Origin of the sequence: Sulfurimonas sp., from assembly GCF_050296975.1 — a bacterium.
Classification (GTDB): domain Bacteria; phylum Campylobacterota; class Campylobacteria; order Campylobacterales; family Sulfurimonadaceae; genus Sulfurimonas.
The window spans coordinates 57672-173014 of record NZ_JBNKRX010000023.1; the positions used below are offsets into that span (position 1 = coordinate 57672).

Sequence of the window (115343 nt, forward strand, 5' to 3'; positions counted from 1 at the left end):
GTTCGCATTTTTTGGACTTATATCAGTTTATACACTTGTATTTGATCGAAAAAATGTTTTTAACTATAAGCTACTTGCAATCATGATGTTTGCGATGATGGGGCTTGATGGATACATTAGACTTATCTTAGTGATAGCCTCTTATTTTATTTTCACACAAGAGAAATTTAACAAATATACTTATTACCTTTTGGCACTCTCCATAGGTGCATTTTTTATCACTGGTGGGTTTAATCCCATCTGGGGACAACTTAAAGGATATATTTTTAGAGATAGTATAAGTATAGACAGTGACGGTTTAGGATTACACTTTTTCTCAGTGATGCAGACTGTTCGTGAAGCTGGAAAAATTCCATTTGAAACATTTGCAAATCGTATAAGTGGGCACACTATAATCTTTTTAATCTCAATTCTAGGTTATATATATCTTCTTTTCAAGCATAGAATTATGTTACTTTCTCTTCCACTTGTAGGACTTGGGTTTTTAGCGTATATTGGAGGGCTTCGCTTTACTGTGTATGCAGTTCCGGTACTTGCTTTTGGTATTGCATTTATTATTACTGAGATAGGTTCTTTAATGCCATATCAAAAACTAAAGTATCTCTCACTTGTAGCTTTAACGTTAGCAATTTTATATCCTAACTATAAACATATTGATGGATATAAAGTTCCAACTGTTTTTAATAATGATGAAGTCCAGGTCTTAGAACAACTTTCTCAAATATCAAATCCAAATGATTATACTATTGCTTGGTGGGATTATGGCTATCCTATAAGATACTATGCAAATACGCAAACACTTGTTGATGGTGCAAAACATACTGGGGATGTTAATTTTCCAGTAAGTTTTATTTTAACGCATCCACAAGATATATCTGCAAAACTAGCTCGTTTAGATGTTGAATATACAGAAAAAAGAGTTTTAAAAGATAAAAATATAAGTAGTAAATCAAATATAGAACAGATGACAAAGGATTTTGGTTTTGAAGATACGAATCTATTTTTAAATTCATTAGAAAATGATATGAAACTGCCCCAAAAAACTGCTGATATCTATTTATATTTACCATTTAGAATGCTAAATATTTATCCAACTGTTACTTACTTTTCAAATATAAACTTAATGAATGGAGTTCAAGGGCAACAACCACTTTTTTATATGAGTAGAAACTTTAAAGATATGGGAAATAAATTACAATTAGGGAATAGTGTTGTTTTAAACAAAAGTAATTTAACACTCACTTTAGGCAATAAAACATTACCAATTAGAAGATTTGTAAAGACTTCATATAGTGCAGATAAGAAGTTACATGTAGAGTCACAATTAGTAAACTTTACTTCAAACATTAATTTGATTTTTCTTGCTTCATACAATGCTTTTTTGGTTTTAGATGAAGCAACATACAATTCAACTTACATACAACTTTTTATACTTGAAAATTACGATAAAGATATCTATGAAAAAGTTATAGATACTCCAAGTGCAAAAGTGTATAAATTAAAAATATAAAGGAAAAATATGCCACACACAATAAGAAAATGTTTATTTCCAGCAGCAGGATATGGAACAAGATTTTTACCTGCAACAAAAGCGATGCCAAAAGAGATGTTACCAATTTTGACAAAACCACTTATTCAGTATGGTGTAGAAGAAGCGATGGAGGCTGGATGCGATGTTATGGCGATTATAACAGGACGTGGGAAGCGTGCTATTACTGATCATTTTGATATATCGTATGAATTAGAACATCAAATTAAAGATACGTCAAAAGAAAAAATGTTAGATGGGATTCGTGAAATTATTAAAAACTGTACATTTACATACACACGTCAAAATGAGATGAAAGGTCTTGGTGATGCGATATATAAAGGAAATGTACTTGTTGGCTTTGCGAACCCTTTTGCTGTAATTTTAGCAGATGATTTATGTGTAAATCCAGATGGTGATGGAATACTAAAACAGATGGTTGATCTTTATAGTAAATATAAATGTTGTATTGTAGCGACTATGGAAGTACCCAATGAAGAGGTACATAAATATGGTGTAATTGAAGGAAGTGAAATAGAAGAGGGTGTATATATGGTTTCAAATATGGTTGAAAAACCAGATAACGACAAAGCACCTTCAAATCAGGCTGTAATAGGGCGTTATATCTTAACACCAGATATATTTGAAGTGATTAAAAATACAAAACCTGGAAAAAATGGTGAGCTACAAATTACCGATGCATTATGTCAACAAGCAAAAAATGGGATGGTAATTGCATATCAGTTTAAAGGAAAACGCTTTGATTGTGGAAGTGTTGAAGGATTTGTAGAAGCTACAAACTATTTTTATAATCAAGAAAAGAAGTAAGTTATGCAGTATCAACACAATTTCAATCCAACCATTTCAGATGAAGAGATTTTTGAAAAGATTTTAGATGAAAAAGAGATTATAGGGTATTATAACCTGCCTCAACAAGATACAGATGAGTACAAAGAGTTTGCTAAAAATGTACATCAAACAAATATTGTAGTTATTGGTATTGGTGGAAGTACACTTGGAACATATGCTATTTATAAGTATTTAAAACATTCAAAACAACTTGATAAGAAGCTGCATTTTTTAGAAACTACAGACCCTATTGATATTCAGTCAAAACTTGAAAATATTAATTTAAACGATACGCTTTTTATAGTGATTTCAAAATCTGGAACGACAGTTGAAACAATCTCTATCTTTAAATATATTCATTCATTAGTAAAGATTAATAAAGATAATTGTGTAGTTGTAACAGAAGACGATTCAAAACTCAGAACTTACGCAGATATAAATGGAATGAGAAGTTTTGATATTCCAAAAAATGTTGGTGGGCGTTTTTCTGTTTTTAGTGCTGTTGGACTTTTACCTTTGGCTATAGTAGGTCTGAATATCGATGATATTTTAAAAGGTGCAAAATTTGTGCATGATTCTTTTTTTGAGAAAAAAAGTTTTTATAATCGTCTTATCAATAAAGCACGTTTTTTAGTTGAGTATAAAAATAGTTTTAATGTAAATGTAGTTTTTTCCTATTCATCACGACTTGAAGGTTTTAATAAATGGTATATCCAGCTTTGGGGTGAATCACTTGGAAAAGTAGATATAAACTCTGCAAGACAAGGTTTAACGCCAATAGGTATCATAGGTCCAATAGATCAGCACTCTTTTTTACAACTTATTATGGAAGGAAAGCGTGATAAAACTATAACAGTTATTAAAGTAAAAAATTTTTATAATCATTTAAAAATTCCTGATGTTACATTAGAAGGGCTAGAAAATTTAGACTATCTTAATGGACTAGAATTTTCTGAGCTTATCAATAAACAAGCAGATGCCACTATAGAAGCAGTAAACAACTTAAATGATATCCCATGTGATGTAATTACTATTGATGGTATGTGTGAGAGTGCTATTGCAGCACTTATGTATGAGTATGAACTTTTAACGTCACTTTGTGCAAAGTTTATGTATATCAATGCATATGATCAACCGGGTGTTGAGAGTGGTAAAATTATTTTAAAAGAGAAGTTAATGCAAAAAGGAAACAGTTAGATTTTTCCTTTTATCTTCTCTTTGTCTAAAGTGATAATTTTTTGAAGTTCTGTATCATAAAATGTGATCTTTTTTCTTCCATCATAGATGATATTTCCATGATATGAAAATCTTGCAGTTTGTAATACAACATCCTCTTTTGTCAATAAGGATGCACCTACAGCTTTTCCTATAGGCGGAATCAATGTAGAAAAACTTAAAACAAATAAAAATCCTATACTTATCAAAGCAAATTTCATATTGGTATACAGTGTAATATATCCAATTAAAAAAGTGAAAAGTGAAAAGACCCATAAACTTTGATGATCTGCAAATAAAATGTTGTAATATAGATCGATCTCATAATAATCTATATAGTGAAATTTAATCCCTAAAAAAAGAAAAAAATCTAAAATAAATGTAAAAAACATCCCAGATAATAGGGCTTGAAAAAATTTGCTCATCGTAATCTCTTTATTTTTTTATTATTAATCTTGAATAGTTTAGAAGCTTGTTTTTCCTCTAAATTGTTTTGATCTTCTATAATTATATCAGCTTTTGTTCGACAATAGTTCTCATCAAAGTTTTTTCCACTTTCATTGGCAGAGGTAGAATAACTCCACTGTAAAGTACGTAGTATATTAGAAGAGATAGGATAAGTTGCTATTCTAAATGCTTGATTTTTGACTATAAATGTACTTTTTTTACTCAAGCGTACACTTGTTTTATATCTATTTGGTACTCGAATAGTATTTTGTTTTAGAGCTTTTAAAGAGGTGAAAACTTTAATAAATGGTTTTGTATTAGAACGTATTTTGATAGAAGTTAATGTAACAGAGTTTTGAGAGATAAAACCGACAGTAGTGTCGGTTTGAGTTAAAATAACGCAGTTATTTAAACTAAGAAGTCTTGAAGAGCTGTTGCTTTTGACCATGAATCATCTTTCATCTCATCAAGTGCAAGCACAGCTGCACGAGCAGCACTTAAAGTTGTAAAGTAAGGGATATTGCGTTTAAGAACCTCTTGACGAATTACAATTGCATCTTTTTTACTTGTATTGTTATCAGATGTATTGATTGCCATTGCAATCTCATCATTTTTCATAGCATCTTCAATATTTGGACGCCCCTCAGAGATTTTTAGTACAACTTCACATGCAACACCAGCTGCAGTAATCGCTTCTTGAGTCCCTTTTGTAGCTACAAGTTTAAAGCCATGACGAACAAGACCTTTTGCAATTTCTGCACCTTGTGCTTTATCTGCATCTACAAAAGAGAGAAAACATGTTCCCTCTATTGGAATTTTATTTCCTGCACTTAATTGTGATTTTGCAAATGAGATACCAAAGTTTGAACTTATCCCCATAACTTCACCAGTAGATTTCATTTCAGGGCTGAGTACTAAGTCTGCACCATAAAGTTTATGGAATGGAAATACTGCTTCTTTTACAGAGATATGCCCTTTGAGCTTAGGTCGAAGTAGATTATTTACTTCCTCTACAATGTTATATTTATCATAATAAGTAAGAGCATCACGTAAACTCTCTCCCATCATAACACGAGTAGCTACTTTTGCTAAAGGCATACCAGTAGCTTTAGATACAAAGGGCACTGTACGAGACGCTCTAGGATTTACTTCGATGAGATAAATTTCACCCTCATAAATGGCATACTGTACATTCATTAAACCACATACACCAAGTCCTAGTGCAATAGTTTTTGTTTGCGCTTCAACTTTATCGATCATCTCTTGTGTTAGATTTACTGGTGGTAATGAACAAGCAGAATCCCCAGAGTGAATACCTGCTTCTTCGATATGTTGCATAACAGAACCAATGTACACTTCTGTACCATCAGAGATACAATCAACATCAAGCTCTATTGCTTGGTCTAAAAATTTATCAATAAGTACTGGGGCTTCATTTGAAACTGAGATCGCTAAGTCCATATATTGGCGAAGTTCATCCTCTGAGTAAACAATACGCATACCACGACCACCAAGAACAAATGATGGACGAACAAGCACAGGATAACCTAGTTTCTCAGCAATAACATAAGATTCCTCTTTTGTACGTGCTAAACCATTAGCTGGTTGTTTTAATCCATGTTTGTTCACAAAGTTTGAAAACTGCTCTCTATCTTCTGCTAAGTCAATAACAGCCGAAGGAGTTCCTGAAATCTTCGCACCCATTTTTGTTAAAGCATCTGCAAGTTTCAGTGGAGTTTGTCCACCAAAGTGTACGATAATACCATCTGGATTTTCATTTTCAATTACTTCACGAACATGTTCAAAATCTATAGGCTCAAAATAAAGCACATCAGAAGTATCGTAGTCAGTTGAAACTGTTTCAGGATTACAGTTGTACATAATAGTTTCAATACCCATCTCTTTAAGTGCAAAAGCGGCATGAACACAACAGTAATCAAATTCGATCCCTTGACCGATTCTATTTGGTCCACCACCAAGAATAAGCACTTTTTTCTTATCTGATGCTCTAGTCGTGCGTGGAAGTTTTGTGATGTTTGTACTAGAGTAAAGATATGGTGTTAGTGCTTCAAACTCAGCTGCACACGTATCTACTTCATTGAACTCTTGTCTGATCTCTAGTTTCTTTCTTGCTTCAAAAACATCATTTTCTAAAACTTTGTTTTGTGTATTTTGAGTAATAAGTTGTGCAATCCTTTTATCTGAAAAACCATCAACTTTAGCACGTCTCATAGCTGTTTCTTCAAAAAGAACTTTATCACTCATATTGTTTTCAGATTCAATAAGTTCTTGGATTTGGTATAAAAACCATGGATCAATTTTACAAGTATCAAACATCTCCTCAACACTCATACCACGACGGAACCCCTCAGCTACATAAAGGATACGATCTGCATTTGGACGACGAATCTCATGTTTTATAAATTCATCATCACCATCAACTGGGTCAAGCCCACAAAGACCTGTTTCAAGTGAACAGAGTGCTTTTTGAAGTGATTCTTTAAATGTACGTCCAATTGCCATTGCTTCACCAACAGATTTCATAGATGTTGAAAGTGTACTTATAGCTTCTGGGAATTTCTCAAATGTAAAACGTGGAACTTTTGTTACAACATAGTCAATTACAGGCTCAAATGCTGCAGGAGTTCCTGTGATGTCATTTGTGATCTCATCAAGTGTAAAACCAACCGCTAAAAGTGTTGCAACTTTTGCGATAGGATATCCAGTAGCTTTTGAAGCAAGTGCACTAGACCTAGATACACGAGGGTTCATCTCAATTACAATCATACGACCAGTTTTTGGATCAATTGAAAACTGAACATTTGATCCACCAGTATCAACACCAATCTCTCTAAGAATTGCAAAAGAAGCATCACGCATTCTTTGGTACTCTTTATCTGTTAAAGTAAGAGCTGGTGCTACAGTGATACTATCACCTGTATGCACACCCATAGGATCGAAATTTTCAATAGAACATACAATAATACAGTTGTCCGCTTTGTCACGGATAACTTCCATCTCATACTCTTTCCAACCAAGCATAGATTCCATAATCTCAATTTCGTTAATTGGACTTGCAGAGATACCTTCTTGTGCGAGTTTTTCAAACTCTTCCATATTGTATGCTACACCTGAGCCACCACCTGCAAGTGTAAATGATGCACGTGAAATTACAGGAAATCCAATTTCACGTGCAACTTCTATAGCTTCTTCAACGCTATAAGCATTTTTACTTTTTGGTAAGTCCATACCAATTTTAATCATAGCTTCATTAAAGAGATGTCTATCTTCCCCTTTGCTAATGGCTTTAGGGTCTGCACCTAAAAATTCTACACCCTCTAACATCCCTTTTTCATACATACTCATAGCAACATTTAGAGCAGTTTGACCACCCATAGTTGGTAAAACTGCATCAACATTTTCATCTCTAATAATTTTTGCAATAATATCTTCTTTGATAGGTTCAATATATGTACGATCAGCAAACTCAGGATCAGTCATAATAGTTGCAGGATTTGAGTTAATTAGAACTACACGATAACCAAGCTCTTTGAGAGTTTTACAAGCTTGTGTTCCAGAGTAATCAAACTCACAAGCTTGACCAATAATAATCGGTCCAGAACCAATGAGTAAAATAGTTTTGATGTCGGTGCGTTTTGGCATTCTTTTCCTCTGTATAAAATTTAGGGATTATAGCCAATAAGCACTTAAGTTTTAATGAACTTTTTGGAAGTTTTAGTACTCAAAGTTATATAAAATTGATGCAAGTCCCGAGTAGATGTAATTATTTTCCACAAGTGGAGAATTTTTGGCACTACTAGGCAAGATATCGTAACGTAAATTAAAAAGAGCAGAAAAACTGTTAGTCAGTGGGAAACCGATGTATGTTTGCACACCAAATTCAAAGCCACTTTTTGCTGTATAAGCGGGACGATTGAGCGTTAAATTTACTTCATCTGCTTTAACACCATAGTAGTAGTTCATAAATTTATCACTCGTATAAAGCATCACTACACTTGGATAAAAGTTCACTTTGCCTACACTATATTTTGTCCCAACTTCAGTTCTATTGAGCCACCCTTTATGATATCCTAAAAGGTCATTTAAAAGCATATTTTCAAAGTATATATCTTTATATTTTGCACTAAAAGCCAAACCACCTTCTAATGAGCTTTTTCGCTCATCCATACCAGCTAGATATTTTGAATCACTTGATTTGTAGCCTAGGGTTCTAGGTTGTGCAGTTAACGAGAAGCCCCATGCAAAATCATCCTGTTTATCCCCTAAAAAATATACTCCTAAACGTGACCATCTTACATAAAACAAAGAGTTGTCAAAAAAGACAACAGGTGAGGGAAGAATGATATCAGAAGTATTTGTATATGGTTGCGATTGAATATATGGACCAAATCCAATGCTCACTTCTTGCTTTAAATCATTTGCAGATAATAAACTTGATACTAACAATAAATTCAATATAAAATATTTCATTTTACAACCTTGATTATATAAAAATAGTTTGGTTCATTTGTTTTATAATAGGGCTTAACTACGACATTTTGATACCCTTCAGATTGTTTAATAGAGATAACTTTTCCAACTTTAAGTCCTTTGAAAAAAATGTTATCAAGCCCAGAAGTAATCACTTCATCTCCGACACTAATCTCAAACCAAGCAGGGATGAAATTGACTACTATATTTTCTTCATTATTTCCGTGTGCGATTCCAGGAGCCTTATTTTCACCAATATAAACTGAGTATGCACTTTTAATGTCATTGTTTAAAAGTGCTAGTGGTTTTGAGTGGTAGTCAATTACAATTCCAGCAACCATCTCTTTATAAGTAAGTCCATAAATTCGTGAAGCATTATAATCTGTAACATTGAGCCATAAACGGTTTAAGTTTCCAAACTTTTGGTAAGAAGTTGTACGAACTAGTTGTACTTCAGGATGCACACTCATATTTGTATCATTTGCTTTATATAGATCATCTATCTCTGAGGCTAATTCTTGCATCACTAGATGATTATTTTCGTACTGTTGGAGTTTTTCTTTAAGTTGTTCGATTCTATTTGCTTGAAAAAAATGTTTTTCAAATCCATCGTCAATATATGTAATGGTATTATGATAGCTGTCTTTAATAAAGTTCAAAGAATTTATAAATGGTTTTTGAACTGTAGAAGAGAAATTAAAAGCACCCACAAGGAGTGCAATTAATAAGAAAAAGTATATGATAGAAGATTTATTCATTCTCGAAAAGTTCTTGGAGTAGGTCAATCTCTTCTAGTGCACGTCCAGTTCCACGAGCAACAGCTAAAAGTGGCTCATCTGCCACAAATACAGGGATTTTAACAATATCTGAAAGGTATTTGTCGAGTTGACGGATAAGTGCACCACCACCAGTTAAAATAATACCATGATTTACGATGTCCCCAGCAAGATCAGGTGGCATAATCTCTAAAACATCACGAAGCGCTTCAGCAATCTCTTTAAGAGGTTCTTTCATAGCATCTTTAGCATCATCACTTGTTAATTCTACTGAACTAAGTAACCCCTCAACTTGGTCACGACCAGTAATTACCATAGATAAAGGCTCATCAAGTGTAACAGCAGTACCTATAGTGATTTTGATCTCTTCTGCAACACGCTCACCAATAAGTAAGTTGTATTTTTTTCTAACGTAGTTGATAATCCCTTGATCGATCTTATCTCCTGCTGTACGGATAGATTTTGAGAGCACTAGACCACCAAGTGAAACGACACCAATCTCAGTTGTACCACCACCGATGTCAACAACTAAGTTCCCTTGTGGTTCGCGAATATCAACTCCAGCTCCAATAGCGGCTGCCATAGGCTCTTCAATAAGGAAAACTTCACGTGCACCTGCACTCATAGCTGATTCACGAACAGCTTTTCGCTCAACTTGTGTTAGCCCATAAGGTACACAAATGATGATACGTGGAGAGATAAGTGAACTTCTTCCGTGCGCTTTTTCGATAAACTTTCTAATCATCTTTTCAGTCATATCAAAGTCAGCGATAACTCCATCTTTCATAGGACGAATAGCACGGATATTCCCAGGAGTTTTTCCAACCATCTCTTTTGCATCGTGTCCAACAGCTAAAACTCTACTTTGTCCATATTTTTCAGTTTTGACAGCAACAACTGAGGGTTCATTGATAATGATACCTTTACCTTTTGCAATAACAATAGTATTTGCTGTTCCTAAGTCAATAGAGAGATCACTTGAAAAAAGTCCGATTAATTTATTAAAGATCATATATTTTTACCTTATGCTGGAATTTGCGTTGTTTTTTTAATATATACTGGCTGTTCACCATTTTCAATCACTTCTTTAGTGATAAGTACTTCATACCCTTCATACTCTGGAAGTTCATACATAATGTCTATCATAGCTTCTTCAAGTATTGCACGAAGTCCACGAGCACCAGTTTTACGTTTGATCGCTTTTTGTGCTATAGCACAAAGTGCATCATCTTCAAAGTTTAGCTCAACATTATCAATAGAAAATAACTTGATATATTGTTTGATTAGAGAATTTTTTGGCTCTGTTAAGATTCGAACCATATCGTCTTCACTAATTTCATTAAGTGAAGCAATAATTGGAAGACGACCAACAAGTTCAGGAATGAGCCCATAATGTACTAAATCTTCAGGTTCCACCATATCGTAAGTTGGTTTTTTCTCATCTTTTGTTTTTTTATCATGTCCAAACCCAAGTACATTCTCACCTTGCTTACGTTTTAAAATTTCATCAAGTCCATCAAACGCACCACCACAAATAAATAAAATATTTGTTGTATCAATCGTTGTAAACTCTTGATTAGGGTGTTTTCGTCCACCTTTTGGTGGGATGTTTACCATTGAACCCTCAATAATTTTTAAAAGAGCTTGTTGTACACCTTCACCTGAAACATCACGAGTGATCGAGCGGTTTTCACTCATACGTGAAACTTTGTCAACTTCATCTAAAAAGATGATCCCTTTTTGTGCACGTTCAACATCACCATCTGCTGCTTGAATCAGTTTTGTTAAAATATTTTCAACATCTTCCCCAACATATCCAGCTTCTGTTAAACTTGTAGCATCTGCAATTGCAATAGGTACATTTAAAACTCTCGCAATCGTTTGAGCCATTAGTGTTTTTCCACTTCCAGTTGGTCCAATTAATAGTATGTTTGATTTCGCGATTTCTGTATCGTCATTTTCAATTTTATTTGTTTTAAAAATTCTTTTGTAGTGGTTGTATACAGCAACGCTTAAAAGTTTTCTAGCACGTTCTTGTCCAATGATATAATCACCTAAAAAGTTGTTTAACTCTTTAGGAGTCATCAGTTTTTCTACCGCATCAAGAAGTTCATGATTTTGTTCATTTGAAGACTCTTTATCATCCCCAAACATAATTTTATATGCAGAGATAACACAGTTCTTACAGATATATACACCATTTCCAGCAATAAGTGGATTTGTTTCACTCTCACTTGCATCACAAAAGCTACAATGTCTATGAATCATTTTCTATCTTCCTTTCAAATGGAATTCCACGCTTTGTTTTGATAACAAAGTTACAAAGATCGTTCACATAGTGGTTGTCACTGTTTTCAAGAAGTTCACTTGCACTATCTTTTAAAGGCTTTCCAGATTCAAAAAGTTCACGATAGGCAGATTTTAGTGCATTGATATCATCACGTTCAATATGACGACGAAGACCTGTAAGGTTAAGCCCTCTTAAATACGCACGATTCCCCTCTGCCATACAAAATGGTGGAACATCTTGAGCTAAAGCAGAAGCACCACCAACCATTGCATAATCACCTATATGAACAAACTGATGAATAGGTGTCATACCACCCACTACAACATAATCACCTAGTTCAACATGACCAGCTAATGTTGCTGCATTTGCTAGTATACAGTGGTTTCCAATAATAACATCATGACCTAGATGCACATACCCCATAAAAAGGTTATGATTTCCGATGATAGTTTTACCACCACCACCTTTTGTTCCAGGATTGAAAAGTGTAAACTCCCTGATTTTGTTGTTATCGCCGATGATAAGTTCAACATCTTCACCATCAAATTTTAAATCTTGTGGAATAGAACCAATTACAGCGTGGGAGAAAATTTCATTATTTTTCCCGATCGTTGTTTTACCGTAGATACATGCACCTTGTGCGATCTTAGTTCCATCCCCTATTTTTGCTTCACTTGAGATAAAACAATATGGTCCAATTTCAACATTTTCACCAATAACTGCACCATCTTCAATGATAGCTAAGTTAGAAATATTACTCAATTTTTACCCTTATTTATCTACGATCATAGCTTTAAGTTCCGCTTCACTTGTTAATTTTCCATCAACATATGCTTCACCTTTTAAAAGCCAGATTGCACCTTTATGTTTAATAACAGAGATTCTATACTCAAGTCTATCCCCAGGTTTTACAGGAGTTCTAAATTTTGCTTTGTCAATACTCATAAAGTATACAACTTTATTTTTTACTTCCTCTTCGCTTAGGTCATCCATACTTTTAAAAGCTAAAACACCACCAGCTTGTGCCATTCCTTCTAAGATCATAACACCAGGATAGATCGGGTGACCTGGAAAGTGCCCTTCAAATACAGGTTCTGAAATAGATACATTTTTATAACCAACTAGTGATTCATTTTTCACTAAATCTGTAATTCTATCAACGAGTAAGAAAGGGTAACGGTGAGGTAAAATATTTTGAATTTCGACAACATCCATAATCATAATTTTTAAGCCTTGTGAATATAATTTCGGATATTTTATCTAAAATTTCATTATATAATGATTAGTTTTTCTTTTGTGTCATCGTAAGTTGTGGCATCTAATTCGATTGAAAGTTTTGAATCTGGAATTTTTTCAACTACTATAATTGGAGATAAATCATAATTTGTGTTGTTGATTTTTGATCTAAATTCAAGCTCTTTTTCAAAACTTAGAGGATTATAGATTAACTCTTTTACACTTTTGTAGTTTGTAATATTTTGTTCGTTGAAAAAATCTAAAGTGATAAACTTGATCTCTTCACGGTTAAAATAAGCAATATTATGTGCTTCAAATTCTATGTGACCCTGTGCTTTTTTTCTAGGGAGTGTAGAGTAAGATAAGGCATAAGCATCTAACACATCATTTTTTCCAACAGTTACTTTAAAGATGAATTGACGATAGTTTAAAAATTTTTGTTTTACGATTTTATAAGCTATATCCTGATCTTCAAGCTCATTTCTGTAGCGGTACATCTCTAAACGCTCTTCGATCGAAGCTGGTAAAACTTGCCCAGAGATTGCAGATATCATCTCATCCATGAGTTTGTCTTGATGCTCTCGCTGCATTGTTAAACCATAAATACATCCACAATAATCTTGACGGTAAAGTTGTTCTTCTTTTGTTACACGTGATTGATCTTGTGTACCACCACCACTTCTATAATCAACGGCAATAAACTCAACACCATGACGATTATAAAACTCATTACCAACCCGTTTGAGTTGTTCTTGAGATTTTAGTGGGCTTACAAGTAAGGTTGTGGTAATCTTTTTCTCACCAAGTTCGAGAGCCTTTTTTGCACTTCTAATGAAACGCTTGTCGAAACAAACTTCACAGCGTTCTCCTTTTTCAGGCTCTTTTTCTAAGCCACGTACTGCCTTGATCCAGTTTTCATAATCATATTCATCCTCTAGCAAGTCGATACCGAGTTTTTTGCAAGAGCGCTGTACATCAAGGTAGCGTAGTTGGTATTCTGAATATGGATGAATGTTAGGATCGTAAAAAAAACCAGTCAATTTTTCTTCTGGAAAATCTTTTTGTAATTTTTCCAAGAAAAAGTGGCTGTCAACCGAACAGCAGATATGAACTAGCATTGCTACCTTTCAAACTATTTTTGAAATTATAGCAATTTTTAGATCTCTTCTAAAGCTTTTTTGATTGCAGCTGGTACAGAGATATCTATTTTTGCACACTCATCAAACATACACATCTCACATATAGTACCAGCATCAGTCTCCTCTTGAATCGCTTCTAAATCATCTCCAAATTGTTTTACACTTTCTACAATGGAATCATAATCAATATAAGCACACCTACACACTTTCATCTTTTCTCCTTATATTATAGACATAAACATAGTTTTAAGAGATGTTCACAAATCATTCCAGTTTTAATATTATGAAAAATTATCTATATTATTCTATTAACATATAATTAACACTTCAGTTCTATAATGTTCGCAACTTTTTTTTAAAGGAGGCTTTATGGACGTTATAGGACAATTTCCATTGTTTTATTTCCCAGAGTATGGAAGTGCTTGGATGATGGGTATCACTGGTACCATTCACATCTTAGCATCTCATACCTCTGTAGGTGCTGCTATGCTTTTTGCATTTTTGGCTTACAAAGCGTATAAAGAAAATAGGAGTGATTTGTATCCATATATGAAAAAATATGGAATGTTTTTGCTCATTTTCTCATACGTTATAGGCTCTATCACGGGTCCTGGTATTTGGTATACTGCAACGGCTGCAAGTCCGAGAGGTATTAGTGCGCTTATCCATAACTTTGTATGGGTTTGGGCTACGGAGTGGGTATTTTTCGTCTATGAAGTTATTGGAGTTTTTGCTTTAGTTTATTTTATAGATAAGATAGATAAAAAGACTCATCTCAAACTCACATATACATTTGCTTTAGCATCTGTTGGGACTTTAGCACTTATCATTGGAATTATTAGTTTTATGATGTGGCCTGGTACTGATGCTTTTTACACAACAGGAAGTGCGAGTGATGCTTTCTTTGGAATCAACACATTCCCACATATGTTCTTACGTATAGGGTTTATGATAATGATGTCTGGAGTTATCGGTCTAGTAATTTCAAGTGCTATGAAGAAAGAAAATCCTGAATTATCAGCAGAACTCTCCAAAAAAATGGGTTATGTTGGAATCCTTGGTGGGTTTTTAACAACATTCTTCTTTATGTGGTATATGAATACATTGCCAGAAAATGCGCATGCAGTATTTACAATTTCAAAAGAATCAATAGTACAATCAAGACTTGTTTTAATGGGACTTTTCTCACTCTATTTTATTTTAGTTATTGCAAAACCGAGATTTCTTAATGTACCTATTGCATCTGTGATGATTGTGGTTATATTGATTGCTGGTCTATGGCCTGGTGAAAAACTAAGAGAATCAATGAGAAAACCTTATGTAGCTGGTCAATATATCTATTCTGACCAGATTATAAGTCGTGATGTTCCTGGGAAAAAAATCAAAAGTGAACTTCCTGCAATTGCTGAGAAAGGGTTACTTAAACTCAATCCATTTATTCCAGATAGACTCAGAACTATTACAGATGAAAACCGTTTGGAAGCTGGAGAACTTTTAACAAAACTCTCTTGTTCAAATTGTCATTCATTAGAAAAAACTGGAAAGTTTAGACCACTGAAAGATAGACTTACTGGAATGGATAAAGAGGGTGTAATGACAATTTTACATACAATAGGTGAAGGTGCATTTCCATATATGCCAAAACTAAAATTACCAGAAGATGAGTACGATGCTATGGCAGAGTATATCTCGTCGCAACAATATTAAAGGAGAACTTATGGACGCATCTGTATTATTAGCCCTTCGTGATCCTGCTGGGGTTCCGTTTTATCCTGTAGTCTTTCAGGCACTATATATCTTAACATGGGCACTTCATGCTGCTTTTGTTTTACTATCACTTGGTGCTATGGGACTCTCACTTTATGGAACTATGCAACAAAAAAATAGTCCTTATTGGGCAATGTTAACACCGCATCTTATTCAAACTGGGAAAATTAGTGTTTCGATTTTAATTGTATTAGGCGTAGCACCATTACTTTTTACACAAGTTATCTATGATCCAAACTGGTATGTGGCAAATACACTCTCTGGAATGTTTGTATTTATCTTTATATATGCTCTTGTTATTGGGTATATTATGTACTATTGGTACTACTATGCAAACAAAGCAAAACCGGGTGGTGGTAAACTTATTGGTTTTATCTCGTTTGCTATTTTAGTTTTTGCTGGAATTTTGATGCATAACTTTGCTGTAACTTCAATCATGCCAAATGAGTGGATGGAGATGTATGCACCAAATGGAGTAGTTGACAATAGTGGTCTGACATTTAATGTTGATATCATAAGACTTGTATTTATGGTAAGTTTGAGTATCCCAGTTGTTGGTATATTTTTACAAAACTATAGTAGGTTTTTAAGTGCTCGTGAAGATTTTGAAAAAGGCTACATAGAGTATACTGCTGCTTTAGGTACAAAATTTACTGTAGTAGGTTTAATTATCAGCGCAGTAGCTTTTGTTGGATGGATGTTACAAATAGGGTATCTATTTAATCCTCTTTCTTTAGCGATCATTGCTGGTGTTGTGGTATTACTTCTTATGGGATACAAAAATAGCAATAGTTATGTAACTACTATTGTTTTAGTTATAGTAGCTTTACTTATCTCTGGGATGAGAGAGTTAATTAGATTTAACTTAATGAATGGATTAGGGTATAACATTTATGATTACCCAGTAAATTTGGAGATACCTACAATTACAATGTTTTTACTCACATTTTTAATCATGGGAGGAATTGGTGTAGCATACATCCTTACTATGGCATGGAAAGTTGGAAAAACTCCAGGTGTTTTTGATGCTTCAAAAGATAAATGGGTAACAAAACTAGGAAACTATACATTAAGTATAATGGTTGCTTGGATGGTGATCTATTTTGGTTGGGGTATGTTTATACTCTTTAACAATACTCTTTAAAATTTTTCTTGTTCCCAAGTGAAAGCTTGGGAACAATTATGATTTATGCTCTTTCTTCAAATATTTCAATAGACTTGATATCATCTTGCATTCTAATATCATCTAAAACTGACATTGAATCTGCATCATTTTCTTCGATCCCACCAAACACTGTATGAACACCATCTAAATGTGGACAAGAAACGAAACAGATAAAGAATTGACTACCACCAGTATTTGGTCCAGCATGAGCCATCGATAATGTCCCTTTTACGTGTCTGTGAGTGTTTTTATCAGTTTCACACTCGATCGCCCAGTCTGGTCCACCAGTACCAGTTCCGTGTGGACATCCACCTTGTGCCATAAACCCAGGGATAACTCTATGGAAGTTAAGGTCATTATAAAAACCAGAACTAGCTAAGTATGCAAAGTTTGCAACTGTATTTGGTGTTTCTTCAGGATAAAGTTTGATCCAGATGTCACCTTTGTTTGTTGAAACTTTTGCCCATTGGAACTCATTTACATTTGTTAAATCGTACTCTTTTAGTTTTTTGCCGAACATATTTAGCCTTTTAATTTTTTTGAAATTATAGTGAAATTTTATAAATTATGTATAATTCTTACATGAAAGAGAAATTAAAAAAATTACAGCGTTATATGATGATTCGTTTTAATGTGATAACCATCCGTCAAGCAAATATCATTACAACACTCGTAATTTTACTTTTTACGATTGTTTTTGCATATCTCTTAATCAAAGAGAATTATCATGATTATGAAAAAACGCTTTCAAAACAACATCATGACCAAGTGATAGGTACACAAGAAGTTTACAATTATGAAGCTGCACAAGAAAAACTGAAATCGCTTCTTATTAAAAATACTTTAGCCATTGCAACACTTGCTTTTATTCTTTTCGGTATCATGCTTGGATTTTATAAAATTTTTAATACATTATTACAACGTGATATGCAAGTATTTTTGGATTTTTTTAAAGATGTAACGCATAGCGATCAAGTGATGAATCCTAATGTAATCTTTTTTAAAGAGTTTAAAACAATGGGATTACATGTAAATGATATGATTGATACAATTAAAGGACATAAAAGAAGATTACGTGAATTAAATCTAAGTCTTGAAGATAAAGTGCAAGAAAAGACAAAAGATTTAGAGCGAATTCTTGATGCTCAAAAAGAGTTTTTACGCTATACAGTTCATGAAACAAATACACCACTAAGTGTTATTTTAACATCGTTAGAACTTTATGAAATGAAACATGAAAAAGATAGAGACCTTGCAAAAGTGGAAGCTGCTGCGAAAAATATCTTTAGTATCTATGATGATTTGAGTTATTTAGTAAAAAAAGAGCATGTTAATTATCCAAAAGCTTCTATAGATATTCATAAATTTATCCAAAGTCGTATAGACTTTTTTAGTGAAGTAGCAAATCTCTCAAATCTTTCTTTTTCCTATATAAGTGAGGTGAAAGATGTCTATATCTTCTTTAATGAAACAAAATTGCAACGTATTATAGACAACAGTATCACGAATGCTATAAAATATACATATCAAAATGAGATTGTAGAGATTACTCTTAAAAAAACATTGCATGAAGTGGAGTTTTCTATAGGAAGCTACTCGCAACCAATTTCTGATGTCAATAAGATTTTTGATGCATACTATCGAGAAGAGGGGAGTAGTTTAAGTGCTGAACACAGTTTTGGTATAGGACTTAGACTTGTGAAAAACATCTGTGAAGAGGAAAATGTTAAAATTCTTCTTGATTTGAGTAAAGAAAAAAATACATTTCGTTATATTTTTACAACAATGGGTGAGTGATGAAGATACTATTATTAGAAGATGAAGTGATGTTAAACGAGTCTATTTGTGAATATCTTCAGTCATTTGGACATGTAGTAGAGAGCTTTTTTGATGGCAAAGAAGCATTTGAGACAATGCAAAAATGGAATTTTGATCTTTATATCTTAGATATTAATGTCCCTCAAATAGATGGTCTTTCGGTTTTAGAAGAGTTACATAAATTAAAAATTCATGTCCCAACGATCTATATAAGTGCACTTGTAGATATTGAAGATATCTCTCGTGCTTATAATTTAGGATGTTATGATTATCTAAAAAAACCTTTTCATCTTAAAGAGTTATCTTTACGAATTGAACGCATAGTATCTGCTTCAAAAGCACCAAACGTTCATTTAGTCCTTTCAAAAAATTACAGCTACGATCAAGAACACTCAACTCTTTATTTTCAGCAAGAACCCCAAACACTTACAAAAAAACAGTCGCAGATAATTGATCTCTTAGCACGAAATAGGGGGCTTGTAGTTGATTTTGACCAATTCCAAGAGTATGTTTGGGATGAAGCGATTGTGGATAACGCGACAATGCGTGCAGAGATAAACAGACTCAAAAAAATACTCAAAGAAGATATTATAGTTAATGTAAGAGGCATGGGCTATATGATAGAAAAACCATAGTTACATATTTACACACTCTTTTAAATTTTAGATAAAAAATATACATCTAACCTTTTTGCTATGTTCATGCTATTTATTTATATTAAGAAGTTAAATATAGATTTTATAAAAAGGGGATTTTATGAAAAATATTTCTATTCGAATGAAAATACTGTTATTGATGATTTTAACAGTTGTAGCAGTATCTTGTGCATTGATTTTTGAATCTATTGCAACCATTAATGAGATGACTGCACGTAACATAGAAGCGTATAAAAAAGAGGCTTATGCAAATAAGGAACTTGAACTCAAAAACTATGTGAGTGTTGCACTAAAGTCAGTAGATTCTTTTTATGAGAGAACATCTCCTCAAAAGTTAAAAGCAGAAGTTGAATCTGATTTAAAAAAACAAACAGATTTTCTTTTTAGCATGTTAGAAGATGCTTATGAAAAAAATAAATCTTCAATGTCTAAAAAACAGCTTCAAAAACATTTAAAAGAGCTTGTAGCTTCGGCAAGATATGGGAAAAGTGGGTATTTTTGGATCAATGATTTTTCACCAATAATGGTAATGCATCCAATCAAACCTGCATTAGATGGACAAGAACTTTCAAACTTTAAAGATCCAAATGGTGTGTATCTTTTTAATGAAATGGTAAAAGTAGTAAATAAAAAAGGGGAAGGGTTTGTAAGTTATTCATGGGCAAAACCTGGCTTTAAAGATCCTCAGCCAAAAATATCGTATGTAAAAAGTTTTTCCCATTATAAATGGATTATTGGAACAGGAGAGTATGTCTCAGATGTAACTGAAAATATGAAAAAAGAAGCTCTTAAGACTATCGCACAAATGCGTTTTGGAAAAGAGGGGTATTTTTGGATCAATGATATGACGCCAACGATGATTATGCATCCTATAAAACCAGAACTAGATGGAAAAAATTTATCTCAATCAAAAGATTCAAATGGAGTATATCTGTTTAATGAGATGGTTAAAGTTGTTAAAGCAAAAGGTGAAGGAATGGTTAAATATAGTTGGTCAAAACCTAATGAAGAAGAGCCTTCACCTAAAATGTCTTATGTAACACTGTTTGATAAGTGGGGATGGATTATAGGAACAGGGGAATATATAGATAATATCGAAAGAAAAATAGAAGGTATGGAAAGAGAGTCTGATAAAGCGATAGTAGACTCAACGACACATATTGTGCTTATTTCCATAATTTTATCAGTGATTATTGGTTTGGTTGCAGTTCTTGGAGCTGATAAATGGATAGTATCTTGTATTAAAGAGATTTTAAAAATTACACAAGATTTGGCAAGAGGTGAGGGTGATTTAACAAAAAGAATTCATGTTAAAAGTAGTGATGAGATAAAACATGTTGCAGATAATATTAATGATTTTATTGAAAAGGTTCATTCTAGTGTTATAGGTGCTAAATCTTCAAGTTTAGAGAATTCAAAAGTTGCAAATGATCTTGCGTCAACTGCAACAAAGGTAGGAAAAAATGTTGAAAAATCAGTTAGTATTGTCAATGAAACAACTACAAATGCTATAGAAACAAATAATAAAATAAAAGAAGCAATTGAAAATGCTGTTCGATCTAAACAAGAGATGCTTGCAGCAAACAATATGCTTAATGATGCTAGGGATGAGATTGTAGCACTCACATCAAAAGTACAATTAGGTGTAGAATCAGAACTGGAGTTAGCAAATAAAATAGAAACACTTTCTCAAGAAACAGCACAAGTGAAAGATGTTTTAGTTGTCATCTCAGATATTGCTGATCAAACAAACTTACTAGCATTAAATGCTGCTATTGAAGCTGCTCGTGCAGGTGAGCATGGTCGTGGATTTGCAGTTGTTGCAGATGAGGTAAGACAATTAGCAGAGCGTACACAAAAAACTTTATCGGAGATCAACGCAACGATTAGTATAATTGTTCAATCAACAGAAACTGCAAGTGAAGAGATGAGCATTAATTCTCAACAAATGCAAAAACTTTCTGAAATATCTGTAGTTGTTGAAGAACGAATAAAATCAATTACACAAATTGTAAATCAAGCTACACAGGTAAATGATAAAAGTGTACAAGATTTTGAAAATACTGGTAAACAGATAGATAATATTTTACTTGGTGTAAAAGAGATTAACGATATATCTATACAAAATGCAAAAAGTGTTGAAGATATAATGGTAGCTGCGGAACATCTTAATGATATGACGAGTGATCTTTCTTCAAAGTTGGCACAATTTAAAACTACTTAATTACTCTTCAATAAGTTACTTTTCTTCACACTTTTATAAGAGTGAAGAAGAGTTTTTCAATATTTTTATTTTGCTATGTTCATGCTATTTTTATTTTTTAGCATTAGAGTTGAATACTTTAACGGGGAGAAAAAAATGAAAAAAGGTATTACATCAAGTTTTTTAGCATTTGGACTTATCGCTTCTGCAAACTTAAGTGCAGCAGATGATTTAAGTTCAATGTTTTCTGAAGGAAAAGCAAGTGGTCAGATTAGAGAGTTTAGTATTTCTAGATCTGTAAAAACATCAAATCCTGCTTCTGCAGATTATACTAGAGATGCCAATGCAGTAGGTGGGTATCTAAAATATGAAACTGCAGCATATGAAGGTTTAAGTTTAGGAGCTGCGTTTTATACAACCAATGGCTTTGGTTTAGATAGCCCAAAAACTGATTATACAAAAGTTGATCCAACACTACTTGGACCAAATAATGAGAGTTACTCAATACTTGGTGAAGCATATGTGCAGTTCAAATATGAAAATACTACTTTTAAAGGTGGACGTCAAAAGTTAGATACACCATTAGCTGGTAGCGATGATGCAAGAATGTTACCTAACCTTTTTGAAGCGTATTTACTTATAAATACAGATGTTTCAGATACTACTTTAATCGCTGGACATGTAACAAGATTTGCTCAAGGTACATTCGGTCGTGCATATAACGGGGGTATCTTAGCAGCTACATCTGGTTATTCAGCTGTAGATACAAGAAATCAAGTTGGCGAGTTTGTAAATATGGGGGCTTATGCAATAGGTGAAAAAACAGATGGTGTAAGTGTAGCTGCTGCAATATACGCTGGAGTTCCTAATCTAAAAGTGCAAATATGGGATTATTTTGCTCACGATATTTTAAATGCAATTTATGCAGATGCTTCGTATGAGATGAAATTAGATAATGCTTCTACATATTTTGCAGGACAGTTAATAAAAGAAGATGGTATAGGTAAAAAATATTTAGGTGACGTTGCCTCTATCTATGGTGCTGCGAAAGTTGGTGTAAAAGTTGCAAATTTTAATATTTATGGTGCATATTCACAAACTACTGAATCAGGTGGCAATGCGCTTTTAAAATCAATTATCACTCCATGGGGTGGTATGCCAGCATATACTCAAGGTATGGTTACTCGTCATATGTTTTTAGCGGGGACAAAAGCAACAAAAGGTGCTTTAACATATGACTGGAAAGATTTTGGGCCAAAACTTACAACGACTCTTTATTATGTTGATTTTGCAATGGATGATAACAATGGTTATACACACGGTGATGCTTCTGAGATGGGCTTTGATGTGATATACTATCCTTCAGCTATCAAAAATCTGCAAGTACGTTTAAGAGGTAACTTTACAGATGACTTTAATGTAGCTGCAACAACAGGTTACACAACAGAGTGGGATGAGTACAGATTTATCCTAAACTATAACTTCTAAAAGGAATATTATGCAAAAAGATCTTATTGAAAAAATAAAATCAAATCCAGATTATCAAACATTAGTTGCAAAACGTACATCTTTTGCAATTGTTTTAACAATCATTATGCTTATAGTGTATTTCGCATTTATTTTAACTATTGCATTTGATCCGTCATTATTAGGGACACCATTAAGCAGTGAAAGTGTAACTACGGTAGGTATTCCTGTTGGAATTATAGTAATTGTTATTGCATTTATCCTTACAGGTGTTTACACTGCAAGAGCAAATGGTGAGTTTGATGAACTTGCAAACAAAGTAAAAAACAGTATAAAGGATAACTAATGGGTAAAGCTTTTTTATTTTTAATTTTAGGTTCAATTGCTGTTTTTGCTAGTGGTGCGATTGAGGGTGAGGTTGCAAAACAAGAGATGAATATCTCTGCAATTGTAATGTTTTTAATTTTTGTAAGTGGTACACTTGGTATCACTTACTGGGCTGCTAAGCATACAAAATCTGCAAAAGATTTTTATACAGCTGGTGGGGGAATTACAGGTCTTCAAAATGGTATGGCAATCGCAGGTGATTATATGTCTGCGGCATCATTTTTAGGTATTTCTGGTCTTGTATATTTAAAAGGGTATGATGGACTTATCTATTCTATCGGTTTTCTTGTTGGTTGGCCGATCATTCTTTTCTTAATCGCTGAGCCTTTAAGAAATCTTGGTAAATATACATTTGCTGATGTTGCATCGTACAGACTACGTCAAACGCCGATTCGTACACTGGCTGCATTTGGTTCAATTGCAACTGTTATTCTTTATCTGATTGCACAAATGGTTGGTTCTGGAAAACTTATTCAGCTTCTATTTGGTCTTAACTATGAAATCGCAGTTATCCTTGTCGGTGTACTCATGGTTTTATATGTAACTTTTGGTGGTATGCTTGCAACTACTTGGGTTCAAATCATTAAAGCATTCTTACTTCTTTCAGGGGCAACATTCATGGCTATCGCTGTTATGGCTCACTATGATTTTAACTTTGGTTCATTGTTTGCAAAAGCTGTTGAGGTAAAAGGTGAGGCTGTTATGAGTCCAGGTGGACTTGTTAGTGATCCAATCTCAGCAATTTCACTAGCCATTGCACTTATGTTTGGTACAGCTGGTTTACCACATATCTTAATGAGATTTTTTACAGTAAGTGATGCAAAAGAAGCTCGTAAGTCAGTATTTTTCGCAACAGGTTTCATTGGGTATTTTTATATCTTAACTTTCATCATCGGTTTTGGTGCGATTGTAATGGTATATCAAAATCCTCAATATTTAGACCTTGCAAAACAAGCGATTGAGGGTGGTTCACCAATCTTAGGTGGTAACAATATGGCAGCTATCCACTTATCACACGCAGTTGGTGGGGACTTTTTCTTAGGTTTCATTTCAGCAGTTGCATTTGCTACAATCCTTGCGGTTGTTTCAGGGCTGACTTTAGCTGGTGCATCGGCTATTTCACACGACCTTTACGCATCTGTATTTAAAAAAGGTGAAGTAGATTCTATGCAAGAGATGAAAGTTTCAAAAATTGCAACTGTTGTTCTTGGTATTGTTGCAATTATTATGGGTATTGCGTTTGAGAAACAAAACATTGCATTCGTTGTTGGTTTAGCATTCGCTATTGCAGCGTCGGCTAACTTTCCAGTACTTTTCCTTTCAATGTATTGGAAAAAACTTACAACTCGCGGTGCAGTTATCGGTGGAAGTTTAGGACTTGCAACAGCAGTTCTTTTAGTTATACTTGGACCAATCGTATGGGTACAAATTTTAGGAAATGCAGAAGCAATTTTCCCATATAAATACCCAGCATTATTCTCAGTAGTTGTAGCATTTGTTGGTATTTGGTTCTTCTCAATTACAGACAACTCAGAAGATGCACAAAAAGAGAGAGAAGCTTTTGAAGGTCAATACATTAGAAGCCAAACAGGAATTGGTGCAGAAGGTGCAGTAGAGCATTAGAAATGAGTATATTAGATCAAAGACGTTTAATTGAGTCTATCCATCCTTTTGAGTTGTTAAGTTCTTATGAACTTGACAACTTGATGTCAAAAATAGATATCGCGTACTATACAAAAGATACCTTGTTGATCTCTTCAAGTTTAGAGAGTGTTGCTTTTTATATCATTATAAAAGGGCAGGTAGCTGAGTATGTTGATAATGAACTTTACAATATCTATGGCGAGGGTGATAGTTTTGATGCGGACTCTTTGATCTACCAAAAAACTTCTTCAAGATTTGTGGTAACTGAGGATTTGATCTGTTATGAGATCAAAAAAGATGATTTTCTTGATCTGATGCAAAACAAAAAAATCCAAGGTTATTTTTTACAAGATTTTATCTCACGTCATAAACAGTTAAAAGAGTACCATAACAGTAGTGAGTTTACTCCGTTTCTGGTCTCTAGGGTTTCAGACATATATCTACACACTCCTTGTATAGTCTCTGCAAAAACTTCTATTTATGATGCACTTCAAAAACAAAAAGAACTTAAATCAAGTATTATTATTGTTGAGGAACTTTCTCGTATAGTAACAGATGCTGATTTAAAAGAAAAAGTTCTTTTAGGAAATACACTTATAGAAGCTCCAATCGAGTCAATTGCAACGACTAAGTTAGTAAGCGTAGATACAACTGATTTTCTTTTCAATGCACTTTTAGTGATGACACATGAAGAAGTACGACGTGTAGTTGTCAAAGAAGATGGAAAAATTATAGGCGTATTAGAGCAACTCGATCTTTTAAGTTTCTTTGCAAACCACTCACATTTAGTTGCAGTACAAATCGATAGAGCAAAAACTATAGATGATCTTAAAGATATTCAAAAAGATCTTAAAAATCTTATTTTGGCACTTACTACAAAAGGTGTGCGTGTTCGCTACATTACAAAACTTGTTTCAACACTCAACGACAAAATCTATAAAAAAGTTTTTGATATGTGTGTAGATGAATCTTTAGCTCAAAAGTGTGCATTTATTGTGATGGGAAGTGAAGGCAGAAATGAACAAGGGATAAAAAGCGATCAAGACAATGCTTTGATTGTAGAGGATGGTGTTGATATAGAACTTTTTACAGCACCGATGATACAGTTTAACAGTTATTTACTTGAGATAGGTTTTCCTGCATGTAAGGGAAACGTGATGGTAAGTAACCCTTTTTGGAGAAGAAGTTTTAGCTCATATAAAGAGCTTATTAGCACTTGGTCTTCAACACTGGATGAAGGTGCATTACAAAATTTGAGCATCTTTTTAGATGCTCGTTGTGTAACTGGAAAATGTGAGTTTTTAGATCAACTAAGTGGATTTTTATACACTAAGTTTCATGCAAGAGATGATCTTTTAGCACATATGGCAAAGTCTGTTTTATATTTTGAAACACCACTATCCGTGTTTTCAAACTTTGTTGTTGAAAAAGAGTATGCAAATAAACTTGATATCAAAAAAGGTGGTTTATTTGCACTTGTTCATGGTATTCGTTGTTTGGCTTTAGAGTTTCACATAGAAGAAACAAATACAGTTGAGCGGATAAAACAGCTTAATAACAAAGGAGTTATGGATAAAAACTTTGCCTCAGAACTTATAGAGAGTTTTGATACATTGTCATCAATTCGTTTAAAAACAATGTTAAACTCGAAAAATATAGAAGATGACAATTTATTAGACCCAAATTCTTTAGAAAAAGTCCAAAAAGACCTTCTCAAAGATAGTTTTAAAATAGTGAATAAATTTAAAAAATTTATCTCATTTCATTTTCATTTGGAGATGGTTCGTTAATGTTTAGCTCTTTTGTTAAATCTTTTAAAAAAAGAAGAGATTTTAAAAGGTTAAAAGAGAAAGAGTTTGAATTTTTATTTGATAAAAATGAAGATAACAGTGTAGTGGTGATAGACACGGAAACAACAGGGTTAAACCCAAAAGAGGATGAGATTCTCTCAATAGGTGCCCTAAAAGTTAAAAATAACAAAATACTTACTTCACAAACTTTTGAGGTGTATCTTAAAAATTCTAAAGAGATAGATGCACGAAGTATTGAGGTACATGGGATAAGACAGTGTGACCTTATCGATGCAAAAGAGAGTGAAGAAGCTATAAAAGAGTTCCTTAGATTTATAGGGAGTTCAAAATTAGTTGGGTATTATTTAGAATTCGATGTTGAGATGATAAACAGATACACAAAACCACTTTTAGGTATAGAGTTGCCAAACGAGATGGTTGAAGTTTCTGAATTATATTTTGACAAAACAATTACCTTGATACCTCAAGGAAATATTGATTTACGTTTCGATACGATTATGCAAAGTTTAAACTTGCCTCGTATGGGAGCGCACAATGCGGTTAATGATGCGATCATGACCGCAATGATCTATTTAAAATTAACAAATTAAATTTAAGGAGAGAGTAAATGTCTGAGATTCAAACAAAACCAGTTTTTCAACCAAACAAAGAGTTCGCACAAAGTGCAAGAATAAAAAACATGTGTGAGTATAAAGAGCTTCAAGAGGAAGCTATGGAGGATTATGAAGGTTTTTGGGGACGTTATGCAAAAGAAAAACTAGATTGGATTGAGCCATTTAACACTGTGATGGATGAATCGAATTTCCCATTTGTAAAATGGTTTAATGGTGGGAAGATCAATGTAGCACAGCAATGTATAGATCGTCATCTAACATCTCGCAAAAATAAAGCTGCGATTATCTTTGAGGGAGATCGTGGAGATAAGCAAATCATCACTTACCTTGAACTTTTTTATCAAGTAAATAAGTTTGCAAACCTTTTAAAAGAGGATTTTGGCGTAAAAAAAGGTGATCGTGTGGTTATTTATATGCCAATGATCCCAGAAGCTGCTTATGCGATGTTGGCATGTGCTAGAATTGGGGCAATTCACTCTATCGTATTTGGTGGTTTTTCTGCTGAGGCTTTACGTGATCGTATCGAAGATGCTGAGGCTAAAGTGGTTATTACTGCTGATGGTGCTTTTAGAAAAACTAAGCCATATATGCTAAAACCAGTTGTAGATGCTGCACTAGAAGGTAATACACCAGTTCAAAAAGTACTTGTTGTTGAGAGAAACAATGAAGATTTAGAATGGGTAGCTGGACGTGATTACTCATACAATGAACTTATCCAAACAAAATCTTCAGTTTGCGAAGCTGAGCCTATGGATAGTGAAGACCCACTGTTTTTACTTTATACATCTGGATCAACTGGAAAACCAAAAGGGGTACAACACAACCAAGCTGGTTACATCCTTTGGGCACAGATGACTATGGAGTGGGTGTTTGATGTAAAAGAGAACGATACTTACTGGTGTACAGCTGATGTTGGTTGGATTACAGGACACACTTATATCGTTTATGGTCCACTTGCAATGGGTGCGACAACTGTTATGTTTGAGGGTGTTATCACATTCCCAGATGCGGGTCGTCCATGGCAAATGGTTGAAGAGTATAAGATCAACCAGTTCTATACTGCACCAACTGCAATTAGAGTTCTTCATAAAACTGGAGAAGATGAACCAGCAAAATATGACATTTCATCTCTTAAAGTTCTTGGAACTGTTGGTGAGCCGATAGACCCTCCAGCATGGAAATGGTACTATGAAGAAGTTGGTCAAAATAAATGTGCAATCGTAGATACTTACTGGCAAACAGAAACTGGTGGGCATATAGTATCTCCACTTCCAGGTGCTACTCCTATCAAACCTGCATGTGCAACTTTACCACTTCCTGGAATTATGGGAGAAATTTTAGACCCTGAAACAGGAGTTAAAGTTGAAGTAGGCGAGAAAGGGTATATGTGTGTAACACGTCCTTGGCCATCAATGATCCGTGGTGTATGGGGTGATGCAGAGCGTTTTGTAAAATCTTATTTTGGCGATGTAAAAAAAGATGGTAAGGCAGTTTACTTTACAGGCGATGGTGCAGTTTATGATGAGGATGGTTATATCACGATCACTGGGCGTACAGATGATGTTATCAATGTTTCCGGTCACAGAATGGGTACAGCTGAAGTTGAAGCTGCAATCAAAAAACACTGGAATGTTGCAGAGGTTGCTGTTGTTGGAAAACCACATGAGATCAAAGGTGAAGGTATCTTTGCTTATGTAGTTTTAAAATCGGACAACGGTGTAGCTGATGAGCTTGAAGAGATGAAAATCATCAACAACCACATCAAACAAGAGATCGGAAACATCGCTGTATGTGATGAGATCGTGTTTGCTCCGGGACTTCCAAAAACTCGTTCTGGAAAAATTATGCGTCGTATATTACGTGCTATTGCAAAAGGGGAGGAGATAACTCAAGATATCTCAACACTTGAAGACCCTTCAGTTGTAGCAAAAATACAGTCTATAGTTCACTCTTGCTCACTGTAGAGTTCCTTTATCTTCTCTTGGCACTCTTGTGTCAAAAAAAGTTCCCCCTCATCGGGGAGTGACTTAAAACTATAAGATTCTCCATTTAGATCAAACTTTAAAATATACGCGTGTAAATATCCTCGATCTAGCTCTTTTGCATCTTCTACAGCCGCATATCTCATATCTCCAGCTATGGGTGAGCCAACAGATTTTAAAGCTACTCTAATCTGATGTGTTTTACCTGTGTATGGTTTTACTAAAAAAAGTATAGCTCCACTACTTAAAGGTTTTGAGATAAATCGTGTTATAGCAGGATTTTGTTTTGTGCGAAGCAGTTTCCAGCTTCCACGTCTTGACTTTGCCATATCGCCTACAATTTTTCCCATCTTTTTCTTTGGTTTTCTAAGGCTTAGTGCTAGGTAATGTTTCTCGATTTTCCGTGATTCAAAAAGTTCTAAAAAGTCATTTGCAACTTTGCTACTTTTTGCAAGTATGACAAGTCCAGAGGTCATTTTATCTAGTCGATGAACAGGATAGAGCTTACACTTTAGCATATCTGAGGCTAACACCACAAAACCCGCTTCATCTTCTGAGTGAAAGTTCATTCCCGCTGGTTTTGTGACAATTGCAAAGTCGTTATTTTCAAAAATCAATTTCATTTCGATATTATAGTCCAAAGTGGTATAATTTCATAAAATTTACGAAGATGAGAAGATTTATGGAATTATGTGTAGCACTTGACCTCCCAACTAAAGAGGAAAATTTAGCACTTGTTGAAAAGATAAAAAACTACAATGTTTGGCTCAAAGTTGGACTTCGTACTTATATCCGCGATGGGGAAGAGTTTTTAAAAGCACTCAAATCGATCAACCCAGATTTTAAAATATTTCTCGATCTAAAACTTTACGACATCCCAAACACTATGGCAGATGCTGCTGAGTCGATCATGGGACTTGGAGTTGATATGTTTAACGTTCATGCAAGTGCAGGGCGTCGTGCTATGAAAGAGGTTATGGATAGACTTGTCGGCTATGAAAAACGTCCGATTGTCCTTGCTGTAACGGCACTTACATCATTTGCAGAAGATGAGTTTACAGCGGTATATGAAAGCTCTATAGCAACAAAAGCCGATCAGTTTGCAAAAGATGCTCATGAGTGTGGGCTTGATGGTGTTGTGTGTTCAGCTTTTGAGAGTGAGTCGATCAAAAACATCACATCAAAAGAGTTTATGACTTTAACACCAGGTATTCGCCCATTTGGCGAAGATGCTGGAGATCAACAACGTGTTGCAGATGTAGCTTATGCACAAGGTGTTGGAGTTGATTTTATAGTAGTAGGACGCCCTATATATAAAGCGCAAAATCCCGCTGAAGTAGTAGAGAAAATTTTAGAACAATTTTAATGGGAAAAAGCCCATATTTTAAGCAAAGTATTATATAAACCTTATTATAATTGCAACCTCCGATGGATAGATGGGTGAGTTGGCTGAAACCACATCCCTGCTAAGGATGCGAATGGGTAACTGTTCCGAGGGTTCGAATCCCTCTCTGTCCACCACGAGACGCCTATTTTTGGCTTTCAAGTACTTTTAAAAGATAAAGAAAAATCCCTCTACTTACCCTTTGTTGTAATATTTGACAACTTTTTTGGCTAACGCCTCGATATACTTTAATTGCAATCTTCGTTGTTATCCCTTATGACGGGGCTTTTGGAACTACGCAACTATATTTCCAGCTAAATGTAAGTCCAGAAGAGACATTTACTAGAGAAGTGTATAATAACATTGCGAGTACCATTAAACCACTAGTATAATGAAAAGCTTCACAAAAATGGTTGTAATAATACAACCTTTTATGATATACTTATACTAACAGAAATTCTGTATTGTAAAACCATCGGAGTTCGTTTCGGACGTAAGGCAAAGGGTAGTTTAACTAAGCACTAGCTAACAACCGTAAAATGTAGCAGTTTTTGGTCTGCTACGCTTCATACATTGTTTTCAATCTCAATATCTTATCTTTACTTATATTCATTTTTACAATCTTTACATCTATGTTTGAGTTTCTTTTTGTAAAAACAAAACATGGGATATTTTTACCAGTTGGTTTATCTCTAGTAGTACTTTTTTCAATCTTTGCAAATTTTTCAAGATAACGGGGAATTTCACAAATGTGCATAACCTCATCGCCATGCTCTTTTTTAATGTGTCTTATTTCATCACTATGAATTACGCACGTATAGTTCTCTAAGTTAACATAAATCTTTTTTTTAATTTTTGTGATAGTATGAGCAGAGATAGGAAAGCTTATAAAATCTGAATACTGTTTATCTTCCAAAGATATTTTAACTAAAGCACATATTTGGTCGTGTAACGTATCCATCAATTAAAATAGTATCCTCATAATTTTTTTAGTATTATATCAGAACACAAAGGTAAGTTTTTTAGAATTTCTCTCTGTCCATCACTTCAACAATAATAATTCCAAAATAATTCAATAGACACAGATTAGATTTTATAAAAGATAAGTTAAAAAGAAAGTTTGTATGTGTAGAGTGTGCAAGAAGTACCCTAGTGTCGTATAAGTGAAAAACACTAAAGTACTAGATGTTTTGGACTATTCCCATATAATTTCCTCGATGTAGTCAGTACTTGCTTCTAGGCAATCATATTCTAGGTTATACTCTAAGTGCTCTACGTCACATTCATCAAAATGGTGAAGATAATGATTTACTCTTTCATCCTCAAACTCAACTAAGTTATACTCTTCAGTAGTATTTGTATACATTTTTCATTCCTTTTGTTGTGATGAAAAATATAATACATAAAATGTTCCATTAGAAATACTGTTTATAAAAACTGTATCCCCCTTTACCTGATTCTTTCATAGTGTAGAGTGCTAGATCAGCGTTTTTTAGGAGTGTTTGTACATTTTCATTGTTGTGCTCGTAGATAGCTATACCTATCGATGTAGTTACATTGATTGAGAGTTTTTTGACTATATAGGTCTCATTGATAATCTCTACAAGTTTATTGGCAATATCTTTTACATCTTCTTTACTATTAAGATTTTCCAAAATAACAAGAAATTCATCACCGCCAAGTCGGGCAACAGTATCTGTTTGTCGTAGAGTTTGAGAGAGTCTTTTACTTACTTGTCGTAAAACTTCATCACCTACATCATGACCATGAGTATCGTTGACCTCTTTAAAGCCATCAAGATCAAGTGCAAGTAGAGCCATCTCCTTGCGTACTCTTTGCGCCCGTTTTGTTGCAAGTTCCATTATCTCATCGATAACCAAACGATTTTTTAAACCAGTAAGGGGGTCTGTACGAGCTAGTTTTTGAAGTTCTAGGATCACATTTTCACGCTCTTTTTCTATACGTGTATAGTTAATGAGCAATATACCGATCGTCCAGCCAGTAGATGCTGTCATGATGACTATATAGGTGATAGCATAGATATTTCCCTCGTGCAAGTAAGCTGATATAGTATCGTGGAACATACTCATATCTTCAAAGACAGAGTAGGTATTTCTAAAGAGCATATAGATACTAACAAGCCCAAAACTTATACCAGTAATTGTGATAGGGGAAAGAGGTTCTTTATTAGACCTTTTAAGAAATAAAAAGGCAAGGTATAGGTACTGGACGATGATAGTACTAGAGACTACCAACACTCGCTCTTTAAGACTTGGTTCATAGTATGTAGCATGAATGAGGAGTACTACTACTAAGGATAACGCAATATCTTCAAACCATCTGTTATACTTGAGCTTAAACACAACAAAAGAACCTCGAATGAGTAAAAAACTTCCTGCTATACCTATAGTATTTCCTGCAACTAAAGAGACAAAATCAGGGATCGATCCACGTAGACCAACAAGAGCAAAAGAGATGCTTATAAATAGGTTTCCTAGTGCATATAAACCTAAATCCGTTTGCTTTTTGTGTTTTATCCAAAATATAGCTAGTACAAGTGCATTGGTCGCCAAGATTGATGTACAGGCAAAAGAGAGAGAACGAATATCTAGTTCCATTGATAATACCTTAGATTATTTATGTTGGTAATGCGAATTTTTGTGTGATTAATTCACCTTCATCATTAAAGTAAAGGTAGTAAAGCATATCTTTTTTTACGTTAAGCCCTGCTAAATATCGTAAAGCTAGATTTGCTTGAAGTGAAGCTATGTGCATAACGATCGGAGCTGCTATACCAGCTGGAGTTTTTTTGATGATCTTAAATGCATCGGAAAATGAAGACTTATCAATGAAACAAACTTGACCGTGAAACGCTTCAACACTTCCGTAAACCCAAGCAAGGTTTTTCTCTTTTGCGTAAGCGTTGATCTCAGCGCGTGTCGGTAAGTTGTCTGTAGCATCAATGATGAGATCAACTTCTATGTTTTTTGCAGTCCATCCTGCAAAGTCGCAATTATGTGCAATCGCTTTTGTGTAAGGGCATCTTTGTTCTATGATTTGTGCGTTGATCTCGGCTTTGTTTTTACCTTCATCACCAGTTTTAAAAGCGATCTGCCTATGGATGTTATGCAGACTTACTTCATCAAAGTCGATCATGTGGATTTCTCCAATCCCAGTAGCTCCAAGTGCAAATGCTAAAGAGGAACCAAGTCCACCTGAGCCAATAATCACTATGCGTTTAGATTGTAAGCTTTTTTGTATATCTTCGCCCCAAAGTTGCACTTGGCGGTGGAAATATTTCATCATAATGTAGCCTTTATTTTTTCGATAAAAAAAGTGATTATATCATAAAAAGTTATATAACTTTTTCTCGTTTTTTTACAGCGTCTCGAAAGCCCCACGCTTTTCGAGCCTGTACAACCTCTTTGTGAGAGAGCTCAACAAGCATAAGTTCCTCTTTATTTCCTAAGTGAGAGATGATCTCACCATCTGGTGAAGCAAGTACAGAATCACCGTAAAATTTCCAGCTGTATTCATCTTCTATATACTCACCGATTCTATTTGCACGTAGAACATAGCAGTTGTGAACAAACGCTCTTGTTTGGATGAGGGCTTTCCATCGTTCATACGACTCAAAAGTTGAAACACTTGGCATCAAAACACAGTCCACATTTTTGTTTTTTATTTTTGTAAATATCTCATCAAAATGAAGCTCAAAGCCGCTAATAACTGCAAATTTAAGGTTTTTTATTTTAAAGATTAGAGGTGTTTTTATAGCCTCTCTCTCATTTGCAAAAAATTTCTCTTCATTCCAATGTGCATAATTGATAAGGATTTGTTGTTGATAATATGAAGTAGAATTAGGTGCAAATTTTGCAATGGTTTTATAGGGCTGTTTTTTCTTTACTATAACTATAGGAGCGATGATAGTCATATCGTAAGTACTGGCAAGGTCTTTAAGTATCTTTATCTGTCCATTCGATTGCTCTTTTATCATAGCGATCGACATAGACTGTAACTCTTTAAAAAAAGGGTTAAGGATATACTCCCCCAAAAGAAGTAGTTTTACACCATTTTTATTGGCAATTCGGACATAATTGAGCAGTTTTGTAGAACTTAACCCTTGCGAACTTAGTTGTAAAACAGCTGCTTTCATTCTAGACCTCTTTCATAGCCTCTGAATTTTCTTCAGTAATCTATACAAGTTTATAATCAAGGCAGATGTCCTTTAGCATAGTGATCTATGCTGAAGGTTATCTAATGCAGAGTATACTCTTGTATAGATTACCCAAAGGGAGGGTTAAAAAAAATCAACCTTGCACAAAAATTTTCATCAGTATAGTTAACTATACTTCAAAAAATATTTTGCACAATTTTAACTTTTTTTAGCCCTCTGAAGTATATTCAGAGGCTATGAAAGAGGTCTCTTGATCTCGTTGATCTTAATCTGTGCTTCTTCAAGTATTTTTTGCGCTTCTTGAAGCTCTTTCATACCAGCTTCGTACTCTTTTACACTCTCTTCTAAAGTGATCTCAGGATTCATCAATTTTTCAAGTGTTTTTTTTGCATTTTCGAGTTTGAGTTCAAAGTTTGTTGTATCTTTAGCCATTTAAAACCTCTTTTATATAGTTGTCAAATTTACTGAGTTCAACTAAGAAAGCATCATGTCCATAGTCACTATTAATACAAAGATAGTCATAGTTCTCTTTGCCAAGTTTCGCCATCTCGTCTGCAATCTCTTTCATCTCAAAATCTTTAAAAAGCAAGTCATTTTTAAAGCTGATAAGATGTAGTGAAGCATTGACCTTAGCGAGTGCATCTGAAAGCGAATCAAATCCGCGAGAGAGATCGTAAATGTTGATCGCTTTTGTGATGTAAAGGTATGAAAGCGGATCGAACCATTTTGTAAAGTTATAACCATTGTACTCTAAGTAAGACTCCACTTGAAACTTCCCAAAAAGCTCATACAAACCGTCAGTTCGTTTATATTCACGACCAAATTTTGATTGCATAGATTCAGGCGATAAAAAGCTTATATGTCCAGCCATACGACCAATCGCCATACCACTTAAGCCTTGCTCTTTGATCACTTCTGGATCATAGTAACCTTGTTGAAATTCTGGGTCTTTTAAGATCGCTTCTTGCGCTACTTTATTGAACGCTATAGCCCACGGTTGTGTCGCGTATGTTGTAGCAAGTGCTATCACTTTGTTGGCAAAGTTAGGGTAGTGGATAGCAAACTGTAAGGCTTGCATACCACCCATACTTCCACCGATAATAGCCTCAACTCTGTGAATGTCAAGACGATCAAAAAGAATACGTTGTGCTTTTACCATATCTTTTATGCTGATAACTGGAAACTTGTAACGGTACGCTTCATGATGTGGATGTTGTGTGCTAATTGGTCCAGTAGAACCAAAACAGCTACCGATCACGTTTGAGCAGATCACGAAGTATTTGTTTGTATCGATTGCTTTATTTGAACCAATAAGTCCATCCCACCAACCAGCTTTACTCTCGCCTTCGTAAATCCCTGCTGCGTGGTGTGAACCAGTTAGAGCATGACAAACTACTATTACATTGCTTTTATCTTCGTTGAGAGTTCCATATGTTTCGTAAGTGATGTCATACGGCTCTAAGATACGACCACTCTCTAGGTACAGAGGGTTAGTAAAATGCTCAGTATATGTTTGTAGGTTTAAATTCATTGTGTAATTCTAGCAAAACTCACTTAAGGATTTCTCATTACGCATCTAAGGCTTGTTTCATATCTGCAATAAGATCATTTATACTTTCTAGTCCACAACTAATGCGAATCAATCCAGCAGGAACTCCACATGCTTTTAGTTCCTCTTCATTTAACTGTTGATGTGTCGTTGAAGCAGGGTGGGTAATGATTGATTTACTATCACCTATATTTACAACTAATGAGTAAAGTTCTGTAGCATTTACAATCTTTTCAGCTTCTTCCATTGACTCTACTTCAAAACTAAGTAATCCACTTGAAAGTCCATCTTTAAAATATTTTTGTGCCATTTTATAATTTAAATTACTTGTAAGTCCTGGGTAATTCACTTTTTTTACTTTTGGATGTGATTCTAAAAATTCTGCTAATTTTTGCGCATTATTTGAGTGCTCTTTCATTCTAAGTGAGAGCGTTTCCATCCCTTGAATAAATAACCATGAGTTAAATGGCGAAGAAACAGCACCAAGATCACGAAGTAGTGAAAGTCTTGCACGCAGTGAAAATGGTGGTAAACCAACCTCTGTATAAACAAGACCATGATACGATTCATCAGGCTCATTAAAATGGTAATAACGAGGATTGTTTTTTAATTTTGTAGAGATATTATGGCGCTCAACCATAATCCCACCAATCGCTAAACCTTGCCCTGTTGTGTATTTTGAAGCACTATGTACGACAATATCTACACCATGTTTTAATGGATTGCACAAAATAGGAGTTGCTACTGTATTGTCAACGACTGTTAAGATGTTGTGTTTGTTAGCAATAGCCACAATCGCATCAATATCAGCTACATCAATGCTTGGATTTGTAAGTGACTCAAAGAAGATAACTTTTGTTTTTTCATCTACAAGTGCTTCGATCTCATCTGGATTATGAACATTAAAAAAACGTGCCTCAATCCCAAAACGCTTCAATGTATGAGCGGTTTGTGTTAAACTCCCACCGTAGAGTTGCGCAGCACATATGATGTTATCACCTGCTTCAGCAGCATTTGCAATAGCATAAAAAATAGCACTCATACCGCTCGATGTTGCAATGGCAGCAGCACCGCCTTCTAGCTCAGCAAAACGTTTTTCAAATACATCTGTAGTAGGGTTATTAAGTCTTGTATAGATATTTCCTAACTCTTTAAGTGCAAACAGATTTGCAGCATGTGCAACATTATGAAACTCATATGCAGTTGTTTGGTAAATTGGAACTGCCATAGTCCCTTGAGAATCTTTTTCATACCCTGAGTGTAGGGCAATTGTTTGTATATCCATAAAAATCCTTTAATTTTTTTCTGTATGTTCTTGTTTGAGGTTGCTTAAAAACTCGAGCATTCTTTCTTGGTAATGAATAGTATCTTCATCTCTTGATAAAAGCGTAAGTGATTTGAGTGCTTTAATATCTATTTTACTCGCATATCGTGGGACTATTCGTAACTCTTGTTGTATATTTGTTACTAATCTATCTACATCTAAACTATGATCATTTTCAATTTTTTGAACTATTTCTCTTGTTGTTAGCATAAGTAAATTTGCACGATCTTCATCATGATTATAAATCTCTAAACCTATCTCTTTAACAATTATAAAGCTCTCAATCGATGCTTTTTCATTAGCAGCAATTAAAAGTGCAAATACCTTAGCACGAAACTCTAATGATCCATGATGATGGACAAATAGCTCTCTAAAAGCATTAAAAAAACGATATTTAAATTTAAAAGCTAAATTCATACATATTCCTTAGGTTATATTATACATCTAAATGGTATAATTCCAAATAAGATAAATAACGGATTTAAAAGGAAAAAAATGGGTAGAGCCTTTGAGTATAGAAAAGCATCAAAACTAAAACGTTGGGGAGCAATGTCAAAACTGTTTCCTAAACTTGGAAAAGTTATTACGATGGCGGCAAAAGAGGGCGGGGCTGATCCTGATTTAAATCCAAAACTTCGTACAGCTATACTAAATGCTAAAGCTGAAAATATGCCAAAAGACAATATTGAAGCAGCGATTAAACGCGCAAGTGCAAAAGATCTTGCAGATATGAAAGAGGTAAACTTTGAAGGGAAAGCTCCTCATGGTGTTTTACTTTTCATAGAATGTGCAACAGATAACAATACAAGAACAGTCGCTAATGTAAAATCTATCCTCAATAAAAACAATGGTGAGATGCTCACGAATGGTTCATTAGAATTTATGTTTTCACGTAAAGCAATTTTTGAATTTTCTTTAAATGAAGATATGGATTTAGAAGAGCTAGAACTTGAACTTATCGATGCAGGTCTTGAAGAGATTGAAGCAGAAGAGGGTGTAGTCCTTGTAACAGGTGATTACACAAGTTTTGGAACTTTAAATGAAGCACTTGAGGGCATGGGGGTTGAAATTACCAAAGCTACGCTAGAGCGAATGGCAAATACTCCAGTTGAAATCTCTGAAGAGCAACAAGCTGATATTGACAAAATTTTAGAGCGTCTTGAAGATGATGAAGATGTACAAAAAGTATATACAAATATAGGATAATGCAGTATATACAAGAGCATTATACTTGCACATTAGAGGTGAAGCAATCAAAATTTATTGCTCACCTAATCCCCTATGAACTCTATGAAACTACACTCGAACAATTAAAACAAGAACATCCAAAAGCAAGACATTTTGTAACTGCATTTCGTCATTTTAATGAGTTTGATCAAATAGTTGAACATTCAAGTGATGATGGTGAACCAAAAGGTACATCTGGAAAACCATCTTTAATGGTTTTACAAGGTCAAGAACTTATAAATATAGCTGTAATTATTGTACGCTATTTTGGAGGTACAAAACTAGGTACTGGTGGTTTAGTGAGGGCTTATAGTGATGCAGTAAATCAAGTAATTAATGAAGCTAAATTGTTTAAGTATGAAAAAGAGTTTATGCAAAAAGTATCGGTCGCTTATGCAGATGTAAGACTTTTAGAGTATGAATGTGAAAACTTAGGCATTACAATAGTAGCAAAAACTTTTTTAACAGATGTAGAGTATATATTAAAAGCTTCCAAAGAGAGCTTGGAAACTCTCTTAAAGAAGTTAGAACGGGTGATGAAAATATTATAGTTTTTTAATGTCCCATTACGGCATTTCCCATATCCCACATAGGTAGGAAAATACCAAGAGCAAGTAAGATAACCATACCAGCGATCATAAATAACATAATAGGCTCAATTGCTTCACTCAGACCATCAATAATAGCATCAAAACGCATTTTATAATACTCTGCTACTTTTTGAACCATTGCATCTAAGGTACCACTATCTTCACCAGCACGGATCATTTGTATAATCATATTTTCAAACAATCCTGTTTCTTCAAGACCTTTATTTAAAGCTCCCCCTTTTTCAACAGTAGCCCTAACAGAGAAAAGTTTTTGTCTTAGTGGAAGGTTGTCAATCATACCAATTGATGTATCCAGTGCTTCAGCTATTGGAATACCTGCACGAACAAGTTCTGAGAATACTAATGTAAATCTACTTAGCGTCGAGAATTTGATTAAGTTTTTAATGAGATACGTTTTAAGTAAAACTTTATGCCATTTAAAGCGAATATGTTCATAGTTGTTTATCATATATTTGAATATAACTAAAGCGATAAAAAGACCAAGTAGAACGTATGGACCAAAATTATTGAAGATATACTCTAATTTTAAAAGAATTTTAGTTGGAAGTGGGAGGTCTGCGTGGAGTTTATCAAACATTGTTTTAAATTTTGGAACAACAAAAGAGATTAAAATTGTAAATGCAACAGCCATAGCAATCATAACATTTCTAGGGTATGCCATTGCTTTTTTAAATTTTATAACATTTGAGCGAATCTCTTCAAGCATGTCAGCTAGTGCATATAATGCTTCATCAAGATTACCAGTTTTTTCACCAAGTTGTATCATGGCAATTGTAAGATTTCCAACTTCAAAACGGAAATTTTGCATAGAGTTTGAAAGTGATTGCCCTGAGTTAATATCATCTGCTACTCTTGAGAACACAGTTTCTAATGCTTGGTCAGCTGTGGCATTTGCAATTTCTGTAAAAGAGTCATGAATAGAAATACCTGCATTGGTCATAACAGCAAGTTGGCGAATAGCACCAATAAGTGCATCAGGCTTTATTTTCTTTTTTCTATAGTTTTTTAGAAAGTCTGATTTGAGTCTTTTAAATTTATCTTCAAAAGGTTCTTCTGCTTCAGTAACTTTAATAATAATACCAGAAAACTTTAATTTAGCATAACTCATAGCCTCTTTTTTATCTTCTGCATATAAACCAATTTGCTCTTTTTTCCCTTGTTTTAAGACTGTTGCTTGAAAGTATTTCATTCTTTTGCCACCTTTAATACTTCTTCAATACTTGTAATTCCATCAACTGCTTTTTGGATACCGTTTTGGAAAAGATTGATAAATCCCTCTTTTTTAGCTTGTTCAAGTATAACATCTTTTGAAGCTCCTTTTGCAATCAGAGTTGAGATGTCTTCTGATACATTTAATACTTCACAGATCATTTCTCTTCCCATATATCCAGAATCATTACACTCTTTACAACCAGTACCTTTGTAAAATTTAGTACCTTCTGGCACAACACCATCGATCTCTTCTAAAACTGATGCTGAAAGTTCATCTTCAACTTTACAATGTACACAAATTTTTCTAACAAGTCTTTGTGCTTGAATAGCAACGAGTGCACCACTAATCAAATAGTGCTCAATCCCCATATCAGACATACGTGGAATTGCACTAATTGAATCATTTGTATGGAGAGTTGAGATTACCAAGTGACCAGTTAGTGCAGCTTTAATAGCAATTTCAAGTGTTTCTTGATCACGAATCTCCCCAATCATAATTTTATCAGGGTCTTGACGAAGAATTGATCGAAGCGCATCTGCAAAGCTAAGACCAACTTTTGCATTTACTTGTACTTGTTGAATCAAGTTCATTCTATACTCAACTGGATCTTCAACAGTAATTACTTTATCTTCGACATTTCTTAGCTCATTCAATGCACCATAAAGTGTTGTTGTTTTACCACTTCCTGTAGGACCAGTTACGAGTATTATTCCATAAGGAGCTTTAAGCCCTTTAATCAGTTTTTGGTAACTTGCTTGATCCATCCCTGCATCTTCAAGTCTTACTAATGCTTTTTGTTTATCTAAAACCCTCATTACAATTGATTCACCATATAAAATTGGGAGTGTAGAGATACGAAAGTCAAATTCTCTAGAACCAACTGCAGTTGAAAAACGTCCATCTTGAGGTTTACGTTTTTCTGCAATATCAAGATTCGAGAGAAGTTTTAAACGTGATGCTAATGGTGGATAGATATCTTTTTCGAAAATAAACATCTCCGAAAGTCTACCATCGACACGACCACGAACTACACAGTTTTTTTCAGTTGGTTCAATATGGATATCACTAGCACGTCCATTGATACAGGTTTTTAAAATGACATCAATAAGTTGTAAAATTGATGAAGCTTCTTGTTGCTCCTCAAGAGAACTAATAGAGTTTAACTCTTCACGAATTTTTCTAATTAATCCTTTAACACTATCTTTTAAACCAATTTTATAAAGATATGAAGAGATTTGTTTTTTTGTAGCGAGTGCAATTTTTACAATTTTTCTTGGAAAAAGTCTTTGCAGTGCTTCTTGAACTTCAATATTGAGTGGATCGTTAAGTGCGATTGTAACACTCATATCATCATGTGAAATAGGTATAGCATTATGTTTTTGCAGTTGTGTTAAAGGAACTTGTGCTGTTAACGAGTAATCCATATCAATAGAATCTAAATCAACAAACATAAGATCAAGTTCATGTGCTAATTTTTCAAGGACCACATTCTCTAGAATATAATCATAGTTATCTATAATAGAGAGATCATAAACACCATCACGGACTTGCTGTACAATAAAACGGACAAGTCGATCCATTGTCATAAAACCAGAAAGGGTAATATCACGAAGTACCAAGTTTTCACTAACACCTTTTGCAAGGAGTCTGTCAACTTGACCTTTCATAATTGCACCACTAGAAAGTAAATCGGTTGTAATTCTATCCATCGTTTAATCCATTACCAATAAATATGTCGTTTTATAAGTATAGTATCATAATACTCTTCAATTACCATTTTAGGTATCTTGTAGTCTTTTTCTAAGTAAAGTTTATAGGAGATTTTTTCATTTGATGTGTCATCAAAAATATAAAGTGTTCTTTTATTGTGTTTTCCAAGTTTTGCATAAAGTTCAAAAACTTTAGAAAGTACATAATCCGTAGTTGGAAGATTGAACTCTGATAGATCATAATCATCTAAAAGTGCATGGTATAACAGTTTTTTTTGCATGAAAATTACGGAGAAATATGCAGAGTTAGAACGGGATTCTTGTGAAAACTTTAACATTGCAATAGGAAGTGCTAATCGATCAATATAATCAGCTTTTAGGCATGAAAAAGCATATATAGATAAATACTCTTCATCTTTAGTGTATCTAGCAAAATTATCAAATCCTATATTACACGCATCTTCATATTTTTTATTTTGGAACAAATTTAATATATCTTGCTTAACACTGGCATAAATATTTAGTGATAAAAAAAGAATGAGTAATATTTTCATTGAAATTTCCCTGTCATTATGTCATCTAAAAGCAATTGCGCATTACTTGAGTGTGAATACTTAATATATTCTTTGAGGGCTTTTTTTGCTAGGTCAGGTTTACCTAGTTTTACTAATGATCTTGAAAAAATTAACCAGCTATCCTCATTATCCTTATCAAGTTGATTTGTTTTTAAAGCATAGTTATAAGATTTAGAATAATCACCTTTGGCATAATATTGTTTAGCCAAAAATAGACTCAAAGCTGGATTGTTGTTTTGTTTAAATCTTTTTTCAGCATCTTTAATATCTTCCATATTTGTTTCTTTAGCAATAACAATTTTTTTAGGTTTTTCAGAAGTTATAACGACTTCATTTTCTTCATCAGCATCAGTTTTCTGTTGAACATTTTTTTTAGGTTTTGGATCAACATAAGCTGTATTAAAAGTCTCTTCTTCTGGAATATTATGATAATAACCATCAGATGATTCTTCAATATTTTTTATAAATTCTAAAGATGGTTTTAAAACAACTTTTTTTGTTGATGTAGTTTTTTGTTCAAAATTAGTTTTGTTTAATTCTACATGAGTATCAATTACATTGGAAATTTCAGGTGTCTTTTGTGGTGCAATATTTTGCGTTATTTCTCTTTGTATATTATTATTAACTTTAACTTGTGTAAGCAACTGTTTTTGATCATTTAAAATATTAATATCTTCTTGTTCTTTATCTGAAAAATAAAGAAATGAAAAAATAGAAATAGTAGCTAAACTCAGCACAATAATTGTAGATGGAAGGAGAACAGATTTTATTTTATATCGTAACCATCGTTTTTCTAAATCACGTGTATTAAGCATCTATAAGTCCTGTATGTATTGCAGCCATCTCTATAAGTTTATGAGATACTCGATCCGTTTTGACTTCAAAAAGTTGATTGTTTTTTTCATATGTAGCGTATATATCAAAAAGAGTGTAAAGTAATTTATTGGTTTCTCTATAATTTCCATTGGTTAACGAATATATTTTATTCACTGACTTTTGAGTAAAAACATTAGCACTATCAAAGCAATTTGCTTTCATCAATTTTTTTTGAATATAAATTTTAAGTTCAACATTAGAAGCGTTTTCAAGTTCAATAGTTTCCCAAATACGAGTTTGAAAATGTTCTTTTGCTATAACATCCTCTTTTTCAGTTTTATGGAGTGTAATAACAAATTTGATAGTTCTACTATCAGAGAGTAAACGAATTTTCTCCATTAAAATTTCAGAGTAAAGCTGTGCTTCATCTAAGAGTACTACTGGTACAGTTTTTAAATCTTTAGAGTTGATAATTTTCATAAATTGAGTAAAGTTGAGTTCACCATTATACTTTGTGTCAAAAATATCTTGCGCAAGTGTTTTATAAAACTCACTCTCATCAATAATAGGTGTTTGATAGAGATAAATATTGTATGATTCAAGCAAATCTTTATAGAGCTTTGATAAAAACATACTTTTTCCAGTGCCAGGTTTTCCAAAAAGTAAGACCATTTTGAGAGGTTTTTTTATAGAGTCTTTCAAGGATTGATAAATCGTTGAAACTCTGTCTAGTTGAACATAATCTCCAACATTGACAGTATCTATAAAAACATCTCTTGATTTAGTATAGATACTATTCATATATATCTAAGTCCTAATTATTTTTCATCATTAGATGAACTGTTGTTGTTTGAACCTCTTGGAGCTGTTAATAAGTCATTACTTAAACCTTCATATCCTAGATCAGATAGAGATATATCTGGTTTATTCTTATGAATAATATGTGGTTCAATAATTATTACTAGTTCTTGAGTTTGTTTTACCATTTCTTCATACTTAAACATATAGCTAATAAGTGGAATATCTCCTAAAACAGGAACTTTATTAGATTCATTGGTGTTTTTAGTATTGATTAATCCACCAAGAATAACTCTTTTACCATCTTTTACTGTAACTACAGAAGATAATTGGCGACGATTTAAATCAGGTGGCATAGCTCTATCTGAATTATCGGTAGCAGATATATCTTGAGCTGTTTCAGAGAGTGAAGGGTTTATTTTTAATGTTATAGAATCATCATTTGAAATTTCTGGTGTAATTGTTAATAATACTCCAGCAAAAACAGATTGAATCTCTTCATCTTGAGTAGTTGCTGCTACACCACCACCAGAGCCTTGTTGATTTGTTGAAGATTGAATTTTGTAAAAATATTCAGTTCCAGATGTAATTAGAGCTGGTTGGTTATTTAGTGTTAAAACTTTTGGATTAGAAATAGAGTTTACATCTCCTTGTGTTTTTAAAAACTTTATAACTTCGTTTAAGTCAGCATTAGCTTGAAGTGTGATCATTTGTCCAATAGCTCTTGCTCCACTATAAATCCCTTCAGTAATAGTATCATCTTCATATGTCGTAACATTTTGCCAATCTCTTCTATCAAGAGCTAAATGCATATTTTGTAAAGCATATAGTTGTGACCAGTCAATACCTGTACTTTGTCCTTCACTCATGGTAACAGCTAATAGTTGCACATCAATGAGTACTTGCAGTTGTACTTTTTCTTGTAGTTTTTTAAGATAATTTTCAAAACGCTTTAGTTGTTTTTGTGTAGCGGTTACAGTGATAAGTCCTGCATTTTTATTGATAATAGGGTGTGAAGCTTCATATTTATCATGTGGTCGGTTTAGAACTTTAACAAATTCTTCGTCAAGTTGATCCCAAAACTTCACCTCATCTGTACTTTCAATTTTTATACCGCTATCAGAGGAAGAGCTATTCGTTGTTGAAGAAGTTCCAGAGTCACTTGTATTAGATGTTGATGAAGATTGGTCATTTGATGAACCAGAACTTAGTGTGATATCGGTACTACCAGTACTTTTTCTTTGCGATAAAATATAGTCAATATTAAATACTTTTGTTGTTAAGTATGAAATCTTCAATATATTATTTTCTAGTGTGTATGAAAGATTGTTTTCATTTAAAATGAGATTTAAAACTTCATCGATAGTTAGATTTTTTAGATTTGTTTTGTTGAGTTTTATGTCTAAAGATTTTTCAGCATAAGGATCAGAGACTACAATACTAAAACCACATTCATCACTTAATTGTTCAACAAAATCTATAATTTTTGTATCTTTAGCAGAACTAATACTAAAAAGCTCATAAGAACAATCAGCAAAACTACTTGTTGATAAAGTTGCAGTCAGTAAAGCTGCACAAATTGATGTTTTTATATATTTCATATTCAATCCCTAATTGCTATTAAATTTTAAACTTCTTTTACTCTTTGTTGTTAAGAGTAAATTTTTTTCACTTTTTTTCAAAAGCACATTTTTTCCATCGACCTTTGCAACTTTATAACCATAAATGTTCTGTCCCTCTTTATACCATTTTCCATCTATCAAAGCTGAATGATTTATGATAGCTTCTAACGTAAGTTTGCCTGCTTTTTTCGGAGTTTTTACAACATTTGTAGAAGTTATGTTTTTTGTTGTTTGAATAGTTGATGATGTTTTAGAAACTTTTTTTTCTTCTTTATCTAAGAAAATAAATGGATCACGGATTTGTCCTAAATAACCATTAGTTGCACCTGAACGAGAAGGTTTGATTGCTTCTATTTGTTCATCTACCCATGATAATTCACTGGGGTTCGTAGCTGCTTGACTATTCGCCAAAAGTATAGTTGACACAAATAATGAGATAAGTATAGTGAATGTTTTCATTAGTATGTAATCCCCCAAACTGATATATTTAAATCTGAGTAGATTTTTTTCTCTTTTGCTTCAATATTGAAATCATGGATATCAACTACTAATTCACTTTGCTCTAATGCATTAATAAACTTTAAAGTGTTAGTATAACTTCCAGTCGCTTCAACAGATATATCTAAGACATGACCAAATGCATTTTCTTTTAAAGCATATTTATTTGTAAAATTATTAACTTTCATATGATATTTTTGAGCATTTGTTGTAATGGAATCTAAATACTCACCCCAACTTCTTTCATCATATATGATAGAAGATATTGTTTCAATTTTACTCTTAATATACAAGTTGTTCTCTTGAATCTGTGCAACATTTTTATCAATTTCTTGAATCTCTTTATTTAAGTTGGTAACAACAGCTTCAGGATTCTGTTGTAAGTACTGCTCATCTATATTGATTTTAGTTTGTAAACTTGATACTTCTTTTTGTGTATTTTCAAAATTTTCAAAAGAGCTATCATAGAAAAAAAGATATGCAAAAGCAAAGATACCAAAAACTACCATAATGTAGATCATCTGAATATCTTTTTTTGATTTATTTTTAAATGCTGAATCAATTTTGTGTAAATAATCTTCTATATTTATCTTCATGGTAATTTCACTTTCAGTTCACTAAGATACATTTTTGCTGTATCATCAAGAAGAATTTCCTCTAATGCAAAAACATATTTTCCCTCATAAACTTTAGTTAGATGTTCAACTAGTTGAGTGATTTGTCTATCATTTTTTGAAGCTAAGTTGATACTTAATGTTTGTTTTGAATCTTCTTCAGCATAAGCAGTTTTTGTTGCTTTTACACTAAATTTAGACATCTCATTTGTAAAAAGAGCTAATAATTTAGCTTTCATAGGGTAATCAACTTTAACTTTGTGAATTTTCACTAAAGTATTCTTTTTGTCATCATACTCTTTTTGTTCTTTTGTTAAAAGTTGAAGAGATTTGTCTTTCTCAGCCAATCTATTTTTGATAGTCGTTTCTCTTGTGATCTTTGTATTATGTAACTCTTTATATTTTTGTTCTAACAAATCTTTTTGTAAAATTTGAGCATATGTTAATACCCAATATGTTATTGGATATGCAAATGCTAAAGCTATAGAGGCAGCAACAACTGTAATTAACCTACCACTATCTCTTTGTATAAATTTTGGAGGACGTTTATACGCAGTAAAATTACATTTATATCTATCTTCATTAGATAAATTAGAGTATAAATGCATAAGAGCATGGAGTTGATCTACATAAGTGTCACCGTTTTCAAATCCATAATCAAAACTAAATTGACTAGAAGGTATATTGATTTCAGCTTCAATCATTTCATGAAGTTGTGTTACAGTTTGTATTTGAGAACCGATATAGATATGATCAATTTTATCTATCTCAAAAGCCCTTTTGGTATATGTTAAAATATCATTGATATTTGCAAAAAGCTCTTTATAGAGTTTTATAATATAAGTTTTATATTCGCTATCACTCTCTTTAAGGTTTTCTTGAGTGAAAAATTTAATAAATTCATCGTAGTCAATTCTTTCACCATAAAGTTCACAGAATCTTTCGTGAATATCTAAAAAAGAGTATTTAATAGATTTGGTATATACAAACTCTTTTTCAGAATAGATTGTTAAAAATGCGTCGTTCTCTTGAAAATAGATATAACAGTGAACTCCAGAGTTGTCAATAATCTCTTTTGCATATAAAGACTTTATTAGAAGTGGGACAGGGATAATGACATCAATATATTTAATCTGTTCTATAACATTTGTAAACGTATTAGTAACATCTAATGGATCAACAATAAAGGCATGAAAATGTCTGTTTTCCTCATCCAAACTATCGAAAGTTTCAATATATTGAATCTTATATTCTACTGCTTGATCAAGTGCCAACTCATCATATACTTTATTGCTAAGAGCATCATGTAAGTCTTCTTCTGGAATATTTCTACTTATCTCAATTTGGGCATTGATAAATTCTTTTGTATTAAGATAAGCTATGACTAATTGTTCTTTTGAATATTCTGGAGAAGTTTCTTCACTAATAAAGCTAGAAATACCTTTGTAATAGGTTTCCTTATATGGATTAATTGATAATACACTGGAAAAAGAGTGTTGTTCTGATTTACTCATAAACTATAATCCTATTTAAATTGTACCAATAGCATAGTACAAAATTTATCTTCTTTATAAAATTCAATCCTGTAAATACTACCATTCTTGTCAATAGAATAAAGTTTATTCATATCTTTTTTTCTAATAACAAGACCACTTTCATCAGTTTTGTGTGGTGATGAATAACCGATAATATTTACACGATATCCTTTGATACCTAAAACCTTAAAATCGTCATGTACAAAAAATTTTGAAGCTTTTTCAATGGGAATTTGTTTCCCATCTACTTCAACTATAAAACTTTCTGGACAATTTGAAGAAATTTTAAAGTACTGTGGTTTAAGCTTGGTAATAAGTTTATTACCAATATAAACTTTATAAACCCCTTTAGATTCTTTGATTTTCCCCAAAGAGTGGGAAAACTTAAAATCATTACTAGCTGATTTTATCGGAATAAACCTTAAAATTTTTTTTATATTGTTCAAATCTAACAAAAAATTGTGATTTATAGTCAAAGTTCCATAGTTTTTTAGTATTTTTGCTAACTCTTTTTCATTTAATGTAAAGTCTCTTTTGTATGTAATTCCCATAATTTTCATATATTCTTCAATCGCTAACAGTTGATAAAACACTTTTTGAGAAAGGGAAGAAAGGTTCTTACTTGTTTCAATTGCAAAAGCTGGTTTGTTATGTGTTACTGCAAAATATGTTAATGAGAGCTGCATCTGTTCATCATCATATTTTGTTTGTGTATTTTTAACATCAAACTTATGATGTTTGGCTAAAAGTCTTTGATTTATATTGTTTTTTACATTTAAAGCAATATCATTTAAGTTACCAAATATCTGATTTTGCTTGAGTTGACATTGATCTATAACACATGTTTGCCCCCATGCATTTGGGTTAAAAATACTTCCTTGATTTTTTTTCCTATAAAATCCATGACCATCATGAAGATTAACTACTAAAGAAACTTTGGGTTCTAAAATAATTTTTTTGATCTCATCAACAATCGTTTTATCTGGATCATTATTTTTTATAGATAAGAACTTTCTATTCATATCTCCATAAATACCACGTTCATTTTGAAGAATACTATCTCTATTTAAATTAGGTACAATCCACAAATTTTTAGAAGTGATATTATAGTGTTGGGATAAAATTGATGCTGTAAAATATCCCCCTGGTTCATTTCCATGAATGCCACCTATAACTAACAAAGTTGTATTAGAATCAGGATTTTCTTTTTTAATGAGTTGCACATTTGATGCAAAAAGAATAGAAAAACTTAAAAAACAAAGAGTAAGTATATGTTTCATTTACTTCTCTGTAATTATTGATATTTTGTTATTAAGTAATTGTACAATTAAAACTTTATCACCTGTAAAAGAGAATGAATCTGATTTATATTGTTCAGTAAAAGTTATTTTATAAATGTTTTTTGTATCTGGATATGGTAAAACATTTATTTTGGTAAATATAATTGTTTTATTCTCTTTTTTATTAAATATTCTGGTTTTGTAGTTTGAAAATTTTGTTTTGTCCATTCCATCAAAACGTTCAAAATCTTTATCGTAAAAACTAAGATATGTATCTAAATCATTATATATCCAAGCGTATCTCCAAGTATAGAGTTGTGAGAGGATAACTGCTAACTCCTGTTTTGCTATATTTGTTTTAATATCTGATTTATCAATAAGTAAAACAGTTTTTGAAAGATCAAGATGTTTATCTAAACATTCTATATTTTCATTATCAATAGCAATACAGCCTTTTGTAAACTCATCTCTTTGTTGATCAATTGGTAATCCATGAATCCAAATCCCTTGACCAGTTTTATGACGATATTTATCATATGTATTCGGATAAGATGTTACAAAAGCCATTGGCCCATAAAATGGATCTAATTTATCTATTTTTTGTGTTAATTCATATATACCTATAGGAGTTTTTAAGTCTCCCTCTTTGAGTTTATCGCCCTTTTCTTTCCCTGTATATGCATGGTATTCTTTGAGGAGTTTGTATGTTGAACTGCTTTCATCTTTTTGATAAATAGTTAGTTTTGACTTTTGTTTGTTACAAGTAAGAATATTACAGTATGATTCCATATAGCCAAATTTTGTATCTTTAGTTTTTAAAAATTCTTGCCAATAATTTATGTTTGTTAGTTCTTTGTCAAGTTGTTTTTCAATGTTTTCAACTCCATTGACTCTATAATTTGTTAAAATATCCGTATTGGAAGCTAAAATATTTACAAGAAGTGTAAATAGTAGGAAAATTTGTAAGCTAAATTTATTTTTCATTATCATAACCTATCTCTTTTAGAAAGTTTTTATTTTTTGACCACCCTTTTTTTACAACAACTTGGAGGTTTAAATATATTTTTTGACCACTGAGTTTTTCGATCTTCTCACGTGCTGATTTCCCGATGCGTTTGATAGCAGTTCCACCTTTTCCGATAATGATCCCTTTTTGTGAATCTTTTTCTAAAATAATTGTTGCATATATTTTATCGATACCTTCATTCTCATAAATTTTATCTATAATAACATCTGATTCATATGGAACTTCATCACTAATATTTTCAAAAATAGCTTCACGGATAAAACCTGCATAAATATCACGCACAAGTTCACTTGTTAGATCTTCTGGATCAAAAAGATAGGGTGACTCTGGAAGATGTTTTGTGATTGTATCGAGTAGGTCTTTATGACCAACTTGTCTAGGTATTGCTACAGGGATAAGTGCTTCAAATTTATCTGCATATTGATTGTACTGTGCAATTTTCTTAAATAATTTTTCTTGTGATACTTGGTCAATTTTTGAAAGAGCCACAATATGTGGAGTGTTTTTTTTGTTGAGTGTTAAAAATTTTTCGTAGTGTTCTAATGAATCAGTAACAGGAGCAAGGTATACAATAAGATCACAATCTCCTATCGCTTTTAGAGCTTCATCAAGCATATATTGATTTAAAATCTTTTCTTTTTCATGTAAGCCTGGAGTATCAACAAAAATGATTTGTGTATCGTCATGCATCACAATTGCATTCGAACGTTTTCTTGTAGCATTGGCTTTTTGGCTAACCATTGCAATCTTCTCTCCTAAAAGAGAATTCATTAAGGTACTTTTACCAGCATTTGGACGACCTATAAGTGATACAAAACCTGCTTTTGTCATACAGCTCCTTTATAAGATATATCTAGATAAATCATCATCTTCAACAATGATATCAAGTTTTTCATGGACAAGTTCACTCGTTACTTTGAACTCTCTTCCTTTATATTCATCTGCTTCAAAACTAATGTCTTCTAAAATTCTCTCTAAAACAGTATGAAGACGACGAGCACCTATATCCTCTGCCGTTTCATTCGCTTTGTGTGAAAGTTTTGCAATCGCTTTGACTGCTTCATCTTCAAAAACAAGATCCATATCTTCAACACCAAGTAGTGCTTGATATTGTTTTAAAAGTGAGTTCTCTGTTTGTGTTAAAATCTGGTAAAGTGTTTCTTCATCTAAACTTTCTAACTCAACACGTAAAGGAAAACGTCCTTGAAGTTCAGGGATAAGATCACTTGGTTTACTCACATGAAAAGCACCTGCTGCAATGAAAAGAATGTGATCTGTTTGAATAGTTCCATATTTTGTAGAAACACTACTGCCTTCAACGATTGGAAGCAAGTCACGTTGCACACCCTCTTTAGAAGGATCGTTACGCCCTTGAGACTTCTCATTTAAAGCAATTTTATCGATCTCATCAAGAAAAATAATTCCACCATTTTCAGCACGACGAAGAGCTTCTGCGTTAATCGCATTCATATCTAAAAGTTTTGCACTTGCTTCTTGACGAAGAAGTAGTTTTGCATCTTTTACTTTCAGTTCTTTCTTTTTATCTTCTTTATTGATGGAAGCAAAAATTTGAGAAAAAGATTCTTGAACTTTGATCATTTCAGGTGGTAAATTTGTGTCTGCAAATTCAACTTGCAGGGCAGATTTATCAAGTTCAATTTCAATCGTTTTTTCATCCATCTCACCAGACTCTACACGTTTCTCTATTGCTTCAAGAAGTCTTTGATAGTCATCTTTTTTTGATTCACTTGCACCCTCTGGAAGTGGTGGTAAAAGTTTTTCTACAATTCTATTGATAACATAGTTGTGAATTTTTTCACGATTGTTTTTTTCTTGTTCCTCTTTTACAATTGAAACAGAGTTAACAACTAGATCTCTAATCATGGACTCAACGTCTCGCCCAACAAAACCAACTTCTGTATATTTTGAAGCTTCAACTTTAATAAAAGGCACTTTCATCATTTTTGCAAGACGTCTAGAAATTTCTGTTTTACCTACACCAGTTGATCCAATCATCAAAATATTTTTTGGTTTGATCTCTTGACGCATTATTTCGTCAAGTTGCATTCTTCTATATCTTGTACGAAGAGCAAGTGCTATAGTTTTTTTAGCATTTTTTTGTCCAATGACATACTTGTCAAGATATTCAACAATCTGTTTTGGAGTCATATCCATTATTTGTTATCCTCTAAAATCAGAGTTTTAATATTGTGGTTTGTATATATACATAAGTCAGCAGCAACTGAAAGAGACTCTTTTACGAGAGTCTCTTCATCAAGATCAGCATGTTTTTTAAGTGCACGTGCTGCAGAGATTGCAAAATTTCCACCGCTACCGATAGAAGCGATCTCTCCATCTTCAGGTTCAACTACATCACCGTTTCCAGTTAAGATAAAGATATGTTCGTTGTTTAAAACAATCATCATCGCTTCAAGACGGCGAAGTACTTTATCTTTTCTCCAAGCTTTAGAAAACTCTATGACAGATTTTAAAATATCCCCTTTTTTGTTCTCTAAAAACTCTTCAAACATATCAAAAAGGTTAAAAGCATCAGCGGTACTTCCAGCAAAACCAGCTAAAATTTTCCCGTTATAAAGTGAACGAATCTTAGTAGCATTGCCTTTAAGCACACTATCACCAAAAGTGACTTGACCGTCTCCACCGATAACAGCCTTATTCTTACCCTTGTAAGCTAGTATCGTAGTTGCATCAAACATTATTGTCTGTCTCCTTTGCCAAGGAAGTAAATTCCGTGACAAATTCCTCTCACTAAAGCTTTGTCTATCGACAAGAAAAAACATTTCATGTTGTTACACTTCCCCTTGAACATCTACGTGAAGTGTAGCATGGATTCCATGACCAAGTTTGAGATCAAGTGAATGTTCACCGATTATTTTAATGACAGTTTTATCTGTAATATGTTTTTTATCAATCTCTACAGAGTGTTGTTCTAGTAAAGCTCCAGCTATTTCATCTTTTGTAACTGAACCAAAAAGATGACCGTTCTCACCCATTTTTTTAGTAATTACAATCTCTGCTTTATCAAGTTTTACAGCCATCTCTTTTAAAGCTGCAATCTCTGCAGCTTGCTGGGCAGCTAATCTTTCTTGCTCAGCCGCATGTTCAGCCAAAATCTCTTCAGTAGCATGTTTAGCAAAACCTTTGCCAATTAAAAAGTTTTTACCATAACCATCTTTTACCTCTTTAACTTCACCAGCGTTACCTAAACTTTTTACATCTTTAATTAAAAGTACTTTCATAAACTATCTCTCTATCTCACCATGGTATGAAACGATACCATGCGTTAAGTTTCCAATTTTTGTGTATCCCATATCTGTCATAATTCTTGCAACATGAGCTGAACGGCTACCAACATGACAATAAACAATGATATTTTCATCTTTATCGAGTCCTGCATTTTCTAAAGCTTGGAAGAAGCTACTCGTAGGTACTAGTTTATCAGCACCCTTAATGTGACCCATTTGCCATTCCATATGTTCACGAACATCAACAAGTGTAAATTGTACCATTCCAAGTTCACGTGCTTCAAGAAGAGCTACGAGTTCATCACTATCAAGTTCACTATTATTTACAAGTGCTTCACACTCCTCTTTTGTTAATCCACGTGAATGTGTATGTGCTACCTCTTCCATACCAAGTTCAATTTTTTGTTGTGCAGCAAATTCAGGTGTACAAAAAATTCCGCAGTGACATTTCCCTTCTTCTGGAAGTTCTTTTTCAATTGCTGGTTTACAAGGGCAGATTCTATTATCTACACTTTGTGCTTTGCCATCAACCTCTTCAACCATAAAACATGGACAAAAACGTTTACCATACATCATTTTATTGCGTGCAAGACCCATTTGCACACCTTCATTTACTTCCACTTGAGGGTTGTAAACCCAACCAAATTGGTTTGTTACTTTATCTGTGAACTTTACAGTTTTTTCCATTTCAACGATAAATTCTGGAGAGTTCATATCTATTTTTATCATCATTTCCCTTTCGTGTGTTTTTTTAATGTTAACTTCTTGCTTTTCCTGCAATAATAAAACGAAGTGCGTTAAGTCTAATAAAACCTTCTGCATCTTTTTGGTTATAAACATTATCAGCCTCAAATGTTGAATGTGCTTCTGAAAATAAAGTTTTTGGAGAAGTTCTTCCAACAACCATCACATTACCTTTGTAAAGTTTTAGTCTTACATCGCCCTCTACAAATTTTTGAGTATTGTCAATGAGTGCTTGTAGTGCTTCACGCTCTGGGCTAAACCACATACCGTTATAGATTAGTTTTGCATAGCGTGGCATGATCTCATCTTTGAGGTGTGCAGCTTCACGATCAAGTGTGATCGACTCTATAGCACGGTGTGCTTTTAACATAATCGTTCCACCTGGAGTTTCATAGCAACCACGCGCTTTCATTCCAACATATCTATTTTCAACAATATCAATACGACCAATTCCATGTTTATTGCCGTAGTCATTTAATGTTTTAAGTAGTGTAGCAGGGCTCATCTCTTCACTGTTAATTGCGATAGGATCACCATTTTTATAGCTGATAGTGATGTACTCTGCTGCATCTGGTGCTTCTTCTGGTGAAGCTGTCCATAACCACATAGAATCTTCAGGCTCTGCATTTGGGTCTTCTAAATGTAGCCCTTCGTAAGAGATATGAAGTAAATTTGCATCCATAGAATAAGGGCTTACTTGAGGATTACCGTTTTCATCCATATGTTTTTGAGCGATCTCTATGCCATGTTCTTTTGCATATGCTAAAAGTTTTTCACGAGAATTTAGGTCCCATTCACGCCAAGGAGCAATAACAGTGATGTCTGGGTTTAAACCTAAATAACCAAGTTCAAAACGCACCTGATCGTTTCCTTTACCAGTAGCACCGTGACTTACTGCATCAGCTCCCATTTTGTTTGCAATTTCGATTTGTTTTTTTGCAATAAGAGGTCTTGCGATTGAAGTTCCAAGAAGATATTCACCTTCATAAATTGCATTTGCTCTAAACATAGGAAATACAAAATCTTTTACAAATTCTTCACGAATATCTAAAATAAAAATATTTTCAGGTTTTATACCCATTTTAAGTGCTTTTTCACGAGCTGGTTCAACCTCTTCACCTTGACCCAAATCTGCTGTAAAAGTAATAACTTCTGCATTGTATTCATCTTGAAGCCATTTTAAAATAATACTAGTATCAAGCCCACCAGAGTAAGCTAAAACAACCTTATTAACACTTTTTTTCATGTAAAAAACCTTTTGGTGATAAAATAATGGGGCAGATTATATCGAATTGTATGTGAGATTTTGCTTATACTAAAATAGTAAGTGAATTAGCTTAAGAAAATGCGAGGAGTAGGGGGGTGTCTATCTTACCCCTTAGAATCAAATAATATTCCACTCACTTCTTGCATTTTAGGTAAAACTTGTTGTGCTTGTTCAGCAGGAAATCTTCTAATCATTTTGTTTGTTTTTGCTTCAATTACAGAAACATAAAAAATATCTTGAGAATCAACACCAAATTTAATATTAGTACTAATTGGTGAAAGAGCATCATTGAGTTGTTCAACAAGTTTTTCAACATCTTCTTTAGAATTTAATTTTTTTGCTGATTCAAGTTCACTTTGTTGCATCTCTTTAACAACATCTTGATGTTGTACATTTACTTGTTGATTTTGCTCTACACTTCTTCCTTGAAGTTCTTGTGCACTTACTTGAGTTTGTTGTTGTTTCGCAATGTTTGCTATGCCATCCATGACGTACTCCTTTTGTATTTAACAACAGTTATTAGCACACATATCGACCAATAAAAAAAAATATTTAGCAATAAAATAAAAAAATTTACAATTTCTATGATAACCTTGCATTGATGAATGAATATATACAACTTTTAAAACATGAAAATGTGTTACGTAGACTCTCTTTTATACAGCTAATCTCCTACTTTGGTGCATGGTTTAGCAATGTCGCAATTTATACACTTTTGATAGAGATGGGGGCATCTGAAACTACTGTTTCTTTTGTCGCAATGCTTCACTTTTTAGCTGGTGTTGTGCAAGCACCATTTTCTGGTTCTGTCATCGATATGCTTAAACCAAAAAAATTGATGCTTAGTTTAATTTTATTAGAGATATGTGCCACAACATTTTTAGTATTTGTTAATAACATAAATGATTTAACACTACTTTATATACTAATTTTGGTAAAAATGGCATCTGCATCTTTTTATTTTACAACTGAGATGTCATTATTACCTAAAATACTTGATGAAAAAGTGCTTCAAAAAGCCAATGAATTACACTCTATTATCTGGTCATTATCGTATACGTTAGGGATGGCAATTAGTGGATTTGTTGTTTTTATTTTAGGTGTAAAGATTGCATTTTTACTTGATGCAGCTTTTTTTGTTATTGCTTTTTATATGCTTTACACTATCAAGATAGAAGTAGATATAATCACAAATAAAGAAAATCTTCTTTTTATGATGAGAGACACATTTTCATACTTGAAAAAAACACCAAAAGCTTTACACCTTATGATAGTTCATGCTTTTGTAGGTTTAACTGCTTTTGATGCGTTAGTTGCTTTGATGGTAGATAAATATTACGCGGGGATCATTGCAACTTCATTAGCACTTGGATTGCTTCATGCATCTCGTGCTTTTGGTTTAGTGATAGGTCCTATAATGCTTGGAAAACTAGTAAATAATAAACGTCTTATATATATATTTGTAGCACAAGCTTTTGCAGTGTTTTTATGGGCATATGTGATGCGAAATTTTTACCTAAGTTTAGTTGCAAGTATAGTAGTTGGATTTTTTACAACAACATTGTGGTCGTACTCTTACACTTTACTTCAAAAAAATATAGAACAAAAATATTATGGAAGAATTGTTGCGTATAATGATATGCTTTTTTTAAGTTCAGCTGCTTTTACATCATATATGATAGGGAACTTAGCAACTGCAGAGATTTCACTTGAAAATATTGCAAATATTATGGGTGCAGGGTTCATTGTAGGTGCACTCTATTATGCGTACGTGCTAAAAAATCAAAAAATTAAAGAGATTAGTCAAGGATAAGAATTGATATATAAATCGAGTGAAGGTAATATAGAATTAACAAATTTAGTAAGACTTTACCCAGCAGTTGTTATAGATATGCAAGGGGAAGTTGCAGAGATGAGTTTGGAATGGATTGATCTTTATGGAGATAAAGTAAGAATACTGCACTATATTTTGGTTTTTGATTTTACACAACCTGGTAGTGATGAAAAAAATAGAACGGTTTTAAAGTTTACCTCAAAAGATGAACTCATAGCAGAGATGCAAGAGGTAGCAAAATTATACAACTAATCTCCACCGATACAAGAAAAGTTTTTTCTCTTGCTATCCCAGCAGCACTGAAACACCTTGTAGATATACTGCAAATCCTCATCGATATGTTAATGGTTGGTGCTCTTGGAAGTGCAGCACTGGCAGCTGTTGGTATAAGTATGCAGTTTATGATGATCATAAATGTGCTCATGACTTTGTACGTAACTGGCGGGAATGCTTTGATCGCTCGTTTTATAGGAAGTGGAAGAAAGAACAGAGCTTCGTCACTTTTGTATGCACTTGTAATTATGGCAACAATTTTTGGAGCTTTTGTTACCGTTGTCGGTTACATAGGAAGTGAATGGTTTTATGCGGTTATGGGTTCAGCACCAGATGTAGTACATGAGGGTGGGGCATATTTTCGCATTATTTCATTAGGAATTATTCTCATTTTTTTAGACAATCTGCTCTACAACGCACTCTCAGCCGCAGGCGATACAAAAAGTTCACTCTACATTAAACTCATTTCGGCTGGGATTAATGCCTTTTTAAATTATGTCTTTATCTTTGGACATTTTGGAGCTCCTGCGATGGGGATCGAGGGTGCGGCAGTTGCAACAGTGATCGCATACTTTTTTAATGTTGTAGCGTATTATGTTCTTATCAAAAAAACGAGTGCAAAACTAGATTTTCTTCCAGTTGTACGAAAAGTGGATGTGATGCGTACGATCAAGATTGGCTATTCGGCATTTTTAGATCGAGGGATCTCAAGCCTTAGCTTTTTACTCTTTGTTGCAATCATTACTGCGTATGGAACGGCAGAGTTAGCTGGGTATCAAGTAGGTCTTAGAATAGAGGGGATCGCATTTATGCCGGGTTTTGGTTTCTCGATCGCTGCAATGGCTTTGGTTGGGCAAAACTTAGGGGCACGAGATCTAGATAAAGCCTACAATATGGGGATAATCTCTGGGCGAATTGCGTATGTATTTATGGGAAGTGTTGGTGTTGTTATGATCCTTTTTCCAGAGTATCTGGTTTCATTTTTCACACAGGACACTCTTACTATAGTAGTAGCTTCACAGTATCTGATCTTAGTTGGACTAGCACAAATCCCACTTGCACTTATGTTTGTCTACTCATCTGCATTACGCGGGGCAGGGGCTACAAAAACAACTCTCTACATCAATGTTGGATCACTCTGGTTTTTTCGTGTTATTCCTTCGTATATAGCGTATAAAATTGGGTTTGGGATTGTTGCGATCTTTGTCATTATGAATGTAGAAACTCTGATCAAGGGTGTAATATATTGGTACATCTATTCTCGTAAAACTTGGTTACATACGAAAATTTAATCTCAATTTGCTAAAATATCATCATGAATAATCAAGAGTATAAAGAAGCAGTAGCATTATTAAATAAGTGGGCATATCATTACTACGTTTTAGATGATCCGATCATGACGGATGAGGGGTATGACAAGCTTTACCATGAAGTGTTGGAGTATGAAGAGTCAAATCCAAACGAAGTTTTAAAAGATTCCCCTACACAGCGTGTCGGTGACATTGTGAGTGAGGGGTTTACAAAAGAGAAACACCTCTCTCGTATGTGGTCGCTTGAAGATATATTTAACGAAGATGATCTCGACAAGTGGCTTACAAAAACATACAAATTAGATAGTAAAATCACTTTTTATTGTGAGCCGAAATATGATGGGGCTTCACTTGATCTTGTGTATGAAAACGGAGAGCTTATCAAAGGGATCACGCGCGGGGATGGTGTTGAAGGTGAGCTAATCACTCAAAATGTTAAAACTATTCGTTCCGTGCCACTTACGATCGAACATAAGGGGCTGATCGAGATACGTGGGGAAGTGGTTATCTTTAAAGATGAGTTTGACAAAATAAATGCTGATCGTTTGCAAAAAGGGGAGAGCGTATTTGCAAACCCTCGTAATGCTGCGGCAGGAAGTTTGCGTCAGTTAGACCCTAGCATTACCGCTTCAAGAAACCTTGTATTTTTACCGTATGGATTGGGGGAGAATGAACTGCCTCAAAAACTCTTGCATGAAAAGATGGAGTATATTTATTCATTAGGGTTTAGAAAACCACCACTTCGCGGAGTGTGTAAAGATAAAGATGAGATTCAATCAATCTATAAAGAGATGGTGGCTGATCGAGATCATTATGCGATGATGCTTGATGGGATGGTTATAAAAGTAAATGAAATACCTTCCCAGATCGATATGGGCTACACAGTAAAAGTGCCTCGCTGGTCGGTAGCGTATAAATTTCCTGCCATTGAGAAGATAACTACGATCAAAGATATCGTACTTCAAGTTGGACGTACTGGGGCTGTAACACCTGTGGCAGTTGTTGAGCCGACAGACATTGAGGGGGTGATCGTAGAGCGTGCAACACTGCATAATTTTGATGAGATTGAGCGAAAAGATATCCGCCTTGGAGATAAGGTTATCATCCTTAGAAGCGGAGATGTGATCCCAAAAATCATTAAAGTTTTAGTGCATGAGAGAACTGGAGATGAAGTTGAGGTAAAACGTCCTACAAATTGTCCTGTTTGTGGCAGTGAACTGTTACAAGAGGATGTACTTGTAAAGTGTCAAAACCTCTCTTGTGATGCACGGGTAGTAAACTCGATCATCTACTTTGCTTCAAAACCTTGTTTTAACATCGATGGACTTGGAAATAAAATAGTTGAGCAACTTTTCAATGAAAAACTTGTAAATTCGGTGCTTGATCTCTTTAGCTTAACGAAAGAACAACTGTTAAGTTTAGAGGGTTTCAAAGAGAAAAAAGCACAAAATATTTTAGATGCGATTAGTAAAACGCAGGGAAGTGATCTCTGGCGTTTTATAAACGCACTTGGGATCGAGCATATAGGTGAAGTGGCTTCGAAAATGATCGCTCAAAAATTTGGACTTCGGTTTTTAGAAGTTTCAAAAGAACAACTCTTAGCAATAGATGGAATCGGCGAAGAGATGGCAGAGAGCTTTTTGGAGTTCTTGCGCGTAAATGAACAAACGATCAAGTATCTTTTAGAAGTTATAAACCCGCTAGAGCCTGAACTTCGCGCAGAGGCTGAAGAAAACCCGTTTAAAGCAAAAACTGTAGTGCTCACAGGGACTATGAGTGAATCTCGCGGCGCTATAAAAGAGATGCTTGAAAATCTTGGCGCTAAAGTTGCAGGAAGTGTGAGTAAAAAAACTGACTATGTGATCTACGGCGAAGATGCTGGAAGCAAATACGACAAAGCAGTTGAACTAGGCGTTGCTACACTTACAGAAGATGAGATGAGAGCGCTTCTTTGAGACTCGATAGCTATCTTGTTGAAAACGCTTTGGCAGAAACCAGAAACAAAGCACAAACGCTTATAAAAGAGGGGCTTGTTTTAGTTGATGATAAAGAGGTGACAAAGAGCTCTTTTAGAGTAGAGTCTGGGATGCAGGTTATGGTAAAAGAGCATCATCAGTATGTCTCTCGTGCAGCGTATAAGCTAAAAGATTTTATCGACGAGATCAACTACGATCCAACAAGGAAAATAGCACTTGATATAGGCTCTTCAACAGGTGGATTTACACAGGTATTACTAGAAGCTGGAGCAAAAGAGGTAACGTGTGTAGATGTTGGAAGTGAACAACTGCACCACTCTTTACGAGATGATGCAAGGGTACATGTTTTTGAGAACTGTGATATTAGAAAGTTTGAGAGTAATACGCAGTTTGATTTGATCGTGAGTGATGTTGCTTTTATATCACTGCTTTATATTTTGGATGATATTGAGAGACTTGGAAGTAAAGATATTATTCTGCTTTTTAAACCGCAGTTTGAGGTTGGACGTGAAGTTAAACGGGATAAAAACGGGGTAGTGCTCGATCAAAAAGCTATAGAAGATGCTATGATACGGTTTAAGAAAGCGTGTAGTTTAAAAGGGTGGACGTTGCAAAATAAGGCACCATCAAAAACAACAGGAAAAGAGGGAAATCTTGAATACTGCTACTACTTTACAAAATAGCACAACCATTGCAATCGGCGGGTTTGACGGGATGCACATTGGGCATCAAGAACTATTTAAAAACCTTGATGATGGTGGTGTGATCGTGGTCATTAATACAGGCTATGCAAACTTGACACCTGATCATTTTAGACAAAACCATACCGATAAACATATTCATTTTTATGACCTAGAAGATATTCGTCATTTGGATGGGGCAGGGTTTGTTGCACTCCTTAAAAAAGATTTTCCAAAACTGCAAAAGATAGTGGTTGGGTATGATTTTCACTTTGGAAAAGATCGCAGATATTCGTACGAAAACCTAAAAACACTCTTTGATGGAGAAGTAGTTGTAGTTGATGAGGTAAAACACAATAACGACTCAGTACATTCCCATAAGATCCGCCAAAAACTCTCGATCGGAGATGTTAAAGGGGCAAATGAGTTTTTGGGGTATAACTACACAATTTGTGGAAAAAAGATCACAGGACAAGGGATCGGTGCAAAAGAGTTAGTAGCTACGATCAACATAGAAGCACGTGAATTTTTAGTGCCAAAAGAGGGAGTGTATGTAACCACTACCCGCATAGATAACGAAGAGCATTTCCACCCCTCTGTAAGTTTTGTGGGGCACCGTGTAAGCACAGATGGAAGTTTTGCGATCGAGAGCCACATACTTGATGGAAAAATAGTGTGTGAAGAAAAAGCACAGATCAGTTTTGTAGCCTACATACGAGAAAATCAGAAGTTTGAGACAATAGAAGAACTACGCGAAGCAATCAAAAAAGATATAGCTGTAGCAAATAAAGAGTTGAAAAGATTGGCATTATGATAAGAGAATATTTAGAAGATAAAGAGACGATATATTTTAAGTTTGAGCAAAATCAAGATGATTTTATAGTTGATGAGATCGGGCTGGATTTTAAAGGGAAAGGGAACTTTTTAATTTTACGTGTAAAAAAAACAGAACTTACAACTTGGGACATGATCGCAGAGTTTGCAAAGTTTTTAGACATAGATGCACAAAAGATAGGTTATGCAGGGCTTAAAGATAAACACGCGACTACTTCGCAGTACATCTCAGTTGAAGCGAAGTATGAAAAAGCACTCAAAAAATTTAAACACCCGCAAATCAAAATAATTAGCTCTACAAATCATACGCATTCGATCCGTATGGGTGATCTAAAAGGAAACCGTTTTACGATCAACCTTTTTGAGGTTGACAGAATTATGGCTGGGCAGATCGAAAAAAGAGCGCGTAAAATCATTAAAAATGGTTTGCCTAACCATTTTGGATATCAACGCTTTGGACGAGATGCTGACTCGATCGAACAAGCAAAACAGATGATCGCAGGGGAGTTGCACATAGAAGATGCAAAAGTAAAAAACTTTCTTATCTCGATTTATCAAAGTCAATTCTTTAACGACTGGCTCAATGAAAGAGTTATCTTTAGTCGTGAAAATAACAACGGTGAGTTTGCACTTTTAGAGGGCGATGTTTATATGGATACTAATGGAAAACTTTTTACCCCAAAAAACACGCAGGAAAAAGATTTCAAAGAGCATAAAATAGTTCCAACTGGACTACTTTGTGGACGAGATGTTTACCGTGCTCGTGATAGAGCGAGATTAGTTGAGAAAAAATATGATGATGAGTTTTTATATGAAAAAGGGTATCGCCGTGAAGCGATCATTTTCCCAGATGATTTAACTCTGGAGTACAAAAACAACTTTGATATTTTGACAATCAGTTTCTCACTTCCAAAAGGCTCGTATGCAACGGTATTTTTAGAAGCTATTGCAAATAGAAATTTTAAAGCGAAGAAGTTAAAATAACTTCTACCACTGCTCCTCTTCGTCATTCATATCGGAATCATCATACGGATCCATGTGAGTAAGTAGATGTACTTTCTTATCTGGGAAAAGTGCACATACTCTTGCTTCTATTTTATCAGTTACTAAATGGGCATCGTAGAGTGAGATACTTACATTAAAAACTGCATGGTAAGTTATAAAAATGTGTGAGCCTGATTCTCTTGTTTTTAAGTCGTGAAAACCGCTTATATCTGGCTCACTCCAGATAACTTTTTCAATTTTTTTAATATCCTCTGGAGAGAGAGCTGCATCTAAAAGCATCAAAATTCCCTCCTTGATGATAGGGTATGCTGAGTAGATCATGTACGCTGCTATAGCAATACCTAAAATAGGATCGATCAAACTCTCCCCTGTAAAAGCAACTGCCCCAAGTCCAAATAATACAGCTCCATTGGAAAAAATATCTGTTTTGTAGTGCAAAGCATCTGCTTTTATAACCATATTGTTTGTTTTTTTTGCCACGTAGATCAAAAAAGCGACTAAAAAACCTGTGATTATGATCGAAGCTATCATCACGTAGATAGACTCTAGCATGTACTGCATCTCGTGTGGATGGATGATCTTTTCTAACGCTTCATAAAGGATGAAAAAAGCAGAAAATGAGATCACAGTCCCCTCGATTACTGCTGCTAATGGTTCGATCTTACTTCTTCCAAAATGAAAAGTCTCATCGGGATTTTTTTCCGCATTGTGTAGTGCAAAGTAGTTAAAAAGAGAAACGGTTAGGTCTAAAAAACTGTCAATTGCTGATGCAAGAACCGCGACAGAACCACTTAAAACTCCTACAGTCATTTTAAGTAGTACTAGTACACCTGCAACAGATGTTGAAACAACGGTAGCTTTTTTTTCGAGAGACATATCTGTAAAACCTTTAAATTTTAGCTACAATTATATAAAAATTTTGGGTGCTGTAGCTTAAATGGATATACAAAAGATTAAAGAAGATAGAAAAAAGTGGATGAGTTGGAAAAACATAGCACCATTAAGAGAGGCTTTAGAAAAACTGCCACAAGTTGAGGCAAAAATCACACTTGATGATGTAGTGCAAATTGAAGCACCATTAGATGAAGAGCAGATACACACAACTGCAAAGTTACTTATGCCTTGGAGAAAAGGACCGTTTCAAGTTGGCAACACATTCATAGATTCTGAGTGGAAAAGCAATATAAAATACAATCTTATCTGTAAACATTTTGATTTAAAAGATAAGAAAGTTGCCGATATAGGGTGTAATAATGGTTATTATATGTTCAAAATGTTAGAAGATGAACCAAAGTTACTCGTTGGCTTTGATCCATCCCCACTGTATAAAACACAGTTTGACTTTATAAACCATTTTGTAAAGAGCGATATCGTATATGAGCTTTTAGGTGTTGAACATTTAGAGTTTTACGATGAAAAATTTGATACGATTTTTTGTTTGGGTGTATTGTATCATCGAAGTGATCCCGTAGCGATGTTAAAGTCTTTGTATCGTGGATTAGAAAACCAAGGGGAAGTGATACTTGACACTTTTTATATAGATGGAAAAGAGGAGATGGCTCTGTGTCCAGAGTCGAGTTACTCTAAGATACCAAATATCTATTTTGTTCCAACTATTAAGGCTCTAAAAAACTGGTGCTTACGCGCTGGATTTAATGAGTTTGAAGTATTGGAGACTTCGATCACTGATGAGGGTGAACAACGAAAAACAGAGTGGATAGAAGGGCAGTCTTTAGAAGATTTCCTAGACCCACAAGATAAAACAAAAACTGTAGAGGGCTATCCAGCTCCACAAAGAGTGTATGTGAGATTAATTAAGGATAAGAAGTAATGGCTGAAGATGATTTATTAGTAGAAAATGAAGAAGAATTAGAGATAGAAGATTATAGAGATGAAAGACAGGTTTTTGTACAAACTCACGAGCGAATAAATCAAGAATTTTGTGGAGATATAGTTACACTTGAAGATGGATATGTTGAGTTAAGACTTGTTACAACTATAGATATGCTTGCTGATAATGTTGGTTTAATTCATGGTGGTTTTATATTTTCGTCTGCGGATTATGCTGCAATGCTTGCTGTAAATGAGCGTAATGTTGTATTAGTAGCAGCTGATACACAATTTTTATCGCCTGTCAAACTTCACGATGAGGTCAATATTGTTGCCCGTGTTAGACATAAAGAGGGTAGAAAAAGAAATGTACATGTAACTGCACATGTTTTAGATGTAAAAGTGTTTGAAGGGGAATTTAAAACTGTTATAACTGAAAAACATGTTTTAAAACTCAAACTTTTACACGATGAAGAAGCTCTCAATAGTGGTACACATCCTCAATCTGAAGAGGCGTAAAGATTTAAAACCAAAATGAAACACCAGCTACGGCATGTGTATCGTTTTGTGGATCAAACTGATCTGTTTTTCCAAATGTTTTACTCCACTCAACACCTATATATGGTGCAAACTCACGAATAAATTCATAGCGTAGGCGAAGACCTGCTTCAAGAGATGAAAGACCTTTACCTATGTCAAGTTCAGGATCATCTTTTGTATATAGATTTGCCTCTAAAGATGGTGCAATAATTAATTTCTGAGTTATTAAAAGTTCATATTCTGTAGTGAAGTGTAGACCGATATTCCCTTTATTATTTACCATAAGAGTAGTTTTGGTTTCAAAATAATAAGGTGATAAACCCATAAAGCCAATTTCTGCCCATTCTCTTGATCCATTTGCGTTCTTATCGTATACTAGTCCCATTTGAAGATCCCAGTATGGTGTTATAGCTCTTGAATAAAGCAGCTCATTTCTACTTTTTTCTAAACCGTCAGATGAGTATTCTCCCTCACTATAGATGTAAAGCTTGTTTAGATCATACCCCATCCAAAAGTTTCCATCCCATCTACGAGTATTATGGGGTGTGTCTTGACGTTCTAGTTTATCTATTTTAAACATAGTTATAAGGGGCTCATCTGTCATACTGGCATAAAGAGATGGCTGTAGTGCTACAAAAAGAGTTACAATATATATTAATAATTTCATCATTCACCCCCCCCCCCTTATATAACTTTCACTTCTCTAAACATACCCACCATATGGTAAAGCATATGACAATGATATGCCCATCGACCCATGGCATCAACATTTACCCAGTAACTTATTTTTGCACCTGGTTGGACTATAACCGTATGTTTTCGCACTAAGTGGTTCTCATCCCCGGTTTCAAGATCACTCCACATCCCGTGAAGGTGCATAGGGTGGTTCATCATCGTATCGTTGATAAAAGTGATGCGTACACACTCTCCGTAATGGAAGATTATAGGTTTGGCATTTGCGTATGTTATGCCATTTATTGACCATATATAGCGCTCCATATTGCCTGTTAAATGAAAAATTATTTCTCGATCGGGTTTTCTGTAATGTTCAGTAGAGTAGAGATTTTTTAGATCTGCATACGTGAGTACTTTTCTTCCGTTATCTCTGAGTCCTACACCAGGATCATCAAGTCTGTACTGCGGTGAGCGTGACACCATATCTACTCCAACACCTTCTTTTCTAGGAAGCTCGGTTATTGGGTATTTGTGGTCTATTTTAGTCGGTTTTTTAGGCATCATCATCCCAGCACCGCATTTCATTTTATGACCTTTTGACATATCCATATCCATTGCCATCCCCATATCTACATGTGTAAGTATCGGTTTAGGATCCATCTGGGGTGCTTTTGCATCTTTTGAGATATCCTGTGTTAAGGCACCAAGTGCATAACCCGAGCGATCTATACTTTGTGCAAAAATGGCATAGGTTACATCATCTTCGGGTTCTACAATAACATCATAAGTCTCTGCAACACCCATACGAAATTCGTCTACATCAACTGGTTGCACATAGTTTCCATCTGCTGCGACTACTTTCATTTTTAAACCAGGGATTCGGATATCAAAAAAAGTCATTGCAGAAGAGTTTATAAAACGAAGACGAATTTTTTCACCTTTTTTAAAGAGTGCTTTAAACTGTTTTGATGGAGGGATACCGCTCATCAAGTAAGTGTATGTATACCCTGTAACATCTGAAATATCCCGATCGCTCATTCGCATCTCATTCCACATCTTTCGATCTGAGATCGCAGTTGAGAGACCGTTTTGTTTTACTTCATCTATAAAATTTCCGACAGTTCTTTCAGAAAAATTGTAATAGTCACTTTTTTGTTTGAGTTTTTTATAGATTGTTTCTGGTTTTTCATCACTCCAGTCAGAGAGTTGCAGTACATATTCTCGATCGTATTCAAAAGGCTCTTTATCTTTAGGTTTGATCACAATTGCACCGTAAAGTCCGCTTTGTTCTTGAAAACCTGAATGACTGTGATACCAGAAAGTTCCATATTGTTGTACTTTAAACTGGTATATAAAAGTTTCACCTGGAGCTATACCGTTATATGTGAGTCCTGGAACGCCATCCATTGCATTTGGTAAAACTATCCCGTGCCAATGGATAGAGGTAGTTTTTTTCATATGGTTTGTTACGTGAATGGTAACTGTTTCTCCCTCTTGCCATACTAACACAGGTCCTGAGAGTTGAGAGTTAATCGCAGTAGCTACAGCACTCTCTCCCGTAATATTTACAGGTAAATAATCGATGTCTAAAAAAAATTCGTTTCCGCTGAGCACTTTCTTGCTATTGTAGCTTTGCAAAGATTCTTCAGCATTTATTGTAGGTGTTAAAAATGGTAATAGAGAAGTGGTAGCCAACCCTTTTAAAAAGTTTCTTCTTTTCATTAGACAATCCCTTTATAAAGTTCTATTAGAGAAAGTATAAAGAGATAGTGTGTAGTTTATGTGTAGTTATACAGACTTTAGAGTTGCAGTTAAAAGAAAAATTCCGAAATTTTTATGTGGTTTTTCAAGTGTATTGATATTTTCAAATGCAATATTTTCAAAACCACATCTCTCTACTACGTTACATAGTGCCTCTTTATCAAATCCAAAATGAAAAACACCAGTATTGTCTGAATGAAAAGTTCCATCTTCACTCTCTAAGTCAGCTATTGCTAAAAAACCGCCAACGTTGAGATTATTTTTTATAGTAGTAAAAAAATTTTCCAAGTCCTCAACATGGTGAAGTGTCATAGAACTGATAAGCCCATCAAACTTTTGATCTAACGGATTTTCAATTATATTTTGATGGATCGCTTCAATGTTAAGCTCTGGAGTATTTTTCTCTTCAAGTTTTTCAAGCATTCCTCGTGAAGTATCGACTCCATAAACTTTTTTCACTTTTTTTGCGATCTCAAAGCCAAGAAGTCCTGTGCCAACTCCAAAGTCTACAAGTTCCATATCGTCTTTGAGATCAAACTTTTTCTCAATTGCATCTGCTATAACTTTTGCACCATGTACACGGATGTCACCGCTATCCCAATTTTGTGCTTTTTTGTCAAATGTACTCATAATGCTCCAATCCAATAATTTGCGTTTTTTTGTTCTTGTTTAATGGTAGTTGTCCCACCATGTCCTGGATAGACTGTTTTGTCATAGTCTAATTTTTTAAATTTTTCTAGCGACTTTATCATATCTCCAGGAGATGAATATGGAAAATCAGTTCTCCCGATACTGCGTTCAAAGATAAAATCTCCACTAAACATAGCATCACCTATCTCAATCGTAGAACATCCTGGACAATGTCCTGGAAAATGACGGAACTTTACTTTTACTCCATCAAAATCAAGCTCTTGATCACCTACAACCTCGACATCTGGTGTAGAAGGCGGTAAATCAGGCATCCAACCACTGCCTTGTAGTAACATCACATCATCTTTTGGAGTATAAAGTTTTATACCCAGTTCTTTTTGTAGCTCTGCGTTACTCCAAACATGATCAAAATGTCCATGGGTATTTAAAATTGCTATAGGATTTGTAACATTTTCTTTTACCCACTGCGTAGCACCAACCCCAGGATCGATGATAAAATCTTTCCCTTTACTCGTAACTATATAGCAGTTTGTTTGGTAGGGTCCCATCGGTTGCATTTTTATAGTCATTTTAGCTCTTTTTTAATCGGATTATAGCATTATTACCTTATGGAATATTATAAAGAATTAGAGTTAGTTTTAGAGACAAAAAAACCTCAAGAAAAGTTTAAAAAGTTTGCAGATTTTTATGCAAAATTTCAAAAAAGTAAAATCAATTTTGCAGTTGGAGATAGACCAATAGTATTTACAAAGCCTTCGTATGAAGGGTTGTGTAAAGTAGTTTCTCCTCAAAAAGTACCAAAACGATCAAACTTGACTACAAAAGAGGGACAGATCAATTTACTCCATGCAGTGCTTCATATAGAATACTCAGCAATTGATTTAGCACTTGATGCAGCATATAGATTTCATGCTCTTCCTAGAAAATATTATGAAGACTGGTTAGAGGTTGCAGATGATGAGATACGCCATTTTGAGATGATAGAAGCACTATTAAAAGAGCTTGGTAGTAGTTATGGAAATATTGAGGTACATAACTCTTTATTTGAAGCAAGTTTTAAAACGCAAACTCTAATTGAGCGGATGGCAGTAGTGCCTAGATATCTAGAAGCAAATGGTTTAGATGCGACGCCTATGATTTTAGAGAAGTTTAAAAACTATCCAAAAGATGGGATGCTTGAAAAAATAAAAGATGCTCTAACAATTATCCTTAAAGAGGAGATCGAACATGTCAAAAAAGGGGATGTTTGGTTTTCTTATGCTTGTGAATTAGAGAAAAAAGATACTGCTATCTATTTTGAGATTATACAAAAATTTTATCCAAGAGGTTTTTTACGCCCGAATGATCTCAATATTGAAGCGAGAAAAGAAGCGGGTTTTTCTTGTCAAGAGCTTAAAATTATGGCAAAAAAAGAGGTTTGTTAATTTTTAAAGGATATAATTTATCAATTAATAATTTTTTAAGGTATCGTGTAGAATAATGGGAAAATATTCACAAATTACTGATTATCTTGTTAACTTTTTAGACACTGAAGTAAGAAAGACTGGGATAAAAAAAGTGGTCGTGGGTTTGAGTGGTGGACTTGATTCTGCCGTGGTCGCTGTACTTGCTCATAGAGCATTTGGCGATGATCTTTTATGTGTGAAGATGCCATCACAGTACTCTTCGCAAAGTTCGCTAGATGATGCTGATGCACTTTGCACAGAGTTTGGTTTAAGAAGTGAAACAGCTTCGATAGAACCAATGCTTCGAGCATATGAGCAAATGAACCCTCATCTTAATAATTTAAGAAAAGGGAACTTCTCTTCACGTATGAGGATGTCAACTTTGTTTGATGTTTCAGCTCGTGAAGGTGCTTTAGTACTTGGTACCAGTAATAAGAGTGAACTTATGTTAGGATACGGGACACTTTACGGTGATCTTTCAAGTGCTATAAACCCTATAGGTGATCTTTATAAAAGTGAAGTGTATGAACTTGCACGTTATTTAGGTGTAACTAAAAGCATCATTGAAAAGCCACCTTCAGCCGATCTTTGGGCTGGACAGAGTGATGAGGCTGATTTAGGATATACTTATGAACAACTAGATAGTGCAATGAAGTTGTATGTTGATCAAAGATTGACTAAGGAAGAAACAATAGCAAAGGGTGTAGATGCCCAGATGTTAGATATGATAGTAAAACGTATCTTTGCAAATCATTTTAAGAGAAAAATGCCTGTGATTGCAAAACTAACATCACGAACTTTAAACCATGATTTTAATTATCCAAGAGATATAACTTTATAAAGGAAAACAGTATGGAAATACCATTTAACAAGTATGAAAGTTCTCGCGAGGCACACTCAAATGTAAGTGATGCTTTAGATGGTGAAGCTATCGATCAAGTAGCAGAGTTAGAAAATGAGTTTGCATCATATGTAGGTGCTGATTATGCTCTAGCGACATCGCATGGTACATCAGCACTTCATTTAGCAATGTTGGCACTTGATCTTAAACGTGGAGATAAAGTTGTATGTTCTGTAAATGCACATCCAAGTGTGCCAGAAGTGGTTCGTCATTTTGATGCTGAGCCAGTTTTTATTGATATTTATGAAGATAATTACAATATAAATCTCGATAAACTTGAAACATATTTAGAAGACAATAAGTCAAAAAAACTCAAAGCTGTTATTGTTACTCATATAGCTGGAAATACTGTAAATTTAGAACGTGTATATTCTATGGGGAAAATATATGGTGTAAAAATTGTAGAAGATGCTTGTGATGCACTTGGTGCTTCATATAAAGGACAAAAAATTGGTTCAACTGGGGCAGACATAGTATGTTTTAATTTTTCTCCACATTTAAGACAAAATATTTGTGATGGTGGTATGCTTGTGACAAATGATGAAGATATAATAGAACGTGCGAGATTACTTGCAAACCATGCATTTGTTCGTGATGAAGATGCACTTGAATATATTTATGACGTGACAGACATAGGAAATGATTACTCGATGAGTCAGCTTAATGCTGCATATATTCGTGCACAAATAGAAGAACAAGATACTAACATTGCAAGACAACAAGAGATTGCACAAATATATAGCGAAAAACTAGCTAGTGTTGAACATGTTACTACTCCAGATATGAGTAACAATGAACACCCATTCTCTTTATATATTATAAAAATCGATAAAAACCGTGATTCATTTGCAGTTGAGTTAAAACATGAGGGAGTAATAGCTGGTGTTCATTATATCCCACTACATCTTTTAACGTACTACAAATCAAAATACTCACTGAGAGTAAATGATTTTCCAGTCGCACTTCGTTCATACCAACAAGTATTATCGCTTCCGATTTATGCAACAATGAGTGATGAGGAAGTAAACACTGTGATTGAAAAAGTGAAACAGATAGCTAAAACGAGAGTTTAAAGCATTTGAAAAAATCTTTCGTCTTTTGGGTTGAAGAGTATCTCTACAACCCAAATATTTTTCAAAAAATCCTTTCTTATTTATTATCCCCAATATCATTTTTATACTGTTTTGTTATGTGGTTACGCTTTAAATTTGCGTCACCAGAAGATTTTGGTATAGAGATTATAAGTGTTGGAAATTTAGTAGTTGGTGGCAGTGGGAAAACTCCTTTTGTTACAGTACTTGCTAAAGAACAAGATTATGTAGCAATCATACTGCGTGGATATGGACGAAAATCTAGTGGAATGATTGTAGTTAAAGATCGAGAGAAAATTTTGGTAGATGTTGAGATAAGTGGTGATGAAGCGATGATTTACTCAAAAAAACTTCCTCATGCTATCGTCATCGTGAGTGAAGATAGAAAAATAGCAATACAAAAAGCTAAAGAGATGGGTGTTGAGAAGATATTTCTTGACGATGCCTACTCAAAACACTCGATTAAAAAGCAAGATATCCTTTTAGATGTTACAACACAAAATAAGTTTTGCCTACCAAGTGGGCCATATAGAGAAAAACTTTGGCTAGGTAAGAAAGCAATAGTTCTCAAAGAAGGTGAAGATTTTACTAGAAAAACTACACTTATAGATAGTACACAAAAGATGTCTTTAGTGACAGCAATTGCACGACCACAGAGACTTGATCCTTACCTTCCAAAAGTAGTAAATAAACACTATTTTGAGGATCATCATACCTTTATAAAAGAGGAGCTTGAAGCAATTTTGAAGCAAGATGGAAGTGAGAGTTTACTGGTAACTTTCAAAGATTATGTGAAAATTGAAAAGTTTGGGCTTCCTTTGTCTTTATTGGACTTGGAGTTGCAGCTAAAATACGATAAAATTTCAGAATTATAATTTTAGGAAAAAATAGTGAAAGCTAAAATAGAAACAGTAAAGACACTCCTTGATGCACTTCCGTTTATACGAGAGTTTAGAAAAGAGATTGTTGTTATAAAATATGGTGGATCAGCACAAACATCACCTGCATTAAAAGAGAAGTTTGCAGAAGATATTTTACTTATGTATCTTGTGGGTATTAAGCCAGTTATCATTCATGGTGGTGGGAAAAAGATTACAGATATGCTTGATGCTTTACACATTGATACAGAGTTTATCGATGGACAACGTGTTACAACGCCAGAAGTGATGCGTATTGTTGAGATGATTTTAAGTGGTGAAATTAACAAAGAGATAGTTTCACTTTTAAACTCTCATGGTGCAAAAGCGATAGGTATCAGTGGAAAAGATGCACATTTCATCAAAGCCCAGCCAAAAGATTTTGATAAATGGGGATATACGGGAAATATCACTGAAGTAAAAGCAGATGTTGTGCAAAATCTCATAGCTGAAGGATTTATCCCTGTTATTGCTCCAATAGCTGCTGGGGAAGATATGGGGCACTCTGGTTATAACATCAATGCAGACCTTTGTGCATCGTATGTTGCAAAAGCGATAGGTGCAAATAAGATCATATTTTTAACAGATACAGAGGGTGTACTTGATAAAGAGAAAAATCTAATTTCTAGCTTAACAAAACAAGATGTTGAAAATTTAAAAGCTGATGGTACGATACATGGTGGTATGGTTCCAAAAGTTGATGCTTGTTTAGAAGCAGTAGACGGTGGTGTACATAAAGCACATATTATTGATGGAAGATTAGAGCATTCTATGCTGCTTGAACTCTTTACTTCAGAGGGTGTTGGTACACAGATTATGAAAAATAAGGATGAGATATAATGAAGTATGAAGCTTTATTTGAAGATGAAAACAACATCTTTGGTGGGACTCCAAAATCTAAATTTATGGATGTAGTTTTTACTGCAAACAATGATGTAGTGCAATTTGAGCTAGAAACGTTTATTGAAAAAGTAGCAGCGATGGAGTTGATGTTAGAGAAATTTGTTGATAGTGATATTGATGCTGCAATAAGACAATTTCAATTTGAAAATTCTATGGAGTGTGAATCAAAAGCAAAGTCACTTTTCATTGAGTTAACAGGTTCAATCGTTTCTAAAAGCGAATAGAACTTTGAGAGGTATTTTACAAATCTTTATCACACTAATCTTACTTTTTAGTGTCTCTTTTGCTGATGAATATAAGGAAGTTCGAAAAATTTCTTTAAAAAAGGATGAGCAAAAGAAAATTCTTGTAAAATATGAAAACAAAGAAAAACTCTTTACATTTAGATGGACACTTTACGTAAATGATGGCTTGGTGATCTTGCGATCGTATGATAAGCAGGTTGCACAGAATGTTTTACAACTCAATTATAAAAACCAAAGCTTTCGATTTGATGTAAAACCACGAGGTGCAAGTAATTTTAACGTACCGTACATACTAGTTAAATTTAAAGAGTTTGATTCTAAGAAAAATGAAGCGAAATTTGAACTTTATAATTTTAGTAACAAAGTTCAAGTGACTTTAGAAGAATTAAAAAAAAGATAAAAACGAGAATAAATGCATAGAGTAGAAGAACAAATAGCAAGACTGATTCAAGAGATAGATTATGATGAGGTGAGTCGTTTATTTAACACACTTAGTGGTGGGAAACGTCTTCGTGCAAAATTGGTCTTAAAAATTGCAAAAGATCATGAAGATGCTCCACTACTTGCAGCGATAGTTGAGCTTATCCATGCGGCATCACTTTTGCACGATGATGTGATTGATGAAGCGATGACAAGACGTGGAGTAGCATCTGTAAATGCAACAGATGGAAGTAAAACTGCTGTAATGCTTGGAGATATTCTTTACTCAAAAGCATTTACAGAACTTGTAGTTTTTGATAAATTGGTTGCACAAACTATTGCTGCATCTGTAACAGCACTCTCTAAGGGTGAGATGATGGATGTGAAAATGGCAGAGTCGTTTAACTCTGATGAAAATATCTATCTTAATATGCTTTATCTAAAAACTGCAACGCTGATCGAAGCTGCTGCAAAAGCAAGTGCAATCTTAGCTGGAAAAAATGCAGCTACCCATGCACTGTATGGAAAAAATCTTGGACTTTCTTTTCAAATTATAGATGATATTTTAGATATAACATCTGATGCAGCTACACTTGGAAAACCTGCCATGAATGACTTTGTAGAGGGAAAATGTACACTCCCATATATCTATCTATATCACGCTTTAGATGAGCAAGATAAACATCGTCTTGTGTCACTTCATACAAAAGAGCTTTCAGAAGAAAACACTACATGGATCAAGGAGAAGATGACCCACTATAAAACAATAGAAAAGTCTTTTGAACTTGCACAAAAGCTTTCAAATGAAGCACAAATCGCGATGAAAGATGATGTTGAACTTGTAGCAATTTTAGAAACTATGATAAAGAGAAGTTATTAATTATGCATTACCTAATAGTTAGCCTTTCACATAAAAATAGTGATGTTGGATTACGCGAGAAATTTACATATACAGATGAACAAAAAGAGACTTGTTTACAAAATCTTTTAAAGTGCGATGTAATTAGTGAGGCGATGATACTAGCAACATGTAATAGAGTTGAGTTGTATGGATGTTGTAGCGATATAGATAGTGCGTTAGAACATATGCTGTATCTTTTAACTTCAAAATCAGGGCTTACGAAAGAGTTTATAAGGCAAACAGCAGAGATCGTAGATGATTCTAGTGCAATTCATCATCTTTTTGCAGTAGCAGCTTCAATCGACTCTATGGTTGTAGGTGAAACTCAAATAGCTGGACAGTTAAAAGATGCTTTTAAATTTGCTCGTACAAAAGGGTTCAGTGCTCAAAAAATGACAAGGGCAGTTGATCATGCTTTTAAAACTGCTGCACAGGTTAGAAACTTTACAGAGATCTCTTCAAAACCTGTTTCGGTTGCATCGGTAGCCATTGCACAAGTAAAAGAGCAAGTTAGTGATCTTACATCAAAAAAAGCACTTGTAGTTGGTGTTGGTGAGATGAGTGAGATATGTGCAAAACACCTTGTTTCGTATGGTGTAGAAACATATATTACAAATAGAAGTAAAAATAAAGCAGAATATTTAGCAGGCTTATGTGGTACACAAGTATATGAGTTTAACGATCTGAACAAAGCAGTCAATGAGTTTGATATCATCTTTACCGCTACAAGTGCATCAGAACCAATCATTACAAATGCTATGATCGCAGATGTAGAGCATGAGCGTTTTTGGTTTGACTTGGCTATTCCTCGTGATATTGAAGTTTGTTGTAAAAATAATGTACATATTTTTACAATTGATGACATAAAAAATATGGTAACTACAAATCGTGCCCAAAGAGAACAAGATGTCCGTAAAGCTCATGGAATAGTAGGGCGAAATGTTGTTGCATTTTATGAGTGGTTAGATACTTTAAATGTAGAGCCAATGATCAAAGAGATCTATCTTAAAGCACAAAGTGCTGTTGAAGAAGAGATGGCTAGAGCACTTAAAAAAGGGTTTATTCCAAAAGAGTGTGAAGTTGAAGCTAAAAAGATGGCAAATCAAGCTATTAAAAGATTTTTACACGATATGACAAAAAGTATGCGTGAGGTTTCAACTGAAGCAAAAAGTGATTCTATGACAGGTGCTATGCAGTATATGTTAAATAGTAAAAATGACAATATTCCAGATAAATATAAACATCTAATGAAAAAGGACTAATCTTTGAAAAGATCTCAAGCGTTTATACCAACATCTAAAGAAGTGCCAAACGAGGCGACACTTCCTAGCCATATATTTTTATCTCGTGCAGGTTTTATCTCTCAAGTTGCAGCAGGTTTATATAACTATATGCCTCTTGCTAAAAAAGTGATTAAAAAAATTGAGAATGTGATTAATGAAGAGATGGAGGCAATTTCAGCCCAAGAGGTTGAACTTAGCTTTGTAACTCCAGCTGATCTTTGGGCCCAGAGTGGACGTATTGAGAAGTTCGGAAAAGAACTTTTACGTTTTCGTGATCGTAAAGAGAACCTTTTTGTTTTAGGTCCAACACACGAAGAGATGATGGTTGATTTAGTACGTAACCGTGTGACATCATATAAAAATCTTCCAATCAATCTTTATCAGATAAAAACAAAGTTCCGTGATGAAGCGAGACCAAGATTTGGACTTATGCGTGGTCGTGAATTTATTATGAAAGATGGATACAGTTTCCATAACTCTTATGAAGATCTTGATCGTGAGTTTGATGCTGTTGAAGCGGCATACAAAAAGATTCTTACTCGTTTAGGGCTTGACTTTAGAGTGGTTGAAGCTGATAGTGGTGCAATTGGTGGAAGTGGATCAAAAGAGTTGATGGTTTTAGCGGATAGTGGAGAAGATACGATCGCGGTGTGTTCAAAATGTGAATACGGTGCGAACATTGAAGCTGCAAAAAGAAGTAAACATTCACATATCCCTGAGGCTCCCGAAGCTCAGTTCAATAAATTTTTAACACTGGATACAAAAACGATCGAAGATTTAGCAGAGTTTTTTAAAGTTGATCCATACTATACGATCAAGTGTGTGGCAAAACGTGTTATTTATGAAGAGGGCTCTGAGATCGTACTTTTCTTTGTACGTGGATGCGACAACCTGCAAGAGGTTAAAGCTGTTAATGCTACGGATGCTCTTGACATCGTAGATGTTACGGAAGAGGAGTTACAAGAGATAGGTCTTGTACCAGGCTTTATAGGACCACTCGATCAAGATAAAGCAAAACATGTGATCGATGTTGATCTAAAGGGTGCTACAAATATGATCTGTGGTGCAAATGAAAAAGATTACCATTTTGTTGGTGTTGATCTTGGTGTAATATCAGAAGTAGCTTATTTTGCAGAGATCGCAGAGGTAAATGAGGGGGATACTTGCCCATATTGTGATGGTGAACTCTCTTTTACTAAAGGGATCGAAGTTGGGCATATCTTTAAACTTGGAACTACTTACTCAGCACCATTAAAAGCAGAATTTTTAGATGAAAATGGAAAAGCTCAGCCATTTATCATGGGGACATATGGAATGGGAGTTTCACGTTTAGTTGCAGCCGTAGTTGAGCAACATCACGATGAAAATGGATGTATCTGGACAAAAGAGACAGCACCGTATATGGTAAATATTATGATCTCAAATATTAAAGATGATGCACAAGTAGCCCTAGGTGAAGAGTTATATGCAAAACTTCAAGAGAAAAAAGTAGAGGTAATTTTAGACGATCGTAAAGATAGATTTGGTTTTAAGATGAAAGATGCTGAACTTATAGGATTCCCTTACACAGTTATTATCGGTAAAGAGCTTGAAAATGGCAATGTGCAAATATATGACAGAGCGACAACTGCAAAAACTGAGGTAAAAGCGGATGAAATTTATCAAAAGATCATGGAACTAATCTAATGATCTATTTTTTAGTTTATCTCTTTTTAGAAGTTATTGTTTCTGTAAATATATCTTCTGCTATTGGTGGACTTGCAACATTTTTAGAGATACTCGTAAGTGCATTTTTAGGGATAGTTATCCTTATGAATTTTAGAGAAACACTTGTGCAAAATATGAAAGCAGTTTCTTATAACTGTATAGATCTTCAAGAGTTTCAAAGATTGAACCTTTTTACTCTTTTTGGGGCAATTTTTCTTATAATCCCAGGTTTTTTAACAGATATTTTAGGAGTATTATTACAATTTAGTGCAATAACGAGTATGATTGTTAACCGTTATAATGTAAAATCCAATCAATGTAACACTTCAGTGTTTCAAAATGAAGAAAACTTAAAAAAGGATGATAATGTTATCGATGTTGAGATTATTGAGCGCGACACTTCTGTTAAGTAGTGTACTTAGTGCTGCTACAGTAAATGAGAATATAGAAGAATTTTTAACAGACAAATTTGAAGAAAATGATAAAATAGAGTCAGTAAGTGTAAAAATAAAAGAGAGTGTAGATTTAAAAGATCTAAAGGGTTGGAAAGGTTATATAGTAGAAGTTCAAGCATACTTAAAAAATAATCCAAAAAAACAGGTTCAACAAAGAATGATCTGGTTTTCAGATGGAAAGATCATCACGAAAGAACTGATGAATATGGATAGTGGTCGAAGTTTGGTAGATGCTGTAAAACCAAAGTTTCAAAATAAATTTTATGCAAAAGAAAATCTAATTTATGGAAATGAAAAATCAAGACATAAAGTTGTGATTTTTTCTGATCCATTATGTCCATTTTGTAAAGGTTATGTCCCTGGTGCACTTAAAGATATGAAAAAAGATCCTGCAAAATATGCTGTGTATTATTATCATATGCCACTAGAGAGAATCCATCCTGCTTCAGTAGAGATTGTAAAAATGGCAGCAGCTGCACAACTTCAAGGTGTAAAAGATGTAATGCTAAAAATGTATGATATTAAAGTAAATCCAAGAGAAAAAGACGTTAAAAAAATACTTGCAGCATTTAATCAAGCTATTGGAACAAAACTCATAGAGAAAGATATCAACGATATAAAAGTTTTAAGAGAAGTAAATCATGATTTTGATGCGGCAAATGAGTTAATGGTCGCTGGTACACCAACTGTATATCTTGATGGAAAATTAGATGAGAAAAAGTTAGGATATAAAACGGTTAAATAATGGAAAAATTAGTTATAGCAACAAGAGTCTCTGATCTAGCTCTTTGGCAAGCATATCATATCAAAGAAAGAGTAGAAATAGCATACCCAGAGATTGAAGTAGAGTTAAATAAGATCGTAAGTAATGGCGATAAAGTACTTGATAAACCACTTGCACTTATCGGTGGGAAAGGACACTTTACAAAAGAGCTTGAAGATCAAATGTTAGCGGGTAATGCACATATGGCAGTTCACAGTTTAAAAGATGTTCCGACTTACATCCCAGAGGGGCTTGAACTCACTGCTGTAACTGAACGTCAGGATCAAAGTGATGTTTTTTTATCTCATAGATATAGCTCTTTAGATGAACTCCCTCTTGGTGCTGTTGTTGGGACTACGAGTTTGCGTCGTCGTATGCAACTACTCGCTAAAAGACCAGATTTAAAAGTAAAAGATTTAAGAGGAAATGTAAATACTCGCCTTAGAAAACTAGCAGAGGGTCAATACGATGCTATTATTTTGGCTTTTATAGGTTTAAATAGACTTGATCTTTTAAAAGATATCCCACATGTTGAAAAACTATCTCTTGATATGATGATCCCGCCAATGGGACAAGCTGCTTTAGGAATTGAGATTGTAAGTGGAAATGAAAAAGTACGTGAAATTGCTGAATTTTTAAAAGACGTGAACACTTTCACTTGTACACAGATTGAAAGGGATTTTATCTCTAAAATTGGAGCTGGATGTTCAGCTCCTGTTGCTTGTAATGCCGTGATCGATGGAGATAATGTAGTATTCCGTACAATGATCGGTTTTAGTGACGGTACAAATATTATGCAAGAGAAGATGACAAAAAAAATATTGCAGAGTGAAAAAATGGGCTTGGAGATGGCAGAACTCATGATAAATAATGGGGCATTGGAATTACTTAAAAAGGCTGAAGAAGTAGCTTTTAAAGATGAGATGCCACAAAGACTTTAAACAATGGGTTTTGATGCAAAGATAACAAATGAATCTTGGAGAGAGGTTTTGAGCGATGAACTTACAAAACCTTATCTCAAAGAGTTAAAAAAAACACTTATCCAAGAGAAACAACACTACACAATTTACCCGCAAGAGGAAAATATCTTTAACGCATACAATACTACTGATTTTGAAAATGTAAAAGTAGTGATTTTAGGACAAGACCCTTATCATGGACCAAACCAAGCGCATGGATTAGCTTTTTCAGTACTTAATGGTGTACAGCATCCACCCTCACTCGTGAACATTTTTAAAGAGCTCAGTGATGATATTGGGTGTACATATCCAAAAACTAGTGAGCTTACTTTTTGGGCAAAACAGGGGGTGTTTTTACTCAATGCAGTGTTAAGTGTTCGTGCTGCAAATGCAGCTTCACATCAAGGGCTTGGTTGGGAGCAATTTACAGATGCAACTATTCAAGCTATAAGTGAAAATAAAGAGCATGTTGTTTTTATATTGTGGGGACGACCAGCTCAAATGAAAGAGAAGTTGATTGACTCAAGAAAACACTTGATTTTAAAAGCACCTCACCCATCACCACTCTCATCATACAGAGGATTTTTTGGTTCAAAACCTTTTTCTAAAACAAATGCTTACCTGATAGCGAATAACAAAACGCCAATTAATTGGTGTTTGTCGTAAATTCAGCTACTACAGCTAAATGATCTGAATACCCTTTAGCTTTGTGTTTGCGAATTTTACCTTTACTCATCTGCCATCTGTAGATATATTTTCCTTTGTAAAGATAAGGTTTTACAAATGAAGTTATAGAGTTTTGTTTATAATCAAGCCCTTTTTCATCAAGTAAAGAGGCTGAGATAAGGATATTATCAAGTGCTTCTTTTTTTCCTCTGTAGATATAACTGTAACGTTTTTCCTCTTGTGTATCGTACCAGAGATTATAAAATTCATTTTCTTTTGTATGAGTGGTATTTGAAGCATTTTGTTGGTAGTTTATAGTACCTAGGATATGGTTGATACCAGTGATGCCATCTGTATCATTGAGTTTTCTTTTTCGTTTAAATGTTTTATACTCTTCATAGTGGGAATTAAAATCTCCCAAGGCAATGATATTTTTATTTTTCCCTAGCTCTTGAACTCTTTTTTTAAGTGCTTTTGCATACGCTATACGCATACTCTCAGGACCTGCTTTTGATTTCCAATGATTAACAAAGAGATATAAATTTTCATTGTTGATTTTGAATTTAACTTCTAAAATATCTCTAAAAGCATAAGAATACCCTACAACTAAATCTTTTGCATAAACAAAAGGGATTTTTGAGAGTAAGGCTACTTTGATAACAGTATCTTTGGCATCTGCAATTTTGATATATTGATAATACAAACCATCACGTTTAAGTTGAAATTGTAAATCTTTTAGTGCTTGTAAGGATTCAATTTCTTGGAGGGCTATAATATCTGCATCTATATCTTTAATGACACGAGAGAGATTTTTTAGTTTTGCTTTATAAGCTTTATCATTCCAGCCAGAGTTTGTATAGGGGATATACTCTTTATACTCATAACCGTTTTTTTTAAGATCAAAGAGATTTTCAACATTGTATGTAGATATCTTCAAAGTTTCACCTCCAAAAAGAGTTATACAAAAAAGTAAAAAGAGTACGAAAAATTTCACACATTTATACCATTTAGGCGAAGTAGTTGTGTAGTATCTGCATCTCTACCCATCAGTTCTTTAAAAAGTTCTTGCATCGATTTTGCTCCACCACCATGTAAAATAATATCACGATATTTTAAAGCAGTTTTTGAGTCAAAAACACCTTCATCAACGACTGCATAAAAAGCGTCGGCACTGAGTACTTCTGCCCATTTATAACTATAATATCCTGCTGCATACCCACCAGCAAAAATATGACTAAATCCATTTTGAAATTTATTGTATGTGGGTGCTTTTATAAGTGCTGTTTTTTTTCTGATAGAATCGAGAAGGTTTTGTACCTCTTCTCTTTGGAAAAGTTTTGTATGGAGTTCAAAATCAAAGAGTGAGAACTCTAGTTGGCGTAACATCCCTATAGCAGAAAGAAAGTTTTTAGCACGAACTAATTTATCAATCATCGCATCACTGAGTACTTCACCTGTTTCATGGTGTTTTGCAAACATTTTAAGTACATGTGGTTCATAGGCAAAGTTTTCTAAAAATTGTGAAGGAAATTCAACTGCATCCCACTCTACACCATTAACACCACTTACCTCATTTTCATTGACATTTGAGAGTAGATGGTGGATACCATGTCCCATCTCATGAAAAAGTGTCACTACATCATCATGGCGTAAGAGTGATGGATTTGTATCACTTGAAGGTGGGAAGTTACAGACTATAAATGCAGAGGCTAGATGTTCTTCACCATTTTCATCTTGGCAATGTGCACCAAAATTATTCATCCAAGCACCACCGCGTTTAGAATCTCTTGCCTCTAAATCAAAATAGATTTTTGCTTTGAGTTTATCATTTTCATAGATATGATAAGCATAAGCTTTTTCGTGCCATAGTTTCTCTTCATGAGGTACAAATTTGATTGAGAAAAGTTTTTGTAAAAACTGCATCATTCCATTTACAACACTTTTTTGCTCAAAATAGGGACGGTACTGCTCTTCATCAATCTCGTATTGTGCTTTTTTGAGAATTTCACTATAGTAAGCTGTATCAAAACTCTCTAGTTGGTGTGGTGCACTTTTTTGTAGTTGTTTTAACTCTTCATGAGCTTGATGTTGTGAGTTATCTAAAAGAGATTCCAAAAATTCTATCACTTTATCAGTTGAGGGAGCCATTTTAGTAGCGAGTGAATACTCGGCATAGTTTTTAAAACCTAAAAGTTCACTCATCTCTTGACGAAGCGCTAGTAGTTCATCTATAATAGCCGCGTTCTGTGGTGCACGAGAGACATACGCTTCATACAGTTTTTGTCTAATCTCTCTATTTTTTCCATATGTCATATAAGCAATGTAAGAGGGCATTTGCAAAGTGAATTTGTATTTTGTTTTCCCATCTTCTTCAAACTTTGCACTTTCTTTATCACTTGCAGGAAGACCATCAACATCTGCTTCATCTTCAATAATGTATGAGTAGGCATTGGTTGCATCAAGAACATTTTGAGAAAAATTGTTTGAGAGTTCACTTTTGCGAATATTTATCTCTTGAAGACGTGCTTTTGTTTTTTCATCAAGATGAGCACCACTGAGTTCAAAATGTTGGATATTTAGCTCTAGTACTCTTTTTTGTTCATAATTTAATTGAGTATTTTCATTTGTCGCAATCTCTTTATAGGCTTTATAAATCTCAATATTTTGAGAGATTTTTGTAGAATATTCTGTGATAATTGGAAGTGCTTGTGTATAAACCTTTTGCGTTTTTTCAGAGTTATTTACACTATTAAGATGAGAAAGTGGTGTAAAAAAATGATCTAAATCTTCCTCCATCATCTGTAATGGTTTTAGAAAGTTTTTGTAAGTTTTATCCTTTAAGTGTAAAAGAGATTCAATTTTTTCATTATTGTTTGTTAGTTGTGCTTTTAAATCTTTTATAAAGTTGTCAAGATCACATGAAAAAGTTAAAAATTTTGACATATCGTACCTTTGTGCCCTTTGATTTTTTAGCGTATTATAGCCAATTCTAAACTAGAAATCTAAATCCATTTTCAAATTAAAAAAAATTATGTTACAATAGTTAAAAACTATAAAAAGAGTTAGTTAGTATGGAAAATTTTAGTATTAATGGTTATTTGGTATATGGAAGTATTGGTCTGATTGTAGTTTTGTTTTATTATATCGTACGTTTACAAACGAAAATCTCTGCCGCTAATGAGAATGAAGAGAAGTTGTTTAGAGAAACGTATTTTGATCCAATCACTAAATTGCCAAACAAAAAAAATATAAAATATATTTTTGATGAGCAAATCAGTAGAACAATAAGACATAATCAATCTTTTACTGTTTTAGCAATTAAAATAAATAATTACGGAAAAATTAAAGAAAAATCTATTGAGTTAGCACATAAATTTATCTATGAAGCGAGTAATGTCATTATTAGGTTAACTCGTGATGAAGATTTGGTCTCCTGTGTAGATGAAGATGTTTTTATTATCTTATTTAATGAGTATCTTGAAGGGGATAAATATCAACTTATTTTACAAAGACTCAAAGATGGTTTTGAACAACAGTTAAAAGGGATAGATATAGAGTGTGAAGTCTCTATGGGAGTTAGCCAGTATCCTACTGATGGAACAGATGCTGATATTTTGATAGAAAAAGCAATTTTACAAGCACTATCAAAGCAATTTTAAAGAGAGTTTTAACTATAATACGCAGATTTTATATATGAAGGTATTGCATGGCTTATAAACGTGTTTTGGTGAAGTTTTCTGGTGAAGCTCTTGCTGGTGAAGCTGGTCATGGTATAGATACCCAGATTCTTAATTTTATATCTCAAGAGATCAAGTCTCTTGTAGATGTTGGTATAGAAGTAGGGATCGTAATTGGTGGCGGAAACATTATTCGTGGTGTGACTGCTGCACAAGATGGTATTATTAAGCGTACTAGTGGTGATTATATGGGTATGCTTGCTACTGTTATTAATGGCGTAGCTATGCAAGAAGCGTGTGAACATGCTGGATTACAAGTACGTATGCAAACTGCGATTAAAATGGAGCAGATTGCTGAACCTTATATCAATCGTAGAGCGTGTAGACACCTTGAAAAAGGGCGTGTAGTTATTTTTGCTGCTGGAACTGGAAACCCATTTTTCACAACTGATACTGCCGCAACACTGAGAGCTGTTGAGATTGGCGCAGAAGTGATTGTAAAAGCTACAAAAGTTGATGGAGTTTATGATAAAGATCCAGTAAAATATAGCGATGCAGTAAAACTTGATGAGATTGGTTACGATCAAGCATTACAAGATCATATCAAAGTGATGGATGATACCTCGATAGCACTTGCGAAAGATAATAAATTGCCAATTATCGTGTGTGATATGTTTAAAGAGGGGAACCTTTTAGATATTTTAAAAGATGGCAATATGCAAAATTGCTCTATAGTTAAATAATAAGGAAAAAAATAGATGAAAATTGAAGAATTAACAGCGAAAGTTTTAAATGAAAATCCAAGTATGGATCGTTATAAATTAGCTATTGCAGTTGCAAAAAGATCAGAAGAGTTAGATAATGGAGCTACAAGTAAATTAAGTGTAAATAGTTCAAGTATCAAATCAACTGATTTAGCTCTTATGGAAATTGCTGAAGGCCTTATTAGTATTGAAGGCTTTAACGATTCTAAACATTAAAAAGTTTAATTTTGTCATTAAGTTCAGTTGATATTGAGAAGGTAAAACATCTTCACGATATTGACTCGGCTACCGCGTATCTTTTCTCACATATAATTCCAACAGATAAACTTAAACTTGCTCTTGCTTTTGCAACAGAGGCTCATAAAACACAGTTACGCAAGAGTGGAGAGCCGTATATTATCCATCCTATTTTAGTTGCAGCTATTGTATCTTCTATCACAAATGATGAAGCGATGGCAATTGCAGCACTTTTACACGATGTTGTAGAAGATACTGAAATAACTATAGAGGATGTTGAAACTGAGTATGGAAAAGATGTCGCTCATTTAGTTTCAGGGCTTACAAAAATTGACTCGATTCGTGATAGTGAACTTATCCCTTCATCTTCAAATGAAAAGTTAATAGTTTCTGCACTTTCATTTAGAAAGATGCTACTAGCAAGTATCGAAGATGTACGTGTGCTTGTTGTAAAACTGTGTGATAGACTGCACAATATGCTTACATTAGATGCCCTACCACCCCATAAACAAAAACGTATATCTGAAGAAACACTAGTTGTTTATTCACCCATAGCACACCGTTTGGGTATTAGCTTTTTAAAAAATATGTTAGAGGATTTGAGTTTTTCATATCTCTTTCCTCAAGAGAGACATTTTATAGATAATTATCTTGACACAAACTATCATGCTATTGAGATGCGTTTGAATGATTTTAAACAACACATCTCAAATATCTTAATTCATAATGGTTTTTGTGAAGATGATTTTGAGATACTTTCACGTATCAAACATAAATATTCTATCTATCTAAAAATGCAAAGAAAAGGTGTGAGTATTGATGAAGTACTTGATCTTTTAGCAATTCGGATATTAGTAAAAGATCCAATTAAATGTTACGATGCTTTAGGTTTGGTACATCTTAATTTTAGACCTTTAGCATCTCGTTTTAAAGATTATATCGCGGTTGCAAAAGATAATGGATATCAAACGATTCATACAACAGTATTTTATAATACTGCTATTTTTGAAGTGCAGATTAGAACATATGATATGCACAGAACTGCAGAACTTGGAGTAGCAGCACATTGGAAGTATAAATCAGGTGGAAATAATATCAAGCTAGATTGGCTTGATAATCTTCAATACCAAAATGAATCAGCAGAAGACTTTTATGAGCTGATAAAAACAGACCTATATGCAGAGGATATTTCAGTGTTTTCTCCAACAGGAGATGCTTTTACATTGCCACGAGGAGCTGTATTATTAGACTTTGCCTATGCTGTGCATACAGATATAGGAAATCGTGCAGTTGCAGGACTTATCAATAAAAGTAAAACCTCACTTTTAACAGAGCTAAATAATGGAGATATCGTTAGAGTAATTACAGGTGATGAGATAGAGACCAGATGTTCTTGGATCGATGCAGTTAAAACCTCTAAAGCCCAAACAAACATAAAAACAAACTGTAATAGTAGAATCCGTGATATAAACTCAAAAGCAGCTATAAATATCATAGCAACTATTATGAATCTAAATCACGCAAGAGTTGATGAATGGTTGCGGGTGCATAATTGTGAAAACCTTTCACATATCCCGACAGATATCGAGCATTTAAAAAATGTAGTGCATAAATATATCAGTGATATCGCACAAAATAATCGTTTTAAAAACTTTATCAATCGTCATAGATTTAAACTCAAAAAGTTTGAAATTAGTAGTATGGAACTCTATTCAAATGCAAGTGTAGGCGATGTTGTTTTTGATTATTGCTGCCATCCTAAATATGGGGATGAAGTGATAGCATTTTTGGAAAAATCAAAAGCACATGTACATCATAAACTATGTCAAAATGCTGCAAAAAAACTAGAACAAAATGAAAATATGGTTTTTGTAAAATGGGCAAAAGAGAAAATATTTAGATACAAGCTTATAGCATCACTTACAAATGAGAAAGGTGCTTTGGCTGATTTCTTGGCATTTTTGGCGAAACAAAATATCGATTTAGCATCAATTGAGCTAGGAAAAGACAATCTTGACTATATCCATTATTGTGATATCGTTTTTCAATCCGAGGAAGCTGATATTAATACACTTCGTGCTAAAATTGAGTCCAAAATTAAAGTCGTAGAATTAGTTAGAAGTGATGATGCTTATAGAAACTAATAAAAGAAAGAGAAAGTAATAAATGATAGAAGAAGCTTTACGTGAAATAAACCGTGGTACTGCGGAAATTATTGATAGTGAAAGGATTGAAAAACTTTTAAAAGCTTATTTTGAAGAGGGAAAAACATATACTGTAAAAGCTGGTTTTGATCCAACTGCACCAGATTTGCACTTAGGGCATACTGTACTTTTACAAAAACTTGCAACATTTCAAAAATATGGTGCACGTGTACAGTTTCTTATTGGTAGTTTTACAGCTACAATTGGTGATCCAACAGGAAAAAGTGTAACGAGAAAAGTACTTACAAAACAAGAGATTATTCATAATATAGATAGTTATACGACACAGGCATTTAAAATTTTAGATGAAGAAAAAACTGATATTGTATATAATGATGATTGGCTTGGAAATATGAGTGCTGCAGATATGATTGCACTTGCTTCAAACTTGACAGTTGCACGTATGTTAGAGCGTGATGATTTCTCAAAAAGATACGCTTCAAATACACCAATTGCTGTAAGTGAGTTTATGTACCCACTTTTACAAGGGTATGATAGTGTATATCTCAAATCAGATATCGAAATTGGTGGAACGGATCAGAAATTTAACTTGCTTATGGGACGTCAGTTGCAAAAATCATACGAAGTGAAAAAACAACAAGCTGTACTTATGATGCCTATTTTAGAAGGTCTTGATGGTGTTCAAAAGATGTCTAAATCTTTAGGCAACTACATTGGCGTAAGTGATGAGCCAAAAGATATGTTTGGAAAAACTTTAAGTATTTCAGATGAGTTGATGTGGAGATACTACGAACTGCTCTCAACAAAATCGTTAGATGAGATTGCAGCACTTAAAGTGGGTGTGGAAGATGGTTCATTGCATCCTAAAAAAGTAAAAGAGGAGTTAGCTTACGAGATAACTGCTAGATTTCATAATGAAATAGCTGCACAAAGTGCAAAAGAAGAGTTTGAAAGAGTGCATGCACAAAGTCAAATTCCAACAGATATAGAAGAGTTTGAGATCAAAGCAGATGAGCTTTGGATTGCTCAAGCTTTAGTTGATTGTAAACTTGAACCATCTACTTCACAGGCAAGACGTGATATTAAGCAAGGTGGTGTTAAAATAGACCAACAAAAAGTAACTGACATGAATTTACAACTTAGTTCTGGAGAATATTTACTACAAGTTGGAAAAAGAAAATTTGCAAAATTAAAGGTTAATTAATGAGTTTCGCATCTTTACAAATTGGAAAATACACGATAGAAAAACCTATCATTCAAGGTGGTATGGGTGTTGGGATCAGTTGGGATAAGTTAGCTGGTAGCGTTTCAAAAGAGGGTGGACTGGGTGTTGTTTCTGCTGTTGGAACTGGGTATTACCAAAATAAAGAGTTTGTAAATAAACTCGTAGCTAATAGACCTTTAAGCGAAGCAAACTTTTATTCAAAAGAGGGTTTAAAAGCAATCATAGAGAATGCGAGAAAAATCTGTGGTGACAAGCCACTTGCTGCAAATATTTTATATGCAATTAATGACTATGGTAGAGTAGTGCGAGATGCGTGTGAAGCTGGAATTGATATCATCATTACAGGAGCTGGACTGCCTACAAATATGCCAGAATTTACTGAAGGCTATCCTAATGTAGCATTAGTGCCAATTGTGTCTTCTGCAAAAGCATTAAAACTAATTTGTCGTAGATGGGAAAAACGTTATAACCGTTTACCTGATGCCGTAGTTTTAGAAGGGCCTAAATCTGGGGGACATCAAGGTTTTACCTATGAGCAATGTCTTATGGAAGAGTATCAACTTGAAAATTTAGTAGCTCCAGTTGTTGAAGAAGCAAAAGAGTGGGGTGATATTCCTGTGATCGCTGCTGGTGGAATTTGGGATAAAAAAGATATTGAAGATATGATGGATTTAGGTGCAAAAGGTGTGCAAATTGGTACACGTTTTATTGGTACTCATGAGTGTGATGCACATGAAAATTTAAAACAAGTTCTTTTAGATTCAACTGAGGATACTATCAAATTAATGAGTTCACCTGTAGGTTATCCAGCGCGTGGTGTGGTGTCAAACTTAACTCATTTGGTAGAAAATAGAGAGGGTCCAGATATAAAATGTATCTCAAATTGTGTAGCTCCATGTAATCGTGGAGAGGAAGCGAAAGTTGTTGGCTTTTGTATAGCAGACAGACTCAGTGATGCATATGAAGGAAATTTAGAAACAGGACTTTTCTTTTCTGGAACAAATGGATATAAACTAGATGAAATAATCTCGGTAAAAGAGTTAATGGACAAATTGACAGAGGGTGAATAAAATTTAGATGATTCGCTTTGTTGTAACGTTTCTTTTAGTTTTTACCTTTTTATATGCATCAGACGATTTTGAGCTTTTAAAACGAGCTGATGGCTATGCTGCATCATCTGCAAAAGCAGATCAATTTCGTGCGTATAATGACTATAAAAATATTTATCTCCGTGCACTTATGAATGAAGATCAAAAATTAAAAGCTGGTGCACTTGAAGGGATAGTAAAGTGTGGGACATCTTTACATATAGATATTTCACAATACTCTGATGAACTTGAAAAGTTAGAGACTAAAAAAGCTCCTGTTACTACAAAAAAAACAAAACAAGAAAGCTCTCAAGATATTAGAGTCTCTTCTTCCCATAAACTAAAATCAATTCGATGGAAAAATGAAAGACTTGTTTTAAATTTCGATAAAAAATTACGAAATAATCAAATCAATTACTTTAAACTTTATGATCCAAAAACAAAAAGTTATAAATATGTTTTTGATATCCACGCTTCGATGTTGACAAAATCTCAAACATTGAAAAAAGCAGATATAGATAAGATAAAACTCGCACAATTTGATCCAACAACACTCCGTTTAGTTATACAAGATAGTTCTCAAGTAGGTATCTCATTTAAAAAATCTAATGAACAATTAATCATTAAAATGACACCTAAAAAAGATGCTATCGAAACACCAAAATATATAGCAACAACAAAAGAGGTAAAAACACCTACACGCTTGGACAGAGATAAAATAATTGTTATAGATGCAGGACATGGTGGAAAAGACCCAGGGGCAGTAGGTTATAAAAAGTATAGAGAAAAAATAGTAGTATTACAAATTGCTAAAAAATTGAATGCTATTTTAAAGTCTCGTGGATATAAAGTATATATGACAAGAGCAGAAGATACATTTATCAAACTTAGAAATAGAACACAATACGCAAATAGAAAAAAAGCTGACCTTTTTATCAGTATACATGCGAATGCAGTGAGTAAAAAACATGCAAAACAAGCGTATGGATTAGAGTGCTATTTTCTTGACAAATCACGTTCAAGCCGTGCAAAAAAAGTGGCAGCACAAGAGAACTCTGCCGATATGAGTGAGATGGATTTTTATGGAAAACAAAGTTTTCTCTCAACGCTTAATTCACATAATATTGTCGCTTCAAATAAATTGGCGATTGATCTTCAACGTGGAGCACTTGCAAGTCTAAGAAAAACATATAAAAATGTCAAAGATGCAGGGGTTAGACCAGCTCCTTTTTGGGTACTTGTTGGTGCACAGATGCCAGCCGTTCTTGTAGAAGTTGGTTTTATAACAAATCCAACAGAAGCAAAAAGATTAGTTAATGATAAATACCAAGAGAAAATGGCTTTAGGACTTGCTAATGGAGTAGAGAGATACTTTTTATATAATTAAAAAAAGAGCTCTTTAAAATAGATCAAACTCATCAATAAGATGTGTTTCGATATTTACTAAAGTTTCATTTGTATTTATTTGAAGCATTTTTTCCTCTAACCTTAGTGATAAGTCAACTTCTGAAGCTGTATTCCTTTTTGAAAGTTCAACCGTTGAAACTACTTTATTTTGTAAGGTAGCGTACACTTTTTTAATTAGTTCAGAGTTTTGTTGATTTGGTAAAATTACAATGTTATTTTGTCCAAAATACCCTATAAAAGCATTAGAATCTAATGGTTGAACAAGAGCTTTTACGAGTTTAGCAAACTCCATTTCAACTTTAATTGCATCTGATTTGCCATACCATTTCTCAATATTTTTGAAGTTTTTTACTTTTACTAAAATGACATAAATTTTTGAGTGATTCTTGCGTAAAACATCGAGTTGTTCAAGCAGAAATTTTTTATTTGGAAGTTTTGTATGTAGATCGTTAAAAAGTTCATTATGGATAGCTGTTATATCTGTAAATGTAAGCATATAGCTATTTTCTTCATGGAGTTTTGTAATAGTTACCTTATATTCATATGTTTTTGAATTTTTTAAAATACGAACTTTTTTTTCTGCCTCTTTAAAATGAAGTAGCTGTTTTATAAGGTCTTCATTTGTTTGTGCATTAATACACCCTTTTGCATCTTCAAAAAGCACACCAATATCTGGCATCTCTAATTTTAAAGTTTCAACTGAATCAAAATCACCTATCTCTAAAAATGCTTTATTGACTAACGAGATAGCATTATTTTTGAGGGTGATAAGTCCAATTGGAATTTCATCTATTACAATTTGAGCATTTTTATAAAGATTTTCTACCTGACCTTCTAAATTGTTTTTCATTTTTTTGTTATATATTTCATGAGAGATTCTATATATAACATATAAAAATTGTTTGTTATTAAATGGTTTTTCAACAAATTTATCAATATTGAGATTAATAAGTTTTTGTAGGTGTTCACTATCATTATAAGCAGATGTTACAACGATGTGTTGTTCGTAATTTATCTCTTTTATCGCTTCTATCATCTCTATACCGTTGAGATTTGGCATATTGATATCACTAATGATGATGTCGTAATCTTTTTGATCGTATTTTGTAAGACCATCTTGTCCATCTACAGCAGTATCTACATCTGGAAAGAATCGTTTCAAAAAATCTTTAGTTTGTTCACGAATAAGTTCATCATCTTCAACATATAAAACACTACAAACAGAAGCATACTCTTTAAGTTTGATAACATTAATATCAATCATTAGAATCACCTGTGTTTTTAGGAATTATAAGTGTAAATATACTAGAGTTATTTTGAACCTCTAATTTTATCTCAGTATTTAAATGATCACTAGCTATCATTTTTGACATATACAAACCAAGTCCTGTTGAGTTTTTCTTATTTTTTGTACTAAAATATGGTTCAAATATTTTTTCTCGTATATCTTGTGGAACGCCACCAGCATAATCTTTTACCTTTAATGCTACTGACTTGTTAGGTAATATCTCTGCTGAAATCTCAATTGTTCTTTCATCAATATTATTTTCAATGTAAGCTTCCATAGAGTTTTTGATAAGGTTTAAAAATATTTGCATTAAATCATTTCTGAGTGTTGTTACCTCTATAGAAGGATCAACATCATTATGAATGATTACATTATTTTTTTCAAGCGTACTATTGATAACGATAAGAGATTCATCAACTATTTTTTTAAGTGATAGTTGCTCTAATTTTCTATTTGGTTGTGAGAAATTTCTAAAATCATCAATAGTTGAAGAGAGATAAGCTATTTGTTGATTTATTACATCGAGGTTACTTTTTAAGCGTTCATTATCAACTTCGCCTAGTTCAATATCTAGCAGAAGATTATTTGTTGTGATTCCCATTCCTGTAAGTGGTTGTCTCCATTGGTGAGCTATCATACCAAGCATCTCTCCCATAGCCGCAAAACGAGCTTGTTTTGTAATAACTTGATCTTTACTATTGAGTTGTACTAAAAAGTATCTTACAGTAGCATATATAAAAAGTAAAGCTAGTATCATTACGCTTTCAGTCAAGATATAAAATAACATCATATTTGAAGAGTTGATTTCTGAGTAGATCACTAAAGCTGCCCGAATATCTCCCTCTTTTTCATGAAAACCACTAGAAGTTCCATACATATTTACTAAGTCTTTAGGTGCACTAGAAGGGTCACCATGACATTGCAAACACAAGGCATTATTTGGCATCGATGGAATAGCGTAAACAAGATACTCTTTCGAGTCTTTTTCTATTTTTTCTGAGATTGAATGAATGTTTTTATCTCTAAAGTTTTTTAAAATATTAGCTTCATAAATGTTTGCTTTATTTTCTTGATTTAAGGGATTATCACTTGCAAATTTGAATGTTATAGCATGGGTTTCTTGACTATCTACATGTAGGTTATGCTCTACAAATTGAAATTGTGTATTTTCTTCTCTACTCATTTCACCTTGTAATGTTTTTTGAAAATCTTTGTTGATATGTGCAATCATATAGGTTGCAGAAAGAATTTTAGGGTTAAAAAAATCTTGCGAAATGTTGTAATCATACATTAATTGATAAATTTCTGGCTGTTGTTCAGTATAGAAAAACTTTTGCATAGCACCAGAAAATACAACATGCTCTTTAATATGTTTATACGCTTCTTTTTCATAAAAATCTTCAAGTTCATAGTAAAACCCTATGGAACCACCGACAAATAAAAACACAAGTAACAGCGAAATATAATTGAGAAGTTTATTTAACATTTACCTATCCTTTTTTATATTCTAGATCTCCCGCAATTGATTCTTTTTTATGAATAATTGATTCTATTTGTTCTTTTACCTTATCATAGCGAAATTGTTCTTTAAAACCTAGAATTCTTCCTCCAGCTGCATTTGGATGGCCACCACCACCTACCCATTCTTTAGCAATTTGGGCGACACTTACCTTATTATTGGCTCTTAGACTCATTGTCCCTCTAAAGCTTATATCAATGATAAAGTCATATTCTGGAAATTTAACTAAAAATCCATTACCTATAATAGAAGTATTTCCAACACCATACGAAAGATACCCTTTATAACCTTTATAGTAGATGGTCTTTTGTGTTTTACTTTCTCCAAGTAAGTTTACTATAAACTCTGTAGCAAGATTGTCTAAAGTATCATCATGCTGATCTTTAAAAAAATCTTTTTTAAGTAGATGAATTTTTTCATCTAAAATAATAGGGGCATTTTCTTCATCGATATATTTTACAGCTTCGTGTAGAAGGGCTAATTTATACTCAGTATCCTCTTTAGCAAACATTACACGATTGAGTTCTCTTGTTTCTGTAATGAGGCGCATACAAACTTTTCCATACTCAAAGTTGTCTTTTTCATCTTGTTTCCAAAGATCAACTGCATTTACGATATTTACAAATTTTTCCATCCAAGTTGGTGCATCAAAGTCAAAATTTTCTTTTGTAAAATCGTATACAATTTTTGTGGCACAACGTGCAGTGTCTAAAAAGTACCACCCATATTTTTTTGCACACTCTTCACCACTTCCATGATGGTCAAGAAGTTGCAGTGTGATATCTTTTTTATTTTCATTGAGTTTTTTGACCTCATTATCAAGCCATTTTGATTCTTCGGCAGTTAGATTTAGATCAGAGATGAGTATCATGGTACTCTCATTTGATTTTTGTATTTTTTCTAAAATCTCTTCGAGTTTTGCTTTAACTTCAGCCCCATAGTTAGCATTATAATTATATTTTGTATAAGGGGTATATCTCATAATAAGTTGGCAACTGTAACCATCTAAATCTATATGGGATAAATGGTGGATAGTCCTATTTTGCATCTATTTCCTTCTAATTTAATTGTTTTGTTCTATCGTGATTGAACCTAATACTTCAAAAGTAGCATTTGAATCTATCTCTGCGTGAGAGAGTGTGACTATATCGAGTGAGAATTTTTCAAATATTTCAGCAACACCACGACGAATTTGTGGATCAACTATCACAATAACTGGTGAGATATTTTTTTGTAGCACTTCAGCAGCTTTTGTACTTACTGCTTGGATAAGTGCATTGATCTCACCAACATTGAGCATTATATTGCGTACACCATCTCGCTCTTGAGATTTTTGAAGTAACATCTGTTCTGTTTGTGTATCAAAAGTTAAGAGTCGAATGATCCCATCATCACTAGTATACATCTGCGTAATGACACGAGAGAGTTTTGCACGTACTTGTTCTGAAATAAACTCTACATTTTTTGTATATTCTGCAATATCTGCGATTGTTTCTAAAATATTGAGCATATCTTTAAGTGGAATTTTCTCATGTAAAAGTGCTTTAAGCACTCTTTGAATAAGCCCAATATTAGCGACTTTAAGCACATCATCAACAATAACTGGATAATCATTTTTAATTTTATCAATAAGAGATTGCACCTCTTGACGTGTAAGTAATTCTTCTGCATTGCGTTTAATAAGTTCACTCATATGCGTAGAGATTACAGTAGCAGGATCAACAACGGTATAGCCATTCATAATAGCATTTTCTTTTTGATCTTGTGGTATCCATAAGGCGTCGAGATCAAAAGCTGGTTCTTTTGTTAGTTTGCCATCTATTTTACCAGTTGCCATACCACTATCCATTGCTAAAAAGTGATCTGGCATAATTTCACCCTCACCAATAACAACCCCTTTTAAAAGCACTTGGTATTGAGTTGGTTGTAGATGTAGGTTATCACGAATACGAACTTGAGGCATTAAAAATCCATAGTCACTTGCAATTTTTCGTCGCATAGAACGGATACGTTCTAGTAAATCACCCCCTTGGGAACTATCTGCAAGTTTAATGAGTTGATATCCAAGTGTAAGTTCTAACATTTCCACTTTAAGTATATCTTGAAGTGCGCTTTCCTCTTCTCTTATAATATCCTCTTGAGATTTTTTTGGTTTGAGTTTTTCTTGATCTTCACGCTCTTGTTTAGATTTACCACCTAAGATGTTTTCAACATCAAGAATGTTTAGTTCTCCACGTTCATATTTATAGATTGACCAGCCTAAAAGAGCAAATAATATACCGATAAATCCCATAGAAGCTGTTGGAAGACCAGGTACAAGAGCAAAAAGTATCATGATTCCGCCAACAATCATAAGAACTTTTGCATTTCCAGCCATTTGGTTGATAGTACCCTCTGCAAAGTTATCACCATCACTTGAAGAACGTGTTATCATAATACCTGTTGCAGTCGAAACTATTAACGCTGGAATCTGACCAACTAAACCATCACCAATTGTTAAAAGGGTAAAAGTTGCAGCTGAATCACTTACACTCATATCATACTGAAATACACCGATTAAGAAACCACCAATGATATTGATAAGGGTAATGATGATACCGGCAACAGCATCCCCTTTAACAAACTTACTTGATCCATCCATTGCTCCATAAAAGTTTGCATCTTGTAAGATGTCTGCACGTCTTTTTTTTGCCTCGGCATCATCAATAAGACCAGCATTTAAATCAGCATCAACTGCCATCTGTTTACCAGGCATAGAGTCAAGTACGAAACGAGCAGCAACTTCTGCAACCCTTGTAGAACCCTTCGTAACTACCATAAAGTTGATGATAACCAAGATAGCAAAAACGATGATCCCAATCACATAGTTTCCACCAACAACAAAGTTTCCAAAACTAGTAATGATGTCACTCACTGCTTCTGGACCTTCATATCCATGACTTAAAATCATCCTTGTAGTTGCTATATTTAAAGCAAGTCTAAAAAGGGTAAGGATTAAAATAAGTGTTGGAAATGTTGTTAAATCTGTTGGTTTTGGAATATATAATGAGATTAATAAAATGAGTACAGCCATCGCCATAGATACTGTTAGAAAAAGGTCTAAGACTCCTGATGGCAAAGGGACAATGATAATTGTCATAATTGCCATAACAAAGACAATGACACTTAAGTCTTTTTGTCCTAGCAGAAAATTTAAACTAGTACCAACTTGCTGTTTTAATGTGAGTTTCTTTTTAGCCAATTGTGATTACTCGTAACATTTAATCTTTCAATACATCTGCTAAAGTGAGATCTTGTAAAAAATCATCTATTTTTACTTGAAGTCTATTTAAAAAAGGCCAAATAGAACATATACCTGCTTTATCTGAGGGGCAATTTTTTTCAGAAGGTGAGCATTCAAATACAGCTGGAGCTTTACTCTCAACACAAGAGAGTACATCAAGCATTGTGATATCTTTTGGATCTTTATTTAAAGAAAAACCACCATTAACACCCTTGTAAGATTTTAATATTTCAGCTTTTGCAAGTGCTTGAAGAATTTTTGCTAAAAAACTTTTAGAGATTGATAAGTCACGTGAAAGGGTTTCACTGTCCATTGGTTCTTTTGCTGAAGATAAAACTATCAATGAAAGAATTGCATATTCACTTGCTTTGGTAATTAACATATTTACTTTACTTACTTTCTTTGTAACATTCTTTTGAAGATTATTATAGCTAAAAACTCTTAATTATCCGAGTAAATATTAGAAATTGTTTCTAAATAAACTTAAAGAATTGTTTGGGTATAATCCCACTTCAACTTTTCTGCAACTCGCATTGGAGTTAGATTATTATACCTATCAGGAGGCTACTATGGCTTTAGATTCGGCTAAAAAACAAGAGATTATTGCAAAATATGCTCGCAAAGATGGCGACACTGGTTCAAGTGAAGTTCAAATTGCACTTTTAACACATAGAATTGCAGAGTTAACTGAGCACTTAAAAGTGTTCAAAAAAGATCATGCATCACGTTTAGGACTACTAAAACTAGTTGGTCAACGTCGTCGTCTTATGAAGTATTTCAAAAGAACGAACAAAGATGGTTACCAAGCTTTAGTAGATTCTTTAGGGATTCGTGACAACATCTAACAACACTCCTCCTTGTTTATCCATCTCTTTTTTTGAGATGGATAACTTTTTACTTTTTCGATAAAAATATCTCTATAGCACGTTCAAGATCTTCTTTTGTATCTATTCCAAAACCTGTTGAAGTTACTTTTACCATAGCTATTTTTTTCTCATGATAAATTGCACGAAGTTGCTCTAGTTTTTCTATATCTTCTATAGATGCATCTCCAAGATTACAGAACTCTTGTAAACTCTTTTTTGAAAAACCATAAATACCAATATGCCCAAAATATTTTGCTCCGCCACCAGCGTTGTGTGGAATTTTAGAACGTGAAAAATAAATCGCATTATCATTTGCATTGATGACAACTTTTACAAGATTTGGGTCCTCCGCAGCTTCGGCATTGATCGCATTATAACAACTTCCCATTATAAATTCTTCACCGCAATTTTGAAGCTCTTGGAGTTTTTTTTGTAGTGATGCGACAACATCTGGTTCTATAAAAGGCTCATCAGCCTGAACATTGATGATAAGCTCATCGTCATCGAGGTTTAAGAGGGTTGCACATTCATGAATTCTATCTGTTCCACTTTTGTGTGTTGTAGATGTAAGCATCGCTTCTATACCATGTGCTTTACAAATCTCTATAATCTTCTCATCATCAGCAGCAACAACTACTTTATCGAGATGTTCAACTCTTTTTGCTGTTCGAACAACCATAGGTAAACCGTCGATATCTGCTATAACTTTTTGTGGGAAACGTGTTGAGGCCAAACGCGCTGGAATAATTATCATTTAAATCCTTTAAGGGTGCCCTTGTTATAATTATAAAATTATATCACAAGTGTGTCTTAGGGAGAGTGATGATTTTACACCAACCAGAATCAGGGTATTGTTATAATAGCGATTCACTTTTCCTTTATGATTTTATAAATAACTTTAATCCAAAAGGGAGAATCCTAGATGTTGGTGCTGGGTGTGGCATTCTTGGACTTTTAGTAGCAAGGGATAATGAAAAAATTGAGCTTGAAGCAGTTGAGAAGCAAAAAGTTTTTGTAGAGTATGCGAAAAAAAATGCACATGAAAATAAGATTAAGTATAAGATATATCACTCAGACTTAAATGATTTAAAAGTAGATGAAAAATATAATTTTATTATTTCCAATCCACCTTTTTACCCATCAGGTGCACAAAAAAGTTCTAATGAGATGCTTTTTCAAGCACGATATGATGTCAATTTGCCGATGGAAGAGTTTTTTAAAAAAGTCTCTCAACTTTTAAAGCCGAAGTCGCACTTTATTTTTTGTTATGATGCAACACAATTTGGACTTGTATGTGCAGAGTTGGCAAAAGTGAAAATGAGAGTAGTAGATGTTCGTTTTGTTCATCCAAAAGTAGATCGTGCAGCTTCAATTGTGATGATTCATGCAAGAAATGGATCAAGTTCACTTATGAAAGTTTGGGCACCATTTATCAGCTTTGTAGAAGATGAACAAAGCGATGAATCAAAAGCGATCTATAAAAAAGCCAATACACAGAGTATAAAATGTCAGATTTAATGAAACAAGAGGGCTTCTCTTACGCTTTTAATCCTCATGCGTGTGAAACATGTGCTGGGCGGTGTTGTACAGGTGAGAGTGGCTATATTTATGTTACAAAAGATGAGATATTTGCTATTGCAGAGTTAATAAATATGGATATTAATGAATTTGCGATAAAATATTTATTTAAAAAAGGGTATAAGTTTTCTATTAGAGAGAAAAAAGTAGGCGACTCATATGAGTGTGTGTTTTATGATGCCCAAAAAAATGGATGTCAAATCTATGAAGCACGTCCATTACAATGTAGAACATTCCCATTTTGGGACTATTTTAAAACAAGAATTGATGAGCTAAAACAAGAGTGTCCAGGGATAGTTGATGTATAGAAGTTTTCTATTTATATTTTTATCAATGTTTTTTATAGCTTGTTCAACAAAACAAGAGGTAGTATCTACATCAAATAAAAAAGTATTTGAAGCAGAAGATACATATATCATGTACGCTCTTCGAGCAGAACAGGTTCAAAGTTATAAAACTGCTGCGGAACTTTTTGCCCAGCTTTATGATAAATCACAAAAAAAAGAATACTTTTATCGCTCATTACAAGACAGTTACCTTGCTAAAGATTTTGAACAAGTTATCTCAACAGTAGATAGATATACACAAGAACCACTTCAAGATAGAAAATTAGCACGACTTAAAATCGCTTCACTTGCAGAATCTGGAAAAACAGAGGAGGCAAAAACACTCTCTATCGCTTTAGCAAAAGAGACAAAAGAACCTGAAGATTATGTTTTAACTGCAGATATATATATAAAAAAACATCAATATGATGAAGCATTGCAATATCTTGAGAGTGTATATGCAAAAAATCACAATGAAAAAATTTTAGATAAAATTTCAATTATTTTATACGTAAATCTTTCGAGAAAAAAAGATGCTATAGCAGAGCTTGAAACATATACACGTGTTCATGGTTGTACAAAAGTTATTTGTGAACGACTTATAGGTATATATAGCAATGAAAATGATATTGATGGTTTACTTAGTGTATATAAAAGAAAATATGCTCAAGCAAAAGAGAGTGAGATAGCAAAAAAAATCATTCAAATTTATGGTTACCGAAGAGATTATGTGCATTTGATGAATTTTTTAGAAGAGAGCAATGAAGATGATGAATTACTTTTACAACTGTATCTCTCAGCAAAAGATTTTAAAAAAGCGAGTGTTTTAGCAGATACTTTTTATAAACAAGAGGGAGTTATCGACTATCTTGGGCAAAGTGCTATTTATGAGTATGAAGCACACAAAGAGAAATTAGATAAAAAGATTTTAAATGATGTTGTTACGAAACTAGAAAAAGTTGTGGCAGAAAATAGTGATACTTTGTACAAAAATTACTTGGGTTATATCTTGATTGATCACAATCTAAATGTAAAAAAAGGGATGAAATATATCAAAGAAGTGCTCAAAGTAAAACCGGATTCTGGATATTATCTAGATTCTTTAGCATGGGGATATTATAAACTTGGACAATGTAAAACAGCCAAAAAATTGATGCTTAAAGTAAAAACTTTAGAGGGTGGTGACGATCCAGAAGTACAAAGCCATATAGATCAAATTAACAAATGTTTAAAAATTCAAAGAGGAAAAAGTAGTAAATGATTTTAGATGATATTATCAAAAAAACAAAAGAAGATTTAGCAAAAAGGGAAGCAGAATACTCAATGGATTGGCTTGGACGCTCTTTAGCGTTTAATGCAAGACAACCACGAGATGTTTTTCCATATTTAAGTGCTACAGAACAAGACCCATATAGAATCATTTCAGAGGTAAAAAAAGCATCCCCTTCAAAAGGTGTAATTCGTGAAAATTTTGATCCACTATCTATTGCTCAAAGTTATGAGCGTGGAGGGGCGAGTGCAATCTCAGTTCTTACTGAACCTCATTTTTTTCAAGGAAGTTTAGATTATTTAGCTGGGATTCGTAGATATGTTGGCATCCCCCTACTTAGAAAAGATTTTATAGTATCAAAATATCAGATTTTAGAAGCTTTAGTTTATGGAGCAGATTTCATTTTACTTATCGCTGCGGCACTTTCAAAAGGTGAATTAAAAGATCTTTTAGCGTATACAAGACATTTGGGGATGGAAGCATTGGTTGAAGTACATGATAAAGCTGACCTTGTCAAAGCCATTTATGCAGGAAGCGATATAATCGGGATCAATCATAGAAATCTACAAACTTTTGAGATGGATATGGAACTCTCTTATAAACTAATTCCACTTATTCCAAATGGAAAAATCATTGTCGCTGAGAGTGGGATTTATGAGCATGGGCAACTTAAAGATTTATCCAAAGCTGGTGTTGATGCTTTCTTAGTTGGTGAATCTTTAATGCGTCAAGATGATGAAGAAGCAGCTTTAAAAACATTAAAATATGGAAATGCAGGAAACTAATTTTGCAGATAATTGAACTTTTTAAATACCTTGTTAATTCAAAAAGTGAAACTCCAGATGATGGAGGATTATTACTCTTTATAGAGGATTATTTACCCGGATTTACTGTAATCAGAGTTGATGTAGAGGATGTAAAAAATCTTTTTATTTATAAAAAGTTTGGTGAGGGTGAACACCTTTGTTTTGCAGGACATGTGGATGTTGTTCCAGCAGGGCAAGGATGGGAAACAAATCCATATGAAGCTGTAGAGCAAGATGGTTACATCTATGGACGTGGTACACAAGATATGAAAAGTGGTGTTGCTGCTTTTGTACAAGCTGTTCGCGGGGCACAAAATTTTGGTGGAACTCTCTCGATACTGCTTACTTCAGATGAAGAGGGTGATGCTATCAATGGTACTGTAAAAGTTTTAGAGTATCTAAGAGATAAAGATATGTTACCAGATTTTTGTGTTGTAGCAGAACCAACTTGTGAAAAAAGTTTTGGAGATGCTATAAAAGTAGGGCGTCGTGGCTCAATCAATGGTTACCTTACGATAAAAGGGAAACAAGGACATGCTGCATATCCAGAAAAAGCCATCAACCCAGTACACCAGATTGCAAAAGTTTTGGGAGAGATGGCTGGAGTTGATTTAGATAATGGAGATGAGCATTTTGCACCATCTAAGTTTGTTATCACAGATATCCGCGCAGGGATACAAGTGACAAATGTAACACCAAATGAACTCAAAATGATGTTTAACGTACGCAATAACACAAATACTACACAAAATGAGATTAGAATGTTTGTTGAAAAGTATCTCAGTGAAATGGATTACGAACTTGAACTTACACAAGGCTCATACCCTTTTAAAACAGATACAGATACAAAAATAGTGCAAAAGATTGATGAAGCTATACAGAGTGTAACATCGATAAAACCAAAGTACTCGACTGCTGGTGGAACAAGTGATGCACGTTTTATTTCTGCTTTTGGTGTAGAAGTTGTAGAGTTTGGTGTAAAAAATGACACAATTCATTCCGTCAATGAGAGAACTTCAGTCAAAGAGGTTGAAGACTTATATGCAGTTTTTACAACTTTAATAGAGATTTGGAATAAATAAAATGAAAAAAATATTGTTATTATTAACACTTTGTCTCTCTTTGTTTGGTGTTGAATTAGGCTGGACACATGAGTATAAAGCAGCACTTGCAAAAGCAAAAAAAGAGGATAAAGTGCTCTATGTACTTCTTACATCAGATAATTGTAGGTGGTGTAGAAAGTTTGAAAATACAACTCTACAAGATAGAGCTATTCAAGATAAACTCAATAAAGATTTTATAGTAGTGCATCTCTCACGCGATAGAGATGAAGTACCAAAAATCTTTGAAACAACACCCGTGCCAAGACACTATTTTGTTGATGGGAATGAAAAGATTTTATTTGAGTCGTTGGGTCATAGAGGTGTTGAGTGCTTTGATGCTTTTATGGATAGTGCACTTGATGATGAAGGTCATCTCTAGTAACTATAATAAAACTCAGAGGGAAGAAAAAAAGATGAAATTGTGTAAAATCTTTTTTGAAGCGTAGCCGTAGCTACGGTCATGAAGACCTCAAGTTAGTAAATAAGGAGAAAATATATGGAATTTATACAAACACAAAATGCACCCTCAGCGATAGGACCATACTCACAAGCAGTATCGGTAAATGGGATGGTATATACATCGGGACAAATTGCATTAAAACCAGATGGAAGTGATGAGCTCTTAAGTGAAGATGTAGTGGTACAAGCTGTTCAAGTACTGAGAAATCTAGAGGCTGTTTTAAGCGAAGCTGGAAGTGGTATGGATAAAGTTATTAAAACAACGATATTTTTAGCAAATATGGATGATTTTGCAACTGTAAATGAGATATACGCAGAAGCATTTGGAACGCACAAACCAGCACGATCAACTGTAGCTGTAAAAACACTTCCTAAAAATGCACTTGTTGAGATTGATGCCATCGCTTTGGTATAGAATGGTGAAATAAAAAAACTAATTTCTTTTGTCTTTGGCAGTGGATTTAATGCACTGCCTATCACTTTAATTCTTTCAAACAATCTTCATCGTACAATTAAATGGAATCAATAAATTTATAAATAGTTATATTTTTAGAAAAAATAAAGATAAAAAACTCTACAATTTTAATTGACCGTTGGTCGGTCAATTAAAATAAGGGTACTAAAAATGGCAATCATAGTTGATAAAGTGCAAAAAAGAAAAGATATTGCTCTTGCATGTAAAGATCTTTTTTTAGAGAAAGGTTTTAAGCAGCTTACTATTTCAGATGTTGCTAAAACAGCGGGTGTTGGTAAAGGGACTGTATATGAGTATTTCCAAAATAAAGAGGATATTATTTTTGAGATAGTCAATATTTTAATTTCAATTCATGATGAACGAAAAATAAAACAGATGCAACAAGTCAACACTGCACGAGAAAAGATAAAAGTATTTGCCCGTTTTTTTTATAATCAAGAAGATAGTGAATTGAGAAAATTGTATAAAGAGTTTATCTCTATCTCTTTAATAGATGGAAATCCACAAATGATTGCACTTGAAACATATCTTTTTCATAAATATTTAGAGTGGTTTGAAAGTCTTATACAAGAAGGAATAGATAAGGGTGAATTGATCCCAGAAGCAATGAACTTATCACAAGGCTTATTTATTTCAGGTGATGGTTTTTTTATCAAAAGTTCGCTTACAAAAGATGCTATAGATTTAGAAAAGGAACTTTGCAATTATGTAGATGCAATTTTCAAATTAATAGAGGTAAAAAAATGAAAAGATTACTAGTTTTAACATTGCCATTTTTACTTCAGGCACAGGGTTTAAAAGAGTTACTTGATATTTCAGAGAAGAAAAATGATTTACTTCAAGCAAAAGAGTATCAAAAACAAGCAAAAGAGCAAATGCTTTCATCCTATGAGAGTGGTTATTTTCCCACTGTAGATATTGGTGCTTATTATAAACGTCAAGATAAACCAACACCATTTCAATCAGGAGATATTTATAGTGCTTTTGGAAAACTAAGCTACAACGTTTATGATGGAGGCAAACGAGAGTCAAATATAGATATGGCAAGTTTTGAGTTAAGTGCTTCAAAGTTTGATAAAGAGGCATTAAAAAAATCTCTCTCTTTAAACATCGTGCAAAACTTTTATAATATTCAAACACTTCAAGCGACACTTTTAGCAAGAGAAGAGGCACAAAAATCATTACAAGCACAATTAGAACGCGTGAAGAGTTTTTATGAAGCAAAAGTTGTGACAAAAGATGATGTTGATAGATTACAGTCATCGTATGATACAAATATATACGATATGGAATCTTTAAAACTGCAAATTCAAACATTAAAAATGTCATTAGCACTCCAAGTTGGTCAAGATATAGATACGCTTGAAAAGTCTGAGTTTATAAAAACTCAAGCATCTTTTGAAAACTTGGATGCAATAAAATCACTTCAAGCACAACAAAAAGCTTTAAAAGAGAGTGCTGATTCTATAGAGAGTGCTTACTATCCAAACATCACTATAGAAGATACGTACAATATTAACAAATACGATAGAAAAGACCCCGTAGCAACTGCTATGGGGGCTGATCCATTAGATAATCAAAATACATTAATGGTAAATATTGGTATGCGTCTTTTTGATTTTGGAGCAATCGCAAAAACAAAAGAAGCTGTGGAAAAAAATGCTTTAGCATTGCAATCACAAATGAACTACCAAACAAAAGAGCAAAAGATGCAACTGAAGTTAGCAAATACGAGAATAATTACAATGCACTCAAAAATAAAAAGTGCAAAGAGTGCACTTATAGCAGCACAAAGTGCATTTGAAACAATAGAGGAAAAATACAATGCTGGAATTGTAGATTATGTTGTTTATTTGGATGCTCTTACGCAAAAAACGAGTGCAAAAGCACTTTATGAAAGCAGTGTAAATGATTTAGAGGTCGCGTATGCATTTTATTATTACTATAGTGGAAAAGATATAAAAGGGGAGTTACAATGAGAGTATTTTTGAGTTTATTATTGGTTTTTGGTTTTACATATGCACAAGAGGTATATGCTACGTTTAGTGTTGAAGCAAAACAGAGTGCATCTTTGGCTTTTATAGTGAGTGGAGTAGTTGATAAGGTAAATGTAGATATTGGAGATGTTGTAAAACAAGATGCAGTTCTTGCACAACTTAAAAATGATGACACAAGTGCTTTATTAGAGGGTGCAAAAACAACATATAAGTATGCAAAAAAAGATTATGAACGTCAGGTAAAAGTGAAAAAACTTATCGATGAAGGAAAATTTGATAGTTTTGCAAACAAATATGAGAGTGCAAAAAATCAATTGGCTTATCAACAAGCTACATATGATAAAACGATTTTAAAAGCACCTTTTGATGGTGTCATTTTTGCAAAAAATATTGAAGTTGGCGATGCAGTCAATGGAATGATGCTTAAAACTGTATTTCAAATTCAAAGTCAAAGTGCAAGAAAACTTGTTCTAGAGTTTGATCAAAAGTATAACAATGTTGTCAAAGTTGGGCAAACATTTACCTATAGTGTAGATGGTGATAAAAAAACATACACAGGGACAATTTCTAAAGTCTACCCACATGCAGATACAAAAACACGAAAAGTACAAGCAGAAGTAGAGGTAAAGAACTTTACAGTTGGGCTTTTTGGTGAGGGAAATATCGAAATCAAATAAGCGAGTTTATGCTTGAAAAATAAAAAGGAAAAGTTATATGTATAAAATAGCAATCAACCGTCCAATAACAACTTTGATGTATGTATTTACATTAGTTATTTTTGGATATATGAGTTTTAAATCGATGCCATCAGCCCTATATCCAAATATTGATTTTCCAATGGTTACGATTAAAACTGTCTATCCTGGTGCAGAGCCTAGTACCATAGAATCTCAAGTGACAGATAAACTTGAAGAAGCTTTGAGTCGCATCGGTGGTATAGACATTATGAGTTCAACAAGTAGTGAGGGGATTAGCATCATTATGGTGCAGTTTTTACTAGAGCGTGATATAGATGAAGCAACAAATGATGTACGTGATAAAGTTTCAGCTGTATTGTTACCAAAAGATGCCCAAACACCACTTGTAAGTAAGTTAGATATAGGTGGGGCTTCTGTTATCAATCTATTTTTAACTGCAAAACAAGATAATATTCAAGAACTTATGGTGTTTGCAGATGAAAAGGTAAAACCATCTATACAAAAACTTATAGGAGTTGGTGGTGTCAATATCATTGGGTATAAAGATAGAGAGATAAAAATTTATCCAGATATTAAAGCACTCAACAGATATAAAATTGCCATAGATGAACTTAATCGTGCAGTATCTGTAGAAAATGTAAAAGTTGGTGGTGGAAAACTTATCACTGAGAAAAATGAGTTTATTTTAAAAACAAAAGCAGATGCTTTAACGATAGAGCAACTAAGAAATATAAAAATAAAAGATGGTGTGCGTTTAAAAGATGTAGCACAGGTTGAAGATACTTTGTCTGATCCTAGTAGTTTTGCAACATACAATGGTACACAAGGGGTGATGATAGAGGTGCAAAAAATCTCTGGTGAGAACACTATCGATGTAGTAGAACGTGTAAAAAGTGTTGTTCCATCATTGCAAAAAATGGCAGGGGAGCGTTTTGGGGTTGAGACATTGCAAGATACTACGCCATTTATTCATGCTTCACTTGAACATGTAAAGTTTGACCTTATTTATGGGACAATTTTAGCAACTATTATTATCTTTGTATTTTTGCGAAACTTTACCATTACATTGGTTTCTGCACTTTCTATCCCAATTGCAATTTTTGGTACATTTGCTTTGATGAACTTTATGGGGTTTGATCTTAATAAAATGACACTTATTGGTTTAACACTCTCTATTGGGATTATCATTGATGATGCTATTGTAGTCATTGAAAATATTTTTAAAAGGCTTGAAGCTGGTATGGGTAAGCTTGAAGCTGCATTTTACGGAACAAAAGAGATGGCATTTGCTATTTTGGCAATCTCAGCTATGCTTTTAGCGGTATTTATCCCCGTGGCAAATATGAGTGGGATAGTTGGAAAATTCTTTGAGAGTTTTGCTATGACTGTTGGTTTTGCGATTATTATTTCATACACTATTGCACTGAGTTTTATCCCGAGTTTTAGTGCACGTGTTATAAAAAAAGGGGAGAGTTGGTTTTACAATATGACTGAACCTCTTTTAAAATTCATCGATAACATCTATGTTACTTTTTTAAAAATAGCATTACGTTTTAAATTTATTACAATCATTGTTGTTGTACTTACGTTTGTATTTTCACTTTCACTGTTTCCAAAAATTGGGATGGACTTTATTCCAAAAGAGGATAAAAGTGAGTTTGAGATTAAACTCAAAGCAAGAGCTGGAATTTCTTTAGAGGAGATGATACGAAAATCTCAGGAAGTTGAGAAGTTTGTAAAAGAAAATAAAGATGTAGAGTTTACAACACTGAGCGTTGGATACAACACAGCAAAAGAGAAAAATAAAGCACTCATATATGTAAAGTTAGTTCCAAAAGAGCAAAGAACACTGAATCAGGAACAGATTATTCAAAATTTTCGTGATGGCTTAGTGAAATATTCAAAAGATATGTTTATAACTGCTGCTGCTATTCCAAATATCAAAGGTGCAGGAGTAAGTGTTCCATATCAAATAGTTTTAAAATCAGACTCGTTTGAAGATTTACAAACTGCAAAGAAAAACCTAGTTGAATATCTCTCGAAAAAAGAGGGCTTTAAAGATATAGATACAAATCTCGATGATCCAAAACCACAATACGAGATGACCATACTACGTGAAAATGCAAGTCGTTTAGGTATTAGTGCTTCGCAAATTGCAAATGCCATAGCGATTGCTTTTTCAAGTGATTTAGAGATTTCGTATTTTGAAGAAAATGGAAAACAATACAACATTACACTTCGATTTGATGATGTTCACCGAAAAAGTATAGATGAGTTGAAAAAGATTCAACTTCGTTCAAAAGATGGGGAACTAGTTTTCTTAGATGGTTTAGTAGATATCAAAAAAGGGGAGTCTCAAGCAACAATCAACCACTTTGATCGACAAAGACAAGTAACTGTGTATGCTGATCTTTTTGGGCTTGATCTAGGTGGAGCAGTGCAATACACGCAAGAAAAGATAGATGAATTGATGCCACCAAGTGTTACTTATAGATTTACTGGGTTTGCTGAAGAGATGAAAAAAACTGGTAAAGCTTTTGGTGCAGCAGTTGGGCTTTCAATTATTTTGATGTTTATCATTTTAGCTATCTTATATGAGTCGTTAATTCAGCCTATTATTATAATGATTGCATTGCCTCTTAGTATAATTGGTGTGATGTTTGCACTCTATCTGAGTGGATTACAATTTTCCCTTTTTGTAATGATTGGTTTTATGCTTCTGATGGGAATGGTTGGAAAAAATGCAGTATTGCTTGTTGATTTTGCAAATCATGCACTTTCAGAGGGAAAAGAGGTTGAACAAGCACTTATTGAAGCGGGTGAAAAAAGATTACGTCCAATTTTGATGACAACATTTGCCATGATTTTTGCGATGCTTCCTTTAGCCTTTGGAAATGGTATTGGTAGTGAAAATAACGCACCTATGGCAACATCAATTATTGGAGGATTAGTAAGTTCTATGGTATTGACACTTTTTATTGTTCCTGTTATCTATAGACTTATATCTCCACTTGATAAAAAACTTAGAAAATTTTATGAATTAGGAGAAGTGAACACTGTTGAAAAATATGAAGTGAATTAGTGTTATAATTCCTCTTATGAAACAACAAAACGAATTAACTCCAAAGAAACAACAAAAAAAAGAGCAGATAATGCAAAAAGCATTAGAGCTCTTTGCTAACAAAGGGTTCTATACTACAACGATCCCAGATATTGCAGCAGCTTTGAAGATGAGTGTTGGTAATATGTACAACTATTTTAAATCAAAAGATATTTTAGCAAAAGAGATCATCAGATATATTTCAGCCTATCTTGGACAAAAAATTCGTGTTATAAATGAAGAAGATATCTCTACAAAAGAAAAAACAAAAAAAATTATACAAATCTATTTTCAAACTGCAATTTTAAAACCAGAGATGATAGACTATTTTCTTCGCATTTATCTTTCAACTCGTGAAGTGTTTAAAGAGGATTGTGAGGGGATGGTATGTGTAAACGACTTTGTCACAGAGATTATGATCTATTTTGAAGAGGGGGTGAAGTGTGGTGATCTAAGAGATCAGGATTTCTTTAGTGCCTTTGGCCTTTTTATGGGATACTTAGGTGGTATGGTCTTTCTAAAAGGGGAAGATATCTTGCCAAAAGAGCTAGATGCGTATGTTGATGATATAACTGAAAATATCTATCGAGCACTTTCAAAATAAAGGAAAATACAATGAGTAAAAGCACAGTTGTATGGTTAAGTGCTATCTCATGTAATGGTAATGCTCATAGCTTTTTGAACTATCCAAACCTACAACAATTTTTAGAAAATTTTGAATTTACTTATCATCCAGTTTTAGAATCATCATACACATTAAAAGATTTAGTTTGTGAAGATGTACCATGCGATATTTTAATTATTGAAGGTGCAATCGCAACAGAGTTTGAACGCTTCAATACATCTATAAAAACACTTATAAATAAATATGCAAAAGTTGCACAAAAAGTTGTAACAGTAGGAACTTGTGCAACCTTTGGAGGGCTTTTTGCTCAAAGTCAAAAAAATGCAACAGGGCTTCATTTTAAAAAAGCTGAGCCTATCAACTACTATAGTAGTTTTTTTCATAAAACCATCTCTTTGCCTGGATGTCCCATACAGCCAGAGGTATTGGCAACGGCTCTTTACAGTATAAAAAACTCATTTTCTCTACATCTAGATCAGTATTTACGCCCAAAAGAGTTCTATGGTTTTACAGTCCATAATGGATGTGTAAGAAACGAATATTTTGAGTATAAAGTAGATAATTACACATATGGTAGTTTAGAGGGATGTATGTACTACGATCACGGATGTCAAGCACCATACACACATAACAGTTGTAACAAAATTCTATGGAATGAAGTAAACTCTAAAACACGTGAAGGGCACCCTTGTGTAGGGTGTAGTGAACCAACTTTCCCAAAAATGAATCTTTTTGCAACGAAGAAAAATATGGGAATTCCAGAGTTTTTACCACTTGGTGTACCAAAACGTGCATACTTAGGTGTAGCAGGGGTGGCAAAAGCGTTTAAAATTGAGCGGTTTTACAAAAGGATTTTAGATGATTAAAATTATTGAGAAGATAGAAGGGGAAGCTAAACTCAACTTTTCTTTTAATCAAGATACGATTGATTTTGTAGATATAGAATTTTTTTCAACGAGAAGTATTGAAAATATTTTGAAAAATCGTCCAGCTCTTGATGCACTTGTTATAAACCCTAGAGTATGTGGTATTTGTAATCATGCACACTTAATAGCAACTGTTCAAGCTCTAGAGGATTGTTATGAGCATATTGAACTCTCTCAAAAAGCAAAAATCATCCGTGAGCTTACTCTCAATTTTGAACTGATCCAAAGTCATGTCAAATGGTTTTATCTTACACTGTACCCATTATTTGGAAAAAAGCAAGAGGTTTTAAAAGCAGCCTATGCTTCAAATATTATGTCAAAAGCGATAGCAACTTTTGCAGGGCAGTATCCACACAACTCATACGCGATTGTTGGTGGAGTTATTAGCTCACCTACTGCTTTAGAGCTTATACAAGTACAAAATTATATACAGAGTGTTATCAATTTTTTTGAAGAAAATATAGTGTTGGCAGATTCAAGTGCTTTTTTAACATGTAATTCTATCGAACGACTTTTAGAAACTGCTGGAGAGTTGCCAAATTTATTAAATGAGATTAAAGACAATAACTGGGAAGAGTTAGCAAAAAGTTATGATCGTTTTATTGTATTTGGAGAGAATAGTTTTTTTAAACGCGGAAAGTCTTTAAAAACAAGGTTAAATCATCATATAAGTATAGATGACGTTCAAGAACAGAGTATAGAAAACTCTTTTGCAAAAAATGTAACTTTTAAAGAGAAGTTTTATGAAGTAGGTCCACTAGCTCGTGCAATGGTTAGAAAAAAAGCACTGATAAAAGATGCACATAGACGCTATGGTGATAGTCTCTTTAGCAGAGTTTTAGCACGTGTATGTGAAGCCGTACAGCTACTGCATCACTCTAAAGAACTATTAACTTGTATTCAATTGGACGAACCCTCTTACATAGAACCAAAAATCTCAATAGAAGAACTCACAGGAAGTGGAGCAAGTGCCGTTGAAGCAGCGCGTGGTTCACTCATACATAAAGTAGAGTTAAAAGATGGACTCATCCAAAACTATGAAATGATAACACCCACACAATGGAATCTTGGCAATGGCACAAAACAAAACCCAGGTGTAGCACAAAAATCTATGTTGGGTTTAAAAGACACCAGCTTAGCCGAGCTTTGTTTTAAAAGTTTTGATGTGTGTTCAGTTTGCACTACTCACTAAAAATACCCAGGAAGCATTAAGTATTTATACATTGGCTTGAGCATATACAGATCAAATGCCCACCACATCCAGCGAGGTTCATCTATATCCATAAATGGGATCGTTGGTTTTGGTCCTTCGTAGTTAAACTCTGCCATCAGTATTTTGCCGTACTCAGTTTTTAAAGGACACACTGTATAGCCATCAAACTTCTCTTTTGGATCTTTTCCTTTCATTACAGCTATAAGGTTATCTGTTAGGATCGGTCCATGGTGTCTTGCACTTCCTCCTGTTTTTCCCATAGGGATACCACACACATCGCCGATGCCAAAAACATTAGTATATTTGTTATGTTGCAATGTATACTTATCTACATCTAACCACCCCATACCATTTATAAGGTCAGAGTCCATTAGTGCAAGAGGTGGGCTCATCGGTGGCACTACATGTAAAAAGTCATACTCTACAACAACTTCGTCTGAAATACTCTCTTTTATAGTCTCTCCAAAATCTTCATCATATGTCTCTTTTTCATAGGCATGTA

Annotated in this window: 116 protein-coding genes and 1 tRNA gene (2 of these 117 cut by a window edge); 63 read left to right on the plus strand and 54 right to left on the minus strand. The window is 33.8% G+C overall.

The features are described 5' to 3' along the window. The 3 genes in view from ACQY56_RS06495 to ACQY56_RS06505 are tightly spaced (at most 9 nt apart) and all read left to right on the plus strand, a layout consistent with a single transcriptional unit that may run on beyond the window. Nucleotides 1-1510: the 3' portion of an STT3 domain-containing protein gene (locus ACQY56_RS06495; protein ID WP_428737111.1), read on the plus strand. It extends 596 nt beyond the left edge of the window; only the last 1510 of its 2106 coding nucleotides appear in the window; its start codon lies off the left edge, out of view; it ends in the stop codon at nt 1508-1510. A gap of 9 nt (nt 1511-1519) precedes the next feature. Further along, nucleotides 1520-2356 carry a UTP--glucose-1-phosphate uridylyltransferase GalU gene (gene galU / locus ACQY56_RS06500; RefSeq protein ID WP_428737112.1) on the plus strand — a complete coding sequence of 279 codons (837 nt, stop codon included), beginning with the start codon at nt 1520-1522 and terminating at the stop codon, nt 2354-2356. A 3-nt stretch (nt 2357-2359) separates the two neighbouring features. Further along, nucleotides 2360-3574 (plus strand): glucose-6-phosphate isomerase, encoded by a 1215-nt coding sequence (locus tag ACQY56_RS06505; protein ID WP_428737113.1) that lies wholly within the window; start codon nt 2360-2362, stop codon nt 3572-3574. Here the strand turns inward: ACQY56_RS06505 and ACQY56_RS06510 are convergent. From ACQY56_RS06510 to ACQY56_RS06560, 11 genes are all read right to left on the minus strand, one after another. Further along, nucleotides 3571-4017 carry a hypothetical protein gene (locus ACQY56_RS06510; protein WP_428737114.1) on the minus strand — a complete coding sequence of 149 codons (447 nt, stop codon included), beginning with the start codon at nt 4015-4017 and terminating at the stop codon, nt 3571-3573. The genes ACQY56_RS06505 and ACQY56_RS06510 overlap by 4 nt on opposite strands. Then, nucleotides 4014-4487: a hypothetical protein gene (locus ACQY56_RS06515; RefSeq protein WP_428737115.1), complete on the minus strand. Its 474-nt coding sequence runs from the start codon at nt 4485-4487 to the stop codon at nt 4014-4016. Before ACQY56_RS06515 ends, ACQY56_RS06510 begins: the two co-directional genes overlap by 4 nt. Next, nucleotides 4448-7702 carry a carbamoyl-phosphate synthase large subunit gene (gene carB / locus ACQY56_RS06520; protein WP_428737116.1) on the minus strand — a complete coding sequence of 1085 codons (3255 nt, stop codon included), beginning with the start codon at nt 7700-7702 and terminating at the stop codon, nt 4448-4450. The genes ACQY56_RS06515 and carB overlap by 40 nt, the downstream gene beginning before the upstream one ends. Before the next feature lie 72 nt (nt 7703-7774). Beyond that, on the minus strand, nt 7775-8530 hold the full coding sequence (locus ACQY56_RS06525; protein WP_428737117.1) for a MipA/OmpV family protein: 756 nt from the start codon (nt 8528-8530) through the stop codon (nt 7775-7777). After that, nucleotides 8527-9288 (minus strand): rod shape-determining protein MreC, encoded by a 762-nt coding sequence (gene mreC, locus ACQY56_RS06530; RefSeq protein WP_428737118.1) that lies wholly within the window; start codon nt 9286-9288, stop codon nt 8527-8529. The genes ACQY56_RS06525 and mreC overlap by 4 nt, the downstream gene beginning before the upstream one ends. Beyond that, the gene (locus ACQY56_RS06535) at nt 9281-10318 is read right to left on the minus strand and encodes a rod shape-determining protein (RefSeq protein ID WP_428737119.1); all 1038 of its coding nucleotides are present in this window, start codon (nt 10316-10318) and stop codon (nt 9281-9283) included. Before ACQY56_RS06535 ends, mreC begins: the two co-directional genes overlap by 8 nt. A gap of 11 nt (nt 10319-10329) precedes the next feature. Further along, entirely contained in the window at nt 10330-11574 is a 1245-nt protein-coding gene (gene clpX, locus ACQY56_RS06540) for an ATP-dependent Clp protease ATP-binding subunit ClpX (protein ID WP_428737120.1), read from the minus strand. After that, nucleotides 11564-12358: an acyl-ACP--UDP-N-acetylglucosamine O-acyltransferase gene (gene lpxA, locus ACQY56_RS06545; RefSeq protein WP_428737121.1), complete on the minus strand. Its 795-nt coding sequence runs from the start codon at nt 12356-12358 to the stop codon at nt 11564-11566. The genes clpX and lpxA overlap by 11 nt, the downstream gene beginning before the upstream one ends. A 9-nt stretch (nt 12359-12367) precedes the next feature. Beyond that, the gene (gene fabZ / locus ACQY56_RS06550; RefSeq protein WP_428737320.1) at nt 12368-12814 is read right to left on the minus strand and encodes a 3-hydroxyacyl-ACP dehydratase FabZ; all 447 of its coding nucleotides are present in this window, start codon (nt 12812-12814) and stop codon (nt 12368-12370) included. A gap of 53 nt (nt 12815-12867) precedes the next feature. Next, complete coding sequence (locus ACQY56_RS06555) at nt 12868-13950, minus strand: epoxyqueuosine reductase QueH (protein WP_428737122.1); 1083 nt, start codon at nt 13948-13950, stop codon at nt 12868-12870. 38 nt (nt 13951-13988) lie between these two features. After that, a complete protein-coding gene (locus ACQY56_RS06560) occupies nt 13989-14183 on the minus strand; it encodes a (2Fe-2S)-binding protein (protein WP_428737123.1) in 195 nt (64 codons plus the stop codon). 157 nt (nt 14184-14340) lie between these two features. Between ACQY56_RS06560 and ACQY56_RS06565 the strand changes: the two genes are divergently transcribed. Next, complete coding sequence (locus ACQY56_RS06565) at nt 14341-15678, plus strand: c-type cytochrome (RefSeq protein WP_428737124.1); 1338 nt, start codon at nt 14341-14343, stop codon at nt 15676-15678. Between the two features lie 10 nt (nt 15679-15688). After that, nucleotides 15689-16882 carry a hypothetical protein gene (locus ACQY56_RS06570; RefSeq protein WP_428737125.1) on the plus strand — a complete coding sequence of 398 codons (1194 nt, stop codon included), beginning with the start codon at nt 15689-15691 and terminating at the stop codon, nt 16880-16882. Between the two features lie 43 nt (nt 16883-16925). Here the strand turns inward: ACQY56_RS06570 and ACQY56_RS06575 are convergent, their stop codons facing one another. Beyond that, a complete protein-coding gene (locus ACQY56_RS06575) occupies nt 16926-17423 on the minus strand; it encodes a peptidylprolyl isomerase (RefSeq protein WP_428737126.1) in 498 nt (165 codons plus the stop codon). Nucleotides 17424-17485: 62 nt separating this feature from the next. Here ACQY56_RS06575 and ACQY56_RS06580 point away from each other — a divergent pair, with 62 nt between their 5' ends. From ACQY56_RS06580 to acs, 9 genes are all read left to right on the plus strand, one after another. Next, nucleotides 17486-18700 carry a sensor histidine kinase gene (locus ACQY56_RS06580; protein ID WP_428737127.1) on the plus strand — a complete coding sequence of 405 codons (1215 nt, stop codon included), beginning with the start codon at nt 17486-17488 and terminating at the stop codon, nt 18698-18700. Continuing rightward, nucleotides 18700-19356, plus strand: coding sequence for a response regulator transcription factor (locus ACQY56_RS06585; protein WP_428737128.1), 657 nt, complete (start codon nt 18700-18702; stop codon nt 19354-19356). The genes ACQY56_RS06580 and ACQY56_RS06585 overlap by 1 nt, the downstream gene beginning before the upstream one ends. A 121-nt stretch (nt 19357-19477) precedes the next feature. After that, the gene (locus ACQY56_RS06590; protein WP_428737129.1) at nt 19478-21601 is read left to right on the plus strand and encodes a methyl-accepting chemotaxis protein; all 2124 of its coding nucleotides are present in this window, start codon (nt 19478-19480) and stop codon (nt 21599-21601) included. 135 nt (nt 21602-21736) lie between these two features. Beyond that, entirely contained in the window at nt 21737-23068 is a 1332-nt protein-coding gene (locus ACQY56_RS06595; RefSeq protein ID WP_428737130.1) for an OprD family outer membrane porin, read from the plus strand. A 10-nt stretch (nt 23069-23078) separates the two neighbouring features. Further along, the gene (locus ACQY56_RS06600) at nt 23079-23393 is read left to right on the plus strand and encodes a DUF485 domain-containing protein (RefSeq protein WP_428737131.1); all 315 of its coding nucleotides are present in this window, start codon (nt 23079-23081) and stop codon (nt 23391-23393) included. Continuing rightward, nucleotides 23393-25057: a cation acetate symporter gene (locus tag ACQY56_RS06605; protein ID WP_428743742.1), complete on the plus strand. Its 1665-nt coding sequence runs from the start codon at nt 23393-23395 to the stop codon at nt 25055-25057. Before ACQY56_RS06600 ends, ACQY56_RS06605 begins: the two co-directional genes overlap by 1 nt. Before the next feature lie 2 nt (nt 25058-25059). Beyond that, nucleotides 25060-26868 carry a putative nucleotidyltransferase substrate binding domain-containing protein gene (locus tag ACQY56_RS06610; protein WP_428737133.1) on the plus strand — a complete coding sequence of 603 codons (1809 nt, stop codon included), beginning with the start codon at nt 25060-25062 and terminating at the stop codon, nt 26866-26868. After that, nucleotides 26868-27479, plus strand: coding sequence for a 3'-5' exonuclease (locus ACQY56_RS06615; protein ID WP_428737134.1), 612 nt, complete (start codon nt 26868-26870; stop codon nt 27477-27479). The genes ACQY56_RS06610 and ACQY56_RS06615 overlap by 1 nt, the downstream gene beginning before the upstream one ends. A gap of 17 nt (nt 27480-27496) precedes the next feature. After that, nucleotides 27497-29467, plus strand: coding sequence for an acetate--CoA ligase (gene acs / locus ACQY56_RS06620; RefSeq protein ID WP_428737135.1), 1971 nt, complete (start codon nt 27497-27499; stop codon nt 29465-29467). Here acs and ACQY56_RS06625 read toward each other — a convergent pair. Then, nucleotides 29449-30108 (minus strand): TIGR01621 family pseudouridine synthase, encoded by a 660-nt coding sequence (locus ACQY56_RS06625; RefSeq protein ID WP_428737136.1) that lies wholly within the window; start codon nt 30106-30108, stop codon nt 29449-29451. The genes acs and ACQY56_RS06625 overlap by 19 nt on opposite strands. Before the next feature lie 59 nt (nt 30109-30167). Here ACQY56_RS06625 and pyrF point away from each other — a divergent pair, with 59 nt between their 5' ends. Both pyrF and ACQY56_RS06635 read left to right on the plus strand, forming a co-directional pair. Further along, the gene (gene pyrF / locus ACQY56_RS06630; protein ID WP_428737321.1) at nt 30168-30851 is read left to right on the plus strand and encodes an orotidine-5'-phosphate decarboxylase; all 684 of its coding nucleotides are present in this window, start codon (nt 30168-30170) and stop codon (nt 30849-30851) included. Between the two features lie 64 nt (nt 30852-30915). Then, nucleotides 30916-31006 (plus strand) — tRNA-Ser (locus tag ACQY56_RS06635). Nucleotides 31007-31428: 422 nt separating this feature from the next. Here the strand turns inward: ACQY56_RS06635 and ACQY56_RS06640 are convergent. The 9 genes from ACQY56_RS06640 to ACQY56_RS06680 form a co-directional block, all read right to left on the minus strand. Continuing rightward, nucleotides 31429-31830 carry a hypothetical protein gene (locus ACQY56_RS06640; RefSeq protein WP_428737137.1) on the minus strand — a complete coding sequence of 134 codons (402 nt, stop codon included), beginning with the start codon at nt 31828-31830 and terminating at the stop codon, nt 31429-31431. 234 nt (nt 31831-32064) lie between these two features. Then, nucleotides 32065-32235: a hypothetical protein gene (locus tag ACQY56_RS06645; RefSeq protein WP_428737138.1), complete on the minus strand. Its 171-nt coding sequence runs from the start codon at nt 32233-32235 to the stop codon at nt 32065-32067. Between the two features lie 49 nt (nt 32236-32284). Further along, the gene (locus ACQY56_RS06650; protein WP_428737139.1) at nt 32285-33487 is read right to left on the minus strand and encodes a diguanylate cyclase domain-containing protein; all 1203 of its coding nucleotides are present in this window, start codon (nt 33485-33487) and stop codon (nt 32285-32287) included. Between the two features lie 19 nt (nt 33488-33506). Beyond that, nucleotides 33507-34175: a HesA/MoeB/ThiF family protein gene (locus tag ACQY56_RS06655; protein WP_428737140.1), complete on the minus strand. Its 669-nt coding sequence runs from the start codon at nt 34173-34175 to the stop codon at nt 33507-33509. Nucleotides 34176-34224: 49 nt separating this feature from the next. Beyond that, on the minus strand, nt 34225-35025 hold the full coding sequence (locus ACQY56_RS06660) for a carbon-nitrogen hydrolase family protein (RefSeq protein WP_428737141.1): 801 nt from the start codon (nt 35023-35025) through the stop codon (nt 34225-34227). Nucleotides 35026-35280: 255 nt separating this feature from the next. Further along, the gene (gene xseB, locus ACQY56_RS06665; RefSeq protein ID WP_428737142.1) at nt 35281-35478 is read right to left on the minus strand and encodes an exodeoxyribonuclease VII small subunit; all 198 of its coding nucleotides are present in this window, start codon (nt 35476-35478) and stop codon (nt 35281-35283) included. Next, entirely contained in the window at nt 35471-36577 is a 1107-nt protein-coding gene (gene metX, locus ACQY56_RS06670) for a homoserine O-acetyltransferase MetX (RefSeq protein WP_428737143.1), read from the minus strand. The genes xseB and metX overlap by 8 nt, the downstream gene beginning before the upstream one ends. Nucleotides 36578-36614: 37 nt before the next feature. Beyond that, nucleotides 36615-37880, minus strand: a complete 1266-nt coding sequence (locus tag ACQY56_RS06675) for an O-acetylhomoserine aminocarboxypropyltransferase/cysteine synthase family protein (RefSeq protein ID WP_428737144.1) — start codon at nt 37878-37880, stop codon at nt 36615-36617. A 9-nt stretch (nt 37881-37889) separates the two neighbouring features. Beyond that, on the minus strand, nt 37890-38336 hold the full coding sequence (locus tag ACQY56_RS06680; RefSeq protein ID WP_428737145.1) for a hypothetical protein: 447 nt from the start codon (nt 38334-38336) through the stop codon (nt 37890-37892). A gap of 78 nt (nt 38337-38414) precedes the next feature. Between ACQY56_RS06680 and ACQY56_RS06685 the strand changes: the two genes are divergently transcribed. Both ACQY56_RS06685 and ACQY56_RS06690 read left to right on the plus strand, forming a co-directional pair. Further along, entirely contained in the window at nt 38415-39125 is a 711-nt protein-coding gene (locus tag ACQY56_RS06685) for a YebC/PmpR family DNA-binding transcriptional regulator (protein WP_428737146.1), read from the plus strand. Next, the gene (locus ACQY56_RS06690) at nt 39125-39697 is read left to right on the plus strand and encodes a YigZ family protein (protein WP_428737147.1); all 573 of its coding nucleotides are present in this window, start codon (nt 39125-39127) and stop codon (nt 39695-39697) included. Before ACQY56_RS06685 ends, ACQY56_RS06690 begins: the two co-directional genes overlap by 1 nt. A gap of 4 nt (nt 39698-39701) precedes the next feature. Here ACQY56_RS06690 and ACQY56_RS06695 read toward each other — a convergent pair whose 3' ends face one another. The 18 genes from ACQY56_RS06695 to ACQY56_RS06780 all read right to left on the minus strand — a co-directional run bounded on the left by ACQY56_RS06695 (nt 39702) and on the right by ACQY56_RS06780 (nt 57209). Then, complete coding sequence (locus tag ACQY56_RS06695) at nt 39702-40946, minus strand: type II secretion system F family protein (RefSeq protein WP_428737148.1); 1245 nt, start codon at nt 40944-40946, stop codon at nt 39702-39704. Further along, nucleotides 40943-42679, minus strand: coding sequence for a GspE/PulE family protein (locus tag ACQY56_RS06700; protein WP_428737149.1), 1737 nt, complete (start codon nt 42677-42679; stop codon nt 40943-40945). Before ACQY56_RS06700 ends, ACQY56_RS06695 begins: the two co-directional genes overlap by 4 nt. 11 nt (nt 42680-42690) lie before the next feature. After that, a complete protein-coding gene (locus tag ACQY56_RS06705) occupies nt 42691-43233 on the minus strand; it encodes a hypothetical protein (RefSeq protein WP_428737150.1) in 543 nt (180 codons plus the stop codon). Continuing rightward, complete coding sequence (locus tag ACQY56_RS06710) at nt 43230-44069, minus strand: tetratricopeptide repeat protein (RefSeq protein ID WP_428737151.1); 840 nt, start codon at nt 44067-44069, stop codon at nt 43230-43232. Before ACQY56_RS06710 ends, ACQY56_RS06705 begins: the two co-directional genes overlap by 4 nt. Beyond that, nucleotides 44062-44871: an AAA family ATPase gene (locus tag ACQY56_RS06715; protein ID WP_428737152.1), complete on the minus strand. Its 810-nt coding sequence runs from the start codon at nt 44869-44871 to the stop codon at nt 44062-44064. The genes ACQY56_RS06710 and ACQY56_RS06715 overlap by 8 nt, the downstream gene beginning before the upstream one ends. A 17-nt stretch (nt 44872-44888) precedes the next feature. Continuing rightward, on the minus strand, nt 44889-46469 hold the full coding sequence (mshL, locus tag ACQY56_RS06720) for a pilus (MSHA type) biogenesis protein MshL (protein WP_428739616.1): 1581 nt from the start codon (nt 46467-46469) through the stop codon (nt 44889-44891). A 9-nt stretch (nt 46470-46478) separates the two neighbouring features. Beyond that, nucleotides 46479-46949, minus strand: a complete 471-nt coding sequence (locus ACQY56_RS06725) for a hypothetical protein (protein WP_428737154.1) — start codon at nt 46947-46949, stop codon at nt 46479-46481. Further along, nucleotides 46949-47584, minus strand: a complete 636-nt coding sequence (gene pilO / locus ACQY56_RS06730) for a type 4a pilus biogenesis protein PilO (RefSeq protein ID WP_428737155.1) — start codon at nt 47582-47584, stop codon at nt 46949-46951. The genes ACQY56_RS06725 and pilO overlap by 1 nt, the downstream gene beginning before the upstream one ends. Continuing rightward, entirely contained in the window at nt 47581-49116 is a 1536-nt protein-coding gene (locus ACQY56_RS06735) for a hypothetical protein (protein ID WP_428737156.1), read from the minus strand. The genes pilO and ACQY56_RS06735 overlap by 4 nt, the downstream gene beginning before the upstream one ends. An 11-nt stretch (nt 49117-49127) precedes the next feature. Then, complete coding sequence (locus ACQY56_RS06740; RefSeq protein WP_428737157.1) at nt 49128-50417, minus strand: M99 family carboxypeptidase catalytic domain-containing protein; 1290 nt, start codon at nt 50415-50417, stop codon at nt 49128-49130. Then, nucleotides 50418-51401 carry a L,D-transpeptidase family protein gene (locus ACQY56_RS06745; protein ID WP_428737158.1) on the minus strand — a complete coding sequence of 328 codons (984 nt, stop codon included), beginning with the start codon at nt 51399-51401 and terminating at the stop codon, nt 50418-50420. Beyond that, complete coding sequence (era, locus tag ACQY56_RS06750) at nt 51391-52275, minus strand: GTPase Era (protein WP_428737159.1); 885 nt, start codon at nt 52273-52275, stop codon at nt 51391-51393. Before era ends, ACQY56_RS06745 begins: the two co-directional genes overlap by 11 nt. Nucleotides 52276-52284: 9 nt before the next feature. Further along, nucleotides 52285-53619: an HslU--HslV peptidase ATPase subunit gene (hslU, locus tag ACQY56_RS06755; protein WP_428737160.1), complete on the minus strand. Its 1335-nt coding sequence runs from the start codon at nt 53617-53619 to the stop codon at nt 52285-52287. Continuing rightward, nucleotides 53619-54161 (minus strand): ATP-dependent protease subunit HslV, encoded by a 543-nt coding sequence (gene hslV, locus ACQY56_RS06760; protein ID WP_428737161.1) that lies wholly within the window; start codon nt 54159-54161, stop codon nt 53619-53621. The genes hslU and hslV overlap by 1 nt, the downstream gene beginning before the upstream one ends. A 93-nt stretch (nt 54162-54254) precedes the next feature. Next, on the minus strand, nt 54255-54704 hold the full coding sequence (gene rplI / locus ACQY56_RS06765; protein ID WP_428737162.1) for a 50S ribosomal protein L9: 450 nt from the start codon (nt 54702-54704) through the stop codon (nt 54255-54257). 3 nt (nt 54705-54707) lie between these two features. After that, entirely contained in the window at nt 54708-55439 is a 732-nt protein-coding gene (locus tag ACQY56_RS06770) for a ferredoxin-thioredoxin reductase catalytic domain-containing protein (RefSeq protein ID WP_428737163.1), read from the minus strand. Between the two features lie 28 nt (nt 55440-55467). Then, nucleotides 55468-56700 (minus strand): argininosuccinate synthase, encoded by a 1233-nt coding sequence (locus tag ACQY56_RS06775; protein WP_428737164.1) that lies wholly within the window; start codon nt 56698-56700, stop codon nt 55468-55470. Between the two features lie 125 nt (nt 56701-56825). Next, entirely contained in the window at nt 56826-57209 is a 384-nt protein-coding gene (locus ACQY56_RS06780) for a flagellar protein FlaG (RefSeq protein WP_428737165.1), read from the minus strand. A gap of 113 nt (nt 57210-57322) precedes the next feature. On the opposite strand from ACQY56_RS06780, the gene ACQY56_RS06785 reads away from it, so the two are divergent. Genes ACQY56_RS06785 through ACQY56_RS06815 form a run of 7 tightly spaced genes read left to right on the plus strand, consistent with a single transcriptional unit; the run spans nt 57323 to nt 64612 of the window. Further along, a complete protein-coding gene (locus ACQY56_RS06785) occupies nt 57323-58534 on the plus strand; it encodes an MFS transporter (RefSeq protein WP_428737166.1) in 1212 nt (403 codons plus the stop codon). A 3-nt stretch (nt 58535-58537) separates the two neighbouring features. Continuing rightward, nucleotides 58538-58807 carry a hypothetical protein gene (locus ACQY56_RS06790; RefSeq protein ID WP_428737167.1) on the plus strand — a complete coding sequence of 90 codons (270 nt, stop codon included), beginning with the start codon at nt 58538-58540 and terminating at the stop codon, nt 58805-58807. 47 nt (nt 58808-58854) lie between these two features. Continuing rightward, nucleotides 58855-60120 (plus strand): MATE family efflux transporter, encoded by a 1266-nt coding sequence (locus ACQY56_RS06795; RefSeq protein ID WP_428737323.1) that lies wholly within the window; start codon nt 58855-58857, stop codon nt 60118-60120. Nucleotides 60121-60143: 23 nt separating this feature from the next. Further along, nucleotides 60144-62093, plus strand: coding sequence for an NAD-dependent DNA ligase LigA (gene ligA, locus ACQY56_RS06800; RefSeq protein ID WP_428737168.1), 1950 nt, complete (start codon nt 60144-60146; stop codon nt 62091-62093). Then, nucleotides 62090-62797: a 23S rRNA (cytidine-2'-O)-methyltransferase TlyA gene (tlyA, locus tag ACQY56_RS06805; protein WP_428739619.1), complete on the plus strand. Its 708-nt coding sequence runs from the start codon at nt 62090-62092 to the stop codon at nt 62795-62797. Before ligA ends, tlyA begins: the two co-directional genes overlap by 4 nt. Beyond that, the gene (locus ACQY56_RS06810; RefSeq protein ID WP_428737170.1) at nt 62769-63608 is read left to right on the plus strand and encodes a bifunctional riboflavin kinase/FAD synthetase; all 840 of its coding nucleotides are present in this window, start codon (nt 62769-62771) and stop codon (nt 63606-63608) included. Before tlyA ends, ACQY56_RS06810 begins: the two co-directional genes overlap by 29 nt. Further along, nucleotides 63605-64612, plus strand: a complete 1008-nt coding sequence (locus ACQY56_RS06815; RefSeq protein ID WP_428737171.1) for a tRNA pseudouridine(13) synthase TruD — start codon at nt 63605-63607, stop codon at nt 64610-64612. Before ACQY56_RS06810 ends, ACQY56_RS06815 begins: the two co-directional genes overlap by 4 nt. 3 nt (nt 64613-64615) lie before the next feature. Here ACQY56_RS06815 and ACQY56_RS06820 read toward each other — a convergent pair whose 3' ends face one another. Beyond that, a complete protein-coding gene (locus tag ACQY56_RS06820) occupies nt 64616-65509 on the minus strand; it encodes a cation diffusion facilitator family transporter (protein ID WP_428737172.1) in 894 nt (297 codons plus the stop codon). Nucleotides 65510-65570: 61 nt separating this feature from the next. On the opposite strand from ACQY56_RS06820, the gene cmoB reads away from it, so the two are divergent. Both cmoB and ACQY56_RS06830 read left to right on the plus strand, forming a co-directional pair. Then, entirely contained in the window at nt 65571-66464 is an 894-nt protein-coding gene (gene cmoB / locus ACQY56_RS06825; RefSeq protein WP_428737173.1) for a tRNA 5-methoxyuridine(34)/uridine 5-oxyacetic acid(34) synthase CmoB, read from the plus strand. Next, nucleotides 66464-66982 (plus strand): PaaI family thioesterase, encoded by a 519-nt coding sequence (locus ACQY56_RS06830; RefSeq protein ID WP_428737174.1) that lies wholly within the window; start codon nt 66464-66466, stop codon nt 66980-66982. The genes cmoB and ACQY56_RS06830 overlap by 1 nt, the downstream gene beginning before the upstream one ends. 4 nt (nt 66983-66986) lie before the next feature. On the opposite strand, the gene ACQY56_RS06835 is transcribed toward ACQY56_RS06830, so the two are convergent. The 4 genes from ACQY56_RS06835 to ACQY56_RS06850 form a co-directional block, all read right to left on the minus strand. Beyond that, nucleotides 66987-67670, minus strand: coding sequence for a copper resistance protein B (locus ACQY56_RS06835; RefSeq protein WP_428737175.1), 684 nt, complete (start codon nt 67668-67670; stop codon nt 66987-66989). 17 nt (nt 67671-67687) lie between these two features. Further along, a complete protein-coding gene (locus tag ACQY56_RS06840; protein ID WP_428737176.1) occupies nt 67688-69400 on the minus strand; it encodes a copper resistance system multicopper oxidase in 1713 nt (570 codons plus the stop codon). Between the two features lie 66 nt (nt 69401-69466). After that, a complete protein-coding gene (locus tag ACQY56_RS06845) occupies nt 69467-70069 on the minus strand; it encodes a class I SAM-dependent DNA methyltransferase (protein ID WP_428737177.1) in 603 nt (200 codons plus the stop codon). Continuing rightward, nucleotides 70066-70659 carry an MBL fold metallo-hydrolase gene (locus ACQY56_RS06850; protein WP_428737178.1) on the minus strand — a complete coding sequence of 198 codons (594 nt, stop codon included), beginning with the start codon at nt 70657-70659 and terminating at the stop codon, nt 70066-70068. The genes ACQY56_RS06845 and ACQY56_RS06850 overlap by 4 nt, the downstream gene beginning before the upstream one ends. A 39-nt stretch (nt 70660-70698) precedes the next feature. Between ACQY56_RS06850 and ACQY56_RS06855 the strand changes: the two genes are divergently transcribed. The 14 genes from ACQY56_RS06855 to ACQY56_RS06920 are packed head-to-tail and all read left to right on the plus strand — an operon-like array spanning nt 70699 to nt 82746. After that, a complete protein-coding gene (locus ACQY56_RS06855; RefSeq protein WP_428737179.1) occupies nt 70699-71514 on the plus strand; it encodes a ferritin-like domain-containing protein in 816 nt (271 codons plus the stop codon). Between the two features lie 55 nt (nt 71515-71569). Further along, entirely contained in the window at nt 71570-72376 is an 807-nt protein-coding gene (locus ACQY56_RS06860) for an NAD+ synthase (RefSeq protein WP_428737180.1), read from the plus strand. An 11-nt stretch (nt 72377-72387) separates the two neighbouring features. Further along, nucleotides 72388-73509, plus strand: a complete 1122-nt coding sequence (locus ACQY56_RS06865; RefSeq protein WP_428737181.1) for a DegT/DnrJ/EryC1/StrS family aminotransferase — start codon at nt 72388-72390, stop codon at nt 73507-73509. 5 nt (nt 73510-73514) lie between these two features. Continuing rightward, complete coding sequence (locus ACQY56_RS06870; protein ID WP_428737182.1) at nt 73515-74402, plus strand: tetraacyldisaccharide 4'-kinase; 888 nt, start codon at nt 73515-73517, stop codon at nt 74400-74402. A 15-nt stretch (nt 74403-74417) separates the two neighbouring features. Further along, on the plus strand, nt 74418-75284 hold the full coding sequence (gene argB / locus ACQY56_RS06875; RefSeq protein ID WP_428737183.1) for an acetylglutamate kinase: 867 nt from the start codon (nt 74418-74420) through the stop codon (nt 75282-75284). Continuing rightward, nucleotides 75284-75571, plus strand: coding sequence for a DUF2018 family protein (locus tag ACQY56_RS06880; protein ID WP_428737184.1), 288 nt, complete (start codon nt 75284-75286; stop codon nt 75569-75571). The genes argB and ACQY56_RS06880 overlap by 1 nt, the downstream gene beginning before the upstream one ends. Nucleotides 75572-75575: 4 nt before the next feature. Continuing rightward, the gene (locus ACQY56_RS06885) at nt 75576-75992 is read left to right on the plus strand and encodes a hypothetical protein (RefSeq protein WP_428737185.1); all 417 of its coding nucleotides are present in this window, start codon (nt 75576-75578) and stop codon (nt 75990-75992) included. Between the two features lie 12 nt (nt 75993-76004). Beyond that, the gene (locus tag ACQY56_RS06890; protein ID WP_428737186.1) at nt 76005-76892 is read left to right on the plus strand and encodes a polyprenyl synthetase family protein; all 888 of its coding nucleotides are present in this window, start codon (nt 76005-76007) and stop codon (nt 76890-76892) included. Between the two features lie 2 nt (nt 76893-76894). Further along, nucleotides 76895-78175 carry a glutamyl-tRNA reductase gene (hemA, locus tag ACQY56_RS06895; RefSeq protein ID WP_428737187.1) on the plus strand — a complete coding sequence of 427 codons (1281 nt, stop codon included), beginning with the start codon at nt 76895-76897 and terminating at the stop codon, nt 78173-78175. 3 nt (nt 78176-78178) lie between these two features. Then, nucleotides 78179-79882, plus strand: a complete 1704-nt coding sequence (locus ACQY56_RS06900) for a proline--tRNA ligase (RefSeq protein ID WP_428737188.1) — start codon at nt 78179-78181, stop codon at nt 79880-79882. After that, nucleotides 79882-80316, plus strand: a complete 435-nt coding sequence (locus tag ACQY56_RS06905) for an FxsA family protein (protein WP_428737189.1) — start codon at nt 79882-79884, stop codon at nt 80314-80316. The genes ACQY56_RS06900 and ACQY56_RS06905 overlap by 1 nt, the downstream gene beginning before the upstream one ends. Continuing rightward, complete coding sequence (locus ACQY56_RS06910) at nt 80279-81103, plus strand: DsbA family protein (RefSeq protein ID WP_428737190.1); 825 nt, start codon at nt 80279-80281, stop codon at nt 81101-81103. Before ACQY56_RS06905 ends, ACQY56_RS06910 begins: the two co-directional genes overlap by 38 nt. Continuing rightward, entirely contained in the window at nt 81103-82062 is a 960-nt protein-coding gene (gene hemC, locus ACQY56_RS06915) for a hydroxymethylbilane synthase (protein ID WP_428737191.1), read from the plus strand. Before ACQY56_RS06910 ends, hemC begins: the two co-directional genes overlap by 1 nt. A gap of 3 nt (nt 82063-82065) precedes the next feature. Continuing rightward, complete coding sequence (locus ACQY56_RS06920; protein WP_428737192.1) at nt 82066-82746, plus strand: uracil-DNA glycosylase; 681 nt, start codon at nt 82066-82068, stop codon at nt 82744-82746. Here the strand turns inward: ACQY56_RS06920 and ACQY56_RS06925 are convergent. Continuing rightward, complete coding sequence (locus ACQY56_RS06925; RefSeq protein ID WP_428737193.1) at nt 82727-83683, minus strand: endonuclease/exonuclease/phosphatase family protein; 957 nt, start codon at nt 83681-83683, stop codon at nt 82727-82729. The two genes, ACQY56_RS06920 and ACQY56_RS06925, sit on opposite strands and share 20 nt — an antisense overlap. A 53-nt stretch (nt 83684-83736) precedes the next feature. Then, complete coding sequence (locus tag ACQY56_RS06930) at nt 83737-85689, minus strand: M3 family metallopeptidase (RefSeq protein ID WP_428737194.1); 1953 nt, start codon at nt 85687-85689, stop codon at nt 83737-83739. A 128-nt stretch (nt 85690-85817) separates the two neighbouring features. Here ACQY56_RS06930 and ACQY56_RS06935 point away from each other — a divergent pair, with 128 nt between their 5' ends. The 7 genes from ACQY56_RS06935 to ACQY56_RS06965 are packed head-to-tail and all read left to right on the plus strand — an operon-like array spanning nt 85818 to nt 93289. Beyond that, entirely contained in the window at nt 85818-86405 is a 588-nt protein-coding gene (locus tag ACQY56_RS06935) for a GGDEF domain-containing protein (protein ID WP_428737195.1), read from the plus strand. A 47-nt stretch (nt 86406-86452) separates the two neighbouring features. Next, nucleotides 86453-87166: a UMP kinase gene (pyrH, locus tag ACQY56_RS06940; RefSeq protein WP_428737196.1), complete on the plus strand. Its 714-nt coding sequence runs from the start codon at nt 86453-86455 to the stop codon at nt 87164-87166. A gap of 15 nt (nt 87167-87181) precedes the next feature. Beyond that, nucleotides 87182-87403, plus strand: a complete 222-nt coding sequence (gene rpoZ / locus ACQY56_RS06945) for a DNA-directed RNA polymerase subunit omega (protein ID WP_428737197.1) — start codon at nt 87182-87184, stop codon at nt 87401-87403. Between the two features lie 11 nt (nt 87404-87414). Continuing rightward, a complete protein-coding gene (locus tag ACQY56_RS06950) occupies nt 87415-89568 on the plus strand; it encodes a RelA/SpoT family protein (RefSeq protein ID WP_428737198.1) in 2154 nt (717 codons plus the stop codon). Between the two features lie 22 nt (nt 89569-89590). Continuing rightward, nucleotides 89591-90793, plus strand: a complete 1203-nt coding sequence (tyrS, locus tag ACQY56_RS06955; RefSeq protein ID WP_428737199.1) for a tyrosine--tRNA ligase — start codon at nt 89591-89593, stop codon at nt 90791-90793. Continuing rightward, entirely contained in the window at nt 90793-91884 is a 1092-nt protein-coding gene (locus ACQY56_RS06960; RefSeq protein ID WP_428737200.1) for a nitronate monooxygenase, read from the plus strand. The genes tyrS and ACQY56_RS06960 overlap by 1 nt, the downstream gene beginning before the upstream one ends. 7 nt (nt 91885-91891) lie before the next feature. Beyond that, a complete protein-coding gene (locus ACQY56_RS06965; RefSeq protein ID WP_428737201.1) occupies nt 91892-93289 on the plus strand; it encodes an N-acetylmuramoyl-L-alanine amidase in 1398 nt (465 codons plus the stop codon). Nucleotides 93290-93301: 12 nt separating this feature from the next. Here ACQY56_RS06965 and ACQY56_RS06970 read toward each other — a convergent pair whose 3' ends face one another. The 5 genes from ACQY56_RS06970 to ACQY56_RS06990 are packed head-to-tail and all read right to left on the minus strand — an operon-like array spanning nt 93302 to nt 99781. Further along, entirely contained in the window at nt 93302-94573 is a 1272-nt protein-coding gene (locus ACQY56_RS06970; protein ID WP_428737202.1) for a response regulator, read from the minus strand. Further along, on the minus strand, nt 94566-96083 hold the full coding sequence (locus ACQY56_RS06975; protein WP_428737203.1) for a c-type heme family protein: 1518 nt from the start codon (nt 96081-96083) through the stop codon (nt 94566-94568). The genes ACQY56_RS06970 and ACQY56_RS06975 overlap by 8 nt, the downstream gene beginning before the upstream one ends. A 4-nt stretch (nt 96084-96087) precedes the next feature. After that, a complete protein-coding gene (locus tag ACQY56_RS06980; protein ID WP_428737204.1) occupies nt 96088-97164 on the minus strand; it encodes a DHH family phosphoesterase in 1077 nt (358 codons plus the stop codon). Nucleotides 97165-97179: 15 nt separating this feature from the next. Next, on the minus strand, nt 97180-99357 hold the full coding sequence (gene flhA / locus ACQY56_RS06985) for a flagellar biosynthesis protein FlhA (RefSeq protein WP_428737205.1): 2178 nt from the start codon (nt 99355-99357) through the stop codon (nt 97180-97182). 19 nt (nt 99358-99376) lie between these two features. Beyond that, nucleotides 99377-99781 (minus strand): RrF2 family transcriptional regulator, encoded by a 405-nt coding sequence (locus ACQY56_RS06990; RefSeq protein ID WP_428737206.1) that lies wholly within the window; start codon nt 99779-99781, stop codon nt 99377-99379. Between the two features lie 187 nt (nt 99782-99968). Here ACQY56_RS06990 and rpsO point away from each other — a divergent pair, with 187 nt between their 5' ends. After that, complete coding sequence (gene rpsO / locus ACQY56_RS06995; protein WP_428737207.1) at nt 99969-100244, plus strand: 30S ribosomal protein S15; 276 nt, start codon at nt 99969-99971, stop codon at nt 100242-100244. 49 nt (nt 100245-100293) lie between these two features. On the opposite strand, the gene kdsB is transcribed toward rpsO, so the two are convergent. After that, nucleotides 100294-101019: a 3-deoxy-manno-octulosonate cytidylyltransferase gene (gene kdsB, locus ACQY56_RS07000; RefSeq protein WP_428737208.1), complete on the minus strand. Its 726-nt coding sequence runs from the start codon at nt 101017-101019 to the stop codon at nt 100294-100296. A gap of 68 nt (nt 101020-101087) precedes the next feature. Here kdsB and ACQY56_RS07005 point away from each other — a divergent pair, with 68 nt between their 5' ends. The 14 genes from ACQY56_RS07005 to ACQY56_RS07070 all read left to right on the plus strand — a co-directional run bounded on the left by ACQY56_RS07005 (nt 101088) and on the right by ACQY56_RS07070 (nt 114820). Further along, nucleotides 101088-101783, plus strand: coding sequence for a tRNA1(Val) (adenine(37)-N6)-methyltransferase (locus tag ACQY56_RS07005; RefSeq protein ID WP_428737209.1), 696 nt, complete (start codon nt 101088-101090; stop codon nt 101781-101783). Next, complete coding sequence (locus ACQY56_RS07010) at nt 101771-102151, plus strand: YkgJ family cysteine cluster protein (protein WP_428737210.1); 381 nt, start codon at nt 101771-101773, stop codon at nt 102149-102151. The genes ACQY56_RS07005 and ACQY56_RS07010 overlap by 13 nt, the downstream gene beginning before the upstream one ends. Further along, complete coding sequence (locus tag ACQY56_RS07015; RefSeq protein ID WP_428737211.1) at nt 102144-103430, plus strand: tetratricopeptide repeat protein; 1287 nt, start codon at nt 102144-102146, stop codon at nt 103428-103430. Before ACQY56_RS07010 ends, ACQY56_RS07015 begins: the two co-directional genes overlap by 8 nt. Continuing rightward, nucleotides 103427-104224, plus strand: coding sequence for an indole-3-glycerol phosphate synthase TrpC (trpC, locus tag ACQY56_RS07020; protein WP_428737212.1), 798 nt, complete (start codon nt 103427-103429; stop codon nt 104222-104224). Before ACQY56_RS07015 ends, trpC begins: the two co-directional genes overlap by 4 nt. Before the next feature lie 2 nt (nt 104225-104226). Then, entirely contained in the window at nt 104227-105327 is a 1101-nt protein-coding gene (gene dapE / locus ACQY56_RS07025) for a succinyl-diaminopimelate desuccinylase (RefSeq protein ID WP_428737213.1), read from the plus strand. Between the two features lies 1 nt (nt 105328). Further along, entirely contained in the window at nt 105329-105727 is a 399-nt protein-coding gene (locus tag ACQY56_RS07030; RefSeq protein ID WP_428737214.1) for a thioredoxin family protein, read from the plus strand. A gap of 117 nt (nt 105728-105844) precedes the next feature. Next, on the plus strand, nt 105845-106222 hold the full coding sequence (locus ACQY56_RS07035; RefSeq protein WP_428737215.1) for a RidA family protein: 378 nt from the start codon (nt 105845-105847) through the stop codon (nt 106220-106222). A 210-nt stretch (nt 106223-106432) separates the two neighbouring features. Beyond that, nucleotides 106433-107029 (plus strand): TetR/AcrR family transcriptional regulator, encoded by a 597-nt coding sequence (locus tag ACQY56_RS07040; protein WP_428737216.1) that lies wholly within the window; start codon nt 106433-106435, stop codon nt 107027-107029. Continuing rightward, nucleotides 107026-108261 (plus strand): TolC family protein, encoded by a 1236-nt coding sequence (locus tag ACQY56_RS07045; RefSeq protein ID WP_428737217.1) that lies wholly within the window; start codon nt 107026-107028, stop codon nt 108259-108261. The genes ACQY56_RS07040 and ACQY56_RS07045 overlap by 4 nt, the downstream gene beginning before the upstream one ends. Next, on the plus strand, nt 108258-108956 hold the full coding sequence (locus ACQY56_RS07050; protein ID WP_428737218.1) for an efflux RND transporter periplasmic adaptor subunit: 699 nt from the start codon (nt 108258-108260) through the stop codon (nt 108954-108956). The genes ACQY56_RS07045 and ACQY56_RS07050 overlap by 4 nt, the downstream gene beginning before the upstream one ends. A gap of 37 nt (nt 108957-108993) precedes the next feature. Next, nucleotides 108994-112059: an efflux RND transporter permease subunit gene (locus ACQY56_RS07055; protein ID WP_428737219.1), complete on the plus strand. Its 3066-nt coding sequence runs from the start codon at nt 108994-108996 to the stop codon at nt 112057-112059. Between the two features lie 16 nt (nt 112060-112075). Next, nucleotides 112076-112681, plus strand: coding sequence for a TetR/AcrR family transcriptional regulator (locus ACQY56_RS07060; protein WP_428737220.1), 606 nt, complete (start codon nt 112076-112078; stop codon nt 112679-112681). Nucleotides 112682-112692: 11 nt separating this feature from the next. Beyond that, nucleotides 112693-113568 carry a hydrogenase gene (locus tag ACQY56_RS07065; protein WP_428737221.1) on the plus strand — a complete coding sequence of 292 codons (876 nt, stop codon included), beginning with the start codon at nt 112693-112695 and terminating at the stop codon, nt 113566-113568. Beyond that, nucleotides 113561-114820, plus strand: coding sequence for a nickel-dependent hydrogenase large subunit (locus ACQY56_RS07070; protein WP_428737222.1), 1260 nt, complete (start codon nt 113561-113563; stop codon nt 114818-114820). Before ACQY56_RS07065 ends, ACQY56_RS07070 begins: the two co-directional genes overlap by 8 nt. Here ACQY56_RS07070 and ACQY56_RS07075 read toward each other — a convergent pair. Beyond that, nucleotides 114817-115343: the 3' end of an NAD(P)/FAD-dependent oxidoreductase gene (locus ACQY56_RS07075; RefSeq protein ID WP_428737223.1), read on the minus strand. The gene runs 847 nt beyond the window's last position; the window shows 527 of its 1374 coding nt (coding positions 848-1374); the start codon falls outside the window, past its right edge; it ends in the stop codon at nt 114817-114819. The genes ACQY56_RS07070 and ACQY56_RS07075 overlap by 4 nt on opposite strands.

Coding starts and splice junctions, on each gene's coding strand:
- galU (WP_428737112.1), top strand. CDS start 1,520: ATGCCACACACAATAAGAAAATGTTTATTTCCAGCAGCAGGATATGGA.
- ACQY56_RS06505 (WP_428737113.1), top strand. CDS start 2,360: ATGCAGTATCAACACAATTTCAATCCAACCATTTCAGATGAAGAGATT.
- ACQY56_RS06510 (WP_428737114.1), bottom strand. CDS start 4,017: ATGAGCAAATTTTTTCAAGCCCTATTATCTGGGATGTTTTTTACATTT.
- ACQY56_RS06515 (WP_428737115.1), bottom strand. CDS start 4,487: ATGGTCAAAAGCAACAGCTCTTCAAGACTTCTTAGTTTAAATAACTGC.
- carB (WP_428737116.1), bottom strand. CDS start 7,702: ATGCCAAAACGCACCGACATCAAAACTATTTTACTCATTGGTTCTGGA.
- ACQY56_RS06525 (WP_428737117.1), bottom strand. CDS start 8,530: ATGAAATATTTTATATTGAATTTATTGTTAGTATCAAGTTTATTATCT.
- mreC (WP_428737118.1), bottom strand. CDS start 9,288: ATGAATAAATCTTCTATCATATACTTTTTCTTATTAATTGCACTCCTT.
- ACQY56_RS06535 (WP_428737119.1), bottom strand. CDS start 10,318: ATGATCTTTAATAAATTAATCGGACTTTTTTCAAGTGATCTCTCTATT.
- clpX (WP_428737120.1), bottom strand. CDS start 11,574: ATGATTCATAGACATTGTAGCTTTTGTGATGCAAGTGAGAGTGAAACA.
- ACQY56_RS06555 (WP_428737122.1), bottom strand. CDS start 13,950: ATGCTAGTTCATATCTGCTGTTCGGTTGACAGCCACTTTTTCTTGGAA.
- ACQY56_RS06560 (WP_428737123.1), bottom strand. CDS start 14,183: ATGAAAGTGTGTAGGTGTGCTTATATTGATTATGATTCCATTGTAGAA.
- ACQY56_RS06565 (WP_428737124.1), top strand. CDS start 14,341: ATGGACGTTATAGGACAATTTCCATTGTTTTATTTCCCAGAGTATGGA.
- ACQY56_RS06570 (WP_428737125.1), top strand. CDS start 15,689: ATGGACGCATCTGTATTATTAGCCCTTCGTGATCCTGCTGGGGTTCCG.
- ACQY56_RS06575 (WP_428737126.1), bottom strand. CDS start 17,423: ATGTTCGGCAAAAAACTAAAAGAGTACGATTTAACAAATGTAAATGAG.
- ACQY56_RS06580 (WP_428737127.1), top strand. CDS start 17,486: ATGAAAGAGAAATTAAAAAAATTACAGCGTTATATGATGATTCGTTTT.
- ACQY56_RS06585 (WP_428737128.1), top strand. CDS start 18,700: ATGAAGATACTATTATTAGAAGATGAAGTGATGTTAAACGAGTCTATT.
- ACQY56_RS06590 (WP_428737129.1), top strand. CDS start 19,478: ATGAAAAATATTTCTATTCGAATGAAAATACTGTTATTGATGATTTTA.
- ACQY56_RS06595 (WP_428737130.1), top strand. CDS start 21,737: ATGAAAAAAGGTATTACATCAAGTTTTTTAGCATTTGGACTTATCGCT.
- ACQY56_RS06600 (WP_428737131.1), top strand. CDS start 23,079: ATGCAAAAAGATCTTATTGAAAAAATAAAATCAAATCCAGATTATCAA.
- ACQY56_RS06605 (WP_428743742.1), top strand. CDS start 23,393: ATGGGTAAAGCTTTTTTATTTTTAATTTTAGGTTCAATTGCTGTTTTT.
- ACQY56_RS06610 (WP_428737133.1), top strand. CDS start 25,060: ATGAGTATATTAGATCAAAGACGTTTAATTGAGTCTATCCATCCTTTT.
- ACQY56_RS06615 (WP_428737134.1), top strand. CDS start 26,868: ATGTTTAGCTCTTTTGTTAAATCTTTTAAAAAAAGAAGAGATTTTAAA.
- acs (WP_428737135.1), top strand. CDS start 27,497: ATGTCTGAGATTCAAACAAAACCAGTTTTTCAACCAAACAAAGAGTTC.
- ACQY56_RS06625 (WP_428737136.1), bottom strand. CDS start 30,108: ATGAAATTGATTTTTGAAAATAACGACTTTGCAATTGTCACAAAACCA.
- pyrF (WP_428737321.1), top strand. CDS start 30,168: ATGGAATTATGTGTAGCACTTGACCTCCCAACTAAAGAGGAAAATTTA.
- ACQY56_RS06640 (WP_428737137.1), bottom strand. CDS start 31,830: ATGGATACGTTACACGACCAAATATGTGCTTTAGTTAAAATATCTTTG.
- ACQY56_RS06645 (WP_428737138.1), bottom strand. CDS start 32,235: ATGTATACAAATACTACTGAAGAGTATAACTTAGTTGAGTTTGAGGAT.
- ACQY56_RS06650 (WP_428737139.1), bottom strand. CDS start 33,487: ATGGAACTAGATATTCGTTCTCTCTCTTTTGCCTGTACATCAATCTTG.
- ACQY56_RS06655 (WP_428737140.1), bottom strand. CDS start 34,175: ATGATGAAATATTTCCACCGCCAAGTGCAACTTTGGGGCGAAGATATA.
- ACQY56_RS06660 (WP_428737141.1), bottom strand. CDS start 35,025: ATGAAAGCAGCTGTTTTACAACTAAGTTCGCAAGGGTTAAGTTCTACA.
- xseB (WP_428737142.1), bottom strand. CDS start 35,478: ATGGCTAAAGATACAACAAACTTTGAACTCAAACTCGAAAATGCAAAA.
- metX (WP_428737143.1), bottom strand. CDS start 36,577: ATGAATTTAAACCTACAAACATATACTGAGCATTTTACTAACCCTCTG.
- ACQY56_RS06675 (WP_428737144.1), bottom strand. CDS start 37,880: ATGGATATACAAACAATTGCCCTACACTCAGGGTATGAAAAAGATTCT.
- ACQY56_RS06680 (WP_428737145.1), bottom strand. CDS start 38,336: ATGAATTTAGCTTTTAAATTTAAATATCGTTTTTTTAATGCTTTTAGA.
- ACQY56_RS06685 (WP_428737146.1), top strand. CDS start 38,415: ATGGGTAGAGCCTTTGAGTATAGAAAAGCATCAAAACTAAAACGTTGG.
- ACQY56_RS06690 (WP_428737147.1), top strand. CDS start 39,125: ATGCAGTATATACAAGAGCATTATACTTGCACATTAGAGGTGAAGCAA.
- ACQY56_RS06695 (WP_428737148.1), bottom strand. CDS start 40,946: ATGAAATACTTTCAAGCAACAGTCTTAAAACAAGGGAAAAAAGAGCAA.
- ACQY56_RS06700 (WP_428737149.1), bottom strand. CDS start 42,679: ATGGATAGAATTACAACCGATTTACTTTCTAGTGGTGCAATTATGAAA.
- ACQY56_RS06705 (WP_428737150.1), bottom strand. CDS start 43,233: ATGAAAATATTACTCATTCTTTTTTTATCACTAAATATTTATGCCAGT.
- ACQY56_RS06710 (WP_428737151.1), bottom strand. CDS start 44,069: ATGCTTAATACACGTGATTTAGAAAAACGATGGTTACGATATAAAATA.
- ACQY56_RS06715 (WP_428737152.1), bottom strand. CDS start 44,871: ATGAATAGTATCTATACTAAATCAAGAGATGTTTTTATAGATACTGTC.
- mshL (WP_428739616.1), bottom strand. CDS start 46,469: ATGAAATATATAAAAACATCAATTTGTGCAGCTTTACTGACTGCAACT.
- ACQY56_RS06725 (WP_428737154.1), bottom strand. CDS start 46,949: ATGAAAACATTCACTATACTTATCTCATTATTTGTGTCAACTATACTT.
- pilO (WP_428737155.1), bottom strand. CDS start 47,584: ATGAAGATAAATATAGAAGATTATTTACACAAAATTGATTCAGCATTT.
- ACQY56_RS06735 (WP_428737156.1), bottom strand. CDS start 49,116: ATGAGTAAATCAGAACAACACTCTTTTTCCAGTGTATTATCAATTAAT.
- ACQY56_RS06740 (WP_428737157.1), bottom strand. CDS start 50,417: ATGAAACATATACTTACTCTTTGTTTTTTAAGTTTTTCTATTCTTTTT.
- ACQY56_RS06745 (WP_428737158.1), bottom strand. CDS start 51,401: ATGAAAAATAAATTTAGCTTACAAATTTTCCTACTATTTACACTTCTT.
- era (WP_428737159.1), bottom strand. CDS start 52,275: ATGACAAAAGCAGGTTTTGTATCACTTATAGGTCGTCCAAATGCTGGT.
- hslU (WP_428737160.1), bottom strand. CDS start 53,619: ATGGATATGACTCCAAAACAGATTGTTGAATATCTTGACAAGTATGTC.
- hslV (WP_428737161.1), bottom strand. CDS start 54,161: ATGTTTGATGCAACTACGATACTAGCTTACAAGGGTAAGAATAAGGCT.
- rplI (WP_428737162.1), bottom strand. CDS start 54,704: ATGAAAGTACTTTTAATTAAAGATGTAAAAAGTTTAGGTAACGCTGGT.
- ACQY56_RS06770 (WP_428737163.1), bottom strand. CDS start 55,439: ATGATAAAAATAGATATGAACTCTCCAGAATTTATCGTTGAAATGGAA.
- ACQY56_RS06775 (WP_428737164.1), bottom strand. CDS start 56,700: ATGAAAAAAAGTGTTAATAAGGTTGTTTTAGCTTACTCTGGTGGGCTT.
- ACQY56_RS06780 (WP_428737165.1), bottom strand. CDS start 57,209: ATGGATGGCATAGCAAACATTGCGAAACAACAACAAACTCAAGTAAGT.
- ACQY56_RS06785 (WP_428737166.1), top strand. CDS start 57,323: ATGAATGAATATATACAACTTTTAAAACATGAAAATGTGTTACGTAGA.
- ligA (WP_428737168.1), top strand. CDS start 60,144: ATGAATAATCAAGAGTATAAAGAAGCAGTAGCATTATTAAATAAGTGG.
- ACQY56_RS06815 (WP_428737171.1), top strand. CDS start 63,605: ATGATAAGAGAATATTTAGAAGATAAAGAGACGATATATTTTAAGTTT.
- ACQY56_RS06820 (WP_428737172.1), bottom strand. CDS start 65,509: ATGTCTCTCGAAAAAAAAGCTACCGTTGTTTCAACATCTGTTGCAGGT.
- cmoB (WP_428737173.1), top strand. CDS start 65,571: ATGGATATACAAAAGATTAAAGAAGATAGAAAAAAGTGGATGAGTTGG.
- ACQY56_RS06830 (WP_428737174.1), top strand. CDS start 66,464: ATGGCTGAAGATGATTTATTAGTAGAAAATGAAGAAGAATTAGAGATA.
- ACQY56_RS06835 (WP_428737175.1), bottom strand. CDS start 67,670: ATGAAATTATTAATATATATTGTAACTCTTTTTGTAGCACTACAGCCA.
- ACQY56_RS06840 (WP_428737176.1), bottom strand. CDS start 69,400: ATGAAAAGAAGAAACTTTTTAAAAGGGTTGGCTACCACTTCTCTATTA.
- ACQY56_RS06845 (WP_428737177.1), bottom strand. CDS start 70,069: ATGAGTACATTTGACAAAAAAGCACAAAATTGGGATAGCGGTGACATC.
- ACQY56_RS06850 (WP_428737178.1), bottom strand. CDS start 70,659: ATGACTATAAAAATGCAACCGATGGGACCCTACCAAACAAACTGCTAT.
- ACQY56_RS06855 (WP_428737179.1), top strand. CDS start 70,699: ATGGAATATTATAAAGAATTAGAGTTAGTTTTAGAGACAAAAAAACCT.
- ACQY56_RS06860 (WP_428737180.1), top strand. CDS start 71,570: ATGGGAAAATATTCACAAATTACTGATTATCTTGTTAACTTTTTAGAC.
- ACQY56_RS06865 (WP_428737181.1), top strand. CDS start 72,388: ATGGAAATACCATTTAACAAGTATGAAAGTTCTCGCGAGGCACACTCA.
- ACQY56_RS06880 (WP_428737184.1), top strand. CDS start 75,284: ATGAAGTATGAAGCTTTATTTGAAGATGAAAACAACATCTTTGGTGGG.
- ACQY56_RS06890 (WP_428737186.1), top strand. CDS start 76,005: ATGCATAGAGTAGAAGAACAAATAGCAAGACTGATTCAAGAGATAGAT.
- hemA (WP_428737187.1), top strand. CDS start 76,895: ATGCATTACCTAATAGTTAGCCTTTCACATAAAAATAGTGATGTTGGA.
- ACQY56_RS06905 (WP_428737189.1), top strand. CDS start 79,882: ATGATCTATTTTTTAGTTTATCTCTTTTTAGAAGTTATTGTTTCTGTA.
- ACQY56_RS06910 (WP_428737190.1), top strand. CDS start 80,279: ATGTTGAGATTATTGAGCGCGACACTTCTGTTAAGTAGTGTACTTAGT.
- hemC (WP_428737191.1), top strand. CDS start 81,103: ATGGAAAAATTAGTTATAGCAACAAGAGTCTCTGATCTAGCTCTTTGG.
- ACQY56_RS06920 (WP_428737192.1), top strand. CDS start 82,066: ATGGGTTTTGATGCAAAGATAACAAATGAATCTTGGAGAGAGGTTTTG.
- ACQY56_RS06930 (WP_428737194.1), bottom strand. CDS start 85,689: ATGTCAAAATTTTTAACTTTTTCATGTGATCTTGACAACTTTATAAAA.
- ACQY56_RS06935 (WP_428737195.1), top strand. CDS start 85,818: ATGGAAAATTTTAGTATTAATGGTTATTTGGTATATGGAAGTATTGGT.
- pyrH (WP_428737196.1), top strand. CDS start 86,453: ATGGCTTATAAACGTGTTTTGGTGAAGTTTTCTGGTGAAGCTCTTGCT.
- rpoZ (WP_428737197.1), top strand. CDS start 87,182: ATGAAAATTGAAGAATTAACAGCGAAAGTTTTAAATGAAAATCCAAGT.
- tyrS (WP_428737199.1), top strand. CDS start 89,591: ATGATAGAAGAAGCTTTACGTGAAATAAACCGTGGTACTGCGGAAATT.
- ACQY56_RS06960 (WP_428737200.1), top strand. CDS start 90,793: ATGAGTTTCGCATCTTTACAAATTGGAAAATACACGATAGAAAAACCT.
- ACQY56_RS06965 (WP_428737201.1), top strand. CDS start 91,892: ATGATTCGCTTTGTTGTAACGTTTCTTTTAGTTTTTACCTTTTTATAT.
- ACQY56_RS06970 (WP_428737202.1), bottom strand. CDS start 94,573: ATGATTGATATTAATGTTATCAAACTTAAAGAGTATGCTTCTGTTTGT.
- ACQY56_RS06975 (WP_428737203.1), bottom strand. CDS start 96,083: ATGTTAAATAAACTTCTCAATTATATTTCGCTGTTACTTGTGTTTTTA.
- ACQY56_RS06980 (WP_428737204.1), bottom strand. CDS start 97,164: ATGCAAAATAGGACTATCCACCATTTATCCCATATAGATTTAGATGGT.
- ACQY56_RS06990 (WP_428737206.1), bottom strand. CDS start 99,781: ATGTTAATTACCAAAGCAAGTGAATATGCAATTCTTTCATTGATAGTT.
- rpsO (WP_428737207.1), top strand. CDS start 99,969: ATGGCTTTAGATTCGGCTAAAAAACAAGAGATTATTGCAAAATATGCT.
- kdsB (WP_428737208.1), bottom strand. CDS start 101,019: ATGATAATTATTCCAGCGCGTTTGGCCTCAACACGTTTCCCACAAAAA.
- ACQY56_RS07005 (WP_428737209.1), top strand. CDS start 101,088: ATGATTTTACACCAACCAGAATCAGGGTATTGTTATAATAGCGATTCA.
- ACQY56_RS07010 (WP_428737210.1), top strand. CDS start 101,771: ATGTCAGATTTAATGAAACAAGAGGGCTTCTCTTACGCTTTTAATCCT.
- ACQY56_RS07015 (WP_428737211.1), top strand. CDS start 102,144: ATGTATAGAAGTTTTCTATTTATATTTTTATCAATGTTTTTTATAGCT.
- trpC (WP_428737212.1), top strand. CDS start 103,427: ATGATTTTAGATGATATTATCAAAAAAACAAAAGAAGATTTAGCAAAA.
- ACQY56_RS07030 (WP_428737214.1), top strand. CDS start 105,329: ATGAAAAAAATATTGTTATTATTAACACTTTGTCTCTCTTTGTTTGGT.
- ACQY56_RS07035 (WP_428737215.1), top strand. CDS start 105,845: ATGGAATTTATACAAACACAAAATGCACCCTCAGCGATAGGACCATAC.
- ACQY56_RS07040 (WP_428737216.1), top strand. CDS start 106,433: ATGGCAATCATAGTTGATAAAGTGCAAAAAAGAAAAGATATTGCTCTT.
- ACQY56_RS07045 (WP_428737217.1), top strand. CDS start 107,026: ATGAAAAGATTACTAGTTTTAACATTGCCATTTTTACTTCAGGCACAG.
- ACQY56_RS07050 (WP_428737218.1), top strand. CDS start 108,258: ATGAGAGTATTTTTGAGTTTATTATTGGTTTTTGGTTTTACATATGCA.
- ACQY56_RS07055 (WP_428737219.1), top strand. CDS start 108,994: ATGTATAAAATAGCAATCAACCGTCCAATAACAACTTTGATGTATGTA.
- ACQY56_RS07060 (WP_428737220.1), top strand. CDS start 112,076: ATGAAACAACAAAACGAATTAACTCCAAAGAAACAACAAAAAAAAGAG.
- ACQY56_RS07065 (WP_428737221.1), top strand. CDS start 112,693: ATGAGTAAAAGCACAGTTGTATGGTTAAGTGCTATCTCATGTAATGGT.
- ACQY56_RS07070 (WP_428737222.1), top strand. CDS start 113,561: ATGATTAAAATTATTGAGAAGATAGAAGGGGAAGCTAAACTCAACTTT.